Origin of the sequence: Streptomyces sp. NPDC058086 (genome assembly GCF_042885015.1) — a bacterium.
Classification (GTDB): Bacteria; Actinomycetota; Actinomycetes; order Streptomycetales; family Streptomycetaceae; genus Streptomyces.
In genome coordinates, this window is record NZ_JBHVST010000042.1 from 1 (window position 1) to 88,531 (window position 88,531).

69 protein-coding genes and 1 tRNA gene are annotated in these 88,531 nt (G+C 71.5%); 35 read left to right on the top strand and 35 right to left on the bottom strand.

The window, feature by feature from the left end:
• Positions 1-63: 63 nt before the first annotated feature.
• Genes ACFVWD_RS28845 through ACFVWD_RS28875 form a run of 7 tightly spaced genes read right to left on the bottom strand, consistent with a single transcriptional unit; the run spans position 64 to position 7,820 of the window.
• Positions 64-894 (bottom strand): HpcH/HpaI aldolase/citrate lyase family protein, encoded by an 831-nt coding sequence (locus ACFVWD_RS28845; RefSeq protein ID WP_389600328.1) that lies wholly within the window; start codon positions 892-894, stop codon positions 64-66.
• Positions 895-896: 2 nt separating this feature from the next.
• Positions 897-2,147: a CaiB/BaiF CoA transferase family protein gene (locus tag ACFVWD_RS28850; RefSeq protein WP_389600240.1), complete on the bottom strand. Its 1,251-nt coding sequence runs from the start codon at positions 2,145-2,147 to the stop codon at positions 897-899.
• Positions 2,144-2,890, bottom strand: a complete 747-nt coding sequence (locus tag ACFVWD_RS28855; protein WP_389600242.1) for a PfkB family carbohydrate kinase — start codon at positions 2,888-2,890, stop codon at positions 2,144-2,146. The genes ACFVWD_RS28850 and ACFVWD_RS28855 overlap by 4 nt, the downstream gene beginning before the upstream one ends.
• The gene (locus ACFVWD_RS28860; RefSeq protein ID WP_389600244.1) at positions 2,887-4,260 is read right to left on the bottom strand and encodes an ADP-ribosylglycohydrolase family protein; all 1,374 of its coding nucleotides are present in this window, start codon (positions 4,258-4,260) and stop codon (positions 2,887-2,889) included. Before ACFVWD_RS28860 ends, ACFVWD_RS28855 begins: the two co-directional genes overlap by 4 nt.
• Positions 4,260-5,420, bottom strand: a complete 1,161-nt coding sequence (locus tag ACFVWD_RS28865) for an ADP-ribosylglycohydrolase family protein (RefSeq protein WP_389600246.1) — start codon at positions 5,418-5,420, stop codon at positions 4,260-4,262. Before ACFVWD_RS28865 ends, ACFVWD_RS28860 begins: the two co-directional genes overlap by 1 nt.
• Positions 5,421-5,427: 7 nt before the next feature.
• Positions 5,428-6,723, bottom strand: a complete 1,296-nt coding sequence (locus ACFVWD_RS28870) for an ADP-ribosylglycohydrolase family protein (RefSeq protein WP_389600247.1) — start codon at positions 6,721-6,723, stop codon at positions 5,428-5,430.
• Positions 6,720-7,820, bottom strand: coding sequence for an ADP-ribosylglycohydrolase family protein (locus tag ACFVWD_RS28875; protein WP_389600249.1), 1,101 nt, complete (start codon positions 7,818-7,820; stop codon positions 6,720-6,722). The genes ACFVWD_RS28870 and ACFVWD_RS28875 overlap by 4 nt, the downstream gene beginning before the upstream one ends.
• Positions 7,821-8,069: 249 nt before the next feature.
• Here ACFVWD_RS28875 and ACFVWD_RS28880 point away from each other — a divergent pair, with 249 nt between their 5' ends.
• The 3 genes from ACFVWD_RS28880 (at position 8,070) to ACFVWD_RS28890 (ending at position 15,212) form a co-directional block, all read left to right on the top strand.
• The gene (locus ACFVWD_RS28880) at positions 8,070-8,801 is read left to right on the top strand and encodes a VIT1/CCC1 transporter family protein (RefSeq protein ID WP_389600250.1); all 732 of its coding nucleotides are present in this window, start codon (positions 8,070-8,072) and stop codon (positions 8,799-8,801) included.
• Between the two features lie 365 nt (positions 8,802-9,166).
• Positions 9,167-13,759, top strand: a complete 4,593-nt coding sequence (gene gltB / locus ACFVWD_RS28885; protein WP_389600251.1) for a glutamate synthase large subunit — start codon at positions 9,167-9,169, stop codon at positions 13,757-13,759.
• The gene (locus ACFVWD_RS28890; protein WP_389600253.1) at positions 13,752-15,212 is read left to right on the top strand and encodes a glutamate synthase subunit beta; all 1,461 of its coding nucleotides are present in this window, start codon (positions 13,752-13,754) and stop codon (positions 15,210-15,212) included. Before gltB ends, ACFVWD_RS28890 begins: the two co-directional genes overlap by 8 nt.
• A 146-nt stretch (positions 15,213-15,358) precedes the next feature.
• Here the strand turns inward: ACFVWD_RS28890 and ACFVWD_RS28895 are convergent, their stop codons facing one another.
• The 3 genes from ACFVWD_RS28895 to ACFVWD_RS28905 are packed head-to-tail and all read right to left on the bottom strand — an operon-like array spanning position 15,359 to position 22,600.
• Positions 15,359-16,369, bottom strand: coding sequence for an ABC transporter ATP-binding protein (locus ACFVWD_RS28895; protein ID WP_389600255.1), 1,011 nt, complete (start codon positions 16,367-16,369; stop codon positions 15,359-15,361).
• On the bottom strand, positions 16,366-19,146 hold the full coding sequence (locus tag ACFVWD_RS28900; protein WP_389600257.1) for an ABC transporter permease: 2,781 nt from the start codon (positions 19,144-19,146) through the stop codon (positions 16,366-16,368). Before ACFVWD_RS28900 ends, ACFVWD_RS28895 begins: the two co-directional genes overlap by 4 nt.
• Position 19,147: 1 nt before the next feature.
• Positions 19,148-22,600, bottom strand: a complete 3,453-nt coding sequence (locus ACFVWD_RS28905) for an FtsX-like permease family protein (protein WP_389600259.1) — start codon at positions 22,598-22,600, stop codon at positions 19,148-19,150.
• 104 nt (positions 22,601-22,704) lie between these two features.
• Here ACFVWD_RS28905 and ACFVWD_RS28910 point away from each other — a divergent pair, with 104 nt between their 5' ends.
• Positions 22,705-23,436, top strand: a complete 732-nt coding sequence (locus ACFVWD_RS28910; RefSeq protein WP_101405695.1) for an ABC transporter ATP-binding protein — start codon at positions 22,705-22,707, stop codon at positions 23,434-23,436.
• Positions 23,437-23,447: 11 nt separating this feature from the next.
• Here the strand turns inward: ACFVWD_RS28910 and ACFVWD_RS28915 are convergent, their stop codons facing one another.
• Both ACFVWD_RS28915 and ACFVWD_RS28920 read right to left on the bottom strand, forming a co-directional pair.
• Positions 23,448-24,296: a chitosanase gene (locus ACFVWD_RS28915; RefSeq protein ID WP_389600260.1), complete on the bottom strand. Its 849-nt coding sequence runs from the start codon at positions 24,294-24,296 to the stop codon at positions 23,448-23,450.
• 20 nt (positions 24,297-24,316) lie between these two features.
• Complete coding sequence (locus ACFVWD_RS28920; RefSeq protein WP_389600262.1) at positions 24,317-25,273, bottom strand: rhomboid family intramembrane serine protease; 957 nt, start codon at positions 25,271-25,273, stop codon at positions 24,317-24,319.
• A gap of 156 nt (positions 25,274-25,429) precedes the next feature.
• Here ACFVWD_RS28920 and ACFVWD_RS28925 point away from each other — a divergent pair, with 156 nt between their 5' ends.
• From ACFVWD_RS28925 to ACFVWD_RS28935, 3 genes are all read left to right on the top strand, one after another.
• The gene (locus ACFVWD_RS28925; RefSeq protein ID WP_389600264.1) at positions 25,430-26,149 is read left to right on the top strand and encodes a vWA domain-containing protein; all 720 of its coding nucleotides are present in this window, start codon (positions 25,430-25,432) and stop codon (positions 26,147-26,149) included.
• Positions 26,146-26,706, top strand: a complete 561-nt coding sequence (locus ACFVWD_RS28930; protein WP_389600265.1) for a HutD family protein — start codon at positions 26,146-26,148, stop codon at positions 26,704-26,706. The genes ACFVWD_RS28925 and ACFVWD_RS28930 overlap by 4 nt, the downstream gene beginning before the upstream one ends.
• 328 nt (positions 26,707-27,034) lie before the next feature.
• Entirely contained in the window at positions 27,035-28,696 is a 1,662-nt protein-coding gene (locus ACFVWD_RS28935; RefSeq protein WP_389600266.1) for a cytochrome bc complex cytochrome b subunit, read from the top strand.
• Here the strand turns inward: ACFVWD_RS28935 and ACFVWD_RS28940 are convergent.
• Together ACFVWD_RS28940 and ACFVWD_RS28945 are read right to left on the bottom strand one after the other, a co-directional pair.
• Positions 28,671-29,639 carry an acyl-CoA dehydrogenase family protein gene (locus ACFVWD_RS28940; RefSeq protein ID WP_389600267.1) on the bottom strand — a complete coding sequence of 323 codons (969 nt, stop codon included), beginning with the start codon at positions 29,637-29,639 and terminating at the stop codon, positions 28,671-28,673. The genes ACFVWD_RS28935 and ACFVWD_RS28940 overlap by 26 nt on opposite strands.
• Positions 29,639-30,784, bottom strand: a complete 1,146-nt coding sequence (locus ACFVWD_RS28945; RefSeq protein WP_389600269.1) for an acyl-CoA dehydrogenase family protein — start codon at positions 30,782-30,784, stop codon at positions 29,639-29,641. Before ACFVWD_RS28945 ends, ACFVWD_RS28940 begins: the two co-directional genes overlap by 1 nt.
• Before the next feature lie 46 nt (positions 30,785-30,830).
• Here ACFVWD_RS28945 and ACFVWD_RS28950 point away from each other — a divergent pair, with 46 nt between their 5' ends.
• Genes ACFVWD_RS28950 through ACFVWD_RS28960 form a run of 3 tightly spaced genes read left to right on the top strand, consistent with a single transcriptional unit; the run spans position 30,831 to position 33,470 of the window.
• On the top strand, positions 30,831-31,622 hold the full coding sequence (locus ACFVWD_RS28950; RefSeq protein ID WP_389600271.1) for an SDR family oxidoreductase: 792 nt from the start codon (positions 30,831-30,833) through the stop codon (positions 31,620-31,622).
• 39 nt (positions 31,623-31,661) lie between these two features.
• A complete protein-coding gene (locus ACFVWD_RS28955; RefSeq protein ID WP_099923177.1) occupies positions 31,662-32,273 on the top strand; it encodes a TetR/AcrR family transcriptional regulator in 612 nt (203 codons plus the stop codon).
• A gap of 39 nt (positions 32,274-32,312) precedes the next feature.
• Positions 32,313-33,470, top strand: a complete 1,158-nt coding sequence (locus tag ACFVWD_RS28960; protein ID WP_389600272.1) for an acetyl-CoA C-acetyltransferase — start codon at positions 32,313-32,315, stop codon at positions 33,468-33,470.
• Here the strand turns inward: ACFVWD_RS28960 and ACFVWD_RS28965 are convergent.
• From ACFVWD_RS28965 to ACFVWD_RS28980, 4 genes are read right to left on the bottom strand one after another with little or no spacing between them, the layout of a single operon-like run.
• Positions 33,454-34,509, bottom strand: coding sequence for an NAD(P)H-dependent flavin oxidoreductase (locus ACFVWD_RS28965; protein ID WP_389600274.1), 1,056 nt, complete (start codon positions 34,507-34,509; stop codon positions 33,454-33,456). The genes ACFVWD_RS28960 and ACFVWD_RS28965 overlap by 17 nt on opposite strands.
• Positions 34,509-35,279, bottom strand: coding sequence for a CoA-transferase subunit beta (locus ACFVWD_RS28970; protein ID WP_389600275.1), 771 nt, complete (start codon positions 35,277-35,279; stop codon positions 34,509-34,511). The genes ACFVWD_RS28965 and ACFVWD_RS28970 overlap by 1 nt, the downstream gene beginning before the upstream one ends.
• Positions 35,276-36,139, bottom strand: a complete 864-nt coding sequence (locus ACFVWD_RS28975) for a CoA transferase subunit A (RefSeq protein WP_190170220.1) — start codon at positions 36,137-36,139, stop codon at positions 35,276-35,278. Before ACFVWD_RS28975 ends, ACFVWD_RS28970 begins: the two co-directional genes overlap by 4 nt.
• Positions 36,136-36,900 carry an enoyl-CoA hydratase family protein gene (locus tag ACFVWD_RS28980; protein WP_389600277.1) on the bottom strand — a complete coding sequence of 255 codons (765 nt, stop codon included), beginning with the start codon at positions 36,898-36,900 and terminating at the stop codon, positions 36,136-36,138. The genes ACFVWD_RS28975 and ACFVWD_RS28980 overlap by 4 nt, the downstream gene beginning before the upstream one ends.
• Before the next feature lie 108 nt (positions 36,901-37,008).
• Between ACFVWD_RS28980 and ACFVWD_RS28985 the strand changes: the two genes are divergently transcribed.
• Positions 37,009-37,785 carry an SDR family oxidoreductase gene (locus ACFVWD_RS28985; RefSeq protein WP_389600330.1) on the top strand — a complete coding sequence of 259 codons (777 nt, stop codon included), beginning with the start codon at positions 37,009-37,011 and terminating at the stop codon, positions 37,783-37,785.
• 1 nt (position 37,786) lies between these two features.
• A complete protein-coding gene (locus ACFVWD_RS28990) occupies positions 37,787-38,704 on the top strand; it encodes an SDR family oxidoreductase (RefSeq protein WP_389600279.1) in 918 nt (305 codons plus the stop codon).
• A 67-nt stretch (positions 38,705-38,771) separates the two neighbouring features.
• On the opposite strand, the gene ACFVWD_RS28995 is transcribed toward ACFVWD_RS28990, so the two are convergent.
• Positions 38,772-39,806, bottom strand: coding sequence for an ankyrin repeat domain-containing protein (locus ACFVWD_RS28995; protein WP_389600280.1), 1,035 nt, complete (start codon positions 39,804-39,806; stop codon positions 38,772-38,774).
• 62 nt (positions 39,807-39,868) lie between these two features.
• Positions 39,869-40,765, bottom strand: a complete 897-nt coding sequence (locus ACFVWD_RS29000; RefSeq protein ID WP_385386730.1) for a hypothetical protein — start codon at positions 40,763-40,765, stop codon at positions 39,869-39,871.
• Between the two features lie 230 nt (positions 40,766-40,995).
• Between ACFVWD_RS29000 and ACFVWD_RS29005 the strand changes: the two genes are divergently transcribed.
• A complete protein-coding gene (locus ACFVWD_RS29005) occupies positions 40,996-41,778 on the top strand; it encodes a S1 family peptidase (protein ID WP_389600282.1) in 783 nt (260 codons plus the stop codon).
• Between the two features lie 142 nt (positions 41,779-41,920).
• On the opposite strand, the gene ACFVWD_RS29010 is transcribed toward ACFVWD_RS29005, so the two are convergent.
• A complete protein-coding gene (locus ACFVWD_RS29010) occupies positions 41,921-43,669 on the bottom strand; it encodes a beta-galactosidase family protein (RefSeq protein WP_389600283.1) in 1,749 nt (582 codons plus the stop codon).
• A gap of 110 nt (positions 43,670-43,779) precedes the next feature.
• On the opposite strand from ACFVWD_RS29010, the gene ACFVWD_RS29015 reads away from it, so the two are divergent.
• From ACFVWD_RS29015 to ACFVWD_RS29040, 6 genes are all read left to right on the top strand, one after another.
• Positions 43,780-44,664 (top strand): AraC family transcriptional regulator, encoded by an 885-nt coding sequence (locus ACFVWD_RS29015; RefSeq protein WP_389600284.1) that lies wholly within the window; start codon positions 43,780-43,782, stop codon positions 44,662-44,664.
• 11 nt (positions 44,665-44,675) lie between these two features.
• Positions 44,676-45,044 (top strand): chorismate mutase, encoded by a 369-nt coding sequence (locus tag ACFVWD_RS29020; RefSeq protein WP_389600285.1) that lies wholly within the window; start codon positions 44,676-44,678, stop codon positions 45,042-45,044.
• A gap of 174 nt (positions 45,045-45,218) precedes the next feature.
• Complete coding sequence (locus tag ACFVWD_RS29025; RefSeq protein ID WP_389600287.1) at positions 45,219-45,836, top strand: two-component system response regulator; 618 nt, start codon at positions 45,219-45,221, stop codon at positions 45,834-45,836.
• 82 nt (positions 45,837-45,918) lie between these two features.
• Entirely contained in the window at positions 45,919-48,417 is a 2,499-nt protein-coding gene (pepN, locus tag ACFVWD_RS29030) for an aminopeptidase N (protein WP_389600288.1), read from the top strand.
• 725 nt (positions 48,418-49,142) lie between these two features.
• A complete protein-coding gene (locus ACFVWD_RS29035; RefSeq protein ID WP_389600289.1) occupies positions 49,143-50,507 on the top strand; it encodes a pyridoxal phosphate-dependent decarboxylase family protein in 1,365 nt (454 codons plus the stop codon).
• Entirely contained in the window at positions 50,504-51,925 is a 1,422-nt protein-coding gene (locus tag ACFVWD_RS29040; protein WP_389600291.1) for a lysine N(6)-hydroxylase/L-ornithine N(5)-oxygenase family protein, read from the top strand. Before ACFVWD_RS29035 ends, ACFVWD_RS29040 begins: the two co-directional genes overlap by 4 nt.
• Positions 51,926-52,002: 77 nt before the next feature.
• On the opposite strand, the gene ACFVWD_RS29045 is transcribed toward ACFVWD_RS29040, so the two are convergent.
• Positions 52,003-53,817, bottom strand: a complete 1,815-nt coding sequence (locus ACFVWD_RS29045) for a bifunctional metallophosphatase/5'-nucleotidase (RefSeq protein WP_389600293.1) — start codon at positions 53,815-53,817, stop codon at positions 52,003-52,005.
• Positions 53,818-53,955: 138 nt separating this feature from the next.
• Between ACFVWD_RS29045 and ACFVWD_RS29050 the strand changes: the two genes are divergently transcribed.
• Positions 53,956-54,669: an SIMPL domain-containing protein gene (locus ACFVWD_RS29050; RefSeq protein WP_389600295.1), complete on the top strand. Its 714-nt coding sequence runs from the start codon at positions 53,956-53,958 to the stop codon at positions 54,667-54,669.
• A gap of 150 nt (positions 54,670-54,819) precedes the next feature.
• Positions 54,820-56,256, top strand: a complete 1,437-nt coding sequence (gene pyk / locus ACFVWD_RS29055) for a pyruvate kinase (protein WP_389600296.1) — start codon at positions 54,820-54,822, stop codon at positions 56,254-56,256.
• A gap of 17 nt (positions 56,257-56,273) precedes the next feature.
• Here the strand turns inward: pyk and ACFVWD_RS29060 are convergent, their stop codons facing one another.
• The gene (locus tag ACFVWD_RS29060; RefSeq protein WP_389600298.1) at positions 56,274-57,062 is read right to left on the bottom strand and encodes a helix-turn-helix domain-containing protein; all 789 of its coding nucleotides are present in this window, start codon (positions 57,060-57,062) and stop codon (positions 56,274-56,276) included.
• An 88-nt stretch (positions 57,063-57,150) separates the two neighbouring features.
• Positions 57,151-57,233 (bottom strand) — tRNA-Leu (locus tag ACFVWD_RS29065).
• A gap of 100 nt (positions 57,234-57,333) precedes the next feature.
• Here ACFVWD_RS29065 and ACFVWD_RS29070 point away from each other — a divergent pair.
• Both ACFVWD_RS29070 and ACFVWD_RS29075 read left to right on the top strand, forming a co-directional pair.
• Positions 57,334-57,984: an ANTAR domain-containing response regulator gene (locus ACFVWD_RS29070; RefSeq protein ID WP_168508121.1), complete on the top strand. Its 651-nt coding sequence runs from the start codon at positions 57,334-57,336 to the stop codon at positions 57,982-57,984.
• 122 nt (positions 57,985-58,106) lie between these two features.
• Complete coding sequence (locus ACFVWD_RS29075) at positions 58,107-58,490, top strand: DUF2267 domain-containing protein (protein ID WP_389600300.1); 384 nt, start codon at positions 58,107-58,109, stop codon at positions 58,488-58,490.
• 122 nt (positions 58,491-58,612) lie between these two features.
• On the opposite strand, the gene ACFVWD_RS29080 is transcribed toward ACFVWD_RS29075, so the two are convergent.
• The 7 genes from ACFVWD_RS29080 to ACFVWD_RS29110 form a co-directional block, all read right to left on the bottom strand.
• On the bottom strand, positions 58,613-59,329 hold the full coding sequence (locus ACFVWD_RS29080; protein WP_101405726.1) for an ABC transporter ATP-binding protein: 717 nt from the start codon (positions 59,327-59,329) through the stop codon (positions 58,613-58,615).
• Entirely contained in the window at positions 59,326-60,291 is a 966-nt protein-coding gene (locus ACFVWD_RS29085) for an ABC transporter ATP-binding protein (protein ID WP_389600302.1), read from the bottom strand. Before ACFVWD_RS29085 ends, ACFVWD_RS29080 begins: the two co-directional genes overlap by 4 nt.
• The gene (locus tag ACFVWD_RS29090) at positions 60,288-62,072 is read right to left on the bottom strand and encodes a branched-chain amino acid ABC transporter permease (protein WP_389600332.1); all 1,785 of its coding nucleotides are present in this window, start codon (positions 62,070-62,072) and stop codon (positions 60,288-60,290) included. Before ACFVWD_RS29090 ends, ACFVWD_RS29085 begins: the two co-directional genes overlap by 4 nt.
• Positions 62,073-62,077: 5 nt before the next feature.
• On the bottom strand, positions 62,078-63,010 hold the full coding sequence (locus tag ACFVWD_RS29095) for a branched-chain amino acid ABC transporter permease (protein WP_075026312.1): 933 nt from the start codon (positions 63,008-63,010) through the stop codon (positions 62,078-62,080).
• Between the two features lie 174 nt (positions 63,011-63,184).
• On the bottom strand, positions 63,185-64,405 hold the full coding sequence (locus tag ACFVWD_RS29100; RefSeq protein ID WP_389600304.1) for a branched-chain amino acid ABC transporter substrate-binding protein: 1,221 nt from the start codon (positions 64,403-64,405) through the stop codon (positions 63,185-63,187).
• An 866-nt stretch (positions 64,406-65,271) separates the two neighbouring features.
• Positions 65,272-65,757: a PaaI family thioesterase gene (locus tag ACFVWD_RS29105; protein WP_168490524.1), complete on the bottom strand. Its 486-nt coding sequence runs from the start codon at positions 65,755-65,757 to the stop codon at positions 65,272-65,274.
• Between the two features lie 54 nt (positions 65,758-65,811).
• The gene (locus ACFVWD_RS29110) at positions 65,812-68,091 is read right to left on the bottom strand and encodes an FdhF/YdeP family oxidoreductase (RefSeq protein WP_389600305.1); all 2,280 of its coding nucleotides are present in this window, start codon (positions 68,089-68,091) and stop codon (positions 65,812-65,814) included.
• A 122-nt stretch (positions 68,092-68,213) separates the two neighbouring features.
• Between ACFVWD_RS29110 and polA the strand changes: the two genes are divergently transcribed.
• Together polA and ACFVWD_RS29120 are read left to right on the top strand one after the other, a co-directional pair.
• The gene (gene polA, locus ACFVWD_RS29115) at positions 68,214-70,943 is read left to right on the top strand and encodes a DNA polymerase I (protein ID WP_389600307.1); all 2,730 of its coding nucleotides are present in this window, start codon (positions 68,214-68,216) and stop codon (positions 70,941-70,943) included.
• 1,037 nt (positions 70,944-71,980) lie between these two features.
• Positions 71,981-72,943, top strand: a complete 963-nt coding sequence (locus ACFVWD_RS29120; RefSeq protein ID WP_389600309.1) for a serine hydrolase — start codon at positions 71,981-71,983, stop codon at positions 72,941-72,943.
• Here the strand turns inward: ACFVWD_RS29120 and ACFVWD_RS29125 are convergent.
• The gene (locus ACFVWD_RS29125) at positions 72,864-73,718 is read right to left on the bottom strand and encodes a DUF4184 family protein (protein ID WP_389600334.1); all 855 of its coding nucleotides are present in this window, start codon (positions 73,716-73,718) and stop codon (positions 72,864-72,866) included. The two genes, ACFVWD_RS29120 and ACFVWD_RS29125, sit on opposite strands and share 80 nt — an antisense overlap.
• Before the next feature lie 256 nt (positions 73,719-73,974).
• Between ACFVWD_RS29125 and ACFVWD_RS29130 the strand changes: the two genes are divergently transcribed.
• From ACFVWD_RS29130 to ACFVWD_RS29140, 3 genes are all read left to right on the top strand, one after another.
• The gene (locus ACFVWD_RS29130; protein WP_389600311.1) at positions 73,975-75,702 is read left to right on the top strand and encodes a lytic transglycosylase domain-containing protein; all 1,728 of its coding nucleotides are present in this window, start codon (positions 73,975-73,977) and stop codon (positions 75,700-75,702) included.
• Positions 75,703-75,856: 154 nt separating this feature from the next.
• A complete protein-coding gene (locus ACFVWD_RS29135) occupies positions 75,857-75,991 on the top strand; it encodes an SPW_0924 family protein (RefSeq protein WP_107469484.1) in 135 nt (44 codons plus the stop codon).
• A 39-nt stretch (positions 75,992-76,030) separates the two neighbouring features.
• Positions 76,031-77,023, top strand: a complete 993-nt coding sequence (locus ACFVWD_RS29140) for a DUF3068 domain-containing protein (RefSeq protein ID WP_389600312.1) — start codon at positions 76,031-76,033, stop codon at positions 77,021-77,023.
• Here the strand turns inward: ACFVWD_RS29140 and hrpB are convergent.
• On the bottom strand, positions 77,013-79,583 hold the full coding sequence (hrpB, locus tag ACFVWD_RS29145; RefSeq protein WP_389600314.1) for an ATP-dependent helicase HrpB: 2,571 nt from the start codon (positions 79,581-79,583) through the stop codon (positions 77,013-77,015). The two genes, ACFVWD_RS29140 and hrpB, sit on opposite strands and share 11 nt — an antisense overlap.
• Positions 79,584-79,587: 4 nt before the next feature.
• Entirely contained in the window at positions 79,588-80,469 is an 882-nt protein-coding gene (locus tag ACFVWD_RS29150; protein WP_389600316.1) for a class I SAM-dependent methyltransferase, read from the bottom strand.
• 334 nt (positions 80,470-80,803) lie between these two features.
• Here ACFVWD_RS29150 and rpsA point away from each other — a divergent pair, with 334 nt between their 5' ends.
• From rpsA to ACFVWD_RS29175, 5 genes are all read left to right on the top strand, one after another.
• Positions 80,804-82,303: a 30S ribosomal protein S1 gene (gene rpsA / locus ACFVWD_RS29155; RefSeq protein ID WP_384905964.1), complete on the top strand. Its 1,500-nt coding sequence runs from the start codon at positions 80,804-80,806 to the stop codon at positions 82,301-82,303.
• A 330-nt stretch (positions 82,304-82,633) separates the two neighbouring features.
• A complete protein-coding gene (locus ACFVWD_RS29160) occupies positions 82,634-84,160 on the top strand; it encodes a flavin monoamine oxidase family protein (protein WP_389600336.1) in 1,527 nt (508 codons plus the stop codon).
• 147 nt (positions 84,161-84,307) lie between these two features.
• A complete protein-coding gene (locus ACFVWD_RS29165; protein WP_389600318.1) occupies positions 84,308-85,246 on the top strand; it encodes a PAC2 family protein in 939 nt (312 codons plus the stop codon).
• Between the two features lie 152 nt (positions 85,247-85,398).
• On the top strand, positions 85,399-86,007 hold the full coding sequence (coaE, locus tag ACFVWD_RS29170) for a dephospho-CoA kinase (RefSeq protein WP_389600320.1): 609 nt from the start codon (positions 85,399-85,401) through the stop codon (positions 86,005-86,007).
• A gap of 50 nt (positions 86,008-86,057) precedes the next feature.
• A complete protein-coding gene (locus ACFVWD_RS29175) occupies positions 86,058-86,438 on the top strand; it encodes a tetratricopeptide repeat protein (protein WP_054235974.1) in 381 nt (126 codons plus the stop codon).
• Positions 86,439-86,476: 38 nt separating this feature from the next.
• Here the strand turns inward: ACFVWD_RS29175 and ACFVWD_RS29180 are convergent, their stop codons facing one another.
• Positions 86,477-86,743, bottom strand: a complete 267-nt coding sequence (locus ACFVWD_RS29180; RefSeq protein WP_389600322.1) for a DUF6343 family protein — start codon at positions 86,741-86,743, stop codon at positions 86,477-86,479.
• Between the two features lie 64 nt (positions 86,744-86,807).
• Here ACFVWD_RS29180 and ACFVWD_RS29185 point away from each other — a divergent pair, with 64 nt between their 5' ends.
• On the top strand, positions 86,808-87,854 hold the full coding sequence (locus ACFVWD_RS29185; protein ID WP_389600324.1) for an acyltransferase domain-containing protein: 1,047 nt from the start codon (positions 86,808-86,810) through the stop codon (positions 87,852-87,854).
• 91 nt (positions 87,855-87,945) lie between these two features.
• On the top strand, positions 87,946-88,401 hold the full coding sequence (locus tag ACFVWD_RS29190; RefSeq protein WP_389600326.1) for a DoxX family protein: 456 nt from the start codon (positions 87,946-87,948) through the stop codon (positions 88,399-88,401).
• Positions 88,402-88,531: the final 130 nt, after the last annotated feature.

Consider the following 88,531-nt stretch of genomic DNA (forward strand, 5'->3'; position numbering starts at 1 on the left):
CCTTTGTCCGTGTGGTGGGGGGGGGGGGGCGCGCGCGCCCCCCCCGCCCCCCCCCCCCTGCGCTCATTTCCGGCGGGACAGCGCCAGCGTGCGGCGGGCGCCCGCCACGACCGCCGCGTCGACGAACCGGCCGTCGGGCAGGGCCTGGGCGCCCGGCTCGGTGGCGGCGGCCTTGACGATGAGCTCGGCGGTCTCGACCTCGGCCGGCGTCGGGAGATAGGCGTGTTCGATCACCGGGAGCTGGCGGGGGTGGATGGCCGCGCGGCCGAGGAAGCCCAGGGTGCGCCCGTGGGCGCAGGAGGCGGCCAGGCCTTCGAGGTCCCGGATGTCCGGGTAGATCGACTGCGTGGGCGGCGCGAGGCCGGCGGCCCGGGCGGCTACCACGATCCGGGCGCGGGCCCAGTCCAGGCCCGCGTCCTCCCGTACGCCCAGGTCGGCCCGTAGATCCGCCTCCCCCAGTCCGATGCCGCGCACCGCCGGATGGGCCGCGGCGATGGTGAAGGCGTGTTCGACACCGAGGGCGGATTCCAGGAGGGCGTACAGGGGGATCGCGCCTCCCTCGGAGGGGGCCGAGCGTTCCGCGACCCGGACGACATCGGCGGGGGAGGTCACCTTGGGCAGCCGGAGGCCGGAGAGGCCGGGGAGCGGGGCGAGCGTCGTCAGGTCCGCCTCGGCGAGGGGACCGTCCAGCGCGTTCACGCGGACGTGGACCGGGACCGGGGGAGGGTCCGAGAGCAACTCGGCGGTGGCGGCGAGGGCGTACTTCTTGCGGTGCGGGGCGACCGCGTCCTCCAGGTCGATCAGGACGACGTCCGCGCCGGAGACTAGGGCCTTGGCCACCACCTCCGGGCGGTCTCCGGGGGCGTAGAGCCAGGTGAGCGGGAGGGCCGGGATCCTCACAGGGCGCCTTCCGATCTGAGGGTGGTGATCTCGGCCTCGGACAGGCCGAGTTCGGTGAGGACGGCGTCCGTGTCGGCGCCGTGGGGGCGGCCCGCCCAGCGGATGGCGCCGGGGGTGGCGGAGAGCCTGAAGAGCACGTTCTGCATGCGCAGGGGGCCGAGTTCGGGGTCCGCGACGGTGGTGATCGTGTCCAGGGCCGCGTACTGCGGGTCCTCCATCACATCCCGTACGTCCTGGACCGGGGCCACCGCCGCCTCCGCCTTCTCGAAGGCGTCCAGGACCTCGTCGCGGCGGTGGCGGGCGATCCAGGTGCCCACCGCCTCGTCCAGGACGTCCGCGTGGCGGGCCCGGTCGGCGCCCGTCGCGAACCACGGTTCCTCGATCAGCTCCGGGCGTCCGACCAGCCGCATCAGCCGCTCGGCGATCGACTGGGCGGAGGTCGAGACGGCGACCCAGGAGCCGTCCGCCGTGCGGTAGGTGTTGCGGGGCGCGTTGTTCGCGGAGCGGTTGCCGGTGCGGGGCTGGACGTGGCCCAACTGGTCGTACCAGAGCGGCTGTGGGCCGAGCACGGTGAGGATCGGCTCGATGATCGCCATGTCGACCACCTGGCCACGGCCCGAAGCGTCGCGGGCGCGGAGCGCGGCCATGACGGCGTACGCCGTCGCCAGGCCCGCGATCGAGTCGGCCAGGCCGAAGGGCGGGAGGGTCGGCGGGGAGTCCGGTTCGCCGGTGATCGCCGCGAAGCCGCTCATGGCCTCGGCGAGCGTGCCGAAGCCGGGGCGGTGCGCGTACGGGCCGAACTGGCCGAAGGCGGTCACACGGGCGAGGACGAGGCGGGGATTGGCGGCCGACAGCTCCGGCCAGCCCAGGTCCCACCTCTCCAGGGTGCCGGGCCGGAAGTTCTCGATGATCACGTCCGCGGTGTCGGCGAGGCGCAGCAGGGTGGCGCGGCCGCCGGGCCTGGACAGGTCGAGGGTGATGGTGCGTTTGTTGCGGCCGAGGAGTTTCCACCACAGGCCGATGCCGTCCTTCGACGGGCCGTGGCCCCGGGAGGGGTCGGGCTTGGCCGGGTGCTCGACCTTGACGACCTCCGCGCCGAAGTCGCCGAGCATGGTGGCGGCGAGCGGTCCGGCGAACAGGGTGGCGAGGTCGAGGACGCGTAGCCCGGTGAGCGGCCCGCGACTCGTCCCCGGCTCGGTGAGCGGACCGCGTTCCGTCCCCGCCTTGTCGCCCGTATGCCCGCTCATGAGGTGTGCCGGGTGTTCGAGGCGGCCTGGGCGTCGATCTCGGAGCGGTACGGCATCGAGGACGAGGCGCCGGCGCGCTGCACCGACAGGGGCACCGCCGCCGAGGCCCACGCGAGGGCGGCGCACATCGGCCGGCCCTCGGCGAGCTCCCCCACTCTCGGCTTCGCTCGAGCGGGGGGACCCCCATCCGCGAGGGTGCCGACGAAGATGTCACCCGCGCCGGTCGAGTCCACGGCGGTGACCCGGGGCGCTGGCACGGTGAGGGGTTCGGCGCCGCGGGTCGCGTACAGACTGCCCGCCGCGCCCAGGGTGACCACGACTTCCGGTACCTGGTCGAGCAGGGCGGTGACCGCGTCGCGGGGGTCGGTGAGGCCGGTGAGCGCGGCGGCCTCGTGCTCGTTGGGCACCAACAGGTCGACGGAGGCGAGGAGTTCGGGCGGCAGGGACTGTACGGGGGAGGGGGTCAGGATGGTCCGGACGCCGTGGCGGCGCGCGGCCTCGGCGCCCGCGCGGCCGGCGGCCGGCGGGATCTCCAGCTGGAGCAGCAGCGCGTCGGCGCCCACCGCGCCGATCATCGAGACGTCGGAGCCCGCGTGGGCCGCGGCGACCGCCTGGCCCGCGCCCTTGCCACCAGGGATCGTACGGAACTCCCGTCCCGTCACGGTCTCTCCGCGCTGCGGGGCCTTCGCGACGTACGAGACGAGGTCCATGTTCGTGCTGCCGAGCACGGCGATATGGGTCATGGGTGACGGGTCTCCCGGTGCGTGAGCTGGTGGGTCAGCTGGGCGAGGGTGTCGAAGCCGATGCCGTCGAAGTCGGCGACGGAGGTGGCGAGGCGGTTCTTGAGGGGGGTGGTCCAGCGGTCGGGGAGCGCGGCGGGGGTGCCGGTGAGGAGGCCCGCGACGCTGCCCGCCGTCGCGCCGTTGGAGTCGGTGTCCCAGCCGCCGGACACCGCACGGCAGATGGAGCCGGAGAAGTCGCCGTCCGCGTGGGTGAGGGCGGCGGCGATCAGGGCGGTGTTGGGGAGGGCGTGGACCCAGTGGTAGACGCGGTGGGTGGTGTGCAGTGCGTCGACGACCGTGTCGAAGTCCTCGGTGGTGCGGGCGAGGTGGACGGCGTGGCGGATGGCCTCGGCCAGGCGGGAGGCGGGGGGCACGACGGTGAGGCCGGTGCGCAGGCAGGCGTGGATGTCGGCGCGGCCGGTGGCGGCCTCGGCGATGGTGGCCGCCGTGAACATCGCCGCGTACACGCCGTTCGCGGTGTGGGTGAGGGTGGCGTCCCGGTGGGCCGCTTCCGCGGCGGCGGCCGGATCGCCCGGGTGGGTCCAGCCGTGGACGTCGGCGCGGATCAGGGCGCCGATCCATTCGCGGAAGGGGTTGCGGTGGCGGGCCGTGTGCGGGGGTTCGATGCCGGTGAGGAGGTTGCGGTAGGCGATGCGTTCGGCGGTGAACGTGCGGCCGGCGGGGAGCTCGTCCAGCCAGAGGCGGGCCACGTCGGCGGTCGTGAAGCCCCTGCCGTATCGCTGGAGCAACAGGAGGTTCAGGAGGGGGTAGTTGAGGTCGTCGTCCTCGGGCATGCCGTCGATGTTCTCGGCGAGGGAGGTGGGGGCGGAGCGTCTGTTCCAGGGGTGGGCCCGGAGGAGGTCGTCGGGTACGCCCCGGGCGGTGAACCAGGTGTGCAGGGGCCAGTTTCCGGCGGCCCGGGCCAGTTGGCGGATGCCGTCGAGGGGGAGCTTCTCCACCGGTTTGCCAAGGAGGCAGCCGACTGCTCTGCCCAGCCAGGCGGCTTCCAGGTGGGCCTGGGTGGGGGCTGGGGTGGGCACCGGTCGGGCGGGCCAGTTCGGGCAGTGGGCCCTGATCCGTCCCAGGTCCGTCGGCTCTGTGTCCGCCGACTTGCCGGGCAGCTCCGCCAGTTCGTCCAGGAGGTCTTCCGCCAGTGCGCGCAGGTAGCGCGAGGCCGCAGTCGCGGACGCACCCGCGCGCGGTGGGGCCTCTGGGCCGCCCGCCGCGTGCCAGCGGGCGGCGATCGCCTCCGGTGCCCGGCCGTCCTGATGGGCCTGGGCGAGCTCGTGGCCGAGGAGGTCCTCCGGTTGGACCCAGGTCAGTCGGAGCATCACGGGGTCCCCGTCAGCTCGGCGTACGCCGACTCGTGGGCGCGGCGACGGCCCACGTCACGGGCGAAGATCTCGCGGGTCACCCCGGTGAGGGTGGTCGCCGGGGCGTGCAGGTCCAGGCGGCTGGACTCGGCGACCGTCTTGGCCCAGTCGTGGGGGACCTCGGAGCCGAGGGCACCGGCGAGGGCGCCGGACATGGTGGCGATGGAGTCGCAGTCGCGGCCGTAGTTCACCGAGCCGAGGACCGCGTGCCGGTAGTCGCCGCCGGAGACCACCAACATGCCCAGGGCGACGGGGAGTTCCTCGATCGCGTGGAGACGGGAGGGGCGGCGGGCGGCGAGGGAGGGGGAACGGTAGTCGGGGCCGACCGTGTCGTAGGGGGTCACCGCCTCGCGGAGCGGGATCAGCGCCGACTCGAAGTCCGTGTGCCGGGCGGCGACTTCGCAGACCGCCTCGATCGCCGACCGGGTGCCGTCCTTCGCGAGGGACAGGCAGGCCGCGACGACCGAGTCCGGGCTCGCCCCGGGCGCGCACGCCGCCGCCACCCCCGCCGCGAAGACGCCCGCCGCCTCCCGTCCGTACGACGACTGGTGGGCACCCGCGATGTCGAGCGCCTCGGCGTACGCGCCCGCCGGGTCGGCCGCGTTGACCAGGCCGACCGGCGCCATGTACATCGCGGCGCCGCAGTTGACGATGTTGCCGGTACCGGCTTCCCGGGGGTCCACATGGCCGTAGTGCAGGCGGGCCACCAGCCACTTCTCCGCGAGGAAGATCCGCTGGAGAGGGATGGCCTCGGCCTCCAGTTCCGGGATCCAGCGCGGGCCCGTCATGAGGTCGGGGACCAGGTGCTCGGCGACGGCGTACGCGTCGAGGTGGTCGCGGACGGTGGCGTACACGCGTACCAGCGCATGGGTCATCAGGGTGTCGTCGGTGACGTGTCCGTCGCCCTTGTGGTACGGGGCGATGGGGCGGGCGGTGCGCCAGGCGTCGCCGTTCCAGGGGCCGACGATGCCGTGGATCCGGCCGCCGTGCCGTTCGACGATCTGCTCGGGGGTGTAGCCCTCGACGGGGCCGCCGAGCGCGTCGCCGACGGCGGCTCCGACGAGGGCTCCGGTGATGCGTTCGTCGAGGGTTCCCGTTCCTTCTCCTTTGGGCGTCATGCCCGAATCATCCCTCTGGGGTGGCCAGTTCCGTCGCTTCCAGGAGGTCGGCGAGTCCGATCAGATCCGTGCCCGTGAGCCGGGGCAGCGCGCAGCCGGACAGGACGCGGCAGGCGTCGCGCCAGGAGGCCGGGATCGTGGCGCCGCCGCCCAGCGCGCCGGTGAGCGCGCCCGCGAGGGCCGGGGCCGAGTCCGCGACCCGGGACAGACAGGCGGCGGCGGGCACCGCCTCCGCGATCCGGCCGCGTGCGGCCGTGGCCAGGGCGAGGGCGACCGGCACGGTCTCCGCCGCCGCGATGCCGTAGCTGTAGACGTGGTCGACGATCTGGTGTTCCAGGAGGGGGACCAGGGCGAAGGTGTCCTCGCTGGCGCGGGCGAGCCGCAGTGCGTGCCGGGCGTTGCGGCCGATCTCCGTCGACTCGGGGAGCTCGGCGAGGGCGGCGTCCGCGCAGGCGTCGACGTCGGCTCCGGCGAGGGCGAGCGCGAGGGCCGCGGCCATCGCGCGGGCGCCGTGCACCCCGTCGCCGTCCTGGGTGTAGCGGGCGTCGAACTCGGCGAGTTCCGCGGCGAGTCGGGGGTCGCCCGGGTGCGCCACGGCGAGCACACAGGCCCGTACGCAGGCCGCGTCGTCGAAGTAGTGCGGGTTGTCGTGGCCGGTGGCGGGCGGGCGCAGCCCGGTGGCGAGGTTGCCCAGGCCCGCCCGTACGGAGATCCGGGCGCGCAGGGGGAGCAGCGCGGACTCGACCTCGGGGGCGCGCTCGGCGGCCGCGGCGACCTCGCTGGCGACGGCGTTCCAGGACAGGTCGATGGACGCCCGCATCCGGCGTTCCCGGCTCAGGTCGCCGAGCGCGCTGCGGTCCCCGGCGCGCAGCACGGCCTCCGCCGCGAACGCCGCCCATTCCGCGTCGTCCGACGGGCCGAGCCGCAGGGGTTCCGGCGGCTGGTTGAGCGCGATGGGCACGGGCAGGGTCGTCGTCGCGTTCTGCTCCGCGAAGGTGTCCAGCTCGCGGGTCAGCCGCCGGGTCCACTCGGGCATCCGGGCCGCGCGGTGTCGGCCGGCGGGCCAGCCGGCGGCGTCGCCCGCGGCGAGCCCGAGCAGGAGGCCCTCGATCCGGCGGGGGTGCGAGGTGAGTACGGGGGCGGCGCCCCGCTCCGTACGGGGGTCCGCATCCGTCGAGGGGGAGTCCCCGGTGTCGGACGTCGGGGGTGGGTCCCCGATGTCGCAGATCGAGATCGATCCCCCGGTTTCCGGTGCCGAGGCCGATCCCGTGCCGGGTTCGTCGCCCACCAGGCCGGGTCTCATGGCTGCACCTCGTCATCGTCGTCGGCGAGGATGCAGTCGCTCGTGAGGGCGTACGGGTCGGGGGGCGGAGGCTCCGTGCTCCCGGTCCCCCACTTCCCGTCGTCCCCCGATGTGAGCAGTTCCGCCACGTCCAGTACGTGGTGGCCCGCCATGGAGGGCAGGCAGCTGCCGCGTGCCGGGCCGATCGCCGCCGCCCAGTCCGCCGGGATCGCGGCGGCGCCCCCGGTCGCCCCGGCCAGCGCGCCCGCCACCGCGGCCGTGGTGTCGGCGTCGCGGCCCATGTTGACGGCGGTGAGGACGGACTCGGTGAAGTCGCCGTCGGCGGCGGCGTACGCGCCGAAGGCGAGGGCGACGGCCTCCGGGGCCAGGTCCGTCCAGGGGTAGCCGCCGATGACGACCGCCGAGCGGACCGCCCGTTCCCCTCGGTGGGCGACGGCCACCGCCCGGCGCAGGGAGCGGGCCGTCCAGGAGTCGTCCGGGATCACCGCGAGCGCGGAGGCGACCACCGCGATCGTGGCCGCGCCCGCCATCGCCGCCGCGACCCCCGCCGCGACCGCCTGGCCGCCGTAGATGCCCTCGCCCTCGTGGCTCACCGAGCCGTCGATCGCCACCAGCCGGGCCGCCTCCGCAGGGCGCCCCGCCGCGAAGACGCCGAAGGGGGCCGCGCGCATCGCCAGACCGTCGCTCCAGGCGTGCCGGTGCTGGGCCGAGATGGGGGCCGCGAGTCCCCGGCGCAGGTTCTCCAGGGTGCCGCGCTCGCTGAATCCGGCGCCCCGGAACGGCCCCTCGTCGCGGTCGGCGATCCACTGGTGCCAGGCGGCCTCGACATGCGTCACGGTGAGCGCCGAACCGTGCCGGGCCAGCAGCAGCCCCGAGAAGATCGCGTACTCCGTGTCGTCCGTCCCGGCCGGGTGCTCGGCGACGTACCCCGTGATCCGTCCCCACTTCGCGCGGATCTGCGACGGCCTCATGTTCTCGGCGGGCGCGCCCAGCGCGTCCCCGACGGCGAGGCCGAGCAGCGCGCCGCGGGCCCGCTCGCGCAGAGCGGCCGAGTCCCCGGATGCCGGGACGGAGGGAATGCAGGCGATGGAAGCCATACGGTGCCTCTCCTCTCAGGGCGCAGAGCCCTTTGGGGATGTGTCCCACGGGAGGGGGCGGGGAGAGCCGTCCGCGACTCCTCATTCACCCGGTCGACATCTGTGCATGATCCTTCACGGATGAGCACCTGAGGGAAAAACCGCAGGTTAGCCCAGCCTTTCCTTGCTGGCGGAGAAGAAATTCCAAGCGTAGCTTCGTGGTTGTCGAAAAGTAGAAACAGTCCAATCGACGGATCCTGGGGGACCGGTATGTCCATCATCGACACCGAGGCGACGCTGCACGAGGCGCACCGCGACAACCACACCCACCGGGACGTGAACGGCGGATGGCTGCGCCCGGCCGTGTTCGGCGCGATGGACGGGCTCGTGTCCAACCTCGCCCTGATGACCGGCGTCGCCGGCGGGTCCGTCTCCCACCAGACGATCGTCATCACCGGGCTCGCGGGCCTGGCGGCAGGCGCCTTCTCCATGGCCGCCGGCGAGTACACCTCCGTCGCCTCGCAGCGTGAACTCGTCCAGGCCGAACTCGACGTCGAGCGAAGTGAGTTGAGAAAGCATCCGCAGGACGAGGAGCGCGAGCTCGCCGCGCTGTACGAGTCGCGCGGCGTCGATTCCGAACTCGCCCGCGAAGTGGCCAAGCAGCTCTCGCGCGACCCCGAGCAGGCCCTGGAGATACACGCCCGCGAAGAGCTCGGCATCGACCCGGGCGACCTGCCCTCCCCGGCCGTCGCCGCCGTGTCGAGCTTCGGCTCCTTCGCCCTGGGCGCCCTGCTCCCCGTACTGCCGTATCTGCTCGGCGCGACCGTCCTGTGGCCAGCGCTGCTGCTCGCGCTGATCGGGCTCTTCGCGTGCGGCGCGATCGTGGCCCGGGTGACGGCTCGAACCTGGTGGTACAGCGGAATCCGGCAGCTCGCGCTCGGGGGTGCCGCGGCGGGTGTGACATACGTCCTGGGCAGCCTGTTCGGTACCGCCGTAGGATGAGATCTCGCGCACTTATGCAAGGGACTGCATAAGTAGCCGTTACTCCCTGGTTTCGATCGCTTAACCACTGGGAATGAGCCGTAAGCGCTGCGGGCAATGAGGCCTGCGCCGCTTCAGTGCGGTGGGTGACGTTGCCCGCCGTACCCCGGACCCGCGGACACTGATCTGTCCGCTTAGGTCCCCTTGACTCCACCGTCGTGCGCGGTACCCCCACGCCACCCACCGGTGTCCGCATGTTGGAACGGAGTATCCGGTTCCCGAGAACCATTCCATCATGTAACCTGCACGAAATTTTGCACCCCCAAGCAGAGGGCCAACGTCGTCCCTCGGCACATGCATATGCCACGACGACGACGGGAGAGCCGATGCGTTCGCCGCGCCAGCCGTCCCAGCACTCCACGAATGGCCAGAACTGGTCCTTCATGGATGCTCGCCCTGCCGCGCAGGGTATGTACGACCCCCGCAACGAGCACGACGCCTGTGGCGTCGGCTTCGTGGCCACCCTCACCGGTGAGGCGAGCTACGCGCTGGTCGAGCAGGCGCTCACCGTGCTGCGCAACCTGGAGCACCGGGGTGCCACCGGCGCCGAGCCCGACTCGGGCGACGGCGCGGGCATCCTGTCCCAGGTCCCCGACGCGTTCTTCCGTGAGGTGGCCGAATTCGAGCTGCCCGCGGCCGGCGCGTACGCGGTCGGCATCGCCTTCCTGCCCGAGGACGGCATCGAGGATGTCGTCTCACAGATCGAGACGATCGCCGCCGAGGAGGGCCTGACCGTCCTCGGCTGGCGCGAGGTCCCGGTCGCCCCCGAACTGCTCGGCGCCACCGCCCGCTCCACGATGCCCGCCTTCCGCCAGATCTTCGTCACGGACGGCGTCTCGACCGGCATCGAGCTCGACCGCAAGGCGTTCGTGCTGCGCAAGCGCGCCGAGCGCGAGGCCGGCGTGTACTTCCCGTCGCTCTCCGCGCGCACCATCGTCTACAAGGGCATGCTGACCACCGGCCAGCTGGAGCCCTTCTTCCCGGACCTGTCCGACCGCCGCTTCGCCTCCGCGATCGCGCTCGTGCACTCCCGGTTCTCCACCAACACCTTCCCGAGCTGGCCGCTCGCCCACCCGTACCGCTTCGTCGCGCACAACGGCGAGATCAACACGGTCAAGGGCAACCGCAACTGGATGCAGGCGCGCGAGTCCCAGCTGGTCTCCGATCTCTTCGGTGACAAGGGCCTGGAGCGGATCTTCCCGATCTGCACGCCCGACGCGTCCGACTCCGCCTCCTTCGACGAGGTGCTCGAACTCCTCCACCTCGGCGGCCGCTCGCTCCCGCACTCCGTGCTGATGATGATCCCGGAGGCGTGGGAGAACCACGACTCCATGGACCCGGCCCGCCGCGCCTTCTACCAGTTCCACTCCACGATGATGGAGCCCTGGGACGGCCCGGCCTGTGTCACCTTCACCGACGGCACCCAGGTCGGCGCGGTCCTCGACCGCAACGGTCTGCGCCCCGGCCGCTACTGGGTCACGGACGAGGGCCTCGTCGTCCTCGGCTCCGAGGTCGGCGTCCTCGACATCGACCCCGCGAAGGTCGTCCGCAAGGGCCGCCTCCAGCCCGGCAAGATGTTCCTCGTCGACACCGCCGAGCACCGCATCATCGAGGACGACGAGATCAAGGCAGCCCTCGTCGCCGACAAGCCGTACGCGGAGTGGCTGGAAGCCGGCGAGATCGAGCTCTCCGACCTCCCCGAGCGCGAGCACATCGTGCACACCCACGCCTCGGTCACCCGCCGCCAGCAGACCTTCGGCTACACCGAGGAAGAGCTGCGCATCATCCTCGCGCCGATGGCCAACACCGGCGGTGAGCCGCTGGGCTCCATGGGCACGGACTCGCCGATCGCGGCCCTCTCCGCGCGCCCGCGCCTGCTCTTCGACTACTTCACCCAGCTGTTCGCGCAGGTCACCAACCCGCCGCTGGACGCGATCCGCGAGGAGCTTGTCACCTCGCTGCGCTCCTCACTGGGACCGCAGGGCAACCTGCTGGAGCCCACGGCCGCGTCCTGTCGTAGCGTCACCCTGCCCTTCCCGGTGATCGACAACGACGAGCTGGCCAAGCTCATCCACATCAACGCCGACGGCGACATGCCGGGCATGAAGGCCGCGACCCTGTCCGGTCTCTACCGGGTCAGCGGTGGCGGCGACTCCCTCGCCGCGCGGATCGAGGAGATCTGCGCGGAGGCCGACGCCGCCATAGAGAACGGCGCCCGTCTGATCGTCCTGTCGGACCGGCACTCCGACGCCGAGCACGCGCCGATCCCCTCGCTGCTGCTCACCGCGGCCGTCCACCACCACCTCATCCGCACCAAGCAGCGCACCCAGGTGGGCCTGCTGGTCGAGGCGGGCGACGTCCGCGAGGTCCACCACGTGGCCCTCCTCATCGGCTTCGGCGCCGCCGCGGTCAACCCGTACCTGGCGATGGAGTCGGTCGAGGACCTGGTCCGCGCCGACACCTTCCTGACCGGCATCGAGGCCGAGCAGGCCATCCGCAACCTGATCTACGCGCTCGGCAAGGGCGTCCTCAAGGTCATGTCCAAGATGGGCATCTCGACCGTCGCCTCCTACCGCGGCGCCCAGGTCTTCGAGGCCGTCGGCCTGGACCAGGCCTTCGTCGAGAAGTACTTCAACGGCACGGCCACCAAGATCGGCGGCGCCGGTCTCGACGTCATCGCCAAGGAGGTCGCGGCGCGGCACGCCAAGGCCTACCCGGCCTCCGGCATCGCCCCGGCGCACCGGGCCCTCGACATAGGCGGCGAGTACCAGTGGCGCCGCGAGGGTGAGCCGCACCTGTTCGACCCGGAGACGGTCTTCCGCCTCCAGCACTCGACGCGCTCCGGCAGCTACGACATCTTCAAGAAGTACACGGACCGGGTGAACGAGCAGTCCGAGCGCCTGATGACGCTCCGCGGCCTGTTCGGCTTCAAGTCCGACCGGCAGCCGATCTCGATCGACGAGGTCGAGCCGGTGAGCGAGATCGTCAAGCGCTTCTCCACCGGCGCCATGTCGTACGGCTCCATCTCCAAGGAGGCGCACGAGACCCTCGCCATCGCCATGAACCAGCTGGGCGGCAAGTCCAACACCGGTGAGGGCGGCGAGGACGCGGACCGGCTCTACGACCCGGCCCGCCGCTCGTCGATCAAGCAGGTCGCCTCCGGCCGCTTCGGCGTCACGTCGGAGTACCTGGTCAACGCCGACGACATCCAGATCAAGATGGCGCAGGGCGCCAAGCCCGGCGAGGGCGGCCAGCTGCCCGGCCACAAGGTCTACCCCTGGGTCGCCAAGACCCGGCACAGCACCCCGGGCGTGGGCCTCATCTCCCCGCCCCCGCACCACGACATCTACTCCATCGAGGACCTGGCCCAGCTGATCCACGACCTCAAGAACGCGAACCCGCAGGCGCGGATTCACGTGAAGCTGGTCTCCGAGGTCGGTGTCGGCACGGTCGCCGCGGGTGTCTCCAAGGCGCACGCGGACGTGGTGCTCATCTCCGGCCACGACGGCGGTACGGGCGCCTCCCCGCTGACCTCGCTGAAGCACGCGGGCGGCCCCTGGGAGCTCGGCCTCGCCGAGACCCAGCAGACGCTGCTGCTCAACGGCCTGCGCGACCGTATCGTCGTGCAGACCGACGGCCAGCTGAAGACCGGCCGTGACGTCGTCATCGCCGCGCTGCTCGGCGCCGAGGAGTTCGGTTTCGCGACCGCGCCGCTCGTCGTCTCCGGCTGCGTCATGATGCGCGTCTGCCACCTGGACACCTGCCCGGTCGGCATCGCCACCCAGAACCCGGTGCTGCGCGACCGCTTCGCCGGCAAGGCCGAGTACGTCGTGAACTTCTTCAAGTTCATCGCCGCAGAGGTCCGCGAGATCCTCGCCGAGCTCGGCTTCCGCACGATCGAGGAGGCCGTCGGCCACGCCGAGAACCTCGACGTGGAGCGGGCGATCACCCACTGGAAGGCGCAGGGCCTGGACCTGTCCCCGCTCTTCCATGTGCCCGAGCTGCCCGAGGGCGCGGTGCGCCACCAGGTCGTCGCCCAGGACCACGGTCTGGAGAAGGCGCTCGACAACGAGCTGATCAAGCTCGCCGCCGACGCGCTGGCCGCGAACACCGAGGCCGACGCCCAGCCGGTGCGCGCCCAGGTCGCGATCCGCAACATCAACCGCACGGTCGGCACCATGCTCGGCCACGAGGTGACGAAGAAGTTCGGTGGCGGGGGCCTGCCCGACGACACCATCGACATCACCTTCACCGGCTCCGCGGGCCAGTCCTTCGGCGCCTTCCTGCCGCGCGGTGTCACGCTGCGCCTGGAGGGCGACGCCAACGACTACGTCGGCAAGGGCCTCTCCGGCGGCCGGGTGATCGTCCGTCCCGACCGGGGCGCCGACCACCTCGCCGAGTACTCGACCATCGCGGGCAACACCATCGCGTACGGTGCGACGGGCGGCGAGCTCTTCCTGCGCGGCCGCACCGGCGAGCGCTTCTGCGTCCGCAACTCCGGCGCGACGGTGGTCTCCGAGGGCGTGGGTGACCACGGCTGCGAGTACATGACCGGCGGCCACGCGGTCGTCCTCGGCGAGACGGGCCGCAACTTCGCGGCCGGCATGTCCGGCGGCATCGCGTACGTCGTCGACCTGAACCGCGACAACGTCAACGCCGGCAACGTGGGCGCCGTCGAGGCCCTCGACGACACCGACAAGCAGTGGCTGCACGACGTGGTGCGCCGCCACCAGGAGGAGACCGGCTCGACCGTCGCCGAGAAGCTTCTGGCCGAGTGGGACACCGCGGTCGAGCGCTTCAGCAAGATCATCCCCAGCACGTACAAGGCAGTGCTCGCCGCCAAGGACGCCGCCGAGCGAGCCGGACTCCCCGAGTCCGAGATCACCGAGAAGATGATGGAGGCGGCGACCAATGGCTGATCCCAAGGGCTTTCTGAACCACGGCCGCGAGGTCGCCAGGACCCGCCCCGTCGCGGAGCGCGTCAAGGACTGGAACGAGGTCTACGTTCCGGGCTCACTGCTCCCGATCATCTCCAAGCAGGCCAGCCGTTGCATGGACTGCGGGATCCCGTTCTGCCACAACGGCTGTCCGCTGGGGAACCTGATCCCCGAGTGGAACGACTACGCCTACCGCGAGGACTGGGGGGCCGCGTCCGAGCGTCTGCACGCCACGAACAACTTCCCGGAGTTCACGGGCCGCCTGTGCCCCGCTCCCTGCGAGTCGGCGTGTGTGCTCGGCATCAACCAGCCCGCCGTGACCATCAAGAACGTCGAGGTCTCGATCATCGACAAGGCGTGGGACACGGGCGATGTCGCCCCGCAGATCCCCGAGCGCCTGTCGGGCAAGACCGTCGCGGTCATCGGCTCGGGCCCGGCGGGCCTGGCCGCCGCCCAGCAGCTCACCCGGGCGGGTCACACGGTCGCCGTGTACGAGCGTGCCGACCGCGTCGGCGGCCTGCTGCGCTACGGCATCCCCGAGTTCAAGATGGAGAAGCGGCACATCAACCGTCGCATCGAGCAGATGCGCGCGGAGGGCACCCGCTTCCGCACCGGCATCGAGATCGGCCGCGACCTCAAGGCGACGGACCTGCGCAAGCGGTACGACGCCGTGGTCATCGCCGCCGGTGCGACGACCGCTCGTGACCTCCCGGTCCCCGGCCGCGAGCTCAAGGGCATCCACCAGGCCATGGAGTACCTGCCGCTGGCCAACAAGGTCCAGGAGGGCGACTACGTGGCGCCCCCGATCACGGCCGAGGGCAAGCACGTCGTGGTCATCGGCGGCGGCGACACCGGCGCGGACTGCGTGGGAACCGCCCACCGCCAGGGCGCTGCCTCGGTCACGCAGCTGGAGATCATGCCGCAGCCCGGCGAGGAGCGGAACCCGGGCCAGCCCTGGCCGACGTTCCCGATGCTCTACAAGGTCACCTCCGCGCACGAGGAGGGCGGCGACCGCGTCTACTCGGTCTCCACGACCCACTTCGAGGGCGACGAGGACGGCAACGTCCAGTGGCTGCACCTCGCCGAGGTCGAGTTCGTCGACGGCAAGCTGAACCAGAAGCCGGGCACGGAGCGCAAGATCCCCGCCCAGCTGGTCACGCTGGCCATGGGCTTCACCGGCACCGACGTCGAGAACGGCGTCGTCTCCCAGTTCGGCCTGGAGCTCGACGCGCGCGGCAACATCGCCCGCGACGCCGAGTTCGCGACCAACGTGCCCGGCGTGTACGTCGCCGGTGACGCCGGCCGCGGCCAGTCGTTGATCGTGTGGGCCATCGCGGAGGGCCGCTCGGCCGCCCGCGGGGTCGACCGCTTCCTGACCGGGGCCAGCGATCTGCCGGCGCCGATCCGCCCGACGGACCGCTCGCTGATGGTCTGACGCTCCACCCCAACAAACGTCCCGTACAACGGCGTACGGAACTGAACGCGGCGCCTGCCTTGTCCCCGACCGGACGGTGGTGGGCGCCGTGGTGCGTCGTCAGCAGGCCGGGCGGTGGCGGGTGGTGGGGCGTCGTGGTGGCGGTCTCAGCCGGCCGGGCGCCCGGTGTCGTCCGGCCACACCCCGATGTGGTCCTGCTCCAGTTCCAGCATCACCCGGTCCTCCATGCCGAGGGCCGCGGTGTACTCGGCGGGCAGCTGGAGCCGGCCTGCCCGGTCCAGCGTCGCGAACTCCCGTGCCACCAGGGACTCCTGGCCCTCCGCGTCGACCTCCGTGCGGCGCAGCACCTCCGTCGAGGTACGGCCGTCACGGATCGCGACCGCGCGCCGGACCTCCCCGGCGACCGCCTGGTCGTGCGTGACGATCACGATCGTCGTGCCCAGCTCCTCGTTGGCCCGGCGGAACGCCGCGAAGACTTCTGCGCCGGTGGCCGAGTCCAGCTCGCCGGTCGGCTCGTCGGCGAGCAGCACGGACGGCGAGTTGGCGAGGGCCACGGCGATCGCTACCCGCTGCTGCTGCCCGCCGGACATCTGCGGCGGACGGCGGCCGTGGCAGTCGGCGACGCCGAGCATCGCGAGCAGTTCCCGCGCCCGCTCGGCCCGCCGCTTCCCGAGGCCCCGCCCGCCCTTCAACTGCATGGGCAGCGCCACGTTCTGGGCCGCCGTCAGATAGGGGAGGAGATTGCGGGCCGTCTGCTGCCAGACGAAACCGACCACCTCACGGCGGTAGCGCAGCCGGTCCTTCGCGTTCATGGTGAGCAGATCGCGGCCCGCGACCCGCGCGGCGCCCGCGGTGGGCACGTCGAGGCCGGCGAGGATGTTCATCAGGGTCGACTTGCCGCTTCCCGAGGCGCCGACCAGAGCCATCAACTCGCCTTCCTGGACCAGCAGATCGAGTCCCTGGAGGGCCTGTACCTCCACCCCGGCGGAGCCGCCGCGCCCAGGGGAGTCGCCCCCGGCCGCCCGGCCTGAGAAGATGCGGACCAGCCGGTCGCAGGCGATCAGAGCGTCCCGCCCGTACGCGGGCCGGTCGCGGCGTGCCGCCGCCCGATGCTCCAGCTCCGCCAGGCTCGTCCGCGAGGTCGTCGCACGGGTCATCGCATGCCTCCTGTCCTGAGTTCGGTGATCGACGTACGGCGCCCCGCCCACCAGGCCTGCGCGACGGCCACCGCCCACGCCAGCAGCACGGTGCCCGCCGCGGGCAGGAGCAGCGACCACACGTCGGTACGCAGCGACGCGCCGACCACCGGCACGCGGCCCGCCGCGCCGGCCAGCGCGAGACGTTCCAGGTCGATGCCGGGGGCGAGCAGCCGGACCGTGGCCCAGCCGGTGAGGATCCCGCCCGAGGCCGCGAGCAGCGCCTGGGGCAGCGCGTCCAGGCTGAGCAGCCGACGGCCCTGGCGGGGCGTGAGGCCCATGGTGCGCAGCCGGGCCAGCAGCGCGGCCCGTTCCGGCGCGGACTGAAGGAGGGAGAGCAGCAGGGCGAGTACGGCGTACCCCGCACCGGCCAGGGCGGCCGTGGTGTAGATCCGCTCGGCGCCCGCCTGCAACGGCGCATCGGAGAGCGCCACCCGTTGCTCGCCGCGCAAGGTCACGGAGAGGCCCTTCCCGGCGCCGCGCACGGCCGTCCGCAGCGCCGGTGCGTCGAGCGTGGCACCGGTCACCAGCAGCGTCGTCGGATCGGAGTGTTCGAGGCCCGCGGCGTCGACCAGCAGGAAGTCGGCGCCGGGGGCGGCGGGCGTGCGGGAGCGTACGGCGGCGATCCGGACGGTGACGTCACCGGCGAGGGACGTGATCCGACGCGGTGCGTGGCCCAGGCGCCTGGCGAGACCGGGGGAGGCGACGGCGTTCAGCACACCCCCTGTCCGTACACCCTCTGACGTCCCCTTCGGCGTCAACACGTCGGCGGGGAAGGCCCCGAGGCCCGTCTGCCGGGCCAGCCGGGCGTACGACGCCGGCTCGACCCCGATCAGCGTCAGGCCCTCCTTCGCCCCTGCCCCGCCGGAGGTGAGCTCCGCCGTGCGCTCGATCTGCACGGCCGTCACCCCACGTACGCCCGCGACCTTCCGTACCGCCCCTGCCACGCCCGCCGGGAGCGGCGTCACCTCACCCGGCCCCGCGATCCGCGCGTCCGCGCCGGTCGCCAGCAGCGCGGCCCGGTCCCGGGCGTCGGACACCCCGGCGAGCACGGAACCCCCGAACGCCGCCGTCGTCAGGGCCAGCAACACTGCCAGCAGAGGCAGCGCGACGCCCACCGTCGAGGAGCGTCCCGCGCGGGCCAGCGACAGGAAACCGACCACCCCGCGCCCTCGCGCGGCCGGGCGGGCTGCCCACCGCAGGGGCAGCGGATACAGCCGTACGAGCACCAGCGCCGCGATCAGCCCGACCAGGACCGGAGCGGCGCTCACCAGCAGGTCGCCCGCGCTGGACGCGCCGCGCCGCCGCAGCGCCACGACCGAGCCGACGGCCAGCACCAGCACGGTGAGTTCGGCGACCGTGCGGCGCCTGCCGGGCCTGACGTGGGCGAGATCGTCGCGCTCCGCGTGCGCCCGCGGCCTGCGGTGCGCCACGACCGCCCGCACCGGCAGTACGGCACAGGCGAGGAGCGCGACGGCGGACGCCCCGAGCACGGCGGGCAGGAGCCGGGCCTCGTCGACGGTGAGTACGGCGAGCAGCAGACCGGCGGCGGCCGAGGGCACCGCCACGACCGCGGTCTCGGCGAGGAGCCGTCCGGCGATCCCGCGCAGCGAGCCGCCCCGCGCGCGCAGCAGGGCGAGTTCGGTGGCCCGGCGGACGGCGACCAGCCCGCCGGCCATGACCAGGACGACGGCGGCGACCGCGCCGATCCCGAACGCTGCGACCGCCACGACGGGCGTGATCGCCGCGCGGGTCGTCGTGTAGGAGCCGACGACCGTCTCCAGGTCGGTAGCGACGGTCGCGGTGCTCCCGGCGATCTCGCGCATCCGCAGCAGCTCGGGCCCGCCTTCGAGGGAGGCGATCCGGGAGACGAGCCCCGGGACGTCCTGTGCGGTGAGCCCTCCGGTGGCGGGGGCGAACCGCCAGTACAGCTCCGGCTGCCCCTGGCTGCCGAGGAGCACCGGGGCGGCGCCGGGCGCCAGCAGGAGGCCCGCCTCCCAGTAGAACTGCGGCGGGAGGGACGGGTCCGCGGCCACGCCCGGGGTGCGCAGGACCGGCTCCGCGGACCAGTAGCCGCCCTGCGGATGCCGGGGCTCCACGATCCCGGTGATCCGCACGACCAGCGGCGCGCCCCCGAAGCCGTCCACGTCGATGACGGAACCGACCCGCAGCCGCAGCGTCCGGGCGGTCGCCTCGGTCACGGCGGCCTCGACCTTCCTGGTGTCCGCCGTCAGGTCCCCGGCGGCGATGGGGAGCCGTCCGCCGCGCACGATGGAGTGGGCGGCGAGTTCCGACTGCGCGGCCAGCGTGAAACGGGGCGGCGCGTCGATCACCGGCAGCCAGTGATTCAGTCCGACGAGGCTCTTGGAGGTCCGCACCCCGTAGGCCGACTCCGTCGTGTCCGCCCGCAGCGGCGCGGGCAGCCTGGCCAGCGCCGCGCGTCGGACGGCCGCGAGTGCCGGGGGCCGCACCGCCTTCTCCCGGGTGGACCGCGCGATCTCCAACCCCGGCTGCGGCGCGCTCAGTTCCACCGAGGTGGCGGCCGGGGGCGCCCCGGCGATCTCCTGCCGCAGCCCTTTCGTCTCATACGCGTCAAGGGCCCGCGGCAGCGCCGCCGCGAGGAACGCCGTGACCAGCACGAGCACTCCGAACGCGACGGCCGCCCCGGGGGCGGTCCGCAGCCGCGTCCGCACCCAGGGCGCCACACCGCGCTCCGTGCGCTGCCTCCACCACGCCATCTCAGCTGTCCCCCTGGTGGCGGAGCGCGACCGCCGGGTCGGCGCGGCGCACCGCCGTCGCGGCGCTGATCAGCAGGGGCAGGGCCGCGACGCCCACGAGGAGCAGCGCCACCTGGGACACCGGGAGTTCGACGAGGACGCGGGGGACCGGCCGCGCGGCCCCCGGGGTCAGCACGATCAGGGGGACGACGGCCCGGGTCAGGACGGTGCCGAGGCCGAGACCGGCGAGCAGACCGGCCCCGATCAGCAGGCCCTGCTCCACGGCGACCAGCCGGGCGAGTTCCCGGCGGCCCGCGCCCAGGGCCCGGAGCACGGCGAACTCCGCGGACCGCTCGCGCCGGGAGCCTGCGGTGCTCACCGCGAAGCCGCCCGCGGCGAGGGCCGCGGCGGCCACCGCCACCGCCATCAGCGCCGCGCGGGGCCCGGCGCCGAGCGGGTCGCCCAGCAGCCGGTCCGCGGCCTCGTCCCGTACGAGCACCTGGTCCGGCTCGACGTCGGGGCGGGCCCGCAGCGCGGCCGCCACCTTCGCGGCCCCGCCGGGGGCGGTGCTCAGCCACCATTCGGCGGGTGCGAGCGGAGCGCGTGCGCGCTGCGCGAACACGGCGTTCACGGCGCGCAGATCCAGCAACAGCGCGCCCCCGTCCGCCACTTCCGCCCCGCCCTCGTCCGACGCTCCCGCCGCGCCCCCGTCCGCCGCCGCGTCCGCGGTGGCCCCGGCCCAGGCCGTGCCCGCCCCGGTCGTCGGCAGCTCGCTCACCGACCGCACGATCGTCACCCGCAGCCGCTCCCCGTCCAGCGTCACGTCGATGCTCTCGCCCGGCTCGGTCCCGGCCGCGCGCAGAAAGGCCCGGGTGGCGACGGCCGCGATCCGTGCCGGGGGCGTGGCCCGCGCGGCGTCGAGGCGGACGGTGAACTCCGGCGGACCGGAGGGCGACTCGTCGCTCCCGGGCGCGGCGCCCGTCCCGTACGTGACCGTCAACGGCGCCGTCTTCGAGGCGGCCGGACGCAGGGCCGTCGACGGGTGCGCCGCTCCGTCCGCCGTCTCGGTCCTGCTGCCCCGCCAGCTCACCCCGGCGGGCACCGCGACCGCGCGGGCGGTCCCGTCGGGGCCCGTGGACAGCATCCGTACGACGGTCAGCCGGTGCTGTTCGGGATCGCCCGCGGGAACCGTGCCGTCGAGCTGCAGCCCGGTCAGCCGCAGTGGCCCGGCCGGCGTGGCGCGGGCGCCCGAAGCCGACACGTCCAGGTCGAGGGTGACCCGGTGGACCCGCCCGTCGACGGGTATCTTCCCGGCGTTCAGCCGGTACGCGATGCCGTAGCCGTCCTCGACGACGACGGTGACCAGGGGCGCGAGTCCGGAAGGGGAACGCCCCGTCTTCGTCCCCTCGCCCGCCCTCGTACCCCCGCCCGCCCTCGTACCCCCGCCCGTTGCCGCCGTCTCGTCGGTGATCCGCAGATCGAGCGCGAGCCGCCGGGTGCCCTTGGGCAGCGACACCGAGGGCCCGGCCGCCTTCTCCCGAGGCGCGAGACCCCGCAGCAGCCGCTCCACGGGCTCGTCGCCGAGGTCGCCGCGCATCAGCATCCCCTCCCCGGCGTGCGCCGTGTCCAGAGCGAGCACCGTCGCCCTACGGCCGCCGGAGAGGTCCGTGGTGGCGCGGTAGGCGGGAGCGGCGTCCCGTACCCCGGGCAGCGCGGCGTACAGACCGGTCTGGCCCGGGCTGCCCGGCCTGCCGTCCAGCACCCGTACGGAAGCGCCCGTCCCGAAGTCCGCCTGGTCGCCCTGCGACCGCTGCCACGAAGCGCTCTGCCCGATCGCCAGCATCCCGGTCGTCACGGCCAGGACCAGCAGCAGCACCGGCCCCGCCCCGCGCAGCGGACGCCGGCTGAACTGCCAGCCCGCCAGCGCCGCGGGAAGGCCCCGCCCGCTCGCGGCGCGCCGCTCCGCGAGCCGCGCCCCCAGCGGCAGCAGCCGCAGCGTCAGCACCGTGCCGGCCAGCAGTGCCAGCGCGGGCGCCGCGACCAGCAGCGGATCGACGCCCAGATCGCCCGCCCGGTCGCGGCTGAGCGCGCCGCCACCGAACGAGCCGGTCTGCCGGTCGAGTTGCCAGTACGCCACCGCCGCGAGCAACAGCAGCCCCACGTCGGCACCCGCCCGCACCGGCGCCGCGCCCGCCGCGGCCCGCACCCGACGCAGCCGGGGCGGCGCACCCGACGTCGCGGCCAGCGCGGGCGCCACGACCGCCGCCGCACAGCACACCGCGACCCCGGCCGCGACCAGCCACACCTGGAGCACCGGAGCGTCCCCGAGCCGCACCCCGGTCCGGTCGACGGACGACCACCGGGCGAGCAGCCGCACCAGCGGGCCGGACAACAGCGCGGCACCCACCGCCGCCGGTACGGCCAGCAGCAGCGCCTCCAGCGCGGCGAGGCCCGTGATCCGGCGGCGCGAGGCACCCCGCGCCTTCAGCAGATCGGTCTCGCCCGCCCGCTCGGTGTCGAGCAGCCGGGCCACCAGCAGCAGCGCGTACCCGGCGAGCAGCACCAGCTGGACGGAGACGATCATCAGCGTGGACCGGGACACGAGCAGCGCCCGCCCGGTCCGGTCGAGTACGGCGGGCAGCGCCGTCCGCACGGTCGCGCCCGCTCCGAGCGCCGGGTTCCTGCCCAGTGCTTCGGGTTCGCGCGCCGAGGCCTCGCGCAGCGCGTCGATGCCGTCGGTGGTCAGGCTCCGGTAGTCGGCCGTCGCCACCCACCCGGTGGTGCCCGCGGAGGTGCGGGAGGCGAGGACGGACGGGTCGGCGAGCAGCGGGCCGTAGGTGGTGAAGTCGACGGTGCGCACCCCGTGGCCGCCGACGGTGTCCAGCTGCCAGTACGGATCCGCGCTGTCGGCTACCCGGTACACGCCGGTGACCCGGACCGTCAGGGGCGCGCCGCCTAGCCGGTCGGTGAGCGCGATCCGTGCTCCGGGACGCACGTTCAGCCGGTCGGCGGCGACTTCGGGCAGCGCGACGGGCACGGGAGCGGTGCGCGCCGCCGGGCCGGGCAGTGTGCCCGAGACCAGCCTGATCCGCGACCGGTCAAGAGCGGCGAAGTGGGTGAGGTCCGGTTGCCCCGCGCGGGCATCGCTGCCCTGGAGGGAGCGGGGCAGCGCGTACGGCCCCGAGCTGCGCAACGTCCGTACGGTCACCGGAAGCCCGGCGAAGGTCCTGCGCGCGCCGCGGACCGCCGCGTCCTGGGCCTCCTTCTCCCGTCCGCGGGGCACGTCGGCGCCGATGACGAGCGAGGCGGAGGTCGCGGCCGGGCCGCTCAGGTTCTGTCGGAGCGCGGCGTCCCCGACCGAGGCGGAGAACGCGGCGAGGGCGGCCAGCACCGAGGTGGTCAGCAGCACCGCGAGCAGGGCAGCGCCGAGCAGCAGCCGATGCGCCCGAACGCGCAGCAACAAGAAGCCCGTCACTCGTCCCCCACCCGATTGCCGAGCCACCCCCTCGCCAACCCGACATGAATATCATGGGGTTCCCGCTCTGGGCACATGAGTTCCATTCCGTAGGGGGTGCGTCGATGACGGAGAACACCGGCACGCGGTCCGGTGCCGCCCTCGTGGGCGAATCCGCCGACGAGCCGATGGTGCGGGTGGAGAACCTGCACCACTCGTACGGCACGGGCGCCGTGGCCGTGCACGCGCTGCGCGGGGCCTCCTTCGAGCTGCGGCGCGGCGAACTCGTCGCCCTCAAGGGCCGGTCGGGCTCCGGCAAGACGACCCTGCTCCATCTGATCGGCGGCCTCGACCGTCCGGACCGCGGCCGCGTCGTCATCGACGGCACCGACCTGTCCGCGCTCGGTGAGAACGAGCTGCTGGAACTGCGCCGCGACCGGATCGGCTACATCTTCCAGTCCTTCGGACTCATCCCCATCCTCACCGCGGCCGAGAACGTGGGAGTGCCGCTGCGGCTGCGCAGAGCCGACCCCCGCGAACGCGAGGAGCGCGTGGCCCTGCTGCTCGCCCTCGTCGGGCTCGCCGACCACAGGGACCAGCGCCCGGCGGAACTCTCCGGCGGGCAGCAGCAGCGGGTGTCCATCGCCCGCGCCCTCGCCAACCACCCTGCCCTGCTGCTCGCCGACGAGCCGACCGGACAGCTGGACGCGCAGACCGGCCTGGCGGTGATGGAACTGCTGCGGGCGGTGGTCGCCAGTGAGGGCGTCACGGCCCTGGTCGCCACGCACGACCCCCAACTCCTGGGCCTGGCCGACCGCGTACTGGAACTGGGCGACGGCGAGGTCGTCGAGCACTGACGGTGGAGGGGCTACGGCTCCTTGTACGTCTCCCCGTACACCTTCCACTCCAGCGGCGTGCGCAGGTCCAGGTTCCCGTCGTACAGGAACATCCGCTGGGCCGTGTCGATGCGGGTCGTGTCGCGGTGGGTGCTCTCGGCCTTCATCGCCGCGCGACGGACGTCGAGGAAGATGTCGAGGTAGGCCTTCTCGGAGCCGCCCTCGGCGGGGGTGTCGGCCTGGGCCATGGCACGGGTGCGCAGGTCGTGGAAGCCGCCCGCGCCGGTGCCGGGCCCGTGCATGACCATGGCGTCGTAGTAGATGAACCGGCCCAGCGTGCCGAGGCCGTCGAGTTTGGCGCGGCGCACCGCGGGGTCGAAGTAGACGCGGTCCCGCTCGGCGTCCTGCGCCCTGCGGAAGGCGGCCACCGAGGCCTCCTTGCGCCAGGCCGCCGCAAAGCCCGGGTCGAGACCCTTGTGCGAGTCCGTCCCGTCGACCTCGCGCAGGGCGGGGAGGTAGCGGGCGAGGCCGTTGCCCGGATGGTCCTTCGTGTAGCCCTCGACCAGGACGAGCAGATCGTGGGTGCCGGTGCAGAAGCCGATGAGGCCCGCCGTGTAGCCCTGGCCGTCGCCGATGTCCTCGATATAGGCGTACGCGCTGCGCCAGTCGAGCGTGGAGTTCTCCGCGCTCGCCACGAGCTTCTGCGCCAGCTCCTTCTTGTCCGGGGTGGCGAGGCCCGCGCCCGCCGGTCGCTCTGCGCCCTGGCGGGCCCGCGCGTGCCCGGCCGCCCCGCTCGCGTCCGTGAGTCCCGGGGCGAGGAAGCAGACCGCCGCCGCGACCGGGGGGAGCACCGTGAGCAGGAGGAGCCGAGCACGTTTCATGGGTTCAGCCCAGGGAGCGCTCAGGCCGCTCCGCTCGTCAGCTCGGACACCTTTCCGACCGCCGTGATCACCAGCAGTGCCAACAGCGCGGCGCACGCGGCCGCTTGGACCAGAGCCCGGCGGCGGTCCCGGGGCGCGTACGCGTAGGCGAGCGTGACCACACCGCCCGCCAGCAGTCCGCCGAGGTGGCCCTGCCAGGAGGTGAGTCCCGCCGAGATGAGCAGCCACAGCAGCAGGCCCGCCATGAAGCGGTTGACGGCGCTCATGTCGGCGCCCAGCCGGCGGGCCATGACGTAGTACGCGGCCCCCAGCCCGAAGATGGCACCCGACGCACCGAGTGTGGGCGTGTACGGCGCGATCACCAGCACGAGGACCGAGCCGCCGAGCGCCGAGAGCAGATAGAGCGTGACGAAGCGGATCCGGCCGAGCTGGGCCTCCACCACCCGGCCCAGGTTCCACAGCGAGACCATGTTCATCACGATGTGCAGAATCCCGAACGTGCCCTCGGTGGGCGGCAGATGGAGGAACGCGCCGGTCAGCATCCGGTACCACTCCCCGTCGACCACGCCCTCCGGGTGGAAGTCGTAGGGGTACTGGGCCTGCCAGACGTAGTGCCCGCCGTCGGGCCCCGCCAGCCCCGCGCCCAGCATCTCGAACCGGTTCACGATCGCCGGGCGCACCACCTCGCCCACATAGGCCAGCACGTTGAGCGCGATCAGGACGTACGTCACCACGGGCACGGTCGAGATACGGCCGCCGAACGCCGTGCGGGCCTGCCGGATCGTCCTGGCGCCCTCCTTCACGCACTCCACGCACTGGTGACCGACGGCCGCCTCGCGCATGCAGTCCGGGCAGATGTAGCGGTCGCACCGTGTGCAGCGCACATGGGACTCCACCTTGGGATGGCGATAGCAGGTGGTGACGGCGGATTCGGTGGACTTGGCGGATTCAGTGGATTCAGTGGATTCGGATTCCACGACCGGCTCCTCGCGGGTACGGAGATCAGGGGGACGATGAGCCGGTGGGGTCGGCGGCGAACAAAATAGCGAACGCCCATGTGGGAGGGGGACGGCAGGGGCTGGCGGTGCCGTAATCTCGGCGTTTCCGCAACCCTCGCGCGATGGGAGCCCCGCATGGCCGGAATCAGCCTCACCAAGGTGGAGGAGACCGCACCCGCGCTGGTCAGCCTGTACAAGAGCGCCGGTGTCTCCCTCACCAAGCACGGGCTGAGCGGACAGCGGGCCGCGGTGTACCTGGTCGTCGACTACTCCGGGTCGATGAAGCCGTACTACAAGGACGGCAGTGTGCAGGCGCTGGCGGACCGGGTGCTCGGTCTGTCGGCGCACCTCGACGACGACGGCACCGTCCCTGTCGTCTTCTTCTCCACGGACATCGACGCGGTCACGGACATCGCGCTCGCCAACCACCAGGGCCGGGTGGAGGAGATCGTGGCCGGGCTCGGCCATATGGGGAAGACCAGTTACCACCTGGCCATGGACGCGGTCATCGACCACTACCTCGACAGCGGCTCCAAGGACCCCGCCCTGGTCGTCTTCCAGACCGACGGCGGCCCCATCAACAAGCTCGCCGCCGAACGGTACTTGTGCAAGGCGGCGAAGCTTCCGCTGTTCTGGCAGTTCATAGGGTTCGGTGACCCGGACAGCAAGCAGTTCGAGTTCCTGCGCAAACTCGACGAGCTGCCGGTGCCGCAGAAGCGGGTCGTCGACAACGCCGGTTTCTTCCACGCGGGTTCGCAGCCTCGGAAGGTCTCCGACGCCGAGCTGTACGACCGGATCGTGGGCGACTTCCCCCAGTGGCTGACGGCCGCGCGCGAGCGGGGGATCGTCCAGTGACCGTGCGTGTCCTGCCGGCCGCCGGGCGGGTCGGTGTGCCCTGGAAGAACGGTGGCGGGGTGACGCGCGAGATCGTCGCCCGGCCCGAGGGCGCGGACATGGGGGACTTCGAGTGGCGGGTGAGCCTGGCCGACGTCGGCGGCGACGGGCCGTTCTCGGCGTTCGCCGACGTGGACCGGATCCTCACCATGGTCGAGGGGGAGGGGATGGACCTGACCGTCGGCGGCGAACACCGCCGGGTCGACACGCGGTTCGTCCCACAACGCTTCCCCGGTGACCTGCCGACCGGCTGCCGCCTGATCGGCGGCCCGGTCGTCAACCTCAACGTCATGTGGCACCGGGGCGCCGCCGCGGCCCCCACCGTCACGGTCGCCGCCCCTCGCCGATCCCTCGCCCTCCCGGCGGGCCCGGCCGTCCTTGTCGTCGCCCTCGACGGCACGGCCGAGGTGGCCGGGGTGACTCTCGGGCGCTACGACGCCGTGCTCCTGACCAACGAGAAGACAACACTCCACGCAACCGCCCACACCGCGGTGATCACCCTCACGCCGAGCGGCTGAGCCCCCGCCCCCAAACCCCCGATCGGCCTGAACGGCCTCGTCCTCAAACGCCGGACGGGCTGAAGGTGTGAACCGGCGCAGACAAGAGCGCCCCGTCAGGGGCGCGGGGAACTGCGCGATCAACCCCCACCCACCCGCAGGTTGAGAGCCACCCGGGGGGCTGGGGGCGGAGCCCCCAAGTCGGGATGATGGGGGTCCCCCCTGCTCGAGCGAAGCCGAGAGCTTGGGGGAGGGTAGGGGCGGCGGGGGCGAGGGACAGGTGGGGGGTGACGCGCCGTTGGCTTCGGGGTGGTGTCGTGCCACCCTGGTGGGCCGAGGGGGGTGGCCCATGGACGCGGGAGAGATCAACTCCGGGCGGGGGCAAGGGACTTCACGTGCGGGGCGGCGGGGCGAGACGCCGGGGGGCGAGCGGCTGGCGGACTGGGCCGACGGCCGGCTCGGCCTCTACACCCTGGCCAAGGCCAACATGCGCAAGGTCTTCCCGGACCACTGGTCCTTCATGCTCGGCGAGGTCTGCCTCTACAGCTTCCTGATCCTGATCCTGACCGGCGTCTACCTCACGCTCTTCTTCGAGCCGAGCGCCTCCGAGGTCGTCTACCACGGCCCGTACGAGCCGCTCAACGGCATCCTCATGACCCGCGCCTACGAGTCCACCCTCCACATCAGCTTCGAGGTCCGCGGCGGACTCCTGGTCCGGCAGATCCACCACTGGGCGGCGATCGTCTTCCTCGCCGGCATGCTCGTGCACATGATGCGCGTCTTCTTCACCGGCGCGTTCCGCAAGCCCCGCGAGGTCAACTGGCTGTTCGGCTGGACCCTGTTGATGCTCGGCCTGATCACCGGCCTGACCGGCTACTCGCTCCCCGACGACCTGCTCTCCGGCACCGGCGTCCGCTTCGCCCAGGGCGCGATCCTGTCGGTCCCGATCGTGGGAACGTACCTCTCCTTCTTCCTCTTCGGAGGCGAGTTCCCGGGCCACGACATCATTCCGCGCTTCTTCCCGATCCACGTCCTCCTGCTGCCGGGCATCATGCTGGGCCTGGTGGTCGCCCATCTGATCCTGGTCTTCTACCACAAGCACACGCAGTACCCGGGGCCCGGACGCGACCAGAAGTCGGTCGTCGGGATGCCGTTCATGCCGGTCTACATGGCCAAGGCGGGCGGGTTCTTCTTCCTCGTGTTCGGGGTGCTGTCGCTGATGGGGGCGATCGCGACCATCAACCCCGTCTGGGCCTTCGGCCCCTACCGGCCGGACCTGGTGACGACCGGCGCACAGCCCGACTGGTACCTCGGCTTCTCCGAGGGGCTCATCCGGGTGATGCCGGGATGGGAGATCAACGCCTGGGGCCACACCCTCCAACTGGGCGTGTTCATCCCCTTCTCCCTCTTCCCGCTGATCATGACCGCCATCGCCGTCTACCCGTTCATCGAGGCGTGGATCACCGGGGACAGACGGGAACACCACATCCTGGACCGGCCGCGCAACGTCCCCACCCGCACCGGGCTCGGCGTCGCCTGGCTGACGCTGTACGGAGTGCTGCTGGTCGGCGGCGGCAACGACCTGTGGGCCACCCACTTCCACCTCTCCATCAACGCCATCACCTGGTTCGTACGGGTCTCCTTCTTCGTCGCCCCGGCCCTCGCCTTCGTCGTCACGCGCCGGATCTGCATGGGCCTGCAGCGACGGGACCGCGACAAGGTGCTGCACGGAAGGGAGTCCGGGATCATCCGGATGCTTCCGCACGGCGAGTACGTCGAGGTGCACGAGCCGCTCTCACCGGCGCAGCGGTTCACGCTCACCCAGCACGAGCAGCCCCCGCCGTACGAGGTGGGACCACTCGTGGACGCGAACGGCGTCGCCCGACGGGTCGGCCCCGGCCGCAGGCTGCGCGCCCGGCTCGCCCGCGCCATGTACGGGCCCGACACCCAGATCCCGAAGCCGACGCCGGAGGAGTACCGGGAACTCACCAGCGGCGATCACCACCACTGAGCACCTCGGCCCGGCACTCGGCCGGGGTGCCCCAAGCGGTACGCAGGGCACGGGCCTTGGCCAGCCACAGGGACAGGTCGTACTCCGCGGTGTAGCCGATCGCGCCGTGCAGCTGGAGCGCCGTGCGCGCGGTGGCGTACGCGGCCTCGCAGGCCGTGACCTTGGCCGCGGCCACGTCGGCGGGCGCCATTGTCAGAGCCGCGCCGAACAGCAGCGGCCGCGCGAACTCCAGGGCGATCTTCGCGTCGGCGAGGCGATGCTTGACCGCCTGGAACGAGCCGACGGGGACGCCGAACTGGGTGCGCTGCTTGACGTAGGCGACGGTCCGGTCGAGGAGTGCGAGGCCGACGCCGAGGGCCTGGGCGGCGGTGGCGAGCCGGGCCCAGCCGAGGGCATGGGCGACGGGAGGGGCGGTGGAGAGCAGTTCACCGCCTGGTGACAGGTGCGTGAGGCGGCGGGCGGGGTCCAGGGAGGTGCGTACCGGGCCGTGGCCGGGCGTCAGACGCAGTCCGTCGGCGGCCAGGGCGAGGCGGGTGGTCGCCGCGTCGCCGTCCAGCGCGTACGCCCCGTCGAGGGCCAGCGTCGCCGACGCCTCGCCCGAGGCCAGCGACGGGAGCAGCCTCCCCGAGGGAAGGGGGTCCGCCAGCTCGGCCAGCAGGGCGGCCGCCGCGACCGTCTCCACCAGCGGCCCAGGCACCGCGTGCCGGCCCAACTCGATGAAGCCCACGGCAAGTTCCACCGGACGTGGACCCAGCCCCTCGTACGCCTCCGGCACCGCGAGCGCGAACACGCCCGCCTTGGCGATACGGGACCACAGCGCGCGGCCGCCGCCGTGGTCGCCGCGGCTCCAGTCCCGTACGACCGACGGGGTGTCCGCGGCCGTCAGCATCGCGTCCAGCGAGTCGGCGAACGCGCGCTGCTCGGCGTCGAGGAGGAAGCGCATCAGCGGCGGCCCTTCGGGAGGCCGAGCAGGCGCTCGGCGATGATGTCACGCTGGATCTCGTTGGTGCCGGCGTAGATCGGACCGGCGAGCGAGAAGACGTACCCCTCGGACCAGTCCGTGTCCGCCGGCTCGCCGTCCGGGCCGAGGAGATCGAGGGCCGTCTCGTGCAGCGCGATGTCGTACTCGGACCAGAAGACCTTGTTCAGGCTGGACTCCGGGCCCATGGTCCCGCCGTCGAGGAAGCGGGAGGCATGGGCGTAGGTGAAGAGCTGGTAGGCGCGGGCGCCGATCACCGCGTCGGCCACCCGGTCGCGCAGCGCCGTGTCCGAGGGGTCGGCGCGACCGCGCCACAGGGCCACCAGACGGTCCGCGGCGGCGAGGAAACGGCCCGGTGAACGCAGCGTCAGCCCTCGCTCGTTGCCCGCCGTCGACATGGCGACCCGCCAGCCCCCGCCCGGCTCGCCGATCACGTCCCTGTCCGGGACGAAGACCTCGTCGAGGAAGACCTCGGCGAAGGCCGGTCTGCCGTCGAGGCGGCCGATGGGGCGCACGGTGACCCCGGGCGCGCGCAGGTCGAACATCAGATAGGTCAGGCCCTGATGAGGCCTCGGCGTGTCCGGCTCACTGCGGAAGAGACCGAACGCGCGGTCGGCGAAGGCGGCCCGCGACGACCAGGTCTTCTGCCCGCTCAGCAGCCAGCCCCCGTCCGTACGCACCGCACGCGAGGTGAGCGAGGCCAGGTCGGAGCCCGCCTCCGGCTCGGACCACGCCTGCGCCCAGACGACCTCCCCGGTGGCCATGGAGGGCAGGATCCGGGCGCGCTGTTCCTCCGTGCCGTGGTCGAAGAGGGTGGGCGCCAGGAGGTTGATGCCGTTCTGGCCGACCCGGCCCGGCGCGCCCGCCGCGTAGTACTCCTCCTCGAACACCAGCCAGCGCACGATGTCCGCGCCCCGGCCGCCGTACACCTCCGGCCAGGACACCACCGACCAGCGGTCCGCGGCGAGTTCGGCCTCCCACACGCGGTGCGCCGCGAAGCCCTCCTCGGTCTCCAGGGAGGGGAGGGACATCCGTGGCACATGGGCGGCGAGCCAGGTCCGGGCCTCGGCGCGGAAGGCCTCGTCGGCGGGGGAGAGGGTCAGATCCATCGGCAGCACCTTCCCTAACAAGTGTTTGGTAGGTTAGCGTGGAGGTATGAGCGACGTCGAGAGTCCGGCGTACGTCACCGGGCACGGGCTGCTGACCGGGCGCACCGCCGTCATCACCGCCGCCGCGGGCGCGGGCATCGGCGGGGCGACGGCGCGCAGGTTCCTGGAGGAGGGGGCGCGGGTGGTCATCAGTGACGCCCACGTCCGCCGCCTCAAGGAGAGCGAAGAGGCCCTCGCCGCGGAGTTCGGCGCGGCGAACGTCGCCTCGCTGCCGTGCGACGTGACGGACGAGCAGCAGGTGGAAGCCCTGTTCGCGCTGGCGGGAGACCTCCACGACGGCCTGGACATCGTCGTCAACAACGCGGGCCTCGGCGGCACTTGTGCCCTCGTCGACATGACCGACGAGCAGTGGTCGAGGGTGCTGGACGTGACACTGAACGGCACGTTCCGGTGCACCCGGGCCGCCCTGCGCCGTTTCAGGGACCAGGGCGGCGGCGGAGTCGTCGTCAACAACGCCTCCGTCATCGGCTGGCGCGCCCAGACCGGTCAGGCGCACTACGCCGCAGCCAAGGCGGGGGTCATGGCCCTCACCCGGTGCGCGGCCGTCGAGGCCGCCGAGTACGGGGTGCGCGTCAACGCGGTCTCACCGAGTCTCGCCATGCACCCGCACCTGGTGAAGGTGACCACACCCGAGCTGCTGGAGGAACTGACGGGCCGCGAGGCCTTCGGCCGCTACGCGCAGCCCTGGGAGGTGGCCAACGTGATCGTGTTCCTGGCGTCCGGCTACTCCTCGTACATGACCGGCGAAGTCGTCTCCGTCAGCAGCCAACATGCGTAGGGCGCCGTCGGCCGGCATCCCTGGGACCACAATGGAACCGTGCCTACCAAGAAGAAGCCCCAGGTGACCGCCACCCCCGAGCGGCGCCGCGAACTCCTCGACACCGCCGCGGAGGTCTTCGCCGAGCAGGGCTACAACGCCACCACCGTACGCAAGATCGCGGACGAGGCCGGGATGCTCGCGGGCAGCCTCTACTACCACTTCGACTCCAAGGAATCGATGCTGGAGGAGATCCTGCGGACCTTCCTCGACGAGCTCTGGGAGGGCTACGACGCCGTCCTGGACGCCGAACTCGACCCGCGCCGGACGCTGGAGGCCCTGGTCACCGAGTCCTTCCGGGAGATCGACCGGCACCGTGCCGCCGTCGCCATCTACCAGAAGGAGTCCCGGCACCTCGCCGCCCAGCAGCGCTTCGCCTTCCTCGCCGACTCGCAGCGCAACTTCGAGAAGGCGTGGCTGAGCACGCTGGAGCGCGGCGTGGCCGCCGAGGTCTTCCGGGCCGACCTCGACATCCGGCTCACCTACCGCTTCGTGCGCGACACGGTGTGGGTCGCCGCGTCCTGGTACCGGCCCGGCGGACAGCACAGCCCCGAGGAGATCGCCCGGCAGTACCTGTCGATGGTGCTGGACGGGATCTCCGTACGCGAATAGCCCATGTCTGCGATAGCCCATGTCTGTGAGGGAGTTGTCATGGCCGAGGCCTACATCGTCGAAGCGGTCCGTACGCCCGTCGGGCGGCGCGGGGGAGGCCTGAGCGGTGTCCACCCGGCCGACCTCGGCGCGCATGTCCTCAGGGCGCTGGTCGAGCGCTCCGGAGTCGATCCGGCCGCCGTCGAGGACGTCGTCTTCGGCTGCCTGGACACCGTGGGACCGCAGGCCGGGGACATCGCCCGCACCTGCTGGCTGGCGGCCGGGCTCCCAGAGGAGGTGCCGGGCGTCACCGTCGACCGGCAGTGCGGCTCCTCCCAGCAGGCCGTGCACTTCGCCGCCCAGGGCGTCCTGTCCGGCACCCAGGACCTGGTGGTCGCGGGCGGCGTGCAGAACATGAGCCAGATCCCCATCGCCTTCGCCTCCCGCCAGGCCGCCGAACCCCTCGGCCTCACCGAAGGCCCCTTCGCCGGCAGCGAGGGCTGGCGGGCGCGCTACGGCGACCGGCCCGTCAACCAGTTCGCCGGCGCCGAGATGATCGCCGCCAAGTGGGGCATCAGCCGCCGCGACCAGGAGGAGTTCGCCCTCCGCTCGCACCGGCGGGCGATCCGCGCCATCGACGAGGGCCGCTTCGCCCGCGAGACCGTGGCCCACGGCGAGGTCACCGTCGACGAGGGCCCGCGCCGGGACACCTCACTGGAGAAGATGGCGGGCCTGAAGCCGGTCGTCGAGGGCGGCACCATCACCGCCGCCTGCTCCTCCCAGGTCTCCGACGGCGCCGCCGCGATGCTGCTCGCCTCCGAGCGGGCGGTACGGGAGCACGGGCTGACCCCGCGCGCCCGCGTCCACCACCTCTCCGTACGCGGCGAGGACCCCATCCGCATGCTGTCCGCGCCCATCCCGGCCACCGCGTACGCCCTGAAGAAGACCGGCATGTCCCTCGACGCCATCGATCTCGTCGAGATCAACGAGGCCTTCGCCCCGGTCGTCCTCGCCTGGCTCAAGGAGACCGGCGCCGACCCGGAGAAGGTCAACGTCAACGGCGGCGCCATCGCTCTGGGGCATCCGCTGGGGGCGACGGGCGTGAAACTGATGACGACGCTCCTGCACGAACTGGAGCGCACCGGCGGCCGGTTCGGCCTCCAGACGATGTGCGAGGGCGGCGGCCAGGCGAACGTGACGATCATCGAACGGCTCTGAGGCCCAGCGCGCCGAGAGTCTCGTCCGCCTGCGCCATCACCCGGTCGACCAGCTCCTTGCACGACGGCAGATCCTCGATCACCCCCGCGGCCTGTCCCGACGCCATCACCCCCAGGTCCGTACGCCCGTCCACCATCGACGCCTTCAGGAGCATCGGCGTGTTCGCGGCGAGCAGCACCTGGCTCCAGGTCAGCTCCTTGCCGTGCCTCATGGCGAGACCGTCGCGGACCATCCGCGACCAGGAGAGCCCGGACATCCTCCGGAACCCGGCGGCCCGGCGGACGGCCCCTGCGAGGCCCCTCGCACGGCCGGACCTCTCCAAGGAGTCGACGAAGTCCGTGCGCAGCATGCGATGGGGGAGGCCGTCCACGGCCGTGGTGACCGTGACGTCCCTGACCGTGGCCGCCAGGTACTTCGCCTTCACCGCGGCCGGGACCGTCGAGTCCGAGGTGAGCAGGAAACGGGTGCCCATGGCGATGCCCGCCGCGCCGTACGCCAGCGCCGCGACCAGCCCCCGCCCGTCGTGGAAACCGCCCGCCGCGACCACCGGGATGTCCACCGCGTCCACCACCTGCGGCAGCAGCACCGTCGTCGCGACCTCGCCGGTGTGGCCGCCGCCCTCGCCGCCCTGCACGATCACCGCGTCCGCGCCCCAGGCGGCCACCTTCTCGGCGTGCCGGCGTGCCCCGACGGAGGGGACGACGACCACGCCCGCCTCCTTGAGCTCGGCGATCAGCTCGCGGGAGGGCGCGAGGGCGAAGGACGCGACCCGCACCCCCTCCTCGACGATGATCCGCACCCGCTCGCCCGCGTCCCCGGCGTCGGCTCGCAGATTCACGCCGAACGGCGCGTCCGTACGGGACTTGACCTCGCGTATGGCTTCTCTCAGATGGTCGAGGGTCATCGTCGCGGAGGCCAGGATGCCCAGCGCCCCCGCGTTCGCCGTGGCGGAGACCAGGCGGGGTCCGGCCACCCACCCCATACCGGTCTGCACGATGGGGTGAGTGACACCGACGAGGCGGGTGAGCGCGGTCTCCATCAGCTCCTGACCTCTCGGTCCCGGGCGCCGCCCGGATCGATGACTTCGCGGATCAGTCTCAGCTCCTGGGGCATCGGTTCACGGGTGCGGGGCACCTTGTCGGGGACCGACAGCCGAAAGCCCGTCGCCTCCCGCACCTGCTCCACCGTGACGCCCGGGTGCAGGGAGGCGAGGCGCATCGAGTGGTCGGGGGTGGCGAAGTCGAAGACGCCGAGGTCGCTCACCACGCACGGCACGCGGTGGAAGCGGGTGGCGCTCGGGCCCGCGGCGGCGGCACGGTCGTACCCCACCCCGCACACCATGTCGACCCGCTCGACGAAGACGCGCGGCGAGTGCCTGGGGACCCAGTAACTGGTCGGGTTGTTCAGGGTGTTGACCGGGGCGCCGCGCACGCCGAGCAGCTGGCGCGTGGGCCTGGACCAGTCACCGATGCAGGAGATGTTCTGGTTGCCGAAGCGGTCGAGCTGGCTCGCGCCCATCATCACGTGCCGACGTCCGCCGGTGACCATGGTCAGGTGCTGCCGGTACGGCAGCCAGCCTTCCGGGGTGCCGTCGAGACCGACGAGCATCGCCTCGCCGTCGGTCAGCAGCAGATCGGGGGAGAAGGTGCGCTTGGCGAGACGGGCGCCGATGGAGGGGATGGGGCCCATGGGGCTGGCGAGCACCTCGCCGTTGTCCCGCCAGGCCTCGGCGCAGGCGATCACGCAGTACTCGGCGCGGGTGACCCCGGGCGCGGGGGCGCCGGGGGCGGGTACGGATGCGGGGCTCATCGCTGCTCCTCGTGCCAGGCCCGTACGGCGGACTGGTAGGCCTGCTCGTCGCCGGCGAGGAAGCGCGCGGCGAACTCGGCGTACGGCGTGGTGGCGTACAGCTTCTGGAAGGGCTCGTCGCGTCCGTGGTCGGGGGCGCAGGACGTGAAGTGCGCGCCGTTCGGAGTCTCGACGACGCCCGTCACGCTCGACCGCTTGAGCAGCAGGGTCTGCGGGGCGGCCTCCTTGGTGAGCTCCGCCGTGTCGACCACACGCTCGCACGAGACGTACGCGGCGTCGGCCGCCTCGCAGAACAGGTCGTCGAAGTACGGGTCCGGGCCCAGATACTGGCCGTTGCCCAGGCGGTCGGCGCGGTTCATGTGGACCAGGGCCGCGTCCAGGCGCAGGGCGGGCATGGCGACGAGCTCCTCCCGTACCCCCGAGGAGGCATCGGCGTACGGCGAAGTGACCGTGCGCAGGCCGGGGTTGACCCGCATCACGTCCGAGCCGAGCCCGGCCCGGACAGGGAGGAAGGGCAGACGGTTCGCGGCGGCGTGCAGCCCCCACATGAACATCGCCTCGTCGACCTCCATCAGCTCGAACGCCCCGCGCTCGCGCGCCGCCCGGTAGTGCGGTTCGAGCGGGATCGAGTCGAGGGTGGTGAAGGCGGTGACGAGCCTTCGGATCCGGCCCGCGGCGGCGAGCAGGCCGACGTCCGGGCCGCCGTACGACACCACGGTGAGATCGGTGATCTTGGTGCGGAGCAGTGCTCTCACCAGGGCCATGGGCTTGCGGCGCGAGCCCCAGCCGCCGATGCCGAGGGTCATCCCGCTGTGGAGCCGGGAGACCACCTCGTCGGTGGTCATCGTCTTGTCGCTCACCTGTCGCCCCCCTCCTTTCCGAAGGTGTCGCGGACACGGTCGGCGACCCCGCTGAGGTTCGCCTCGAAGGTGAAGCCCTGCTCGAATCGGTAGCTGCGGCGGACGTCCACGGGGTCGATGCCGTTCAGCGCGGCCTTCGCGAGCCGGATCAGCTCGCCGTCCTTGGCGGCGATCTCACGCGCCAGCTCCAACGCGGCGCCCAGGAGTTCCCCGCGCGGCACGACCCGCCACACCGAGCCGTGCGCGTGCAGCTCGGCGGCGGTCGCCGTGCGCGAGGTGTAGTACAGCGCGCGCACCAGGTGGCCCGGGACCAGGCGGGCCAGATGCGTGGCCGCGCCGAGGGCGCCGCGGTCCAGTTCGGGCAGGCCGAAGGTGGCATCCTCGCTCGCCACGATCGCGTCCGCGTTCCCCACCAGCCCGATCCCGCCGCCCAGACAGAAGCCGTGCACCGCCGCGACGACGGGGACCTCGCACTCGTAGACCGCGGCGAAGGCCTCGAAACAGCCGCGGTTCGCCCCTATGAGCGCGCGATGGCCTCCGCTGTCCCGGGTCTCGCGCTGCATCTCCTTGATGTCCACGCCCGCGTTGAAACCGCGCCCCTCGGCCGTCAGCACGACGCACCGGACGCCGGGATCGCGGCCCGCCGCGCGCAGGGCGTCGGCCAGGTCGAACCAGCCGCGCACCGGCAGCGCGTTCACCGGCGGGAAGTCGACCGTGACGACGGAAATCCCCTTTTCCGGGGACGAGGTGGAGACACCCATGGACGCATCAGCTACCTTTCCACCTCAGGACTATTCCACCAAACGTTTGTTAGGCGCACTCTCGAAGCTAGCAGTGAATGCATCCGGGCGGGAGGCCCTGTGGACAACCTGGATCTCGGGGGCAGGACCGTCGTCGTCACGGGCGGCACCCGTGGGGTGGGGGCCGGGATCGCGCGGGCGTTCGTCGAGGCGGGCGCGGACGTGGTGATCTGTGCCCGCAGACCCCCCGACGTACCGCTGGAGGGCACGGAGTTCGTATCCGTGGACCTCCGCGACCCGGCCGCCGTGCACGCCTTCTTCGCCGCGCTGCCCCGGCTGGACGTGCTGGTGAACAACGCGGGCGGCGCGCCCTACCGTCCACTGACGGAGGCGGACGCCGAGCGCCATGCGCGCGTGATCGAGCTGAACCTCGTCGTGCCGCTGACCGCCTCGCTCGCCGCGTACGAGCACCTCAGGCGGGCGCGGGGATCGATCGTGATGATCGGCAGCGTGAGCGGGGCGCGGCCGTCGCCCGGGTCGGCGGCGTACGGGGCGGCCAAGGCGGGCCTTGCGAACCTGGCCCGTTCGATGGCCGTCGAGTGGGCTCCCGACGTCCGGGTCAACACCCTCGTCGTCGGCATGGTCCGCACCGAACTCTCCCATCTGCACTACGGCGGCGAGGACGGCATCGCCGCCGTCTCCCGCACCGTCCCGCTGGGCCGTCTCGCCGACCCGTCCGACATCGGCGGGGCCGCGGTCTTCCTCGCCTCGGACGCGGCGAGGTACATCAGCGGGGCCTCGCTGCTCGTCCACGGCGGCGGCGAGCGGCCCGCCTTCCTGGACGCGGCGACCGCCAACAAGGCCGGCACGTCCGGCAAGGCCGGCACGTCCGACAAGGAGGACTGAGATGAGTGGACCGCTGCTGTGCGAGGGGCGGGTCGTGATCGTCACGGGCGCCGGGCGCGGACTCGGCCGCGCGCACGCGCTCGCGTACGCCGCCGAGGGGGCGCGGGTCGTCGTGAACGACCTCGGGGTGGGCCTCGACGGCACGCCCGGCCCGGACAGCCCGGCCGCGCGGGTCGCGGAGGAGATCCGGGCGGCGGGCGGGCAGGCGGTGGCCCACGGCGGCGACATCGCCACCACCGACGGCGCCGCCTCCCTCGTACGCACCGCGCTGGAGACGTACGGGAGCCTGGACACCCTGGTCAACAACGCGGGGTTCCTGCGCGACCGGATGCTCGTCAACCTCGACGAGGACGACTGGGACGCCGTGCTGCGCGTCCACCTCAAGGGCCACTTCCTGCCGCTGAAGCATGCGGCGGCGCACTGGCGGTCGCAGGCGAAGGAAGGCCGCACACCCCGGGCCAGGGTCGTCAACACCAGCAGCGGGGCGGGCCTGTTGGGTTCGGTCGGACAGGGCAACTACAGCGCCGCCAAGGCCGGGATCATCGGGCTGACCCTGGTCGCCGCGGCCGAACTGGGCCGCTACGGCGTCCAGGTCAACGCGATCGCCCCCGCGGCCCGCACCCGGATGACCGAACGCGCCTTCGCGGACACCATGGCGGCTCCCGGCGCCGACTCCTTCGACGCGATGGCCCCCGAGAACGTCTCCCCCCTCGTCGTCTGGCTCGGCGCGAGCGCGAGCACCGGAGTCACGGGCCGCGTCTTCGAGACCGAGGGTGGCCGCATCACCGTCATGGAGGGCTGGCGCCCGGGCCCCACCGCGGACAAGGGCGCCCGCCGGACCCCGTCCGAGGCCGGCGACACGGCCCTGAAGCTGTTGGCGGAGGCGGAGGTTCCGGGGGCGGTGTACGGGGCGGGGTAGGAGGGCGGAGCAGGGGGCGCGTCTCGCCCTGACGGCGCCTCGTTCAAGGGTTCAAGGGTCGGACGGGCTAAGGGCCGGCGGAGTCCAGCCGCGCCAGCGCGCTCGTGGCCCGGTCGCGGATCAAGGGGTCGGTCGCGCGGGTGAGGGTGTGCAGGATCGGCAGGCCGTGGGGGTTGCCGAGGCGGCCCAGTACGTCCGCGCCGAAGGCCTGGCGGAGGGGGTCGGGGACGGCGCACCACTGGACCGCCGCCCGGAACGTCTCCTCGTCGCCGCGCAGGCCCAGTGCCGTCGCCGCCTCGGTCCAGTCGTCGTTGCCTGGGTCGGCGGGGCGCAGGGCGCGGGCGGCCAGTTCGGGGGCGGGCGCGGCGATGCCGAGGGCGGATTCGAGGAGGGTCGCTATCGCGGCGTGGCCCGTCTGCTGGTCGTCGCTCGCGACGGGATCCCCGGCCGGGCCGAGGAGTTGGACCTCGACGGTGATGCCGCCGTCCTCCGGGTAGCGGTGGGTGACGGAGGGATGGCCCGGGCCCCAGGTCTCTTCCAGGCCCGCGCGCACTTCGCTCTCCACGTCGACGGTGAGCCGGCGGTGGGCCTCGGCGAGCGCCGCCGACCGCGCCCGCGCTCCGCGCCGCAGGAGGGCGCGTACACAGCCGGGCGAGCCACGGCGGGCGGCCGCGACGAGCGGGGGCTCACCGGTCGGGCCCGGGCGGTCGGGGTCCGCGCCCGCCGCGAGGAGCTCCGTCACCACCGCGACCCGTCCCAGCCGCACCGCCCACGTCAGCGCCGTGAACCCGAACTCCTCCACCGTGTCCGGCGCGGCCCCGGCCGCCAGCAGGGCACGTACGACCTCCGTGTGCCCACCGCACGCCGCCCCGCACAGCGGCGCGTCCGTGCCCTGGCTGAGCCGGTCGGGCGCGGCCCCGGTCGCCAGCAGCAGTCGTACGACGCCGGGCCGGTCGCTCACCGCCGCCAGATACAGCGCCGTCTGGCCGTCGTCGTCCACCGCGTCCGGGCTCACACCGGAGCGCAGCAGCCGTACCACCGCGTCCTCGTCACCCTCGTGCACGGCCGTGAAGAGGTGTGCCGCGGGGTCGTTCGTGCTCATCCTTCGACCCTCGCTCGCGAAGGACAGGAGAGGCAAAGTCTTTTGGGGTGTTGTGTCTCACCTCATGTGTCGCACTCCAGCACCGTCCTGCACAGTGTGCAGCGCGCCCGTACCCGGCCCCGGACCGGTACCCGGATCCGCTGGTGGCAGGTCGGGCAGGGGAAGGAGACGCGCAGGGGGCCGCGGCTGTCGGGGCTGAACGCGTAGGGGACGCCGGGGTGCGAGCCCGGGGTGTGCTGGTCCTGGGCGTGCCGCCGGTCCTTCGCGTAGCGGCGGCGGCCCGCCCAGCCGGCCGCGGTCAGCGGGGGCTGCTGCTCGTCACGGCGGGCCTGCGCCATGCCCTGCGTGTACGCCGTGTACGCCTGCGGGCTGGTGAACCAGATCGAGGGGTCCTCGCCGAAGACCAGGGCGCGTTTGGCGAGGACGTAGCCGAACTCCTCCGGGGTGAGGTAGCCGAGCTTCTGTGAGGAGTCGGCGTCCTCCCGGTAGGCGTCGAGAAGCAGCCAGCCCGCGCCGAGGTAGGTCGCCGCGGTGTCCGTGAGGATCTCGTTGTCGCGCGTGCCGGGGAAGTAGAGGTCGAGGCGGTGCAGATAGACGTGCATCACCTCGTGGGCGAGGGCGGCGCCGATGTCCCGGCGGTGGGAGCGGAAGCGGTCGTTCAGTTCGACGAAGTACTCGGGGCCCGCCGTGAGTTCGACGTTGGCCGCCTGGGTCATCTCGCGGAAGCCGATGATCAGCCGGGCGTCCGGGAGGTGGTAGTGGTGCACCATCTCGCGGGCCACGCGCTGCGCGCCCAGATGCAGGTCGTCGATGTCGCCGAAGGCCACGTCGGCGGGGGCCACGCTGGTCGCGAAGGTGTGGATGGTGTCGTACGAGAGCCGCTTGTAGAGCGCGGTGATCGATGCCCGCACCGTGTCCAGATGCGGGAAGCCGTGCTCGACGGGTCCGCCGTTCGCCACGTCCGTACCCCCTGAAGACGCCGGGCCTCCTGCACTCCACTCTAAGCGCGGTTCCGGTGGGTGGCGGGGTGCGGCTGGCCGAAATGGGGTTCTTGTCGGAGCGCTCCCGTGTCTAAATAATTCGTAAAGGCTTGGCGGGTGCATGTCACTCGGTGCGTGCGACGGCTGTCGTGTCGTGCGGCCTCGGTGTGACCCCGTCGGGCTTCCAACCCCCCACGAGAGGAAGCACGTTGAAGTCTCCGAAGAAGTTCACGGGCATCAAGAGAGCCCTCGCCCTCGGTGCCGTCACCCTCGCCACCGTCTCGCTCCAGCCCGTCTCCGCGCAGGCCGCGCCCACGCCCGTCGTCGGCGGCACCCGCGCGGCGCAGGGAGAGTTCCCGTTCATGGTCCGGCTCTCCATGGGCTGCGGCGGTGCGCTCTACTCCCAGCAGATCGTCCTCACCGCCGCGCACTGTGTGAACGGCTCCGGCAACAACACCTCCATCACCGCCACCGCCGGCGTCGTCGACCTGCAGAGCGGCAGCGCGATCAAGGTCAAGTCGACCAAGGTGCTCCAGGCTCCCGGCTACAACGGCAAGGGCAAGGACTGGGCGCTGATCAAGCTCGCCTCGCCCGTCAACCAGCCCACACTGAAGATCGCCACCACCACCGCGTACAACAACGGCAACTTCACCATCGCCGGGTGGGGCGCCGCGCGCGAAGGCGGCGCCCAGCAGCGCTACCTCCTCAAGGCCACCGTCCCCTTCGTCAGCGACGCCACCTGTCAGCAGGCGTACGGCAGCGATCTCGTGCCCGGTGACGAGATCTGCGCCGGGTTCGTGCAGCAGGGTGGGGTCGACACGTGCCAGGGCGACTCCGGCGGGCCGATGTTCCGCAAGGACGACTCGGGGGCGTTCATCCAGGTCGGGATCGTCAGTTGGGGGCAGGGCTGTGCGGAGCCGGGGTATCCCGGGGTGTACTCCGAGGTCTCGACCTTCGCCGCCGACATAGCCAGAGCGGCGTCCACCCTGTAGAGGCCGTGTCCCGATTCCCCGTCCGGCAGTAGTCGTTCGGGTGCGGGTGGGCGGTGGCTGGTCGCGCAGTTCCCCGCGCCCCTGAGAGCCTCGGTCGTCCGGGGTTCGAGGGGCGCGGGTCCTGCCTCACCCACCCGCGTCTTCAGCCCGTCCGGTGTGTGAGGACCGGCGCCGCCGGCGACGCCTCCTGGAGCTCCAGGACCCACACCTCGTTGGCACCCTCACGCAGCACCGGCCCGGGAACGTACAACGACCGCTGCGGCCCCACCGACCAGTACCGCCCGAGACCGAACCCGTTGACCCACACGAACCCCCGCGTCCAGCCCGGAAGTTCGAGGAAGGCGTCCCCGGCGCCACGCACCTCCACGGTGCCCCGGTACAGCCCGCGACCGCCCTCCGCAGGCAACCCCCCGAACGGCACCCGCCCCACACCCCCACCGTCGAACGCGTCAAGACGCAGCCCCCGCGCCCGCACCCCGTGCAGATACTGCCGCTCGTGCAAAATCCCCCCGGTGATGCCCTTCGGCTCACCCGAACGCGGACCGTAGTTGACCCTCCCCAGGGACTCCACCCACGCCTCCACGCGCGCGTGCCCCGCGACAGGCTCCTTGAGCCTCGGGTCCTCCTCAGTGAGCACCCCGGCCGCCGCGCCGTCCACGTACACCACCGCCAGGTCCCGCAGCCCGCGCAGCAGGAGGGGGTACGGCTGCCGCGGGCCGGGAACGGTCACCTCGTACTTCACCAGGCCCCGGTCGACGTCCAGTTCCTCGAAGGTGGGCGGGACGGGGTACTCGGCGTCCCGGCCGCCCAGTGTCTCCAGCACGGCGTCCAGGGCGGCCCACTCCCGAAGGTCCACGGTCGCGCCCGCACCGAGCGGCGCGGGCGCGGGCGGCAACTCCGGCAGCGGCCCGTCCGCGTACGCGGCCAGGACCTCCCTGAAGCGCCAGAACTTCTCGGTGGGGCGCCCCAGTTCGTCGATGGGCGCGTCGTAGTCGTAGGAGGTGACGTCCGGCTCCAAGGGCCCCTCGTGCAGCGCGCCGCCGCCCCGGTTCGCTCCCGCCCAGCCCGCGAAGTTGGTACCCCCGTGCGCCATGTACAGGTTGACCGAAGCCCCGCACTCCAGGATCTCGCGCAGCGCCTGTGCCGCGTCCCCCGCATCCCGTACGACGTGCTCACCGCCCCAGTGGTCGAACCAGCCGCACCAGAACTCCATGCACATCAGCGGCCCCTCGGGCCGGTGCCGGCGCAGCACCTCGAAGGCCGCGCGTGCGCGGGAGCCGAAGTTGACGGTCGCGAGGACACCGGGGATCGAACCGCCGCCCAGCATGTGATCCTCGGGACCGTCCGAGGTGACCAGCGGAACACTCACGCCCTTGGCCCGCAGCACGTCCGCCAGGCGCCGCAGATACACCTGGTCGGAGCCGTAACTGCCGTACTCGTTCTCGACCTGCACCATCAGCACCGGCCCGCCGCGGTCGATCTGCCGCGGCACGATCTCGTGCAGCACCTGGTGGAACCAGTGCTCCACGTGCCCCATGTACTCCTCGTCCCTGGTGCGGAGCCTCCCCGTCAGCCAGTGCGGCAGCCCCCCGTTCTCCCACTCCGCGCAGATGTACGGACCGGGGCGCACGATCGCCCACAGGCCCGCCTCCCGTACGGCGTCCAGGAACCGGCCCAGCGCCTGGACGTCCCGGTACTCGCCCGGGCGCGGCTCGTGCAGATTCCACGGGACGTACGTCTCCACACAGTTGAGCCCCATCGCCCGCAGCATCCCCAGCCGATGCCCCCACTGCTCCTCGTGCACCCGGAAGTAGTGCAAGGCGCCGGACAGCAGCCGCACCGGGCGCCCGTCCAGCAGAAAATCCGTGTCCCCCACCGTGAACTCGCTCATGCGCTCACCCTCACCTCTGGCGGCGGGCCGCGTCCATGGACAAAGATCAGCTCTGGTTGGACCAAAGAGTGACGCCGGCGGCAAAGACGCGGAGGAGGGGAGGAGCGCGGATGCACCACACCTGGATGCGCTATTTCTCCCCCGCTCCCGTCCACCACCGGCTCGGCCTCGCCTGCCTCGGCGTCGGCCTCCAGCACGGCGAACTGCCCACCGTCGGGCCCCGCACCCTCGACCACCACGTGGCCGTCGTCGTCAGCGCGGGCGGCGGCTGGTTCCGGGGCCCCGACGGACACCACCACACCGTCACCGCGCCCGCCCTGCTCTGGCTCACCCCCGGCGTACCCCACCACTACGGGCCCGACCCCAGCTGGGACGAGTGCTTCGTCGACTTCACCGGGCCCGCCACCGCCACGTACACCGAACTCGGCTACATCGAACCCGACCGCCCCGTCGTGCCGCTCTCCGACGCCACCGACGCCCGCGCCACCGTCGGCCGCATCGCCCGCGCCGCCCGCCGCGGCAACCCCCTCCTCGAAGTCGAGACCGGCGCCGCCGTCCACGAACTCCTCGTCGCACTGCGCCGCGCCCGCGCCGACCTCGCCCCCGACGGCGACCCCGTCCTGCACGCCCTCGCCCGTGACGCGTTCCAGCCACTGTCCGTCGCCGAGCACGCGGCCCGCCACGGCATGACCCCCGCCGAACTGCGCGCCGCCGTCCGCCGCGGCGCCGGCCGCAGCCCCAAGGACTACCTCCTCGGCATCCGCCTGGGCCGCGCCAAGGAACTCCTCGCCGCCACCGAACTCCCCGTCGCCGCGGTCGCCCGACGCGTCGGCTACGACGACCCCGCCTACTTCTCCCGCCTGTTCACCCGCCGTGTCGGCATGGCCCCCGTCCGCTTCCGCGAACAGCAGGGCCGCACCCTCCCCGGCGGCTGGAGCGACCGCATACCCGACCCCGACGATCCGCCCATGATCGAGCCCCGGCACGCCACGTAGGGTTGGTCCCCATGACCATCAGCAACACCGGCAACACGAACGACGGGGCGGGCGACGAGGTCGACCCCGCCGTGCGCGCGGAACTCGCCCGGCTGCGCGACAGCATCGACAACATCGACGCCGCCGTCGTCCACATGCTCGCCGAACGCTTCAAGTGCACCCAACAGGTCGGCCATCTCAAGGCCGCCCACCAACTGCCGCCCGCCGACCCGTCCCGCGAGGCCCACCAGATCGCCCGGCTGCGCCGCCTCGCCGAGAACGCCAAGCTGGATCCGGCCTTCGCGGAAAAGTTGCTGAATTTCATCATCGCCGAGGTCATCCGCCACCACGAGAGCATCGCGGACGGCGCAGGGCGCGGCGCGTCGGCCACGGGGGAGTGACACCGGGTGCCCCCAGCGTGCATCCTGCGTGAGCACTCCCTGTCAGGTGTCAGGCCAATGGCACATGCCGGCCGACCGTCCGTACGGGCCCCAGGGCACCCGCCACCCGTGGCACCCGCCACCCGCCCGTACCGGGCCGGGCCGGCATGTGGCCGATCGAGGGGACGTCGGGCCATGCAGTCGGATGCCAAGATCCTCATCGTCGACGACCACGAGGACACGTTGTACGCGCTCGAAAGCGCCCTCGCCCCGCTGGGCCACCTCGTGACCCGCGCGACCAGCGGCGACGACGCCCTCAAGGAAGTGCTGCGCGGCCAGGTCGGACTGCTCCTCCTCGACGTGCGCACGCCGGGCGTCGGCGGCCTCGACGTCGTGCGGTACATGCGCCGTGTGGAACAGACCCAGCACATCCCGGTCATCCTGCTCACCGGCTTCGGACCGGACACCGAACTGTCCGCCAGCGCGTTCGCCCTCGGCGTCGCCGACCTCGTCATGAAACCCGTCGACCCCTGGACCCTGCGCACCAAGGTCCGCTACCTGTACGACACGCACCAGCGCCACCGGGCCCTACAGGCGGAGGTGCGCGAGTTACGCGCCCGGACCAGGAAACGCGCCTCACCGCCCACTCCGGGCCGCCCTCACCCCGACACCCGCGTCCCCCCGCAGCGCGACGGCCACACCGACGCACGGGAGACACGGGGCACGCGGGATGCCCGGGACACACGGGGCACGCGGGATGCCCGGGACACACGGGGCACGCGGGACGCACGGGAGCAGGACCGCACCGCCTGATTACGCCGATCCCGCCGTGCCCATGCCGGACAAACACCGTATACCGGGCCACCCCTGTGTCCTGTCCGAGCCATCAGGCAGCATGTCCCCCATGTCCGTACTGACGCGCGACGAAGCGCAGACCCGTGCCCAGCTCCTCGACGTCCACCACTACGGGATCGCACTCGACGTGACCCGCGGGGACGAGACCTTCGACTCCCTGACCGTCATCCGGTTCACCGCCCGCGCCGACGCGGACACCTTCGTCGAGCTGAAGCCCGCCGAGCTGCGCTCCGTCACCCTCGACGGACAGCCCCTCGACCCCGAGACCCTCGACGAGAACCGGCTGCCCCTCAAGGACCTCACCGCGGGCGAGCACGAACTGCGCGTCGACGCGAGCATGCGCTACTCCCGCACCGGCGAGGGCATGCACCGCTTCACCGACCCCACCGACAGCGAGACCTACCTCTACACCCAGCTGTTCATGGAAGACGTCCAGCGCGTCTTCGCCGCCTTCGACCAGCCCGACCTGAAGGCCGTCTTCGAACTCTCCGTGACCGCCCCCGACGGCTGGACCGTCCTCGCCAACGGCGTCACCGAACACCTGGGAGGGGGCCGCTGGCAGGTCGCCCCCACCCCGCTGATCTCCACCTACCTCGTCGCCGTCGCCGCCGGCCCCTGGCACTCCGTCCGCACCGAGCACCGCGGCCTGCCCTTCGCCATCCACTGCCGCCGCTCGCTCGCCCCCTACCTCGACGCCGACGCCGACGAGATCCTCGACGTCACCCGCGCCTGCTTCGACCGCTACCACGAGAAGTTCGACGAGCCCTACCCCTTCGACTCCTACGACCAGGCGTTCGTCCCCGAGTTCAACGCCGGCGCCATGGAGAACCCCGGCCTCGTCACCTTCCGCGAAGAGTTCGTCTACCGCTCCGCCGTCACCGACACCGAACGCCAGAACCGCGCCATGGTCATCGCCCACGAAATGGCCCACATGTGGTTCGGCGACCTCGTCACCCTGCGCTGGTGGGACGACATCTGGCTGAACGAGTCCTTCGCCGAGTACATGGGCTACCAGACCCTCACCGAAGCCACCCGCTTCACCGACACCTGGACCGACTTCGGCGTCACCCGCAAACCCTGGGGCTACGACGCCGACCAGCGCCCCTCCACCCACCCCGTCGCCCCCGACCCGGACGCCGTCCCCGACACCGCGTCCGCCATGCTCAACTTCGACGGCATCTCCTACGCCAAGGGCGCCTCCGCCCTGCGCCAACTCGTCACCTGGCTCGGCGAGAAGGACTTCCTGGCCGGCATCAACACCCACTTCGCCCGCCACAAGTTCGCCAACGCCACCCTCGCCGACTTCATCGACAACCTCGCCTCCGCCACCGAACGCGACGTCCACGCCTGGGCCGACTCCTGGCTGCGCACCACCGGCGTCGACACCCTCACCCCCACCCTCACCGCCGGACCCGACGGCACCCACACCCTCACCGTCGAACACCACGGCAGCCGCCCGCACCGCATCGCCGTCGGCCTCTACGACAACGACCTCGGCGTCGAAGGCCGCCTCACCCTGCGCGACCGCCTCGAAGCCGACGTCCCGGGGAGCGACCCGACCGTGATCGGCAAGCGGCCCGCCCTGCTCCTCCTCAACGACGGCGACCTCTCCTACGCCAAGGTCCGCTTCGACCCCGAGTCCTTCCAGGCCGTACGCACCGCCCTCGCCGGACTGCCCGAACCCCTCACCCGCGCGGTCGTCTGGAACGCCCTGCGCGACGCCGTCCGCGACGGCGAACTGCCCGCCATGGCCTACATCGACGCCGCCCGCGCCCACCTCCCCCACGAGAGCGACCTCGCCCTCGTCCAGGGAGTCCTGTCGTTCGCCACCGCCCAGGTCGCCGACCGCTACCTCCCCGCCGAGGACCGCCCCACCGCCCTCGCCACCCTCACCGACCTCTGCCGCGACCTCATCCGCCGCACCGAGGACGGCTCCCACCCCGGCCTGCGCCTCACCGCCGTACGCCACTACATCGACGTCGCCGCCCACCCCGACACCATCAGCGCCTGGTTCTCCGAAGGCACCGTCCCCGGCGGACCCGAACTCGACCCCGAACTGCGCTGGCGCATCCTCGGCCGGCTCGCCGTCCTCGGCGCCATCGACGACGCCGTCATCGAGGCCGAACTCGTCCAGGACCCCAGCGCCACCGGCCAGGAAGGCGCCGCCCGCTGCCGCGCCGCGCTGCCCGACCCCGAGGCCAAGCGCCGCGCCTGGGAGGACATGTTCACCTCCGACCACCTCTCCAACTACCTCTTCACCGCCACCGCCCAGGGCTTCTGGCAGCCCGAACAGACCCAGCTCGTCCGGGAGTACGTCGAGCGCTACTGGACCGACGCCGTCGCCGTCGCCGCGCGTCGCGGCCCCGCCATCGCCGACGCCGCCGGGCGCTACGCGTTCCCCGTCCACGCCGTCACCCCCGAAACCCTCGTCCTCGGCGAGGCGTGCCTTCGCGACGCCGATCTCATCCCCGCCCTCCGCCGCAAACTCGTCGACCAACTCGACGATCTGGCACGGGCGTTGAAGGTACGCACCGCGTAACCACGACCTTTGGCCGCGGACGCGTGGCCGCTGATTGCGAACCTCGGGCGGGCCTTCGTCCCCGATACCCCGCCCGCCCCCCCCGGTCGCTCGCCTGCGGGCCCGGTGGGGGCTGGGCGCGCAGTTCCCCGCGCCCCTGAGGCGGGGGCTTCGCCCCGCGTCCCCGGCCTGCCCGAATTCGTTCGGCTGCGGGCGCGGTGGGGGCCGGTCGCGCAGTTCCCCGCGCCCCTGAGGCGGGGGCTTCGCCCCGCGTCCCCCGCCCGCCCGAATTCGTTCGGCTGTCCGCCGGTGGGGGCCGGTCGCGCAGTTCCCCGCGCCCCTAAAAGCCCCGGGGCATCCGGCGTTCCAGGGCGAGGTCGGCGTACGCACCCCGGCCACCCCGACCCACGCCATTCAGCCCGTCCGGCGTCTGGGGGCGAGGCCGGGGGCCGTGCCCCCCACCCCGGCCCGCATCTTCAGCCCGTCCGGCGTTTGAGGACGAGGCCGTTCAGGCCGATGCGGGGGTCTGGGGGCGGAGCCCCCAGGGATGGGACGGGTAGGGGCGGCGGGGGCGAGGAAAGGTGGTTCCCGTCCGGCGTGGCGTCTAGCAGCTTCACCCCCCACCCACATTTCCTCCGCCCACCAGTACCCCCATTCGGGTCGGATCGTTGACCTTTCAGGGCGCGCAGGCCCATCCCCGTACAGGCTGGTACTCCCCCCGCCGCGCGCCCACCGGAGGACACCTCATGAGCACGCCGCCCCTCGCCTCAGGCCCCGAAGGTCCCGGCGCGCTGCGGCCGCTGCTCGACACCGTCCTCGACGCACTGCGCGAGGGCGGCGAGGCCCGCGGGGGACCGCTGCCCGCCGGCGGACCGGAGAGCGTGGCCCGGCGCGTACGGGACGCGGTCGGCGACGTACTGCCCGAGCAGGGCACCGAAGACGCCCTACGCGTCCTCGTACGGGCTCTCGCCGAGGGCGCAGCCGACCCCGCCGACCCCCTGTGCGCCGCCCACCTGCACTGCCCACCCCTCGCCGTCGCCACCGCCGCCGACCTCGCCGCCGCCGCCCTCAACCCCTCCATGGACTCCTGGGACCAGGCCCCGGCCGCCTCGGAACTGGAGGCACTCGTCACCCGGGCCCTGGCCCAGGAGATCGGCGCCGGCGACGCCCTGGTCACCACCGGCGGCACCGAGTCCAACCAACTCGCCCTCCTCCTCGCCCGGGAGGCACACGCCGGCGTGCGGCTCGTCCACGGCGCCAACGCCCACCACTCCCTGCCCCGCGCCGCCTGGCTCCTCGGCCTGCCCGACCCCGTCGTCGTCCCCGCCCCCGCCGGCACCATGGACCTCGCCGCCCTCGACGAAGCCCTCACCGAACTCCAAGGCCTCCGCGGCTCCCTCCTCGTAGCCGCCACCGCGGGCACCACCGACGCCGGACTCATCGACCCCCTGCCCGACATCGCCGACCTCTGCGAAGCCCACGGCACCCGCCTCCACATCGACGCCGCCTACGGCGGAGGCCTCCTCTTCAGCGACCACCACCGCGGCAAACTCGACGGACTCGACCGCGCCCACACCGTCACCCTCGACCTGCACAAACTCGGCTGGCAGCCCGTCGCCGCAGGCCTCCTCGTCGTCAAGGACCCCCACGACCTCGACGCCCTGAGCCACCGCGCCGACTACCTCAACGCCGACGACGACACCGAAGCGGGCCTCCCCGACCTCCTCGGCCGCTCCCTGCGCACCACCCGACGCCCCGACATCCTCAAAGTCGCCGTCACCCTCAAAACCCTGGGACGAGCGGGACTCGGCGCGCTCGTCGACCAGGTCTGCGCCCGCGCCGTCGAGCTGGCGGACCTCGTCGAAGCACACCCCGGCTTCGAGCTCTACGACCCGCCCACCCTCAGCACCGTCCTGTTCCGCCCCGCCGAAGCCTCCGACGAAGCCGTCGCCGCCGTACGCCGCACCCTGCTCCACGAAGGACGCGCCGTCCTCGGCCGAGCCCTGCTCGACGACCGGCTCTGGCTCAAAGCCACCCTCCTCAATCCCCACACCCGGCCGGGCGACCTGGCCGCGCTCCTGAAACTGGTGGAAGGACACACACCCCGATGAGCCCGACGCCCCTCCCCCCACGCCACGAGCCCGACGCGCCCCGCGACCTCGTGGGCATCGGCATCGGCCCGTTCAACCTCTCCCTCGCCGCCCTCGCCCACCCCCTCCCCGAACTCGACAGCGTCTTCTACGAACAACGCCCCGGCTTCGACTGGCACCCGGGCCTGCTCATCGACGGCGCCACCCTCCAAGTCCCCTTCCTCGCCGACCTGGTCACCCTCGCCGACCCCGCCAGTCCCTGGTCCTTCCTCAACTACCTCAAGGACCGCGACCGCCTCTTCCCCTTCTACTTCGCCGAGCGCTTCCACATGCAGCGCGCCGAGTACGACGCCTACTGCCGCTGGGTCGCGGGCCGCCTCCCCGGACTCCACTTCGGCCACCAGGTCGACGCCGTCCGCTGGAACCTCGAACGCGCCCTGTTCGAAGTCGACTTCACCCAGCTCGACGGCGAGGGAGAAGCCCAGGCCCTCGGCCGGACCTACACCCGCAACATCGTCCTCGGCGTCGGCACCGCACCCCACATCCCCGAGCCCCTCAAACCCCTCGTCGATGCGCCCGGCGTCCCCGTCATCCACGCCGCGGACTACCTCGCCCACCGCGAACAGTTCCTCACCGCCGAACACATCACCGTCATCGGCGCGGGGCAGTCCGGTGCCGAGGTCTTCCTCGACCTCCTGCGCAACCGGCCTGCCGGCCGCGAGAAGATCCACTGGCTCGCCCGCACCGAGGCCTTCGCGCCGATGGAGTACTCCAAGCTCGGCCTCGAACACTTCACCCCCGACTACACCCGCTACTTCCACGCCCTCACCGAGCCCGTACGCGACCGGCTCGTCGCCGCCCAATGGCAACTCCACAAGGGCATCGACGCCGACACCATCGCCGCCATTCACGACGAGCTCTACCGCCGCACCCTCCACGGCGGCTGGCCCGACGCCGTCCTCACCCCCGCCGTCACCGTCCGCACCGCGGGCCGTGTCGCCACCACCAAGGTCGAACTCCACCTCGAACACGGCCAGCAGGGCGCCCATACACGCCTCACCACCGACGCCGTGGTCCTCGCCACCGGCTACCGCGAACGCCCCCTCGGCCAGATCCTCGCCGGACTCGACCCCTACCTGTGCCGCGACAGCGCCGAACGCCCCCGCATCGACGACGAGTTCCGCCTGGTCCTCGACCCCTCCGTCACCGGCCGCGTCCACGTCCAGAACGCCGAACTCCACACCCACGGCGTCGGCGCCCCCGACCTCGGCCTCGCCGCCTGGCGCAGCGCCACCATCCTCAACTCGCTCACGGGCAAGGACCCCTACCCGCTCCCGCGCCGCACGGCCTTCACCACCTTCGGACTCGAACCCCACTCCCAGGTCCCGCCCGCCCGCCACACCGCCCAGACCCTCACCCCGCTCGGCGACGGACGGTAAGAAGAGGACCCCGGACACGTGTCCGGGGTCCAGAAAACAGGCGTGCCAGACAACAGGCAGGCCAGAAAACAGGCAGGCTAGAAAACCGGCGTGCCGTCCCGCGTGAGCTTCCAGTCCACCGAAGCGAACTCCTTCGGGTCGAGCACACCCTTCGCGGTCACCCACTCGGCGATCCGCGTACGGATCTCCGTCGACTCCGACCAGACCTCCTTCGCGGACGCCACATGCGGGAAGGCACCGCCACCGTTCGCCCGGTAGTTGTTCACCGCGAACACGAACTGCTGCGCGTCGTCCAGCGCCGCACCGTTGTACGTCAGGTTCTTGATCCGCGAACCCTCCGCCTGCGCGATGTCGATGTCGTAGCGGAGCCCCGACACATAGTCGTAGTTGTAGTCCGGACGGTTGTTCGCGTTGGTCAGCTTCTCCGTGTCGATCACCGCGCCGGCCGCCGTCCGCACGAAGTAGTTCGCCGAGTACTCCAGGTAGGCCCGCACCTGCGCCCCCGTCAGCACCTTCGCGACCAGCGTGTTGTCGTACACGTACAGGCTCGACAGATCCCGGATCGTCACCTTGCCGGCCGGGATCTCGGAGGTGCGCGAGAACGGCGAGGCGTGCGCGATGACGGGCAGCGACGCGTACTCCGTGCCGACCAGCGCCGCCTTGACCACGTCCTCCTGAACCTTGGTGATCAGGTCGATGATCGGGGCGTCCTTGTAACGCGCCTCGACCGTCGTCAGCGTGTCCGTGGCCGTGCCGACGACCTGGTTGACGTACGCCACCACCAGATCGTGCTCGTCCTTCAGCAGCCGGGTGATCTTCGGGTCGTCGGCGACCGAGTTCGAGTTGCGGACCGCGGCCGCCACCGACTCGACCTGCCACTTCCCCTTCTCGAGGACCAGCTGGAAGTCGAACACCGACAGCCGCTCCGCGTACGCCAGCGGCTCCGACAGCACCACCGTCCTGCCGGTCTTGGCGTTGGTGACCTTCAGCTCCGGGATCTCCACGTGCGCGTGCCCGACGAGAATCGCGTCGATCCCCGGCACCTGCTGGGCGACGAGCGCCGCCGAGTTCTCGACGTACGGCAGCTGGTCACCGTAGGAGGACGTGCCGGACGAACCGGAGTGCGCCGACACGACGACCACGTCCGCACCCATCGACCGCAGCTTCGGCACCCACTTCGCCGCCTGCTCCTCCAGACCAGGGAACGTCAACTTCCCCTGGACGTACGCCTTGTCCCAGATCGCGATACCCGGGTTCGTCAGACCGAGCACCGCCACCTTCACCGACGGCGCACCCGGCACGTGGAACGTCTTCATGAAGTACGGCGGGAAAGCCGGCTTCAGCGTCTTCGCGTCCAGCGCGTTCGCACCCAGCAGCGGGAAGCGGCACTGCGACTCGAACTTCCGCAGCGTCTCGATGCCGTAGTTGAACTCGTGGTTGCCCAGCGCCACCGCGTCATAGCCGATCGCGTTCATCGCCTGCGCCATCGGATGCACCGGACCGCCCTGGGCGGTGATCGGGTCCACCTTCGCGTAGTAGTACGTCAGCGGGGTGCCCTGAATCGTGTCGCCCGCGTCCAGAAGAAGGGTGTTGCAACGCCCCTTCTCCTTGCGGATCTCGTTCACCAGGGTCGAGATCCGCGCCAGGCCCTGCGCGTTGCCCGCCGTGTCCTTGTACTCCGCGTCCTTGAAGTAGTCCCAGTTGAAGACATGTCCGTGCAGATCCGTCGTGCCCATGACGGTGAGGGAGTACCGCTTCACAGGCTTCTTCCCACCCCCTGCCGCCGCCGAGGTGGCCGCCTGCGCGGACGGCGCCGCGACCGCACCGGTCAACGCCACCCCCGCACCCGTCACGGCGGACTTCTTCAGGAACTTCCGGCGGTTCAACGGCATGTCTATGGCTCCTCGGGAAATGGTCAACGACGCGCGTAGATTCTGACCCACACATGACACTCCGGAACAGGTCCTGGAGGTTTCCATCTGGTGACCACCGGGCACCACGACCACCCTTCCGGTGACAGAGTGGGGCGTATGACCCCCACCGCAGAGGAACCCCGACCCGCAGTCCCCTACGGAACCCCCGAATCACCCCGCATCGCCGTCCGCGGCGAAGCCCACCTCGAAGTCGACCCCGAGATCGCCCGCATCGGCATCACCGTCAGCGCCCGCGGCACCGACCGACGCGAGGCCCTCGCCGACCTCACCCGCCGCAACGCCACCGCCATGGATCTCGTGAAGTCCTACGGAGACGCCGTCGAACGCCTCGAAACCGGCGCCTTCTCCATCAGCCCGGAACTCACCAGACACGGCCGCGGCGAACGCATCCGCGCCTACCACGGCCGCGTCCACCTCACCGCCGAACTCACCGACTTCACCGCACTCGGTGAGCTGACGACACGCCTCGCGGACCTCGACCTCACCCGGGTCGACGGCCCCTGGTGGGCCCTGCGCCCCGACTCGCCCTCCCACCGTCAAGCCCGCCAGCAAGCGGTCCGCGAAGCCGTCCAACGCGCCCGTGAATATGCCGAAGCCCTCGGCACCACCCTCGCCGCCCTTGTCGAACTCGCCGACATCGGCGCCGAGAACACCCAGCCCTACCCCGCGGCCCCCGGTCGGGCCATGCGCTCCATGTCCTTCGCCGGCGGCGCCCCCGAAGAAGCCGCCCCCCTCGACCTCGAACCCGAGCGCCAACACGTCTACGCCCAGGTCAACGCCCGATTCACGATGGCGCCGCCGGAACTGTAAAGCGCGGATCGGTCGCCATAAAGTACCGACGCGCTCATCAGAGCACCCCCGCGCACAATTCAACTGTTGTCAATAAGGCTTCATGCAAAGGTTGTTGAGTAGTCATGCTGGACCAATTCTCTACCGACCGGTAAGGCCTAGGCTCAAACCATGCGCCGAGCAAAAATCGTCTGTACATTGGGCCCCGCCACCGACTCGTACGACCAGCTCAAAGCCCTGGTCGACGCCGGAATGGACGTAGCCCGCTTCAACCTCAGCCACGGCACCTACGCCGAACACGAGGAGCGCTACCAGCGCGTGCGAAAGGCCTCCGACGAGACCGGCCGCAGCGTCGGACTGCTCGCCGACCTTCAAGGCCCGAAGATCCGACTCGGCCGCTTCACCGAAGGCCCCGTACTCCTTGAACGCGGAGACACCTTCACCATCACCGTCGAAGAAGGCGCCGAGGGCGACCGCCTCACCTGCGGCACGACGTACTCGGGCCTCGCGGCCGACGTCACCCCCGGCGAGCGCATCCTCGTCGACGACGGCAAGGTCTGCCTCGAAGTCACCGCCGTCGACGGCCCCCGCGTCCACACCACCGTCGTCGAAGGCGGCATGGTCTCCGACCACAAGGGCCTCAACCTCCCCGGCGTCGCCGTCTCCGTCCCCGCCCTCTCCGACAAGGACGAAGCGGACCTCCGCTGGGCCCTGCGCACGGGCTTCGACATCATCGCCCTCTCCTTCGTCCGCAGCGGCCGCGACATCGACGACGTCCACCGCATCATGGACGAGGAAGGCCGCCGCCTCCCCGTCATCGCCAAGGTCGAAAAGCCCCAGGCGGTCGACGCGATCGACGACATCGTCGCCGCGTTCGACGGCATCATGGTCGCCCGCGGCGACCTGGGTGTCGAAATGCCCCTCGAACAGGTCCCGATCGTCCAGAAGCGCGCCATCAAGCTGGCCAAGCGCAACGCCAAGCCGGTCATCGTCGCCACCCAGATGCTCGACTCGATGATCGACAACTCCCGCCCCACGCGAGCCGAGGCGTCCGACGTCGCCAACGCCGTCATCGACGGCACGGACGCCGTGATGCTCTCCGGCGAGACGAGCGTCGGCAAGTACCCCGTGGAAACCGTCCGGACGATGTCCCGCATCGTCGAGGCCGCCGAGGAGGACATCCTCGCCAAGGGTCTGCCGCCCCTGACCGACCGGAACAAGCCCCGCACCCATGGCGGTGCGGTCGCCCGCGCGGCGGCGGAGATGGGCGACTTCCTCGGCGCCAAGTTCCTTGTCGCCTTCACCCAGTCCGGCGACACGGTCCGCCGCCTGTCCCGCTACCGCTCCCCGATCCCCCTCCTCGCCTTCACCCCGACCCCGGCGACCCGCTCCCAGCTGAACCTGACCTGGGGCGTAGAAACGTTCCTGGGGCCGCACGTCGACTCCACCGACGCGATGGTCGACCAGGTGGACGAACTCCTCCTGAGGTACGGCCGCTGCAAGAAGGGCGACATCGTCGTCATCACCGCCGGCTCCCCGCCCGGCGTCTCGGGCACCACGAACCTCGTACGCGTCCACCACATCGGAGAGGACGACAGCCCCAAGTAGCACCCAAGGGGAGGGGATCAGTATTTGGGTCCTACGTGGGCGTCCATGAGAGCGACGGAGGCTTTGCGGGCGACGGAGATGTTGAACGGATTTCCGTCGCGGGTGCAGTGGGTCCACTGGATGCCGAGTTTGTCGAGTGTGTCGGTGTAGAGCTGCCGGATGTCGTCGGACTTGTTGGCGAAGAAATACCGGGGGTACTCATAGCGCTTGCGCTCACCGGCGACGAGGCGGGTCGTCCAGTTCGTGATGCGACAGCCGTCGGAGTGGATGAGCCCGCGGATGAATTCCCACGGGTGAGCCTCGACGATTTCCTGTTGCCAGGATTCGAGGACGATCGGGCGCTCGTGCTTCTTGCCGGGGCCGTGCTGGGGAAACAGGCAGTGCAGGTGTTTCGAGTAGACCTTCACGTTGCGGCAGCCTGTCCTGCGGACGCGACACACGGCGTTGTCGGGGAAGACCGCGCGCATGGCTTGCTCGCAGTCGTCCATGAGTCCGGGCCATGCTTCGCAGCACGTGATCATGAGGTTGGGCACGCGGTGCTCGGAGTAGCGACTGATGTGGCCGTCGCCCAGATACAGGCCGAGTAGGTAGCTGTAGGCGGGCTCGTCGAGGTCTCGTCCATCGCACCGTGGGCATTTGGGGTCATGCTTCCCTGGGCACTTGCCGCGTTTCGCGCGGTCCATGTGCTTCCAGTAACCGACCGTCCCGAGCGGGACGTCGAATCGCCGCGCCACGTCCGCGTTCCGTGCGCCGGCGCGCAGTAGCGAGAGAGCCTGCTGTCGAACCTCAGTTCCGTGAAAGATCATGTGGCCACTCTGTGTTACTGATCGTGACCGTGCGCAGCAAAAAGCGGATGTTCACGAGAACGAGAACATCCGCTTAGCTGGACAACTGTGCCGGGTGCGGGATTCGAACCCGCAAGCCCTCACGGGCAGAGGTGTTTGAGACCTCCGTGTATGCCGTTCCACCAACCCGGCGTAAGTGGCTGCCCGGAAGCATACCGGGTCTCCGCAGCTCGCTGCAGCTAGGTAGGCTCTTGCGCAGCAGCACTTGCCCGGCCCGTAACGAGGAGCCCCCGTGACCGCCCCCGAGTCGCCCCAGCCCGTCGCCGACGACGACAAGTCGCACGTGCCTCCGCTGACGACCCGTGTCGTCATCGCCGAGGACGAGGCGCTGATCCGCCTCGACCTCAAAGAGATGCTCGAGGAAGAGGGCTACGCCGTCGTGGGTGAGGCGGGGGACGGGGAGCAGGCCGTGGAGCTCGCCCGTGAGCACCGGCCCGACCTCGTGATCCTCGACGTCAAGATGCCCAAGCTGGACGGGATCTCGGCGGCCGAGAAGATCGCCGAGGAGAGCATCGCCCCCGTGCTGATGCTCACCGCGTTCTCTCAGCGCGACCTCGTCGAGCGGGCCCGCGACGCCGGCGCGATGGCGTACCTCGTGAAGCCCTTCAGCAAGAGCGACGTCGTACCTGCGATCGAGATGGCCGTCTCGCGGTTCACGGAGCTGAAGCAGCTGGAGAGGGAGGTCGCGGACCTCAGCCAGCGTCTGGAGACGCGGAAGTTGGTGGACCGGGCCAAGTCCGTGCTCCAGACGGAATATGGGCTGACGGAGCCCGCCGCGTTCCGGTGGATCCAGAAGACCTCCATGGACCGCCGTATGTCCATGCAGCAGGTCGCCGAGGCGGTCATCGCGGACGCCGAGGAGAAGAAGTCCTCCAAGGGTTAGGGAGCGGCGGCGCCCCGCTTCGGGGTGCCGTGGCTTGCCCGCGCGAGCCCGGCGACCGCGTGTCAGGCTGGTTTCGGGGCCGCGTGGCCTTCGGATCGGCAAGGCAGCAAAGGAGGCAGCGCGTGGAAGAGAAGGCGTTCGTCCAAGCGGTGTCGGAACGTACGGGCCTGACTCGCCAGGAGTCGGCCGATCTCACGCGTGCCACGTTCGAGACGCTCGCCCATCGGCTGAGCTCGGGTGAGGCGCGGAACCTGGCGCTGGAGCTCCCGGAGGGTCTGGCGGAGTCCGTTCGGCGGGGTGCCACCGCCGAGATCGAGCGTTTCGACTACGACGAGCTCGTGCGGCGTGTGGCCCAGCGCAACGTGCTCAAGCCCGACGAGGCCGACAGCGGCGTCCGTGCCGTGCTGGTCACGCTCCGTGAGGCGATCAGCGAGAAGGAGTTCGGCCACGCGATGTCGCAACTCGGTGCCGACTTCTCCAGGCCGATCGAGAATTTCGTCGGCTGATTCCCCGGCGAGCGGTACGGGTGAGCGGTATTGGTGAGTGACGAAGAGGCCCGCGCCCCCCGAGTGGGGGCCGCGGGCCTCTTCGTACAGCGGCCGTACGGTCGTACGGCCGGAGTCTGGTCTCAGTCCTCGCCCAGGTAGGCCTTGCGTACCGACTCGTCGTGCAGCAGGTCCTGACCGGTGCCGGAGAGGACGATGTTGCCGACCTCCATGACGTGTCCCTGATCAGCGAGGGAGAGCGCCGCCTGGGCGTTCTGCTCGACGAGGAGGATGGTCGTGCCGTCGGCCTTGAGCTCGGCGATGGTGGCCATGATCTTCTGCATCATGATCGGCGAGAGGCCCATGGAGGGTTCGTCGAGCATGAGCAGCTTGGGCTGGGACATGAGCGCGCGGCCCATGGCCAGCATCTGCTGCTCGCCGCCGGAGAGGGTTCCCGCGGCCTGCTTGCGGCGTTCACCCAGGATGGGGAAGAGGTCGTAGGCGCGCTGGATGTCCTTCTCGATGCCCGCCTTGTCGGAGCGCAGGAACGCGCCGAGCTGGAGGTTCTCGGTGATCGTCAGCCGGGGGAAGATGTGGCGTCCCTCGGGGGAGTGGGCGAGGCCCAGGGAGACGATCTTGTGGGCGGGGATGTTGCTGAGGGGTTTGCCGTCGAAGGTGATGCGGCCCCCGGTGGGCTTGAGGAGCCCGGAGAGGGTGCGCAGGGTGGTCGTCTTGCCGGCGCCGTTGGTGCCGATGAGGGTGACGATCTGGCCGGCTTCGACGGAGAAGGAGATGCCCTTGACGGCTTCGATCTTGCCGTAGGCGACCTTGAGGTCTTCGACCTCGAGCAGTGCGGTCACTGGGCGTTTCCTTCCTTGCTGGTGGTGCCCTCCGCGGCGGCGTCGCTCTCGGCGGCCTCAGGAGTCTCGGTGGCCTCAGGAGTCTCAGGAGCCTCGGTGGCCTCGGAGGCTTCCGCGGCCTCCGCCGCCTCGGCTGCTTCGACCTCGGCGACCTCTTCCGCGCCGGGGGCGCCCTCGAACGGGGTGCCGAGGTAGGCGGCGATGACGCGTTCGTCGCCCTGGACGACCTCGGAGGTGCCCTCGACGAGCTTCTCGCCCTGGACGAGGCAGGCGACGCGGTCGGACAGGTTGAAGATGAAGCGCATGTCGTGCTCGATGACGAGGACGGCGATGCCCCTGTCGCGGATGGCGAAGACGAGGTCTTCGGTCGCGCGTGTCTCCTGGGGGTTCATGCCGGCCGTGGGCTCGTCCAGGAGCAGCAGTCCCGGTTCGCTCGCCATGGCGCGGGCGATTTCGAGCTTGCGCTGTTCGCCGTAGGGGAGGTTGCGGGAGAGGTGGTCGGCCTTGTGGTCGAGGCCGATGAACTCCAGCAGTTCCATGGCGCGTTCGCGGGAGGTGGCTTCTGCCTTGCGGAAGCCGGGGCCGCGCAGGATGGCCGACCAGAGGCCTTCCTTGGTCCTGGTGTGGCGGCCGACGAGCACGTTCTCCAGGACGGTCATGTTGGCGAAGAGCCGGATGTTCTGGAAGGTGCGGGCGATGCCTGCGCTGGTGACGAGGTGGGGCTTGGGCGGGAGGACGGTGCCCTTGTAGGAGACCTTGCCCTCGGTCGGCACGTACAGGCCGGTGAGGCAGTTGAAGAAGGTGGTCTTGCCCGCGCCGTTGGGGCCGATGAGGCCGACGATCTCGCCGGAGTTGACGGTGAGGTCGACGCTGCGGACGGCGGTGAGGCCGCCGAAGCGCATGGTGACGCCGCTGGCCTCGAGTACGGGGCTGGTGGCCGTGGTGGTGGTCATGTGGGTCACGCCCCTGCCTTGGTGACGCCGACAGTGGAGTCGGGCAGGCCTTGTTCGGGGATTTCGATGCTGTCGTCGGACTCGTGGAATTCGAGCTGGCGGCGGCGGTTGGCGATGATGCCTTCGGGGCGGAAGCGCATGAGGACCACGAGCGCGATGCCGAAGGCGAAGAGCTGGTACTCCTTCAGGAAGCCGAGCTTCTCGGGGAGGAGGTAGAGCAGAGTGGCGCCGAGGATGGGGCCGTTGACCGTGCCCATGCCGCCGAGGACGACCGCGGCCAGCAGGAAGGCCGAGTTGGGCGGTACGGAGCCGGCGAACTGGTACGGGGCCGGGTTGACGCTGTAGCCGACGTGGGCGCTGACCGTGCCGGCGAGGCCGGCGAGGGAGGCGCCGAGGGCGAAGGCGATGAGCTTGACGCGGAAGCCGTTGATGCCCATGGCGGTCGCGGCGGTCTCGTCCTCGCGGATGGCGATCCAGGAGCGGCCGATACGGGAGTCGGCGGCGCGGTTGAAGACGATCACGACGATGCCGGTGATGATCAGCATCAGCAGGAAGTAGTTCGCGAAGCGGCCGAGGGTGATCGAGCCGATGTCGTGCGAGTTCCCGAGGTTGAACCCGAAGATGTCGAGGTCCGGGATCATCGAGATGCCGTTGGGGCCGTTGGTCAGGTTCGGTCCGGAGGAGCCGTCGAGGTTGTTGACGGAGATGCGGAAGATCTCTCCGAAGCCGAGGGTGACGATGGCGAGGTAGTCGCCGCGCAGTCGCAGGGTGGGGGCGCCGATGAGGACGCCGAAGACGAGCGACGCGGCCATGCCGGTGAGCATGGCGGCCCAGAAGGGGAATTGGACGCCGGAGAAGCGGGAGAACTCGGAGCCGGAGACGAGGGCCGCGGCGTAGGCGCCGACGCCGAGGAAGGCGACGTATCCGAGGTCGAGGAGTCCGGTGAGGCCGACGACGATGTTCAGGCCGAGGGCGACGGTGGCGACGACGAGGATGTTCACGCCGAGGTTGGCGTTGTGCTCGTTGTTCTCGACGAAGGGGAAGACCGCCGCGGCGAGGAACGCCATGGAGGTGGCGAATCCCTTGTGGCGGGCGTTGAGTGTGGCGAACCGGTCGAAGAGCCCGGCGGCCTGGAGCGCCCAGGTGCCGAGGATGACGAGCAGCAGGTAGCCGATGAAGGTCTCGCTGGCGTCGGGGTCGACGCCGATGCCGTACGTGAAGACGATCAGCGCGACGGCGGTGGCGCCGGTGATGACGAGGCGCTCGGCCCAGCCGGGGAGCTTCTGGGCCGCGGGGATGCGGTCGGGCTTGCTGACCCAGTCCTTGAAGGTGTCGCCGGGGCTCGGGAGAGCGAGGGCGCCGACGAGGGCGATCAGGGAGCCGATGGCGGTGACGTAGGCGCCGGGGTCGAGGGCGACGAGGCCCTTGAGGTCGACCGCGATGGCGATGGCGCTGAACCAGCTGACCGCGAACGCGGAGGCGGCGGCGAGGACGACGGGCGCGGTGGCGCCTGCCGGGTTGAGCCAGCGCAGGCCGCGGACGCCGAAGAGGGTGAGCGCGAAGAGCAGGGTGATCGCGCCGGCGACGAGGTCGAGGATCTGGAGGCCGGCCGGGGAGCCGTAGTAGGTGAGGTCCCCGGGGAAGTCGGCCGTGTAGGTCCACGACATGAACGTGCTGGCGATGGTGGCGACGGCGCCGACGGCGATGAGGGCGCGCGCGGCGGTCTGGGGGAGTGTGATCAGGCCGCGCGCGGGGGCGGTGATCTCGGCGGTGTTCTCGGTGGTTGCCATGGTGTTCACGCCCTGTCCGCGACGCGTTCGCCGACCAGGCCTTGTGGCCTGAACAGCAGTACGAGGATGAGGAGGACGAAGGCCCAGACGGAGGACCAGCCGCCGCCGCCGAGCTGCTGCATGCCGGGGATGCCGTCGATGTAGGAGGTGGCCATGGTTTCGGCGAGGCCGAGAACGAGGCCGCCGATCATGGCGCCGTAGATGTTGCCGATGCCGCCGAGGACGGCCGCGGTGAAGGCCTTGAGACCCATCTGGAAGCCCATGTTGTACTGGATCGAGCCGTAGCGCAGGCCGTAGGAGACGGCGGCGACGGCGGCGAAGAAGCCGCCGATGGCGAAGGCGATCACGATGATCTTGTTGGTGTCGATGCCCATGAGCTGGGCGGTGTCAGGGTCCTGGGCGGTGGCCTGCATGGCGCGGCCGGTGCGGGACATGCTGACGAAGAGCGCGAGGGCCGCCATACAGAGGGGGGCGGCGACGATGACGAAGAGGGAGCCGCTGCTGATGCTGATGGACCCGATGTGCCAGGGTCCGGCGTCGATCTGGGGGAAGTTGCGGTCCGTCTTGGCGTTCGGGTACCAGTTGAAGACGGCCTGCTGGAGCGCGAGGGAGAGGCCGATGGCGGTGATGAGGGGTGCCAGGCGTGGCGCGCCGCGCAGTGGTCGGTAGGCGAACCGTTCCGCCCCGACGGCGATGAGGACGGCGACGAGTCCGCCGCCGATGAGCATCGCCGGGAGGGCTATCCACATGGATGTGCCGTCGGGCAGGACGTAGAGGTAGACCGTGAGTGCGCCGAAGCCTCCGGTCATGAAGATCTCGCCGTGGGCGAAGTTGATGAGCTGGACGATGCCGTACACCATCGTGTAGCCGATGGCGATCAGCCCGTACATCGAGCCGAGGAACAGCCCGTTGGCCAGCTGCTGCGGCAGGGTGTTCACCGCATGGCCTCCATGTGGGTGGGGAGAGTGAACGGGGGTATATGGGACGGGCCGCGCGGTGACGTGTGGTCTTGGCCGCGCGGCCCTGGGGTGTAGCTAGCGGCGGATCTCGGATCAGCTGTGATCAGCTGGAGTTAGCTGGAATCAGCTGAGCTCAGCTGGGATCGGATCGGATCAGCCGTTGAACGTGCCGCTCTTGACGGCCTTCCACTTGCCGTTGACGACCTGGTAGACGGTGAGCTGCTTGTTGGTGGTGTCGCCGTACTCGTCGAACGAGACGGGGCCGGCGATGCCCTCGAACTTCGTCTTCTGGACCTCGTCCACGATCTTGGCGCGGGCGCCGTCGGGGATCTTGCCGTCCTTCACGACGTTGGCGATCGCCTTGATGATGGCGGTCGCGGCGTCGTAGGAGTAGCCACCGTAGGTGCCGTAGTCGCCCTTGAGGCCGGAGGCCTTGTACTTCTTGATGAAGTCCGCGGCGGAGGGCAGGGAGTCGACGGGCTGGCCGACGGAGGTGGCCAGGTCACCTTCGGAGGTCTTGCCGGCGGTCTGGATGTAGGTGTCGCTGAACATGCCGTCACCGCCGAACAGCGGGACCTTGACGCCGCCGTCCTTGAGCTGCTTGGTGAGCTTCTCCGACTCGTCGTACTGGCCGCCGTAGTAGACCAGGTCGGCCTTGGAGTTCTTGATCTTGGTGACGAGGGCGGAGAAGTCGGTGTCGCCGGTGTTGACGTGGTCCTCGCCGGCGACCTTCCCGCCGTTCTTGGTGAAGCCGGCCTTGAACAGCTTGGCCAGGCCCGCGCCGTAGGTCTGCTTGTCGTCAACGACGAAGACGTTCTTCTTCTTGAGCGTGGTGGACGCGTACTCGGCCGCGAAGCCGCCCTGGAGGGCGTCGGTGGTGGCCGTGCGGAAGTACGTCTTGAACGGGCGCGACTTCGAGGTCTGCCAGTTCTTGCCCTGGGTGAGCTCGGGCGCCGTGTTGGAGGGCGAGATCTCGACCAGGTTGGCGGTCGCGAAGACCTGCTGCATCTGCGTGGCGACACCGGAGTTCAGCGGGCCGACGACGCCGAGGACGTTTTCTTTGTTGACCAGCTGGGTGGCGTTCTGCTGGCCGCTGGCCGGGATCGCCTTGTCGTCGAGCGCCTGGACCTTGAAGGTCACGCCGGGGACGGTGTTGTTCTTGTTGGCGTCGTCGACGGCGATCTGTACGCCGCCCTGGATGCCGAGGCCGGTTGCGGAGTTCTGACCGGTCAGCGGAGCGTCAACGCCGATGATGATCTCGGTCTTGCTGCTGCTGCTCTTGTCCCCGCTGTTGTCACGCGAACCGCAGGCGGTCAGCGTGAGTGCTCCGGTGGTGAGCACGGAGGTGAGTATGACCAAAGAACGCTGTCGCACGTTGAATCCTCTCCCTGGCGCAGCAGCCCTGCTGAGCTGCCGTGTGTCTCGCCGGGCCGTACTGGGTGATACCGAGCCGTGCTGCAGACGCGCCCGGCGGCGCGGTGACTGGCCGTGACTCTAAGCCTCTCTGTGGGCCCGGGCATCGCTGTGAGCTGGCTTGTGACTTTCTTGTTATGACGTGCCGGTTGATGGGCTTCAGGGACGGGTATTCTCAGCCGATTTGGCGGAAATTCTTCCCGTTCCACATGTTGAGAATCCGCACTTCCGGTTGCGCGTGGGCCAAGGTCCACGTCGGACGCCGTCGCAGGTCGCGCGGAGGAGCCGGGAGGGGTCGCGGGAGTACGGGCCGTCGCAGATGGAACTCGGATGCCGTATTGCGTGCTTGTTACGCAGCGTTACGTCGAGAAAAGGGAACTCGGAGTTCGGTCGGCGTACACGGTATCGGGCACATGAGGTGCGGTGTGGGCGTGCAGTCGCGTGAAGGCGCGTGAAGTCGCCTGAAAAGGATACTGAGTTGCCGCTGATTTCCGATAACTCCGGCGTATTGGAGTGCGGTTGCGGCGTGCGGGTGCGTGCGGAAGGTGTGTGTGTGGTCGGGGCCGGGGCGGAGGTATCCGTCCTCGGTCAGGCGCGGAATCGGTCGGTCCCGGAAGGGGCCGGTGTTGACGCGCCAGCCGCTGCGGGCGGACACCTCCGCCCCGTCCCCTGCCCGCCGTACCCGACTGCCGGTGAGTAGGGGGCAGTTGTCTCCTGCCCCCTTGCTCGCCGTACGCGGCTGACGGTGAGTGGGGGACAGGTGCCTGCGGTCCTTGCTCGCCGTACGCCGATGCCGGTGAGTGGTGGGTCGGGGCTTGTCGCGGGTGTCAGGCCTGGCGTACGTGGGCGGCGTCGGTGGGGTTGACGTCGCGCAGGAGGCAGGTGAGGCGGGCGGTGCAGACGCGCTTGTCGTTCTCGTCGGTGATGACGATCTCGTACGTCGCTGTCGTGCGACCGCGGTGTACGGGGGTGGCCACGCCGGTGACGAGGCCGGAGCGGGCGCCACGGTGGTGGGTGCAGTTCAGGTCGACGCCGACGGCGATCTTGGAGCTGCCGCCGTGGAGCATGGAGCCGACCGAGCCGAGGGTCTCCGCGAGGACGGCGGAGGCGCCGCCGTGCAGGAGGCCGTACGGCTGGGTGTTGCCCTCCACCGGCATGGTGCCGACGACCCGGTCCGCGGAGGCCTCGATGATCTGCACGCCCATGCGGGTGCCGAGGTGGCCTGCCGAGAAGAGGGCGGGCAGGTCGACGCCGAGTGCGGCGTACTCGTCGATGACCTCTTGCGGGAACTTCACTTGACTCTGCTCGCCCATGGGGGCCGGCTCCGATCGTCGTCGATCTCTCTGGCTGACTGGCTGAGCAAACGCTCAGTCGGTGGCCGATTGTTCCAGACGGACCACGACGGACTTGCTGGCCGGGGTGTTGCTGGTGTCCGCGGTGGCGTCGAGCGGGACGAGGACGTTGGTCTCCGGGTAGTACGCGGCGGCGCAGCCGCGGGCGGTCGGGTAATGCACGACGCGGAAGCCCGCGGCGCGCCGCTCCATGCCGTCCTGCCATTCGCTGACGAGGTCGACGTACGAGCCGTCGGTGACGTTCAGCGCGCGAGCGTCCTCGGGGTTGACGAGGACCACTCGGCGGCCGTTCTTGATGCCCCTGTAGCGGTCGTCGAGGCCGTAGATGGTGGTGTTGTACTGGTCGTGCGAGCGGAGGGTCTGCAGGAGCAGGCGGCCTTCGGGGAGCTTCGGGTACTCGACGGGCGCGGCGGTGAAGTTGGCCTTGCCGGTGGCCGTGGGGAAGCGGCGTTCGTCGCGGGGGGCGTGGGGGAGGGTGAAGCCCGCGGGGTCGGCGACGCGCGCGTTGAAGTCGTCGAAGCCGGGGATCACGCGCGCTATGCGGTCGCGGATCGTGGCGTAGTCCTTCTCGAACTCCTCCCAGGGGGTGCGGGAGGCGTCGCCGAGCACGCGGCGGGCGAGGCGGCAGACGATGGCCGGCTCGGACAGGAGGTGCTCGCTCGCGGGCTCCAGACGGCCGCGTGAGGCGTGGACCATGCCCATGGAGTCCTCGACGGTCACGAACTGTTCGCCGCTGCCCTGGAGGTCGCGCTCGGTCCGTCCGAGGGTGGGCAGGATCAGGGCGCGGGCTCCGGTGACGACGTGGGAGCGGTTGAGCTTGGTCGAGACGTGCACCGTGAGGCGGGCGCGGCGCATGGCGGCCTCGGTGACGTCGGTGTCGGGGGAGGCGGAGACGAAGTTGCCGCCCATCGCGAAGAAGACCTTCGCGTCGCCGTCGCGCAGGGCGCGGATGGCCCGTACGACGTCGTAGCCGTGCTCGCGGGGCGGGGCGAAGCCGAACTCCTTCTCCAGGGCGTCCAGGAAGGCCGGGGCGGGGCGTTCGAAGATGCCCATGGTGCGGTCGCCCTGCACGTTCGAGTGGCCGCGGACCGGGCAGACGCCCGCGCCGGGACGGCCGATGTTGCCGCGCAGCAGCAGGAAGTTGACCACTTCGCGGATCGTGGGCACGGAGTGCTTGTGCTGGGTGAGGCCCATAGCCCAGCAGACGATGGTGCGTCGGGAGGACAGGACGAGGCGGAGGGTCTCGTCGATCTCCTCGCGGGTGAGGCCGGTGGCGGTGAGGGTCTCGTCCCAGTCGGCGGTGCGGGCGGCGGCCGCGAACTCCTCGTAGCCGTGGGTGTGTTCGGCGATGAAGTCCTCGTCGACCGCGCCCTCGGTCTCCAGGACGAGCTTGTTCAGGAGGCGGAAGAGGGCCTGGTCGCCGCCCAGGCGGATCTGCAGGAACAGGTCGGTGAGGGCGGCGCCCTTGAGCATGCCCTGGGGGGTCTGCGGGTTCTTGAAGCGCGCGAGGCCCGCTTCGGGCAGCGGGTTGACGCTGATGATCTTCGCGCCGTTGGCCTTGGCCTTCTCCAGGGCGGAGAGCATGCGTGGGTGGTTGGTGCCGGGGTTCTGCCCGGCGACGATGATCAGGTCGGCCTTGTAGAGGTCATCGAGCAGGACGCTGCCCTTGCCGATGCCGATGGTCTCGGAGAGCGCGGAGCCGGAGGACTCGTGGCACATGTTCGAACAGTCCGGGAGGTTGTTCGTGCCGAGTTCGCGGGCGAAGAGCTGGTAGAGGAACGCGGCCTCGTTGCTCGTGCGTCCCGAGGTGTAGAAGAGGGCCTCGTCGGGGGAGCCGAGGGCGGCGAGCTCCTCGGCGACGATGCCGAAGGCACGCTCCCAGGAGACCGGCTCGTAGTGGTCGGCGCCCTCGGGCAGGTACATGGGGTGGGTGAGGCGGCCCTGCTGGCCGAGCCAGTAGCCGCTGCGGCCGTGCAGGTCGGTGACCGGGTGCGCGGCGAAGAAGTCCGGGGTGACCCGGCGCAGGGTGGCCTCCTCGGCGACCGCCTTCGCGCCGTTCTCGCAGAACTCCGCCGCGTGCCGGTGCTCCGGCTCGGGCCAGGCGCAGCCCGGGCAGTCGAAGCCGTCCTTCTGATTGACGCGCAGGAGGGTCAGCGCGGTGCGCTTCACCCCCATCTGCTGCTGGGCGATGCGCAGGGTGTGTCCGATGGCGGGCAGCCCGGCCGCGGCACGCTTCGGCTCGACGACCTGCGGCGCGTCCTGGACCGGATCGCTCTTGGGCGGCTTGCTGGCCATCGGGAGACCCCCTCGCATGCACGTATGAAGTACGGGGCAGATCCTCCCACGCGCCAGTGACGACGACGGCGGCCGGTCCCGGGAGGTCCGCACTGTCAGTGGGGCGTGCGAGGATCGGGGGCGTGGCAGAAACAGCATCGAAGAAGACCGAGAAAGCCGCAGGTGCGGGCCGTCCGAGGCTGATGCTCATGGATGGGCACTCGCTGGCGTACCGCGCGTTCTTCGCGCTGCCCGCGGAGAATTTCACGACCGCGACGGGTCAGCCGACGAACGCGATCTATGGTTTCGCGTCGATGCTGGCGAACACGCTGCGCGACGAGGCGCCCACGCATTTCGCGGTGGCGTTCGACGTCTCGCGCAAGACGTGGCGCTCCGAGGAGTTCACGGAGTACAAGGCGAACCGTTCGAAGACCCCGGACGAGTTCAAGGGGCAGGTCGAGCTGATCGGCGAGCTGCTGGACGCGATGCACGCGCAGCGGTTCGCGGTCGACGGCTTCGAGGCCGACGACATCATCGCGACGCTCGCCACGCAGGCCGAGGCCGAGGGCTTCGAGGTCCTGATCGTCACGGGTGACCGTGACTCCTTCCAGCTGGTGTCCGAGCACACGACGGTGCTGTACCCCACGAAGGGCGTCTCCGAGCTGACCCGCTTCACTCCGGAGAAGGTCGTCGAGAAGTACGGGTTGACGCCGGCGCAGTACCCCGACTTCGCGGCGCTGCGCGGCGACCCGTCGGACAACCTGCCGGGCATCCCCGGCGTCGGTGAGAAGACGGCCGCGAAGTGGATCAACCAGTTCGGTTCGTTCGCGGACCTCGTCGAGCGTGTCGACGAGGTCAAGGGCAAGGCCGGGCAGAACCTCCGCGACCACCTGGAGGCGGTGAAGCTCAACCGCCGTCTCACCGAGATGGTGAAGGACGTCGAGCTCCCGAAGACGGTCACCGACCTGGAGCGCGCGGCGTACGACCGTACGGCGGTCGTGATGGTCCTGGACACCCTGGAGATCCGTAACCCTTCCCTGCGTGAGCGGCTCTTCGCCGTCGATCCCGGGTCGGCGGAGGCCGAGGCGGCCGCTCCGGTCGTCGAGGGTGTCGAGCTGGACGGGGCCGTGCTGGGTGCGGGCGAGCTGAAGCCGTGGCTCGCCGAGCACGACGGCAAGGCGGTCCTGGGTCTGGCCACCGTCGACACCTGGGCGCTGGGTTCGGGCTCGGTGGCCGAGGTCGCGCTCGCCGCGGCGGACGGGGCGGCGGCGTGGTTCGACCCCTCGCGGCTGGACGAGGCCGACGAGAACGCGTTCGCGAAGTGGCTCGCCGACCCGAAGAAGCCCAAGGTGCTGCACAACGCCAAGGGTGCGATGCGGGTCTTCGCCGAGCACGGGTGGACGATCGAGGGCGTGTCCATGGACACCGCGCTCGCCGCGTATCTGGTGAAGCCCGGCCGCCGCTCCTTCGCGCTGGACGCGCTGTCCCTGGAGTACCTGGGCCGGGAGCTGGGGCCCGCCGCCGCGGCCGACGGTCAGCTGGCCTTCGGCGCGGACGACCAGGCCGAGGCCGAGGCGCTGATGGTGCAGGCCCGCACGATCCTCGACCTGGGCGAGGCGTTCGGCGAGAAGCTGGCGGAGGTCGGCGCGGCCGAGCTGCTGCGCGACATGGAGCTGCCCACGTCGGCGCTGCTGGCCCGGCTGGAGCGGCACGGCATCGCGGCGGACCGGGCGCACCTGGAAGCCATGGAGCAGATGTTCGCCGGAGCCGTGCAGCAGGCGGTGAAGGAGGCCCACGCCTCCGTCGGGCACGAGTTCAACCTCGGCTCGCCCAAGCAGCTCCAGGAGGTCTTCTTCGGCGAGCTGGACCTGCCCAAGACGAAGAAGACGAAGACCGGTTACACGACGGACGCGGACGCGCTGGCCTGGCTGGCCACGCAGACCGACCACGAGCTGCCGGTCATCATGCTGCGCCACCGTGAGCAGGCCAGGCTGCGGGTGACGGTCGAGGGCCTGATCAAGACGATCGCCGCGGACGGCCGCATCCACACCACGTTCAACCAGACGGTGGCCGCGACGGGCCGGCTCTCGTCGGTGGACCCGAACCTGCAGAACATCCCGGTCCGTACGGAGGAGGGCCGCGCGATCCGCCGCGGCTTCGTGGTCGGCGAGGGCTTCGAGTCCCTCATGACGGCCGACTACAGCCAGATCGAACTGCGCGTGATGGCCCATCTGTCCGAGGACGAGGGCCTGTTGGAGGCGTTCACGTCGGGCGAGGACCTTCACACGACGGTGGCGTCGCAGGTGTTCTCGGTCGAGCGTTCGGCGGTCGACGCGGAGATGCGCCGCAAGATCAAGGCGATGTCGTACGGCCTCGCCTACGGGCTGTCGGCGTTCGGTCTCTCCCAGCAGCTGAACATCGACGCGGGTGAGGCGCGTGCGTTGATGGACACGTACTTCGAGCGTTTCGGCGGGGTGCGGGACTATCTGCGCCGGGTGGTCGACGAGGCCCGCGCCACGGGCTACACGGCGACGCTCTTCGGGCGCCGCCGCTATCTGCCCGACCTCAACAGCGACAACCGGCAGCGTCGTGAGGCCGCCGAGCGCATGGCGCTCAACGCCCCCATCCAGGGCACGGCTGCGGACATCGTCAAGATCGCGATGCTGAACGTGGACCGGGCGCTGCGCGAGGCCGAGCTCAAGTCCCGCATGCTCCTCCAGGTCCACGACGAAATCGTCCTGGAGATCGCCCCGGGAGAGCGCGCGAAGACCGAGGAACTCGTCCGCCGCGAGATGGCGTCCGCCGTTCATCTCCGGGCGCCCCTCGACGTGTCCGTCGGGGCGGGCCCCGACTGGGAATCCGCAGCGCACTAGCCTCCGGCGAACGAGACCCTGGAACCCCGGCCCAGGTTTCCGGCCTAGGACCCCGGCCCAGGTTTCCGGCCCAGGACCCCGGTCCCGGTCCCGGCCCCGGGTCCTGGCCTCGGGCCCGGTCCTGGCCTCGGGTCCGGTCCTGGCCTCGGTCCCGGTTCCGGGTCCTGGCCTCGGGTCCGGCGTCGGGCTCGGTCCCGGCCCCAGGCCTCGCGCCCCGGGCCCCGGCCGCGGGTCCCGGCGCCGGGCCGGTTCGGTCCCGGGTGGCGCTGGTCGTGGCTCCGCCCGCTCCCGGCGGCGGGTGCCCTTCGGGCGGCTTGCGCGCCGGTGTGGACAGCTGCTCCACCCCGCTAGGGGAAGCCCCCGCCCACAGGGCACCCCCCTCGCAGCCGCTTGCGGCGCAAGCCGCCCCGCGCTCCGCCTTGCGTGCTGCCCGCAGGGGATGTCTGCCTCAGCTCCGTCGTGCGAGCCGCCGCTGGGAGAGTCGCCCCCGCGCTCCGTCGTGCGTGCTGCCCGCAGGGGATGTCTGCCTCAGCTCCGTCGTGCGAGCCGCCGCTGGGAGAGTCGCCCCCGCGCTCCGTCGTGCGTGCTGCCCGCAGGGGATGTCTGCCTCAGCTCCGTCGTGCGTGCCGCCCGCTGGGAGAGTCGCCCCCGTGCTCCGCCTTGCGTGCTGCCCGCAGGGGATGTCTGCCTCAGCTCCGTCGTGCGTGCCGCCCGCTGGGAGAGTCGCCCCCATGCTCCGCCTTGCGTGCTGCCCGCAGGGGATGTCTGCCTCGGCTCCGTCGTGCGTGCCGCCCGCTGGGAGAGTCGCCCCCGCGCCCCGCCCCGCGAGCCGCCCGCAGGGAAAGTCGCCCTCCGCCCCGCCTTGCGAGCTGCCCGCAGGGTGGAGTCCTTGCGTTGGCTGCCCGTAGGGCATGAGCCCTCTTCGGTGGGCCGGAGGCGCAGGGGAGGTGGGATCCGCTCGCCCCCCGGAGGGAACCGTCACTCGCGTGGCCCTCGCAAAGACGCCCCCCGTGCAAGGGGACCGTAAGGATGCGGGCATGGGTACAAGCATGCTCAACCGTCGCACGGCGTTGGCCACAGCCGTTGTCTCGGCGCTGCTCGCGCCGGTACCCGCGGTGGCCGCGAGCGCGAGCACCGCCCAGGTGCCCGCGGCCTGCCGTTCCACCCGCAACCCCGAGCTCGCCGCCCGGATGTCCCGCGACATCAGGACGGTGCTGTCGTCACGCCAGGGCACCGTCGCCGTGGCGGTGCGCGACGACATCAGCGACCTGACCTGCGCCTTCGCAAGCGAGCGTCAGTACGACTCGGCGAGTGTCGTCAAGCTCACGATCATGGAAGCCACCCTGCGCCGCGCGGACGAGCTGCGGCGCACCCTCACGAAATGGGAGCGCGCCAACGTACGCCCCATGATCACCATCTCGGACAACACCGCGGCCCAGCATCTGTGGAACGACCTGGGCCGCACCTACCTCAGCCACTTCCTGGACCGTGTCGGAACGCGCCGCACCGAGCTCGGCCCGGCCGGCTACTGGGGCCTGACCCGCACCACGGCCGCCGACCAGATGCGGCTGCTGGGCGTGCTCACCGGCCCCCGTTCCTTCCTGAGGAGCCGCGCCTACGGCCTGAAACTGCTCAGCCAGGTCCGCGGCGACCAGCGCTGGGGTGTCCCCGCCGGCATGCCGCGCGGCGTGCAGGCGCACATCAAGAACGGCTGGCTGCCCCGGTCCACCCACGGCTGGCGCGTCCACAGCGTCGGCGTGTTCACCGGCTCCGACCGCACCTACCGCATCGTCGTCCTGTCGCACGACAACCCGACGATGACGTACGGGGTCCGCACCATCGAACGCATCGCCCAGGCCGTCCACCGCGGCCTCAACCGTGGGCGCGGCGCCGTCCAGGGCTCCACTCCGCAGAACAGGATCAGCGAGGTGTCGGACGGTTCGGCGCCGAGCGGGCCGGTGCCGGGCTGGGACGAGCCGGAGCGGGACGCCACACCCTGACCCCGACGGCGTACAGCGCGAGACCGAGCACGAGACCCGCACCCGCGCCGAAACAGAGCGCCGGGATCAACTCCCAGGGCTTCGCGCGGGCGCCCCAGTAGGCCCACCAGCGTGAAGCCCGCTGCACGGCGCCCACCAGCCCGCAGCCGCCGATGACGGAAGCCGCCAGCCACCGGTCGGAACGCGACAGCACCGGCACCCCCACCGGTTCGGCCGAGGGCGCCCGGCGCAGCGCGACGGCCACGAAGGCCACGATCACGACGGCGCCCACCAGCGAACTGCCGTACTGCGCGTAGGTGAACACCGGCGTGCCGTCGGCGTTCCGCGACAGGACGGGGACCAGCCGTACTCCCCACCGGTCGTGGTGCGTGAACGCGTCCCACACGACGTGTGTCAGCGCGCCGAGCACCGCGGAGGCGTACCACCACAGTGCCGCCGAGGAGCGCACCTGCCCGCGCGGTGTCCCGCAGCGCAGCAGGGCAGCGGGGCGGCCCTGACGGGCCCGTGGCAGCAGCGCCACCAACGGTTCGCGCACAACCAGCCAGGCACCCACCAACGCCCAGGCGACGAGCACGTCGAAGGTGAGGACACCGGTGAAGGAGTGCGTGAAGTCGCCGAACTCCATCGCTCCGGGGACCACGCTCGCCGCGTAGTAGGTCATGTCGGGGGCGAAGGAACCGGCCACGAGTGCCGCGGGCGCGAGGCGGCCGCGGCCGCTTCCGTCGCCGCGCACGGCGGGCAGTACGGCCGCCGCGTGGCTGAGGGTGAAGGGCAAAGCGTCCCCCTGTGGCAGACGTTGGTCTGACATGTCGGCCCCGGTGATCTCCGACGCCCAGTATGTGGGACGTAGGAAAATGACCGCGGGCTCCACCCTCGGGCGCGTGTTCTCTCGGACAACCCCACATGGCCAACCGGTGAAAATCGGGCACGAACGGGTGCCCGGGCGACGGAAGTTGTCGTAGGGTCGCCTGGGTCACTGAGCCAGCGAACGCACGGTGCGCGGGCGGTCGTCCACGGGAGGGGTTCACTCAATGGCGGCGCATTTCGGCAGACTGCGCAAGGGAGCGACGACCACCGCCGTGGCCGCGGTCGCGGTCGCGGCCCTGTCCGCTTCCCAGGCACCCGGAGTGACCACCGACGACCTCGGCAGACAGGCCGCCGGCGCCGCCCAGCCATCGGGGGACGCGAACACCGGCGGCGCAGGCGGCGGCGCGACCGGCGACTCGCCGTACTACACCGACCTTCCGCCGCTGAAGAGCCCCAACCCGAGCCCGTCGGCGAGCCCGGCCACCGGCACGCCCGTCTCCGTGGGCGAGGCCGAGGCCGGCATACCCGCGACCGTCCTCGACGCCTACAAGAAGGCCGAGGCCGAGCTGCGTGCCTCCAAGCCGGGCTGCAACCTGCCCTGGCAACTCCTCGCCGCCATCGGCAAGGTCGAGTCCGGCCAGGCCCGCGGCGGCCGGGTCGACGCGAGCGGCACGACGTACTCGCCGATCCTCGGCCCCAAGCTCGACGGCAACGGCTTCGCTCTGATCGCCGACACCGACAACGGCGCGTACGACGGCGACCCGGCCTACGACCGGGCCGTGGGCCCCATGCAGTTCATCCCCTCCACCTGGGCGTGGGCGGGCCGCGACGGCAACGGCGACGGCAAGAAGGACCCCAACAACGTCTACGACGCGGCGCTCGCGGCCGGCCACTACCTGTGCCGGTTCGACCGGGACCTGTCCGTGCAGTCGCAGATGAACGCCGCGATCCTGAACTACAACAACTCGACGGCGTACCTCAACACGGTTCTGTCGTGGCTGGAGTACTACCGCAAGGGCACCCACGAGGTCCCGGACGGTACGGGCACCCTGCCCTCGAACAGCAGCAACAGCCACCCCGGGGCGAGCCCCAGCCCGTCCACGCCCGCGTCCTCGACGCCGAGCACGCCGAGCACACCGAGCACACCGGGTACCTCCAAGCCGGGCACCCCCAAGCCGGGCAGCGGCGGCTCGACGAGCCCCACCCCGAAGCCGCCCGCGCCCAGTTCACCCGCACCGAGCCCGACGCCTCCCACGCCCACCCAGACGGTGGACCATCTGGAGGACGCGAACACCGGGAAGCTCACGGCGACGGCGGGCAGCGCCTTCGGTGCCAAGGTCGCCGTGCGGGCCGAGTCCAAGGCGAGCAAGGGCGTGGCGAAGGTCCGGGTGCGGTTCACGATCATCGGCGACACGGACGCCACCTTCACCGGCGGCGAGAGCGTCGCCACGGTCGTCACCGGCAGCACGGGCACGGCCACCGCGCCCGCGCTCGTGGCGGGGGAGAAGACCGGCGACTTCACCGTCCGCGCCACCGTCGTGGGCCGTGTCCTGGGCGGCCTCGACTACACGGCCACCGTCACCCCGCGCCAGGCCGACACCCTCACCCGCACCAGCGACACCGCGCTGACCTGCGTGCCGGGCGGTGAGTTCGCCGACCAGGTCGAGATGAAGGCCACCTACAAGGGTGCCGTCGCCGGCAAGGTCGCGGCCACCGCGACGCTCATCAAGTCGGCGGACGACGCGACCGAGAACGACAAGGGCCCGTACTTCAAGGACGCGGACGGCAAGACGATCCGCACCCTCACGGACCTCACGACGGACGCGGACGGCGTGCTCAAGCTCCCCAAGCTGTACGCGGACGACGCGACCGGCACGTTCCTGCTCCGCGTCAACACCACGGGCGGCGCGGTGCTGACGGTCGAGCTGAAGGTCGCCGCGGCCGCCTCGTAGGCCGTACGCGCGTCCAGGGTGCCCCTCCGCCTGTCGGCGCAGGGGCACCCTCGTTCGTGTGCGCAAGGTGTTCTCATCTAGCCCCGCCGTTGCTACGGTGCCGGATCTGACGAGGTATCAGTTCCCGATCCGCCGTCCCCCCGGGAGGCCCCGCATGCGCGCCCTCATCGCCGCCGCGACCGGTCTCGCCGTGGCGTTCGCCCTGGTGCTCACGATCACGGCCATGGGCTCACCGGCAGGCAGGACCTCGCCCAAGCCGCTGCTGACGACCGTGCCCGCGCACCCGTAGCGCTCAGGGCATCCGCAACTCTCAGGGAGGGACGCCGAGATGCGCCGCAAGGCCAGCCTGATCCTGCTCGCCTTCGCCGTGTTCTTCGCGGCGCTGTCCCCGCTGCTGCGCTGGTACGCCTTCCCGCGGCTGGCGAAGATCCCCGCCAACCAGTACCAGGACATGGTCCTGGAGGCGAAGGACGCGACCCTGCTCGACTACGGCACCATGCAGGCCAAGAAGGTCCCCAAGGTCACCATCGTGCAGACCCTGAAGGGCAACGTCGAGGCCTCCGACCGCATCGAGAGGACGGCGGGCCGCGACGTCGTCGTCTGGGACAGCCTCTCCTATGTGCAGGGCCCCGACGGGAAGATGGTCTCCAAGCTCCCCGAGCGCTACATCTTCGACGCGCACAGCCAGGACCCCGTCCACGCCACCGGGGAGTCCGTCGACGGCGACCCCGTCACACGCGAGGGCATCGAGTTCAAGTGGCCCTTCCACACGGAGAAACGGGACTACGAGTACTTCGACGCGCAGACCCGCACCTCGGCCCCCATCCACTACAAGGGCACCCAGAGCTTCCGCGGGGTCAAGGTCTACTACTTCGAGCAGACCATCCCCTGGACGAAGGTCAAGTTCCCCAAGGTCATGCCGGTCCAGGGCATCACTGCGGAGTCGGTCGCCAAGACGGGCACGACACGCTGGTACACGACCGTCCGCAAGTTCTGGGTGGAACCGGTCACCGGGGCGCCGGTCTACGGCGAGGAGATCCACAAGGAGGAGCTGCGGGGCGGCACCCTCCTCGGGGACCGCGACAAGGTGACCGCCTTCGCCGGACACGTGAAGATGCGCGAGGACTACATCAAGCACACCGTCGCCCTGGTCAAGTCCAACCGCACCCTGATCCTGCTGCTGACGTCGTACCTGCCGTGGGGCTTCCTGCTCCTGGGCGCGGCTGTGCTGTCCCTCTCCCTCTACCTGGAGGCGCGCAGCCGCCGCCCGGGCGACCCGGCCCCCACGGAGGCGGTGGAACCGGAGCCGGTCAACGCCTGAGCCGCGCGTTCGTGTGCCGGGTCGGCTCGGCGGTGGCCGGGTCCTCGGGCCACGGATGCTTGGGGTAGCGGCCCCGCAGCTCCGCCCGCACCGCCTTGTACCCGTCCTTCCAGAACGAGGCGAGGTCGGCGGTGACGGCGGCGGGGCGCCCGGCGGGCGAGAGCAGATGGACGACCACGGGCACCCCGGCGACGGCCGGTGACTCGTGCAGCCCGAACATCTCCTGCAGCTTGACGGCGAGCACCGGCTGCTCGGGGTCGACGTAGTCGATCCGGATCCTGGACCCACTGGGCACCTCGATCCGTTCGGGCGCGAGATCGTCCAGCCGGGCCGCGTCTCCCGTGGCCCAGGGCAGCAGCCGGTTCAGCGCCTGCCCGGCGTCGATCCGCGCCAGATCGGCCCGCCGCCGGGCACGGCCGAGCTCCGGCTCCAGCCATTCGTCCACACGCGCGTGGAGCGCGTCGTCGGACACATCGGGCCAGGGGTCGCCCAGGCGCAGCCGCAGAAACCCGAGCCGCCGCCGCAGCCCCTCGGCATCCGGGGACCACCGCAACAGCCCGAACCCGTCCTCCCGCAGCCCTTCGAGCAACGCCTCCCGTACGAGCCCGGGGTCGGCGTTCTTCAGCGGACGCACCGCCAGCTCCACGGCCCCGAGCCGTTCGACCCGCCGCGCGACGACGTCGCCGTCGGCCCAGTGGACCTCGTCCCCCTCGCTGAGCAGGGGCGCCGCGGCCCGCCGTGCCGTCTCCTCGTCGACCACCGCGGCAAGCCGCACACGCGCGTGCCCGGCCCCGACCGGCCGATCGGCCACGGCGACCGCCAGCCAGGGCGAGCCGCGCAGGGCCGAGCCGTCACCGATGTCGGCACGGGTGCCGTTCAGCATGAGGTACGAGCCGCCCTGGGCCTGCGCGAGCCGCTCGGGGAACGCCAGGGCAGCCACCAGCCCGACGACGCGATCGTCACCGCCACCGGCCGGCCACGGACCGCCTTCGAGCCCGCCACCGCGGGCGCTGTCCCGGGCGGGTGGGTGGGAAAGGCCCGTCGACGCGGAGCGCAGGCGTCGGGATTCGGTGCGCCAGCGGGACGCGTAGGGGTCGTCGCCGCGTCGGGCCAGTCTCCAGGCCCCGGCCAGGTCGTCGCCGTACTCGCGGGGCGGTTCCTCGCTCAGGAGGGCGACCACTTCGGCAGCGCGGTCGGCACCCACCACGGGGGCCGCGTCCAGCAGCGCGCGGGCGAGCCGGGGGTGCAGGCCCAGCCGGGACATGCGGACACCCCGTTCCGTGGCCCGGCCGGCCGCGTCCACGGCACCCACCGCAGACAGAACGGACCGCGCCGCCGCCATCGCCCCGCCCGGCGGCGGGTCCAGCAGCGCCAGCCCCGTCGCCCCGGGATCGCCCCAGCAGGCCGCCTGCAGCGCGAACGCCGTCAGGTCGGCCACCTTGATCTCAGGGGCGGGAAAACGCGGCAGACGGGCATCCTCGGCCTCCGTCCAGCACCGGTACACCCGCCCCGGCGCCTCACGCCCGGCCCGCCCCGCCCGCTGCCGCCCGGCCGCCTGCGAGGCCCGTACCGTCGTCAGCGCGCTCAGCCCGCGCGCGTGGTCCACCCGCGGCTCCCGCGCCAGCCCGGAGTCGACGACCACCCGTACCCCCGGAACCGTCAGCGACGACTCCGCCACGGAGGTCGCCAGGACCACCCGGCGCCGGTCCCCGCTCCCCGGTGACAGCACCGCGTCCTGCACGGCGGCGGGCGCCCGCCCGTGCACCTGGAGCAGGTCGACCCGGCCGCCCAGATCCTTCAGCCCGCCCGCCACCCGCGCGATCTCCCCGACCCCGGGGAGGAAGCAGAGGACGTCCCCCTCGCACTCCGCCAGTGCCCGCCGCACCACCGACGCGACATGTGTCAGCAGTGCCGGGTCGACCCGCATGCCGTGCGGCGGCCGTACCGGACGTACCGGAGGCGCCCACTCCACGTCCACCGGATACGAGACGCCCTCCGCCGCGACGACGGGGGCGTCGCCGAGCAGCCGCGCCCACCCCGCCGCGTCCGTGGTCGCCGAGGCGGCCACGAGCCGCAGCTCGGGACGGAGCGCGTCCCGTACGTCCAGGAGGAACGCCGCGACCGTGTCGGCGTCCAGATGACGTTCGTGGCACTCGTCGAGCACCACCACGTCGACGCCCGCGAGCTCCTGGTCCCGCTGGAGCCGTTGGAGGAGGACACCCGTCGTGACGACCTCCACACGCGCGCGTGGCCCCACGACCCGCTCCCCGCGCACGGTGAACCCGACGCTTTCGCCGACCTTCTCGCCGAGCAGCCACGCCATCCGCCGAGCCGCGGCCCGGGCGGCGATCCGCCGCGGCTCGGCGACCACGACCCGGCGCGCCGGCAGCCCGTCACCCGGGTGGCCGAGGAGTCCGGCGAGCGCCAGCGGTACGAGGGTCGTCTTGCCGGTCCCGGGCGGCGCCACGAGCACGGCGCTGCCGCCATCCTCCAGGGCGTCGTCCAGGGCGGGCAGGGCGCCGCGTACGGGCAGCGCGTCCAGGGCGTCGTAACGGATCACCCGTTCAGTCTCGTACGCACACGAAGATCGCCGTACCGGGGATCAGGTTTCCGCGCAGCGGGGACCAGCCGCCCCACTCCTGGGTGTTCCAGGCGGGCCACTGCGGCTCGACCAGGTCGATCAGCCGGAAGCCCCCGGCCACCACGTCCCGTACCCGGTCGCCGACCGTCCTGTGGTGCTCGACGTACACCGCGTGGCCCTCCTCGTCCTGCTCGACGTAGGGAGTGCGGTCGAAGTAGGAGGACGAGACGGACAGACCCTCGGGGCCGGGCTCGTCAGGGAAGGCCCAGCGGATCGGGTGCGTCACGGAGAAGACGAAGCGGCCGCCGGGGCGCAGCACCCGGTGGACCTCCTTCAGGACACGCACCGGGTCGGCGACGAACGGCAACGCGCCGTACGCCGAGCACGCGAGGTCGAAGGAGCCGTCCGCGAAGGGCAGCGCGCCCGCGTCGGCCTCCACGAGGGGCACCCGGCCGCCTATGCGCAGCGCGTGCTGAAGCTGGCGGTGGGAGAGGTCCAGAGCGACCGGACGGGCCCCCTGGGCGGCCAGCCAGCGCGAGCACTGGGCCGCGCCGGCGCCGATCTCCAGGATGTTCTTGTCCTTGAGGTCCTCCGGCGGGCCGAGCAGCTCGGCCTCCACCTCGTCGAGGCCCTCAGGGCCCCATACGAAACGGTCGTCCCCGAGGAACGTGCCGTGTTCTGTCTGGTAGTCGTCCGCGTTCCGGTCCCACCAGCCGCGGTTGGCGCGGGAGCTCTCCGTGACGCCCGCGTCGCGCCGGGTCGCCTCCGGCTCGGCGGGTTCGGGCTCCCGGACCTCGGAGTGTTCCGGTTCGTGGATCTGAGGCTCTTGGATGATCGGCTCCCTCGTATTAGTCTGCGGCTCCAACCGGTCTCGGGAGTGTCACGGCAGGGGCTGCCTATGGCCCGCGTGGCCTCGTGAGACAGGTTTTGTGCCGGGATTGCGGCGATCCGCCCCGGGTGTGCGCCTTCGCGCATTGACCCTGCCCGGCTGCCCCCGTATGCTACAAGTTGCGCTGCGGGCCTGCGCTCCTCAGACGTAGCAGGCTGCGCTCGCATCTGTATGTATGTCCCCTCGGTTACGAGGCGCCTCCGGGTCACCGGGTGGGCGTTTCCTGGCTGTCCGGCTTCTACAGGGCGAAACGGGCTCCCGGCGTAAGCAGTACCTACGACTCACTGTCCGTACCGGAGCCCTTTCCCACATGACGAGCAGCACCGAGACCACCTCTACCACGCCGCAGGTAGCGGTCAACGACATCGGTAACGAGGAAGCCTTCCTCGCCGCGATCGACGAGACGATCAAGTACTTCAACGACGGCGACATCGTCGACGGCGTCATCGTGAAGGTCGACCGGGACGAGGTCCTGCTCGACATCGGTTACAAGACCGAAGGTGTCATCCCGAGCCGCGAGCTCTCGATCAAGCACGACGTCGACCCGAACGAGGTCGTCGCCGTCGGTGACGAGATCGAAGCCCTTGTTCTCCAGAAGGAGGACAAGGAAGGCCGCCTGATCCTCTCGAAGAAGCGCGCCCAGTACGAGCGCGCCTGGGGCACCATCGAGAAGATCAAGGAAGAGGACGGCATCGTCACCGGTACCGTCATCGAGGTCGTCAAGGGTGGTCTCATCCTCGACATCGGCCTCCGTGGCTTCCTGCCGGCTTCTCTCGTCGAGATGCGCCGTGTCCGCGACCTCCAGCCCTACGTGGGCAAGGAGCTCGAGGCCAAGATCATCGAGCTGGACAAGAACCGCAACAACGTGGTCCTGTCCCGCCGTGCCTGGCTGGAGCAGACCCAGTCCGAGGTTCGCCAGACGTTCCTCACCACCCTGCAGAAGGGTCAGGTCCGCTCCGGCGTCGTCTCCTCGATCGTCAACTTCGGTGCCTTCGTGGACCTGGGTGGCGTCGACGGTCTCGTGCACGTCTCCGAGCTCTCCTGGAAGCACATCGACCACCCCTCCGAGGTTGTCGAGGTCGGCCAGGAAGTCACCGTCGAGGTCCTCGACGTCGACATGGACCGCGAGCGCGTCTCCCTGTCGCTCAAGGCGACGCAGGAAGACCCGTGGCAGCAGTTCGCCCGTACGCACCAGATCGGTCAGGTCGTCCCGGGTAAGGTCACGAAGCTCGTTCCGTTCGGTGCGTTCGTCCGCGTGGACGAGGGCATCGAGGGCCTGGTCCACATCTCCGAGCTGGCCGAGCGCCACGTGGAGATCCCGGAGCAGGTCGTCCAGGTCAACGACGAGATCTTCGTCAAGGTCATCGACATCGACCTCGAGCGCCGCCGCATCAGCCTCTCGCTGAAGCAGGCCAACGAGTCCTTCGGTGCCGACCCGGCCTCGGTCGAGTTCGACCCGACCCTGTACGGCATGGCCGCGTCCTACGACGACCAGGGCAACTACATCTACCCCGAGGGCTTCGACCCCGAGACCAACGACTGGCTCGAGGGCTACGAGACCCAGCGCGAGGCGTGGGAGCACCAGTACGCCGAGGCGCAGTCGCGCTTCGAGCAGCACCAGGCTCAGGTCATCAAGTCCCGCGAGGCCGACGCTCAGGCCGAGGCCGAGGGTGCCACCTCCACGAGTGCGGCTCCGGCCGCCTCCGGTGGCGGTTCGTACTCCTCGGAGTCGGACGACACCTCCGGCGCCCTGGCGTCGGACGAGGCCCTGGCTGCTCTCCGCGAGAAGCTCGCCGGCGGCCAGAGCTGAACGCAGCTCACCGCTAGGCAGTCGAACGTGACTGCCGGGCAGTAGTGCATGACTGAGGGCCCGCACCCATCTGGGTGCGGGCCCTCAGTGCGTTTCCTCCCCAGTCGTTCCCCGTCGTCCCCTTGGCCGTCCAGCGGGCCGCACGTGTGCGGTCGCAGAAACGTGCGGGATACACGAGTAACTGACGGGCCGTAACTCTTCGTTGGGAGGCTTCCCCGGTCGTTCAAGATCGAAAGGGGAGCCCCCGTCATGGCACAACCTCAGAGCGGTCCTGGCACGAGCCGGCGTTCCTTCCTGCGCAACGTGGGTCTCACGGGTGGCGCGGGCACCATGCTCGCCACCATGGGTGCCCTCGGCCTCGCGCCCACGGCCGAGGCCGCCCAGCGCGAACAGCCCTTCCGCGCCCCGCAGCCGGGCGACTTCACCCTCACCGGCCGCGGCGCCGCCAAGGTGGTCGTCGTCGGCGGCGGCATCGCCGGCCTGGCCTCCGCGTACGAACTCGGCAAAGCGGGCTACGACTGTACGGTCCTGGAGGCCAGAGGCCGCACCGGCGGCCGCAACTTCACGGTCCGCGGCGGCGACACCACCACCGACCTCCTCGGCAACACGCAGACGGCCCGCTTCAGCGACGGCCAGTACATGAACTGCGGCCCCGCCCGCATCCCCCAGTGGATGGTCACCCTCGACTACTGCCGCGAACTCGGTGTCCCCATCGAGGTGTTCACCAACGTCAACGCGGACGCGTACCTCTTCAACGAGTCCACCGGGATGAAGAAGCCCGTGCGGTACCGCACCGCGAAGGCCGATGTGTACGGCTATGTCTCCGAGTTGCTCGCCAAGGCCACCGACAAGGGAGCCCTGGACAAGGAGATGACCGCCACCGACCAGGAGAAGCTCGTCGAGTTCCTCAAGGACTGGGGGGAGCTGGGCGACAAGCTGACGTACGAGGGCGGCGAGCGCCGCGGATACACGACCGTCCCGGCCGCAGCCGGCACCCCCGGAGCGCTCCTCGGTGACGTTCCGTCTGCCTCCGGCGTCCTCGCGTCCGGTGTCGGCCGCTACTTCTCCTTCGAGTTCGGCTTCGACCAGGCGATGCTGATGTTCCAGCCGGTGGGCGGTATGGACCAGATACCGCGCGCGCTCACCAGGGCGATAGGCGCCCACCGCGTCCGTACAGGGGCCGTGGTCTCCAAAATCACCGACAAGGGGAACGGCGTTTCGGTCACCTACACCCAGTCAGGCCGTACGAAGGTGATCGAAGCCGACTACTGCGTCGGCGCCCTCCCGCCCAACATCCTCGCCAAGATCCCGCACAACCTCGGCTCCGGAGTGCAGAGCGCCCTGGAGGCGATCACTCCCTCGTCAGCGGCGAAGATCGGGCTCGAATACCGTTCCCGCTGGTGGGAGCTCGATCACCACATCTACGGCGGTATCACCGAGACCGACCAGGACGTCACGCACATCTGGCACCCCTCGTACGGCTTCCACGGCGCGCGCGGCGTGATGATCGGCTACTACAACTACGACGGCGACGCCGACTCGTACGCCGCACTCACCCCCAAGGAGCGCGAGAAGCGTGCCGTGGCGGCCGGGGTGAAGATCTACGGCGAGAAGTACCGCACCGAACTCGCGTCCTCCTTCTCGCACCACTGGCGCCAGACACCGCACCTGGAGGCCGCCTGGCACAACACCCCCGGCGGCCCCGATGACGTCCGCTACAAACCGCTGAACGAGCCCACGGGGCGCGTCTACTTCGCGGGCGACTGGCTCAGCTACACCGACGCATGGCAGCACGGGGCGTTCACCTCCGCCCGCAAGGCGGTCACCGCGCTGCACACACGCGTGCTGTCGGCGTAGGTATTTGGGGCGACGAACCCGGCGAGTGAGCCGAAGGGGCGCGCTGGTGCGCCCCGGAGGCGAACCGAGTCCCAAAAAGAGCGGTCCGGGGAATGCTCGCGATCCTCACCACGTTGTGAAGTACGAACACGAGGAGGAGCGGTCACAGTGCTTGATCCGCAGGGTTTGTACGCATGGGAGCCGAAGGGCCTGGCCGTGGTGGACATGGCACTCGCCCAGGAGTCGGCCGGTCTGGTCATGCTCTACCACTTCGACGGATACATCGACGCGGGCGAAACGGGCGACCAGATCGTCGACCGTCTGCTCGACTCGCTGCCCCACCAGGTCGTGGCCCGTTTCGACCACGACCGGCTCGTGGACTACCGGGCGCGCCGCCCGCTGCTGACGTTCAAGCGCGACCGCTGGACCGACTACGAGGAGCCCACGCTGGAGGTGCGGCTCGTCCAGGACGCCACGGGCGCGCCCTTCCTGCTGCTGTCGGGGCCCGAGCCGGACGTCGAGTGGGAGCGCTTCGCCGCCGCCGTCCAGCAGATCGTGGAGCGGCTCGGCGTCCGGCTGTCCGTGAACTTCCACGGCATCCCCATGGGCGTCCCGCACACCCGCCCCGTGGGCCTCACCCCGCACGGCAACCGCACCGACCTGGTGCCGGGCCACCGCAGCCCCTTCGACGAGGCGCAGGTCCCCGGCAGCGCCGAGTCCCTCGTCGAGTACCGCCTCATGGAGGCCGGACACGACGTCCTGGGCGTCGCCGCGCACGTCCCGCACTACATCGCCCGCTCCCCGTACCCGGACGCGGCGCTGACCGTCCTGGAGGGCATCACGGGTGGCACGGGCCTGGTGCTCCCCGCCATCGCGCACTCCCTGCGCACCGAGGCGCACCGCACCCAGACGGAGATCGACCGGCAGATCCAGGAGGGCGACGAGGAGCTCGTGGCCCTGGTCCAGGGTCTCGAGCACCAGTACGACGCCGCCGCGGGTGCCGAGACGCGGGGCAACATGCTCGCGGAGCCGGTGGACATACCGTCGGCGGACGAGATCGGGTTGGAGTTCGAGCGCTTCCTGGCGGAGCGCGAGGGTGACGCGTAGGGGCGGGGGCGACGCGTAGGGGCGGGGGCGACGCGTAGGGCGGGAGCCGACGCGTAGGTCGGGGGCGCACGTAGGCCTCTTCGCGCTTGCGCACAGGCCCTTTTGGGGGGGGCGCGGGGGGCTTGTCACCGGCAGGCCCTAAGCTCTCGGTCATGCTGAAGGTTGGCCTGACCGGCGGTATCGGCGCCGGCAAGAGCGAGGTGTCGAGGCTGCTCGTGCGGCTCGGCGCGGTGCTGATCGACGCGGACCTGATCGCGCGGGAGGTCGTCGCGCCCGGAACTCCCGGGCTCGCGGCCGTCGTCGACGCGTTCGGGCCGGACGTGCTCGCACCCGACGGCGGTCTGGACCGCCCCAAGCTGGGCTCGATCGTCTTCACCGACCCCGAGAAACTCGCCGTCCTGAACTCGATCGTGCACCCCCTGGTGGGCGCCCGCTCCCGCGAGCTGGAGAGCGCCGCGGCCGAGGACGCCGTCGTGATCCACGACGTCCCGCTGCTCGCCGAGAACGCCCTCGGACCGCTGTACGACCTCGTGGTCGTCGTCGACGCCAGCCCCGAGACCCAGCTCGACCGTCTCGTGCGGCTGCGCGGCATGGCCGAGGAGGACGCCCGCGCCCGCATGGCCGCCCAGGCCACCCGCGAGAAGCGGCTGGGGATCGCGGACGTCGTCATCGACAACGACGTCCCCCTGGGGGAGCTGGAGGCGCGCGTACGGGAGGTTTGGGCGGATCTCGTCCGCCGGGCATACGCCCGCAAGGAATAGCCGCCCTCGACGGGGGCGTTGAACCCGTTCAGCGAGGGAAGGACTCTGCCGTGCCCGAGACCAGCGGATCGACCGGACGTACTCCGGAGACGCATGTCATCGACTTCCGTGCCGCCGAGCAACTGCTCGCCGCGCGGGACCCGCGGGGCGCGGTGAAGCTGCTCGACCCAGTGATCGCCGCGCACCCGGAGAACACCGCCGCCCGACTGCTGCGCGCGCGTGCCTTCTTCGCCGCCGCGCAACTGCGGCCCGCCGAGCTGGAGTTCACGATCGTCCTGGAGCGCGAGCCGGACAACGCGTTCGCGCATTTCGCGCTCGCCCGCACCTATGAGCGCCAGCTCCGTCCCGACCAGGCGAAGCGGCACTTCAGGCTGGCGGCGGCGCTCGACCCGAAGCCCCAGTACCTGGAAGCGGCGCGCTTCGACTCGTGAGTCGCGAGTCGTGACTCGTCGTGGCCGTCGCCGATCCGCTACGGGTGACGGTGCTCCGGAGGCCGGTACGGCGGGATGTCGCGGCCCGGCTGGTAGTGCGGCCCCTGATGGATGTGGCGCAGGATCACGGTCATGTCGACGGTGACGATCAGCCACAGCACCCCGCACGCGGCCGCCCAGCCGGGGCGTCCGACCAGCGCGAACGCGGCCGTACCGAAGATCGCCCAGACCAGTCCCCAGACACTCAGCCACAAGCGCATGCGCAGGGCGCTGCGCGCCGTCGTCGGTTCACTGCCTGTACGCATACGGATCACTACTCCGTGACGCTGATCCGTGACCATCGCTCCTACTGGAAACGTACTCTTCGTCGTGCACGTTGACCAAGGGGCCGCCGAGAGCGGGCGGCGGCCGGACCGACGGGAGGCGCGGGTGCTGCTGGAGGCGCTGCGGGCGGACGCGAGGCTCGCCGAGTGGCTGAGGGACCTGGAGAGCGAGGGCGCTCCGCGGCTGGAGGCGGTGCTCCCGGACGCGGACGAGCTGCCGGACCTCCTGCTCGACCTGACCGTGGCCCACGAGCACATCAACGAACTCGTCGCGCTGCGCGGCCGGCTGGTGGCCGACCCGGAGGCGATGACGCTCCTCGCCTGGTGCGTCGGCCGCTTCGTCCGGGACATGGGGGAGATCGGCAAGGGGTGGGAGCCGCCCGCGTTCCCCGAGTCGGCGGGGCCGCTCGGGCGCTGCTTCCACCTGTACGTCTTCGTCGCGGCGCTCCCGTACGTCCGGGCCTACCACCGCGGGCGAGGCATCCCCGACGACGTGTCCCGGCGCACCCTGGCCGACCTCGGCCGACATGTGTCCGTGCACCACAGACGGCTCGGGACGCCGGGGCTGCTGTTCCCCTGGTGGATCGCCCTGCACTTCCACGGTGAGCTGTTCCAGCTGGGCCGGCTGCAGTTCCAGCGGTCGCGGCTCGGTCGGCGCACGGGGCGGGCCGTCGCGGCGGCGGGCCTCGACGCCGGCCCTGGCGACGCGTGTCTGAGCCTGCACATACCCGACTTCCACGGGCCGCTGTCCCCCGCCGCCTGTGAGCGGTCGCTCGCGCTGGCACGGGAGTTCTTCGCCCGGCACTATCCCGACGAGCGCCTTGAAGTCGCCGTGTGCCACTCCTGGCTGCTCGATCCACAGCTCGGGCGGTATCTCCCGGCGGACTCGAACATCATCCGCTTCCAGGAACGCTTCCGGATCGCGTACCAGGAGACGACCCCGGACGACGGGGTGCCGGTCGGCTTCGTCTTCGGCGATCCGGAGCTGCCCACGCGCGCGCTGCCGCGCCGGAGCACGGTGGAGCGCGCGGTGGGGGACCATCTGCGCGGGGGCGGGCACTGGTACGTCGGGCACGGCTGGTTCGCGCTGTAGCCCGTTGTCCGGTCCACGGCGATGAGTTCCGGACGCGCCCCCGGTCTACCCCTGCGACAGCAACGCGTACCGCTTCGCACAGGAGACCCTCATGTCCGAGACCACCGTCCCCGTCACCACGCTCGCCCCCACCTCCACCACCAGCTCCTCTTCGCTGAAGACCCGCCGCGGTGCCCGGATCTCCCTGGGCGCGCTGCAGATCGTGCTCGGTCTCTTCTACGCGCTCGCGAGCGCGCTGCCGAAGCTGATCGCGCACCCGTCGGCCGCCGAGGCGTTCGACAAGCTCGGCTGGGGCAGCACGGGGATGTACCTCATCGGCGCGCTCGAACTCGCCGGAGGCCTCGCCCTGCTGATCCCGCCGCTGTCCTCGGTGGCGGCGGTGGCGCTCAGCGCGCTGATGGTGGGCGCCTTCGTCGTGAACGTCACCGTCATCCACGGGCCGTACGTGGCGACCCCGCTCGTCCTGATCCTGCCGCTCGCGCTGATCGCGTGGGCCAGGAGGGGCCACACCACCGAGCTGGTCCGGTGGGTGCGGCGACGGGTATGACCCGGTGACGGCGCACGACGGCCGTACGACGTCGGGGGGGGGCCCAAATCGCCCGGGGGCCCCCCCCGGGCGGCGGGGGGCGCGCCGGGGGGTGGCGGGGGGGGGGGGGCGACGGCGCCGTGGCGGTGCG

Coding starts and splice junctions, on each gene's coding strand:
- ACFVWD_RS28850 (WP_389600240.1), bottom strand. CDS start 2,147: ATGAGCGGGCATACGGGCGACAAGGCGGGGACGGAACGCGGTCCGCTC.
- ACFVWD_RS28855 (WP_389600242.1), bottom strand. CDS start 2,890: ATGACCCATATCGCCGTGCTCGGCAGCACGAACATGGACCTCGTCTCG.
- ACFVWD_RS28860 (WP_389600244.1), bottom strand. CDS start 4,260: ATGCTCCGACTGACCTGGGTCCAACCGGAGGACCTCCTCGGCCACGAG.
- ACFVWD_RS28865 (WP_389600246.1), bottom strand. CDS start 5,420: ATGACGCCCAAAGGAGAAGGAACGGGAACCCTCGACGAACGCATCACC.
- ACFVWD_RS28870 (WP_389600247.1), bottom strand. CDS start 6,723: ATGAGACCCGGCCTGGTGGGCGACGAACCCGGCACGGGATCGGCCTCG.
- ACFVWD_RS28875 (WP_389600249.1), bottom strand. CDS start 7,820: ATGGCTTCCATCGCCTGCATTCCCTCCGTCCCGGCATCCGGGGACTCG.
- ACFVWD_RS28880 (WP_389600250.1), top strand. CDS start 8,070: ATGTCCATCATCGACACCGAGGCGACGCTGCACGAGGCGCACCGCGAC.
- gltB (WP_389600251.1), top strand. CDS start 9,167: ATGCGTTCGCCGCGCCAGCCGTCCCAGCACTCCACGAATGGCCAGAAC.
- ACFVWD_RS28890 (WP_389600253.1), top strand. CDS start 13,752: ATGGCTGATCCCAAGGGCTTTCTGAACCACGGCCGCGAGGTCGCCAGG.
- ACFVWD_RS28895 (WP_389600255.1), bottom strand. CDS start 16,369: ATGACCCGTGCGACGACCTCGCGGACGAGCCTGGCGGAGCTGGAGCAT.
- ACFVWD_RS28900 (WP_389600257.1), bottom strand. CDS start 19,146: ATGGCGTGGTGGAGGCAGCGCACGGAGCGCGGTGTGGCGCCCTGGGTG.
- ACFVWD_RS28910 (WP_101405695.1), top strand. CDS start 22,705: ATGACGGAGAACACCGGCACGCGGTCCGGTGCCGCCCTCGTGGGCGAA.
- ACFVWD_RS28915 (WP_389600260.1), bottom strand. CDS start 24,296: ATGAAACGTGCTCGGCTCCTCCTGCTCACGGTGCTCCCCCCGGTCGCG.
- ACFVWD_RS28925 (WP_389600264.1), top strand. CDS start 25,430: ATGGCCGGAATCAGCCTCACCAAGGTGGAGGAGACCGCACCCGCGCTG.
- ACFVWD_RS28935 (WP_389600266.1), top strand. CDS start 27,035: ATGGACGCGGGAGAGATCAACTCCGGGCGGGGGCAAGGGACTTCACGT.
- ACFVWD_RS28940 (WP_389600267.1), bottom strand. CDS start 29,639: ATGCGCTTCCTCCTCGACGCCGAGCAGCGCGCGTTCGCCGACTCGCTG.
- ACFVWD_RS28945 (WP_389600269.1), bottom strand. CDS start 30,784: ATGGATCTGACCCTCTCCCCCGCCGACGAGGCCTTCCGCGCCGAGGCC.
- ACFVWD_RS28950 (WP_389600271.1), top strand. CDS start 30,831: ATGAGCGACGTCGAGAGTCCGGCGTACGTCACCGGGCACGGGCTGCTG.
- ACFVWD_RS28960 (WP_389600272.1), top strand. CDS start 32,313: ATGGCCGAGGCCTACATCGTCGAAGCGGTCCGTACGCCCGTCGGGCGG.
- ACFVWD_RS28965 (WP_389600274.1), bottom strand. CDS start 34,509: ATGGAGACCGCGCTCACCCGCCTCGTCGGTGTCACTCACCCCATCGTG.
- ACFVWD_RS28970 (WP_389600275.1), bottom strand. CDS start 35,279: ATGAGCCCCGCATCCGTACCCGCCCCCGGCGCCCCCGCGCCCGGGGTC.
- ACFVWD_RS28980 (WP_389600277.1), bottom strand. CDS start 36,900: ATGGGTGTCTCCACCTCGTCCCCGGAAAAGGGGATTTCCGTCGTCACG.
- ACFVWD_RS28990 (WP_389600279.1), top strand. CDS start 37,787: ATGAGTGGACCGCTGCTGTGCGAGGGGCGGGTCGTGATCGTCACGGGC.
- ACFVWD_RS28995 (WP_389600280.1), bottom strand. CDS start 39,806: ATGAGCACGAACGACCCCGCGGCACACCTCTTCACGGCCGTGCACGAG.
- ACFVWD_RS29010 (WP_389600283.1), bottom strand. CDS start 43,669: ATGAGCGAGTTCACGGTGGGGGACACGGATTTTCTGCTGGACGGGCGC.
- ACFVWD_RS29015 (WP_389600284.1), top strand. CDS start 43,780: ATGCACCACACCTGGATGCGCTATTTCTCCCCCGCTCCCGTCCACCAC.
- ACFVWD_RS29020 (WP_389600285.1), top strand. CDS start 44,676: ATGACCATCAGCAACACCGGCAACACGAACGACGGGGCGGGCGACGAG.
- ACFVWD_RS29025 (WP_389600287.1), top strand. CDS start 45,219: ATGCAGTCGGATGCCAAGATCCTCATCGTCGACGACCACGAGGACACG.
- pepN (WP_389600288.1), top strand. CDS start 45,919: ATGTCCCCCATGTCCGTACTGACGCGCGACGAAGCGCAGACCCGTGCC.
- ACFVWD_RS29035 (WP_389600289.1), top strand. CDS start 49,143: ATGAGCACGCCGCCCCTCGCCTCAGGCCCCGAAGGTCCCGGCGCGCTG.
- ACFVWD_RS29040 (WP_389600291.1), top strand. CDS start 50,504: ATGAGCCCGACGCCCCTCCCCCCACGCCACGAGCCCGACGCGCCCCGC.
- ACFVWD_RS29045 (WP_389600293.1), bottom strand. CDS start 53,817: ATGCCGTTGAACCGCCGGAAGTTCCTGAAGAAGTCCGCCGTGACGGGT.
- ACFVWD_RS29050 (WP_389600295.1), top strand. CDS start 53,956: ATGACCCCCACCGCAGAGGAACCCCGACCCGCAGTCCCCTACGGAACC.
- pyk (WP_389600296.1), top strand. CDS start 54,820: ATGCGCCGAGCAAAAATCGTCTGTACATTGGGCCCCGCCACCGACTCG.
- ACFVWD_RS29060 (WP_389600298.1), bottom strand. CDS start 57,062: ATGATCTTTCACGGAACTGAGGTTCGACAGCAGGCTCTCTCGCTACTG.
- ACFVWD_RS29090 (WP_389600332.1), bottom strand. CDS start 62,072: ATGGCAACCACCGAGAACACCGCCGAGATCACCGCCCCCGCGCGCGGC.
- ACFVWD_RS29105 (WP_168490524.1), bottom strand. CDS start 65,757: ATGGGCGAGCAGAGTCAAGTGAAGTTCCCGCAAGAGGTCATCGACGAG.
- ACFVWD_RS29110 (WP_389600305.1), bottom strand. CDS start 68,091: ATGGCCAGCAAGCCGCCCAAGAGCGATCCGGTCCAGGACGCGCCGCAG.
- ACFVWD_RS29120 (WP_389600309.1), top strand. CDS start 71,981: ATGGGTACAAGCATGCTCAACCGTCGCACGGCGTTGGCCACAGCCGTT.
- ACFVWD_RS29130 (WP_389600311.1), top strand. CDS start 73,975: ATGGCGGCGCATTTCGGCAGACTGCGCAAGGGAGCGACGACCACCGCC.
- ACFVWD_RS29135 (WP_107469484.1), top strand. CDS start 75,857: ATGCGCGCCCTCATCGCCGCCGCGACCGGTCTCGCCGTGGCGTTCGCC.
- ACFVWD_RS29140 (WP_389600312.1), top strand. CDS start 76,031: ATGCGCCGCAAGGCCAGCCTGATCCTGCTCGCCTTCGCCGTGTTCTTC.
- rpsA (WP_384905964.1), top strand. CDS start 80,804: ATGACGAGCAGCACCGAGACCACCTCTACCACGCCGCAGGTAGCGGTC.
- ACFVWD_RS29160 (WP_389600336.1), top strand. CDS start 82,634: ATGCTCGCCACCATGGGTGCCCTCGGCCTCGCGCCCACGGCCGAGGCC.
- coaE (WP_389600320.1), top strand. CDS start 85,399: ATGCTGAAGGTTGGCCTGACCGGCGGTATCGGCGCCGGCAAGAGCGAG.
- ACFVWD_RS29180 (WP_389600322.1), bottom strand. CDS start 86,743: ATGCGTACAGGCAGTGAACCGACGACGGCGCGCAGCGCCCTGCGCATG.
- ACFVWD_RS29190 (WP_389600326.1), top strand. CDS start 87,946: ATGTCCGAGACCACCGTCCCCGTCACCACGCTCGCCCCCACCTCCACC.